The 115,323-nt window shown below is 48.3% G+C and carries 86 protein-coding genes and 2 pseudogenes; 43 read left to right on the top strand and 45 right to left on the bottom strand.

Annotated features, from left to right (window positions below):
• Positions 1 to 67: 67 nt before the first annotated feature.
• The 3 genes from AYK67_RS15185 to AYK67_RS15175 all read right to left on the bottom strand — a co-directional run bounded on the left by AYK67_RS15185 (position 68) and on the right by AYK67_RS15175 (position 3,636).
• Complete coding sequence (locus AYK67_RS15185) at positions 68 to 883, bottom strand: B12-binding domain-containing radical SAM protein (protein WP_068088732.1); 816 nt, start codon at positions 881 to 883, stop codon at positions 68 to 70.
• Positions 884 to 1,239: 356 nt separating this feature from the next.
• Positions 1,240 to 2,802 carry a glycosyltransferase family 39 protein gene (locus AYK67_RS15180; RefSeq protein ID WP_068088729.1) on the bottom strand — a complete coding sequence of 521 codons (1,563 nt, stop codon included), beginning with the start codon at positions 2,800 to 2,802 and terminating at the stop codon, positions 1,240 to 1,242.
• Positions 2,803 to 3,018: 216 nt separating this feature from the next.
• Complete coding sequence (locus AYK67_RS15175) at positions 3,019 to 3,636, bottom strand: TetR/AcrR family transcriptional regulator (protein ID WP_068088727.1); 618 nt, start codon at positions 3,634 to 3,636, stop codon at positions 3,019 to 3,021.
• Positions 3,637 to 3,757: 121 nt separating this feature from the next.
• On the opposite strand from AYK67_RS15175, the gene AYK67_RS15170 reads away from it, so the two are divergent.
• Positions 3,758 to 4,558 (top strand): helix-turn-helix transcriptional regulator, encoded by an 801-nt coding sequence (locus AYK67_RS15170; RefSeq protein WP_068088724.1) that lies wholly within the window; start codon positions 3,758 to 3,760, stop codon positions 4,556 to 4,558.
• A 14-nt stretch (positions 4,559 to 4,572) separates the two neighbouring features.
• Here the strand turns inward: AYK67_RS15170 and AYK67_RS15165 are convergent, their stop codons facing one another.
• The 6 genes from AYK67_RS15165 to AYK67_RS15140 all read right to left on the bottom strand — a co-directional run bounded on the left by AYK67_RS15165 (position 4,573) and on the right by AYK67_RS15140 (position 10,616).
• Complete coding sequence (locus AYK67_RS15165) at positions 4,573 to 4,977, bottom strand: Fur family transcriptional regulator (RefSeq protein WP_068088721.1); 405 nt, start codon at positions 4,975 to 4,977, stop codon at positions 4,573 to 4,575.
• A 55-nt stretch (positions 4,978 to 5,032) separates the two neighbouring features.
• On the bottom strand, positions 5,033 to 5,842 hold the full coding sequence (locus AYK67_RS15160; protein ID WP_068088761.1) for a metal ABC transporter permease: 810 nt from the start codon (positions 5,840 to 5,842) through the stop codon (positions 5,033 to 5,035).
• A 14-nt stretch (positions 5,843 to 5,856) separates the two neighbouring features.
• Positions 5,857 to 6,627, bottom strand: a complete 771-nt coding sequence (znuC, locus tag AYK67_RS15155; RefSeq protein WP_156453188.1) for a zinc ABC transporter ATP-binding protein ZnuC — start codon at positions 6,625 to 6,627, stop codon at positions 5,857 to 5,859.
• A 183-nt stretch (positions 6,628 to 6,810) separates the two neighbouring features.
• Positions 6,811 to 7,989, bottom strand: a complete 1,179-nt coding sequence (uxuA, locus tag AYK67_RS15150) for a mannonate dehydratase (RefSeq protein WP_068088716.1) — start codon at positions 7,987 to 7,989, stop codon at positions 6,811 to 6,813.
• 1 nt (position 7,990) lies between these two features.
• Positions 7,991 to 8,794 carry an FCD domain-containing protein gene (locus tag AYK67_RS15145; RefSeq protein WP_068088713.1) on the bottom strand — a complete coding sequence of 268 codons (804 nt, stop codon included), beginning with the start codon at positions 8,792 to 8,794 and terminating at the stop codon, positions 7,991 to 7,993.
• A gap of 19 nt (positions 8,795 to 8,813) precedes the next feature.
• Positions 8,814 to 10,616 (bottom strand): glycoside hydrolase family 2 protein, encoded by a 1,803-nt coding sequence (locus tag AYK67_RS15140; RefSeq protein WP_068088707.1) that lies wholly within the window; start codon positions 10,614 to 10,616, stop codon positions 8,814 to 8,816.
• A gap of 479 nt (positions 10,617 to 11,095) precedes the next feature.
• Between AYK67_RS15140 and AYK67_RS15135 the strand changes: the two genes are divergently transcribed.
• Genes AYK67_RS15135 through uxaC form a run of 5 tightly spaced genes read left to right on the top strand, consistent with a single transcriptional unit; the run spans position 11,096 to position 18,292 of the window.
• Positions 11,096 to 11,656, top strand: a complete 561-nt coding sequence (locus tag AYK67_RS15135) for a TRAP transporter small permease (protein WP_068088704.1) — start codon at positions 11,096 to 11,098, stop codon at positions 11,654 to 11,656.
• 10 nt (positions 11,657 to 11,666) lie between these two features.
• A complete protein-coding gene (locus AYK67_RS15130; protein ID WP_068088702.1) occupies positions 11,667 to 12,974 on the top strand; it encodes a TRAP transporter large permease in 1,308 nt (435 codons plus the stop codon).
• Between the two features lie 7 nt (positions 12,975 to 12,981).
• A complete protein-coding gene (locus AYK67_RS15125; RefSeq protein WP_068088699.1) occupies positions 12,982 to 15,381 on the top strand; it encodes a glycoside hydrolase family 31 protein in 2,400 nt (799 codons plus the stop codon).
• Positions 15,382 to 15,393: 12 nt separating this feature from the next.
• Positions 15,394 to 16,869, top strand: coding sequence for a mannitol dehydrogenase family protein (locus tag AYK67_RS15120; protein WP_068088697.1), 1,476 nt, complete (start codon positions 15,394 to 15,396; stop codon positions 16,867 to 16,869).
• 13 nt (positions 16,870 to 16,882) lie between these two features.
• Positions 16,883 to 18,292, top strand: a complete 1,410-nt coding sequence (gene uxaC / locus AYK67_RS15115; RefSeq protein ID WP_068088695.1) for a glucuronate isomerase — start codon at positions 16,883 to 16,885, stop codon at positions 18,290 to 18,292.
• A 59-nt stretch (positions 18,293 to 18,351) separates the two neighbouring features.
• Here uxaC and putA read toward each other — a convergent pair whose 3' ends face one another.
• Entirely contained in the window at positions 18,352 to 22,026 is a 3,675-nt protein-coding gene (gene putA, locus AYK67_RS15110; RefSeq protein ID WP_068088692.1) for a bifunctional proline dehydrogenase/L-glutamate gamma-semialdehyde dehydrogenase PutA, read from the bottom strand.
• A 191-nt stretch (positions 22,027 to 22,217) separates the two neighbouring features.
• On the opposite strand from putA, the gene AYK67_RS15105 reads away from it, so the two are divergent.
• Positions 22,218 to 22,682, top strand: a complete 465-nt coding sequence (locus AYK67_RS15105; protein ID WP_068088690.1) for an Lrp/AsnC family transcriptional regulator — start codon at positions 22,218 to 22,220, stop codon at positions 22,680 to 22,682.
• A gap of 13 nt (positions 22,683 to 22,695) precedes the next feature.
• Here AYK67_RS15105 and AYK67_RS15100 read toward each other — a convergent pair whose 3' ends face one another.
• The 4 genes from AYK67_RS15100 to AYK67_RS15085 all read right to left on the bottom strand — a co-directional run bounded on the left by AYK67_RS15100 (position 22,696) and on the right by AYK67_RS15085 (position 27,029).
• Entirely contained in the window at positions 22,696 to 23,247 is a 552-nt protein-coding gene (locus AYK67_RS15100) for a GNAT family N-acetyltransferase (RefSeq protein ID WP_068088686.1), read from the bottom strand.
• A 19-nt stretch (positions 23,248 to 23,266) separates the two neighbouring features.
• Positions 23,267 to 24,691, bottom strand: a complete 1,425-nt coding sequence (locus tag AYK67_RS15095) for a YfcC family protein (protein WP_068088683.1) — start codon at positions 24,689 to 24,691, stop codon at positions 23,267 to 23,269.
• 188 nt (positions 24,692 to 24,879) lie between these two features.
• Positions 24,880 to 25,782, bottom strand: a complete 903-nt coding sequence (locus AYK67_RS15090) for a glycerophosphodiester phosphodiesterase (protein ID WP_068088680.1) — start codon at positions 25,780 to 25,782, stop codon at positions 24,880 to 24,882.
• 71 nt (positions 25,783 to 25,853) lie between these two features.
• A complete protein-coding gene (locus AYK67_RS15085) occupies positions 25,854 to 27,029 on the bottom strand; it encodes a GAK system CofD-like protein (RefSeq protein WP_068088677.1) in 1,176 nt (391 codons plus the stop codon).
• Positions 27,030 to 27,276: 247 nt separating this feature from the next.
• Here AYK67_RS15085 and AYK67_RS15080 point away from each other — a divergent pair, with 247 nt between their 5' ends.
• Positions 27,277 to 29,103, top strand: a complete 1,827-nt coding sequence (locus AYK67_RS15080) for an AMP-dependent synthetase/ligase (RefSeq protein ID WP_068088674.1) — start codon at positions 27,277 to 27,279, stop codon at positions 29,101 to 29,103.
• 51 nt (positions 29,104 to 29,154) lie between these two features.
• Here the strand turns inward: AYK67_RS15080 and AYK67_RS15075 are convergent, their stop codons facing one another.
• Positions 29,155 to 29,436 (bottom strand): SCP2 sterol-binding domain-containing protein, encoded by a 282-nt coding sequence (locus AYK67_RS15075; RefSeq protein WP_068088669.1) that lies wholly within the window; start codon positions 29,434 to 29,436, stop codon positions 29,155 to 29,157.
• Between the two features lie 270 nt (positions 29,437 to 29,706).
• On the opposite strand from AYK67_RS15075, the gene AYK67_RS15070 reads away from it, so the two are divergent.
• On the top strand, positions 29,707 to 30,387 hold the full coding sequence (locus AYK67_RS15070) for an RluA family pseudouridine synthase (protein WP_068088665.1): 681 nt from the start codon (positions 29,707 to 29,709) through the stop codon (positions 30,385 to 30,387).
• A gap of 615 nt (positions 30,388 to 31,002) precedes the next feature.
• Positions 31,003 to 33,684: a bifunctional acetaldehyde-CoA/alcohol dehydrogenase gene (gene adhE / locus AYK67_RS15065; RefSeq protein ID WP_068088662.1), complete on the top strand. Its 2,682-nt coding sequence runs from the start codon at positions 31,003 to 31,005 to the stop codon at positions 33,682 to 33,684.
• 266 nt (positions 33,685 to 33,950) lie between these two features.
• Here adhE and AYK67_RS15060 read toward each other — a convergent pair whose 3' ends face one another.
• The 5 genes from AYK67_RS15060 to AYK67_RS15040 form a co-directional block, all read right to left on the bottom strand.
• Positions 33,951 to 35,087, bottom strand: coding sequence for an ABC transporter permease (locus tag AYK67_RS15060; protein WP_068088658.1), 1,137 nt, complete (start codon positions 35,085 to 35,087; stop codon positions 33,951 to 33,953).
• On the bottom strand, positions 35,084 to 36,010 hold the full coding sequence (locus tag AYK67_RS15055; protein WP_068088656.1) for an ABC transporter ATP-binding protein: 927 nt from the start codon (positions 36,008 to 36,010) through the stop codon (positions 35,084 to 35,086). Before AYK67_RS15055 ends, AYK67_RS15060 begins: the two co-directional genes overlap by 4 nt.
• Positions 35,997 to 36,956 (bottom strand): HlyD family secretion protein, encoded by a 960-nt coding sequence (locus AYK67_RS15050; protein ID WP_068088651.1) that lies wholly within the window; start codon positions 36,954 to 36,956, stop codon positions 35,997 to 35,999. The genes AYK67_RS15055 and AYK67_RS15050 overlap by 14 nt, the downstream gene beginning before the upstream one ends.
• Before the next feature lie 2 nt (positions 36,957 to 36,958).
• Entirely contained in the window at positions 36,959 to 37,636 is a 678-nt protein-coding gene (locus AYK67_RS15045; RefSeq protein WP_068088648.1) for a CerR family C-terminal domain-containing protein, read from the bottom strand.
• Positions 37,637 to 37,917: 281 nt separating this feature from the next.
• Positions 37,918 to 39,558, bottom strand: a complete 1,641-nt coding sequence (locus AYK67_RS15040) for a BCCT family transporter (protein ID WP_068088645.1) — start codon at positions 39,556 to 39,558, stop codon at positions 37,918 to 37,920.
• Positions 39,559 to 40,262: 704 nt separating this feature from the next.
• On the opposite strand from AYK67_RS15040, the gene AYK67_RS15035 reads away from it, so the two are divergent.
• Together AYK67_RS15035 and AYK67_RS15030 are read left to right on the top strand one after the other, a co-directional pair.
• Complete coding sequence (locus AYK67_RS15035) at positions 40,263 to 41,033, top strand: SDR family NAD(P)-dependent oxidoreductase (protein WP_068088643.1); 771 nt, start codon at positions 40,263 to 40,265, stop codon at positions 41,031 to 41,033.
• Positions 41,034 to 41,122: 89 nt separating this feature from the next.
• Complete coding sequence (locus AYK67_RS15030; RefSeq protein ID WP_068088639.1) at positions 41,123 to 41,665, top strand: DUF2478 domain-containing protein; 543 nt, start codon at positions 41,123 to 41,125, stop codon at positions 41,663 to 41,665.
• Positions 41,666 to 41,734: 69 nt separating this feature from the next.
• Here AYK67_RS15030 and AYK67_RS15025 read toward each other — a convergent pair whose 3' ends face one another.
• Entirely contained in the window at positions 41,735 to 43,348 is a 1,614-nt protein-coding gene (locus AYK67_RS15025; protein WP_068088638.1) for an arylsulfatase, read from the bottom strand.
• Positions 43,349 to 43,898: 550 nt separating this feature from the next.
• Between AYK67_RS15025 and AYK67_RS15020 the strand changes: the two genes are divergently transcribed.
• From AYK67_RS15020 to AYK67_RS14990, 7 genes are all read left to right on the top strand, one after another.
• On the top strand, positions 43,899 to 46,100 hold the full coding sequence (locus tag AYK67_RS15020; protein ID WP_162265124.1) for a cytochrome c3 family protein: 2,202 nt from the start codon (positions 43,899 to 43,901) through the stop codon (positions 46,098 to 46,100).
• Positions 46,101 to 46,225: 125 nt separating this feature from the next.
• Positions 46,226 to 47,191: an AAA family ATPase gene (locus AYK67_RS15015; RefSeq protein WP_068088634.1), complete on the top strand. Its 966-nt coding sequence runs from the start codon at positions 46,226 to 46,228 to the stop codon at positions 47,189 to 47,191.
• 1 nt (position 47,192) lies between these two features.
• On the top strand, positions 47,193 to 48,131 hold the full coding sequence (locus AYK67_RS15010; protein ID WP_068088633.1) for a DUF58 domain-containing protein: 939 nt from the start codon (positions 47,193 to 47,195) through the stop codon (positions 48,129 to 48,131).
• Positions 48,131 to 48,658 (top strand): DUF4381 domain-containing protein, encoded by a 528-nt coding sequence (locus AYK67_RS15005; protein ID WP_068088630.1) that lies wholly within the window; start codon positions 48,131 to 48,133, stop codon positions 48,656 to 48,658. Before AYK67_RS15010 ends, AYK67_RS15005 begins: the two co-directional genes overlap by 1 nt.
• Positions 48,652 to 49,650, top strand: a complete 999-nt coding sequence (locus AYK67_RS15000) for a VWA domain-containing protein (RefSeq protein WP_068088629.1) — start codon at positions 48,652 to 48,654, stop codon at positions 49,648 to 49,650. The genes AYK67_RS15005 and AYK67_RS15000 overlap by 7 nt, the downstream gene beginning before the upstream one ends.
• Positions 49,643 to 51,223 (top strand): vWA domain-containing protein, encoded by a 1,581-nt coding sequence (locus AYK67_RS14995; RefSeq protein WP_068088628.1) that lies wholly within the window; start codon positions 49,643 to 49,645, stop codon positions 51,221 to 51,223. Before AYK67_RS15000 ends, AYK67_RS14995 begins: the two co-directional genes overlap by 8 nt.
• On the top strand, positions 51,220 to 52,413 hold the full coding sequence (locus AYK67_RS14990; protein ID WP_068088626.1) for a BatD family protein: 1,194 nt from the start codon (positions 51,220 to 51,222) through the stop codon (positions 52,411 to 52,413). The genes AYK67_RS14995 and AYK67_RS14990 overlap by 4 nt, the downstream gene beginning before the upstream one ends.
• 41 nt (positions 52,414 to 52,454) lie before the next feature.
• Here AYK67_RS14990 and AYK67_RS14985 read toward each other — a convergent pair whose 3' ends face one another.
• Both AYK67_RS14985 and AYK67_RS14980 read right to left on the bottom strand, forming a co-directional pair.
• Positions 52,455 to 54,209, bottom strand: a complete 1,755-nt coding sequence (locus AYK67_RS14985) for a diflavin oxidoreductase (protein WP_068088623.1) — start codon at positions 54,207 to 54,209, stop codon at positions 52,455 to 52,457.
• Between the two features lie 56 nt (positions 54,210 to 54,265).
• Positions 54,266 to 59,770, bottom strand: a complete 5,505-nt coding sequence (locus tag AYK67_RS14980) for a glutamate synthase-related protein (protein ID WP_068088619.1) — start codon at positions 59,768 to 59,770, stop codon at positions 54,266 to 54,268.
• 713 nt (positions 59,771 to 60,483) lie between these two features.
• Between AYK67_RS14980 and torS the strand changes: the two genes are divergently transcribed.
• Positions 60,484 to 63,399, top strand: coding sequence for a TMAO reductase system sensor histidine kinase/response regulator TorS (gene torS, locus AYK67_RS14975; protein ID WP_068088610.1), 2,916 nt, complete (start codon positions 60,484 to 60,486; stop codon positions 63,397 to 63,399).
• On the opposite strand, the gene AYK67_RS14970 is transcribed toward torS, so the two are convergent.
• Together AYK67_RS14970 and torT are read right to left on the bottom strand one after the other, a co-directional pair.
• Complete coding sequence (locus tag AYK67_RS14970) at positions 63,366 to 64,091, bottom strand: response regulator (RefSeq protein WP_068088607.1); 726 nt, start codon at positions 64,089 to 64,091, stop codon at positions 63,366 to 63,368. The genes torS and AYK67_RS14970 overlap by 34 nt on opposite strands.
• A gap of 30 nt (positions 64,092 to 64,121) precedes the next feature.
• Positions 64,122 to 65,195: a TMAO reductase system periplasmic protein TorT gene (gene torT / locus AYK67_RS14965; protein WP_162265123.1), complete on the bottom strand. Its 1,074-nt coding sequence runs from the start codon at positions 65,193 to 65,195 to the stop codon at positions 64,122 to 64,124.
• A gap of 121 nt (positions 65,196 to 65,316) precedes the next feature.
• On the opposite strand from torT, the gene AYK67_RS14960 reads away from it, so the two are divergent.
• From AYK67_RS14960 to torA, 3 genes are read left to right on the top strand one after another with little or no spacing between them, the layout of a single operon-like run.
• Positions 65,317 to 66,468, top strand: coding sequence for a NapC/NirT family cytochrome c (locus AYK67_RS14960; RefSeq protein ID WP_068088602.1), 1,152 nt, complete (start codon positions 65,317 to 65,319; stop codon positions 66,466 to 66,468).
• Positions 66,469 to 66,523: 55 nt separating this feature from the next.
• On the top strand, positions 66,524 to 67,156 hold the full coding sequence (torD, locus tag AYK67_RS14955) for a molecular chaperone TorD (protein WP_068088599.1): 633 nt from the start codon (positions 66,524 to 66,526) through the stop codon (positions 67,154 to 67,156).
• Between the two features lie 24 nt (positions 67,157 to 67,180).
• Entirely contained in the window at positions 67,181 to 69,640 is a 2,460-nt protein-coding gene (gene torA / locus AYK67_RS14950; protein WP_068088596.1) for a trimethylamine-N-oxide reductase TorA, read from the top strand.
• A gap of 123 nt (positions 69,641 to 69,763) precedes the next feature.
• Here the strand turns inward: torA and AYK67_RS14945 are convergent, their stop codons facing one another.
• The 3 genes from AYK67_RS14945 to mnmA form a co-directional block, all read right to left on the bottom strand.
• Entirely contained in the window at positions 69,764 to 70,111 is a 348-nt protein-coding gene (locus tag AYK67_RS14945; protein WP_068088593.1) for a RidA family protein, read from the bottom strand.
• Between the two features lie 133 nt (positions 70,112 to 70,244).
• A complete protein-coding gene (locus AYK67_RS14940) occupies positions 70,245 to 71,954 on the bottom strand; it encodes a methyl-accepting chemotaxis protein (protein ID WP_068088589.1) in 1,710 nt (569 codons plus the stop codon).
• A gap of 542 nt (positions 71,955 to 72,496) precedes the next feature.
• Positions 72,497 to 73,687, bottom strand: a complete 1,191-nt coding sequence (mnmA, locus tag AYK67_RS14935; protein WP_068088587.1) for a tRNA 2-thiouridine(34) synthase MnmA — start codon at positions 73,685 to 73,687, stop codon at positions 72,497 to 72,499.
• Positions 73,688 to 74,193: 506 nt separating this feature from the next.
• Here mnmA and AYK67_RS14930 point away from each other — a divergent pair.
• The 10 genes from AYK67_RS14930 (at position 74,194) to AYK67_RS14885 (ending at position 86,830) form a co-directional block, all read left to right on the top strand.
• Positions 74,194 to 76,731, top strand: coding sequence for a flagellar hook-length control protein FliK (locus tag AYK67_RS14930; RefSeq protein WP_068088583.1), 2,538 nt, complete (start codon positions 74,194 to 74,196; stop codon positions 76,729 to 76,731).
• Between the two features lie 15 nt (positions 76,732 to 76,746).
• Positions 76,747 to 77,406 carry a flagellar hook assembly protein FlgD gene (locus tag AYK67_RS14925; RefSeq protein WP_068088580.1) on the top strand — a complete coding sequence of 220 codons (660 nt, stop codon included), beginning with the start codon at positions 76,747 to 76,749 and terminating at the stop codon, positions 77,404 to 77,406.
• A 128-nt stretch (positions 77,407 to 77,534) separates the two neighbouring features.
• A complete protein-coding gene (gene sciP, locus AYK67_RS14920) occupies positions 77,535 to 77,810 on the top strand; it encodes a CtrA inhibitor SciP (protein WP_068088576.1) in 276 nt (91 codons plus the stop codon).
• 496 nt (positions 77,811 to 78,306) lie between these two features.
• Positions 78,307 to 79,965, top strand: a complete 1,659-nt coding sequence (gene fliF / locus AYK67_RS14915) for a flagellar basal-body MS-ring/collar protein FliF (RefSeq protein ID WP_338012340.1) — start codon at positions 78,307 to 78,309, stop codon at positions 79,963 to 79,965.
• A 4-nt stretch (positions 79,966 to 79,969) separates the two neighbouring features.
• The gene (fliG, locus tag AYK67_RS14910; protein ID WP_068088570.1) at positions 79,970 to 81,034 is read left to right on the top strand and encodes a flagellar motor switch protein FliG; all 1,065 of its coding nucleotides are present in this window, start codon (positions 79,970 to 79,972) and stop codon (positions 81,032 to 81,034) included.
• Positions 81,035 to 81,094: 60 nt separating this feature from the next.
• Positions 81,095 to 81,811: a FliH/SctL family protein gene (locus tag AYK67_RS14905; RefSeq protein ID WP_068088567.1), complete on the top strand. Its 717-nt coding sequence runs from the start codon at positions 81,095 to 81,097 to the stop codon at positions 81,809 to 81,811.
• Positions 81,812 to 81,876: 65 nt separating this feature from the next.
• Positions 81,877 to 82,152 carry a flagellar motor switch protein FliN gene (fliN, locus tag AYK67_RS14900; RefSeq protein WP_244266935.1) on the top strand — a complete coding sequence of 92 codons (276 nt, stop codon included), beginning with the start codon at positions 81,877 to 81,879 and terminating at the stop codon, positions 82,150 to 82,152.
• Positions 82,153 to 82,190: 38 nt separating this feature from the next.
• Positions 82,191 to 83,576 carry a sigma-54-dependent transcriptional regulator FlbD gene (gene flbD / locus AYK67_RS14895; RefSeq protein WP_068088564.1) on the top strand — a complete coding sequence of 462 codons (1,386 nt, stop codon included), beginning with the start codon at positions 82,191 to 82,193 and terminating at the stop codon, positions 83,574 to 83,576.
• A gap of 71 nt (positions 83,577 to 83,647) precedes the next feature.
• Positions 83,648 to 85,819 (top strand): flagellar biosynthesis protein FlhA, encoded by a 2,172-nt coding sequence (gene flhA, locus AYK67_RS14890; RefSeq protein WP_082735866.1) that lies wholly within the window; start codon positions 83,648 to 83,650, stop codon positions 85,817 to 85,819.
• Positions 85,820 to 86,182: 363 nt separating this feature from the next.
• Positions 86,183 to 86,830, top strand: coding sequence for a hypothetical protein (locus AYK67_RS14885; RefSeq protein WP_068088558.1), 648 nt, complete (start codon positions 86,183 to 86,185; stop codon positions 86,828 to 86,830).
• Between the two features lie 4 nt (positions 86,831 to 86,834).
• Here AYK67_RS14885 and AYK67_RS14880 read toward each other — a convergent pair whose 3' ends face one another.
• A complete protein-coding gene (locus AYK67_RS14880; protein ID WP_068088555.1) occupies positions 86,835 to 87,746 on the bottom strand; it encodes a metallophosphoesterase family protein in 912 nt (303 codons plus the stop codon).
• A gap of 152 nt (positions 87,747 to 87,898) precedes the next feature.
• On the opposite strand from AYK67_RS14880, the gene AYK67_RS14875 reads away from it, so the two are divergent.
• Complete coding sequence (locus AYK67_RS14875; protein ID WP_206597548.1) at positions 87,899 to 88,372, top strand: NUDIX domain-containing protein; 474 nt, start codon at positions 87,899 to 87,901, stop codon at positions 88,370 to 88,372.
• 360 nt (positions 88,373 to 88,732) lie between these two features.
• Complete coding sequence (locus tag AYK67_RS14870; RefSeq protein ID WP_068088552.1) at positions 88,733 to 89,233, top strand: GNAT family N-acetyltransferase; 501 nt, start codon at positions 88,733 to 88,735, stop codon at positions 89,231 to 89,233.
• Between the two features lie 260 nt (positions 89,234 to 89,493).
• Here AYK67_RS14870 and AYK67_RS14865 read toward each other — a convergent pair whose 3' ends face one another.
• Genes AYK67_RS14865 through AYK67_RS14850 form a run of 4 tightly spaced genes read right to left on the bottom strand, consistent with a single transcriptional unit; the run spans position 89,494 to position 96,504 of the window.
• Entirely contained in the window at positions 89,494 to 91,596 is a 2,103-nt protein-coding gene (locus AYK67_RS14865) for a hypothetical protein (protein WP_068088549.1), read from the bottom strand.
• Between the two features lie 13 nt (positions 91,597 to 91,609).
• Complete coding sequence (locus AYK67_RS14860) at positions 91,610 to 94,447, bottom strand: DUF4159 domain-containing protein (protein ID WP_068088546.1); 2,838 nt, start codon at positions 94,445 to 94,447, stop codon at positions 91,610 to 91,612.
• Between the two features lie 38 nt (positions 94,448 to 94,485).
• On the bottom strand, positions 94,486 to 95,418 hold the full coding sequence (locus AYK67_RS14855; RefSeq protein WP_068088543.1) for a DUF58 domain-containing protein: 933 nt from the start codon (positions 95,416 to 95,418) through the stop codon (positions 94,486 to 94,488).
• A 51-nt stretch (positions 95,419 to 95,469) separates the two neighbouring features.
• Positions 95,470 to 96,504, bottom strand: coding sequence for an AAA family ATPase (locus tag AYK67_RS14850; RefSeq protein ID WP_068088540.1), 1,035 nt, complete (start codon positions 96,502 to 96,504; stop codon positions 95,470 to 95,472).
• A 352-nt stretch (positions 96,505 to 96,856) separates the two neighbouring features.
• Here AYK67_RS14850 and AYK67_RS14845 point away from each other — a divergent pair, with 352 nt between their 5' ends.
• The 6 genes from AYK67_RS14845 to AYK67_RS14820 all read left to right on the top strand — a co-directional run bounded on the left by AYK67_RS14845 (position 96,857) and on the right by AYK67_RS14820 (position 101,546).
• Entirely contained in the window at positions 96,857 to 97,474 is a 618-nt protein-coding gene (locus AYK67_RS14845; RefSeq protein ID WP_068088538.1) for a DUF1285 domain-containing protein, read from the top strand.
• A 57-nt stretch (positions 97,475 to 97,531) separates the two neighbouring features.
• On the top strand, positions 97,532 to 98,266 hold the full coding sequence (locus AYK67_RS14840) for a CoA pyrophosphatase (protein WP_068088535.1): 735 nt from the start codon (positions 97,532 to 97,534) through the stop codon (positions 98,264 to 98,266).
• Positions 98,244 to 98,516, top strand: a complete 273-nt coding sequence (locus AYK67_RS14835) for a DUF6111 family protein (protein WP_068088532.1) — start codon at positions 98,244 to 98,246, stop codon at positions 98,514 to 98,516. Before AYK67_RS14840 ends, AYK67_RS14835 begins: the two co-directional genes overlap by 23 nt.
• Before the next feature lie 55 nt (positions 98,517 to 98,571).
• Positions 98,572 to 99,882: a CCA tRNA nucleotidyltransferase gene (locus AYK67_RS14830; protein WP_082735857.1), complete on the top strand. Its 1,311-nt coding sequence runs from the start codon at positions 98,572 to 98,574 to the stop codon at positions 99,880 to 99,882.
• Positions 99,879 to 100,310: a DUF1284 domain-containing protein gene (locus AYK67_RS14825; protein WP_068088529.1), complete on the top strand. Its 432-nt coding sequence runs from the start codon at positions 99,879 to 99,881 to the stop codon at positions 100,308 to 100,310. The genes AYK67_RS14830 and AYK67_RS14825 overlap by 4 nt, the downstream gene beginning before the upstream one ends.
• A gap of 111 nt (positions 100,311 to 100,421) precedes the next feature.
• Positions 100,422 to 101,546, top strand: a complete 1,125-nt coding sequence (locus tag AYK67_RS14820) for a TIM44-like domain-containing protein (protein WP_244266933.1) — start codon at positions 100,422 to 100,424, stop codon at positions 101,544 to 101,546.
• Between the two features lie 92 nt (positions 101,547 to 101,638).
• On the opposite strand, the gene hemF is transcribed toward AYK67_RS14820, so the two are convergent.
• The 12 genes and pseudogenes from hemF to AYK67_RS14760 form a co-directional block, all read right to left on the bottom strand.
• Complete coding sequence (gene hemF / locus AYK67_RS14815) at positions 101,639 to 102,550, bottom strand: oxygen-dependent coproporphyrinogen oxidase (RefSeq protein ID WP_068088526.1); 912 nt, start codon at positions 102,548 to 102,550, stop codon at positions 101,639 to 101,641.
• A gap of 164 nt (positions 102,551 to 102,714) precedes the next feature.
• A pseudogene (locus AYK67_RS16995) lies at positions 102,715 to 103,131 on the bottom strand (DDE-type integrase/transposase/recombinase); the annotation flags it as partial.
• An 81-nt stretch (positions 103,132 to 103,212) separates the two neighbouring features.
• A complete protein-coding gene (locus AYK67_RS14805; protein WP_068088520.1) occupies positions 103,213 to 104,361 on the bottom strand; it encodes an iron-containing alcohol dehydrogenase in 1,149 nt (382 codons plus the stop codon).
• A gap of 133 nt (positions 104,362 to 104,494) precedes the next feature.
• Positions 104,495 to 105,763 (bottom strand): L-rhamnose isomerase, encoded by a 1,269-nt coding sequence (locus tag AYK67_RS14800; RefSeq protein WP_068088517.1) that lies wholly within the window; start codon positions 105,761 to 105,763, stop codon positions 104,495 to 104,497.
• Positions 105,764 to 105,780: 17 nt separating this feature from the next.
• Positions 105,781 to 107,220, bottom strand: a complete 1,440-nt coding sequence (gene rhaB / locus AYK67_RS14795; RefSeq protein WP_068088514.1) for a rhamnulokinase — start codon at positions 107,218 to 107,220, stop codon at positions 105,781 to 105,783.
• A 58-nt stretch (positions 107,221 to 107,278) separates the two neighbouring features.
• The gene (gene rhaD / locus AYK67_RS14790; RefSeq protein WP_206597547.1) at positions 107,279 to 108,106 is read right to left on the bottom strand and encodes a rhamnulose-1-phosphate aldolase; all 828 of its coding nucleotides are present in this window, start codon (positions 108,104 to 108,106) and stop codon (positions 107,279 to 107,281) included.
• Positions 108,107 to 108,159: 53 nt separating this feature from the next.
• The gene (rhaM, locus tag AYK67_RS14785) at positions 108,160 to 108,477 is read right to left on the bottom strand and encodes an L-rhamnose mutarotase (RefSeq protein ID WP_068088746.1); all 318 of its coding nucleotides are present in this window, start codon (positions 108,475 to 108,477) and stop codon (positions 108,160 to 108,162) included.
• A gap of 68 nt (positions 108,478 to 108,545) precedes the next feature.
• Complete coding sequence (locus AYK67_RS14780) at positions 108,546 to 109,568, bottom strand: ABC transporter permease (protein ID WP_068088508.1); 1,023 nt, start codon at positions 109,566 to 109,568, stop codon at positions 108,546 to 108,548.
• A complete protein-coding gene (locus AYK67_RS14775) occupies positions 109,565 to 110,548 on the bottom strand; it encodes an ABC transporter permease (protein WP_068088505.1) in 984 nt (327 codons plus the stop codon). Before AYK67_RS14775 ends, AYK67_RS14780 begins: the two co-directional genes overlap by 4 nt.
• Positions 110,549 to 110,565: 17 nt before the next feature.
• Entirely contained in the window at positions 110,566 to 112,038 is a 1,473-nt protein-coding gene (locus AYK67_RS14770; protein ID WP_244266934.1) for a sugar ABC transporter ATP-binding protein, read from the bottom strand.
• 190 nt (positions 112,039 to 112,228) lie between these two features.
• Positions 112,229 to 113,227: a rhamnose ABC transporter substrate-binding protein gene (gene rhaS / locus AYK67_RS14765; protein ID WP_082735855.1), complete on the bottom strand. Its 999-nt coding sequence runs from the start codon at positions 113,225 to 113,227 to the stop codon at positions 112,229 to 112,231.
• Positions 113,228 to 113,282: 55 nt separating this feature from the next.
• On the bottom strand, positions 113,283 to 114,068 hold the full coding sequence (locus AYK67_RS14760; RefSeq protein WP_068088502.1) for a DeoR/GlpR family DNA-binding transcription regulator: 786 nt from the start codon (positions 114,066 to 114,068) through the stop codon (positions 113,283 to 113,285).
• 642 nt (positions 114,069 to 114,710) lie between these two features.
• Between AYK67_RS14760 and AYK67_RS14755 the strand changes: the two genes are divergently transcribed.
• Together AYK67_RS14755 and AYK67_RS14750 are read left to right on the top strand one after the other, a co-directional pair.
• Positions 114,711 to 115,121: a hypothetical protein gene (locus tag AYK67_RS14755; protein WP_068088498.1), complete on the top strand. Its 411-nt coding sequence runs from the start codon at positions 114,711 to 114,713 to the stop codon at positions 115,119 to 115,121.
• A gap of 16 nt (positions 115,122 to 115,137) precedes the next feature.
• A pseudogene (locus tag AYK67_RS14750) lies at positions 115,138 to 115,323 on the top strand (IS630 family transposase); the annotation flags it as partial.

Raw genomic sequence — 115,323 nt, 5'->3', positions numbered from 1 at the left:
AACGATGTTGGACAAGCTCTGGATCCTTTTGGTGAAGAATCCAGCACTCAAACAGATTTAGTCACTCTCAGCAAATGTGTCGTGTACTGTGGTGCGAGAGAACATAATGGACGCTATTTGATCTGTATTTATATCCCACTTGCGAATGTACACTACAAAAATTGCATTTATAGGGGCATCCCCTTGAGGTATGTATGGGAGCGCAACGGACATTGTCTTGACGTAGACGCCACAGGGCATATTTGGGGTGATCATATATGGCATCGAGGTTTAACAAGTCATAGGCTGGGAGAGGCAACTTGTCCAAGTCTGCAATAAACTTCCGCGGGCTTGTTTCGATGACTTTTCCTTGCGAACTCCTGTAAATTATGCCGTTAACAGTCCGAAGGTCATCATCAGCAAACGAGCTGTGTGCCAAGACTTTGGTTAAGTGTGCTAGCGTGGCTTCGCCTTCACCAACCACACAAATATCAATCTCCTGGTGTTGCTGAAGCAGTAATTGGGCATTTGGTCGGATGCTGGCTTCAATTCCCCCTAGAATTACTGGGGTCTCGGGACGGACTGCTTTTGCAAGTCTTGCAACATGCAAAGCGTCTTCAATGAACATGGAAAACGGGTTAGTTATTCCTATAAGGGTTGGCTTTGATGCTTTGATTGTCTTGATAATTGTTTCATCTGTAGAGCCGAAGCGAACTGTTGTCTGCGTGGTGGTGGTGTTCGTATCTAGCAAGCAATCAAGAATCTCGCAGGTGAAGTTACAGTTTTGCACCGCAGCTGCTAAAGAAGCCAGTCCGATTGGAATGTACGTCTGGAATTCACCCTCCAACTCTGATGGGTAAGTTTGCGGCGGGTTAATGAGCATTACTTTTGGTATGTCAGGCATTATTCTACTCCTTCCATCCAACTAAATAAAAATGATTATCTTGTGTGCGCTTTAAGTGTAAACCTGAAACTATTCAAAATGTTATGCGCATCCAGAATGAACTCTTAATTGTAGTAATTATATATTGCTATTCTTAAACTTAATCATAAATATAGTAAGTAAATTAACGCGTAGTCAATAGCTTTTGATTTGAAATAGGCTCTTGTTTTAAAGGGCCAATGTGTATTTTCGAGCTCTCATCATTTGAAGGGTACAACCTTTTCAAGCACTTAGGGATCGGCTTAAAGCGTTCGCAGGTATTATGGCATTGTCAAGCAGGGCCCTTACTCAGGCCCTGCTTGACAATGCATAGAATCTCATTCTGTGACGGAACATTTATTCGAAGTTGGTAGCGGTACCATAATTGCCAGCCATATCTGCGGATGTTTTTGGTATATTTTCCCATACTTTGCAGGCCAAAGCATTTGTTTAGAGTGTTCGATACAAAGGCCAGCCATGACATCTCCATCTTTTACAGGGATGTAAGAGACATAAAGGCCACCTTTTTGTGCGAGGTCTTTTTCATTGACCCAAGGAGAAAATACTTTACTTGCAGCTTCAAACATTGTCGGTCGGCTTGGTGCATACCAAGCAACGGTGCCGCCGGGCCAATGATCACCAACAATATATTCTAGTGGTTTTTTTGTATAGCGCTGCCAGTATTCGAGCGCTATTTCAGTTAGCGCAGGCCCATCGTGCAGCATACGTTTAGGGTATTTTTTTACTAATGGTGCAATCAGCATAATTGCGATGAAAATCACTAGAAGCAAACTATAGAGTGATAACCAGAGCGCTTCAAAGCGTTTTGCAGTTTGTTCTTTTTCAAGGCTTGCAATGACTGAGCCAATGACAACGGAAAAAACAATTCCCAAAGGCATAGACCAGATTGTCTTAATTTTTGCTCCAGCCACTAAGGAGAGCATAAAAATGACAAATATACTCAAGAGCGCAATAGCACATATAGGACGTTGACAAATCGCCCATATTTTGCTGCGAACTTCTGCACCTTCTTTGAGTGAAAATAGTAGTTTAATGCGCGACCAACCCAGTGCGCAACCGGCTGCAATAAGCATGGGTGCGATGCTGTAGATAAATTCGATCAGGAATTTTACAGGCTGCAAGCCATGCTTGTAAAAAAAGCTACTGTCCGCATTTGAGCGACTAAGAGCATAGGAGATGGGTAAAAAGTCAACGGATATTAACCAGAGGATATGCGGTATTAGCAAAAGAGCAAAAACACCAGCCGCCAGATAAGGCCCCAATTGTTTCAAAATATCTCGCCGTGCCAACAGCACCCAAAGAGTAATTGCCACGAGCAGTAGCCCGGCCATATATTTGGCCATTATGCCGCTTGCGCTTATCACCCCAAATACAATCCACCAAAAAAGCCCTTTGTTTTCTTGTGCTTTCAAGAAAGCAACAAGCATGAGGCTCCAAAACGGCACAAAACCCATATTAACGTTATATTCAACCGCCGACAGTGTGGTGAAATGAGTTAGAAGAGCGGTTAAACTGGTGTATATGGCTACCCTATAGCCGTATCGCCGATTAATGTAGAGGCCAAGCGGTAATATAGCTGCTGAGGAGCAGCCGGTCGCCAGCCAAAAAACCAGTAAATCATGCCGTCCGAAAATCCTAACAGCCAGTTCGGCGATCCATGCGCTTACCGGTGGGTGCTTAAAATAGCCAAGCTGTAATTCCTTGCCCCAATAGAATGATTCCACGGCATCAAGAGGCAAATTGCCACTTAAGAAATAGGCAGCGCTTCCCCACAAAACTGTATGGGCTAGCGCTATAGCAACAAGCATGATGATAGGTGCGTTTTTTGCACGCTGCAACAGCCCTAGTGCTGCGCTGGTCTTTGTAATATAGGTGAGCATTAATTAGTCTTTAGCTTAAGAAGAGATTTACCGATTTTGAGTGTATGTATTTAGCAAATATAAATTAATAATGGAAATTATCATATATTATTTCTATATATATTGTACTGTTATCCTGTATAAATGTGATCATCAATAATGTAATCTTCTCCGCATTGTTTAGCATTCGTATCACCCTTAATAAGGGTGTATTTTTGGAAAATTGAGCCAAGTACTTCAACAAATGGCTTTTTCTAAAAACAATGCCCAGTCACTTACGAATTCCTCCATATCCTCTTCGCTCATAAAAACACCGTCATAACTAATAAAGCCGGAGAGAAGACAGCGAGATACACGAGCAAGCATAGCGACGGTTTCAGGGCTGAGGTTGGAATGCGAAAAGTGGCGAGAAATGCTCACAGTCATCTCCTGCATGTAGTGATCATATGAGGGCTTTAAACGCTCCTTTAGGGGCATTTCTGTTCGCGCTGCAACAAGAATTTCGACCATTGCCAAAAATTCTGGAGAGCGAATCTGCTTGTGCCACATGATTCTTGTAAGCTGCGAGAAGCGGGCGCGATGGCTTCCAAGCCCTTCTATCCACTCAATTGTTAAATTAATTGATTTTTTTAATAAGCGCTCCAACACATGCACCATCAAGTCTTGTTTGGTGGGAAAATGATGTTGCAGTGCACCTTGAGAAAATGAGCTGATTTGTGAAATTTTCTTAATAGATGCCTTATGATAGCCATGTTGATGCAAACAGGTAATAGCTGCTTCAACGATTTGCCGTTTCATACGGCGACTTTTATCCGCTTGCCAGCTTTGGGCCTCATTTTTCACTTCATTTAGCATCTGAGATATATTTCACCTTATTTTTCTCTTGCCAAAAAACCATACGTATGTATTTTTTTCAATACTACGGAGTGATACGTAGGTTCTATTTAGGTGATACGGTTTTTGGGGAGGAGAAGCCATGTATCTGAATACTATTGATATTAGAGGCCAAAGTGATGGCTTAAATCGCGAGTTTTTTTTGATAGCTGATATACACCCAACTTTTGCATCTGCACTAGCTGGAATGATAACCAGTTGTAAGCCGGGCGCATGTGTTTTAACGACAACACAGTTTACCCGCTTGCAAGAGTGGTCGCAGCAATACCCGCGTGCAACGGTGTTAGTAAACCCAAGATTGAGTGATGCGCCAGGCTTGATGACAGTGAAGCGTTTGAATGAGGGTGCGCTACAAAAGAAAATTTTCATCATACTAGACGAGCATAACAAAGGGCTATCTGAGTTTTTTATTGAACATGGTGCGCAAAGTGCATTCAGTAAAACAGAGGAAGTGAACTTGATTAAGCGGTTGGTTGTACAAGGTAACGTACCGCTTGCCTCCAATGAGCAACAGGAGGATGAAACAGAAGCGAGCTTTAGTATCGATTTTTATCGTGGACTGGCTTCACTTACGCGTCGTCAAGCAACTATCCTTAACTTTCTGAAATGTGGAAAGCTGAACAAGCAAATCGCCCATGAGCTTGGCATTTCTGAAGCAACGGTTAAGCATCATGTTTCGGCACTGTTAAGCAGCCTCGGTTTTTATTCACGCAGTCAGCTGGTTGCTATGATTAACGAGCTTTCCATCTGTATTGATAGCCAGTACGTGCGGCGTAGTAAGGTAAAAACTGTTGCGAAAGAGCTTAGCAGCTCGACTAACGATGTGGTTGCAAAGAGTTCACAGTTTGCAACGCATACAGATGTTTATGCTATGGCAGGTTAAGCTTTGGCGCCGGCCTATGCATTGGCACAGTCGGCGCAAAGCCCTTTTATCTCGATAGTTGTCGCCTGTGGTTTAAAACCAAGTCCCCTAGCCAAGTCTGAAAGCTTGGCTTCAACCTCATTCTCGGAAAACTCATTAACTGCACCGCACTGGTTGCATATAATGAATCCTAATAGTTGATGATGACAACAATTGGGTTGAGCGCAAGCGACAAACGTATTCAAACTCTCGAGTTTATGAACCTGACCGGTGTCGGTAAGTTTTTCTAATGCGCGATAGATTTGTTGTGGTGCCCGTAAACCTTGGTCACGAAGCAAGTCAAGAATTGCATAAGCGCTTAAAGGCGCTCTGTGATTTAACAGAACGTCATAGACCAGCTTTTGGTTTTTGGTTAGTGAGTACTTTTGCGGTTCGCCCATCGTGTATTCCGGTCCATGTATAGTTCTTCATGACACTAATAACATAGATTTAATCTTATTGCGCACTTTTGAATTTACTACGCACTTTGTTTAACCCCATAGCGATAATGAACACAATAAGCGTTGCTGCCACTATTGAAGGGCCAGAGGGGCTATCATAGAGCAGCGAGCCTTGTAGGCCTGATATGACGGCTATGATACCTGCAGGGACGGCTAGCAGAGCCATTTGTTCTGGGGTTCTTGCAAAAAAGCGGGCGCTTGCCGCAGGTATGATAAGCATTGCGGTTATGAGTAGAACACCAACAATCTTTAAGGATATTGCGATTGTAGCGGCCATAATCAGGAGGAAAATTATTTCTGCCAGTTTCGCTTTTTGCCCTTCAGCTTCGGCCAACTCCTGATTGAGGGTGGCGCAAAGCAGGGGGCGCCATATGAGTTTTAGAGTTAGCAGCATGATAGGAAAGCTAAGATAAATGATTAGAATATCTGTTTTGCTAACCGAGAGTATATCGCCAAAAAGAAGACCTTGCAGGTCAATGCTTGTGTTCTCCATTGTTGCGATCATCAACAAACCAATGGCCAGAGAACCGTGGGCGAGTATACCAAGAAGACTATCAGTGGATAGGCCACCATTTTTTTTAAGCGCGAGCAGCGCAAAAGATATGATGATGGTGATCGCCAGAACGCATAAAAGAATATTAAGCTGGAAAATCAGCGCCAACGCGACCCCGAGCAGCGCAGAGTGTGACATCGTATCGCCAAAATAAGCCATTTTCCGCCAGACAACGAAGCAGCCTAAAGGTCCTGTGAACAGTGCGATGCCACACCCTGCAATTATGGCACGAAAGAAAAAGTCATTTAGCAAGAAATCCATACTATCTATTTATCCTCATAATGATGTTGGCAACAGTCATTATCCGTGGTGTCGTGAGTATGTTGCTTGATTGTACCGTCGAGTGTATGCGTATGATTATGCTGATGTTGATAGAGCGCCCAAGTGGGTGCTGCTGTTTTACCAAACAGCTCTTGAAATTCTTTCGTGTTGCTAATGGTCGCTGGTGTACCTTGACAGCAAACGTGCCCGTTTAAACAAACAACGCGATCAGTTTGTGCCATGACCACATGTAAATCGTGGGAGATGAGTAAAACACCGCAATCCAGTTCTGATTTAAGCTCATTAATGAGTTGGTAAAGCGCTGCCTCACCAGCTGTATCAACACCTTGCACAGGTTCATCAAGCACAAGGATATTGGGTCTGCGCAATATGGCTCTGGCTAACAGGGCGCGTTGAAATTCGCCGCCCGATAGATTTTGTACTGGAGCATTTTGTAGATGGGGAATACCAGTGCGCGTGAGAGCTTGTTGTATTTCGCCCTTTTTAGGAGCAGATGTGAGGTGCATCAACCGCTCAACAGTTAATGGTAATGTCCAATCAATTGATAGTTTTTGTGGTACATACCCTACGATCAGCTTTTGGGCGCGGGTTACTTTTCCCTCATTGGGGCTGAGAATATTCAATGCGACTTTGGCCGTTGTGCTTTTTCCTGCACCATTAGGGCCAATTATTGTAACAATTTCACCCTTGTTGAGGGTCAGATCAATATTGCGAATGAGCCAGCGCTCGTTGCGATATACACCAACCTTTTGCATATCTATCAGTTGCACGGTGTTCACCTTAATGCTGGCCAATAATCGGCCCAGAACAATGAGAGGTGTACCGTTATAATATCACATGGTGATTTGTCCATGCTTTTATACTGTTTTGGCGGATAAAGGCATTGAGGAAAACAAGCCGGTCGTAAAACCGGCTTGTAAACGTGAAAGATAATTCACTTAGGCGCGCATTTGTTTGAGAGCGAGTTCTACGCCGCGTAACTCGGCCAAGCCACGCAAACGGCCAACAGCCGGATAGCCAGGGGCTGACTTCATGGTCAAATCGCTCAGCATGGCGTGGCCATGGTCCGGACGGAACGGGATCAGGTCTTTCCAACCGGCTTTATGACGGCGCTGTTCTTCGTCGAGTAATGCGCCAATGACACCAACCATGTCCACATCACCATCAAGGTGATCGCCTTCATGGAAAGAGGCTGGATTGTCTTCACGCACTGTGGCACGCAGGTGGACAAAGTGAATGCGGTTGGCGTAACGCTTGGCAATGCCAACGAGATCATTATCGGCGCGTACACCTAAAGAGCCAGTGCAGTAGGTAAAGCCGTTGGCTTCATGATCGACAGCCTTAGAAATGAATTCATAGTCAGCTTCTGTAGAGCAAATACGTGGCAGGCCGAGCAGCGGACGCGGGGGATCGTCCGGGTGGATGGCCATCACCGCGCCTTCTTCAATGCAAACCGGAATGACTTCTTGCAGGAAGAGTGCGAGGTGCTCGCGCAGCCTATCGGCATCAATATTGTCGTAGGTGGCCAGTTGCTCGCGTAACTGCTCGACTGTATAGCTTTCCTCAGAACCGGGCAGACCTGCAATAATGGTGCGAACCAGTTTTTCGCGTGCGGCTTGGTCCATAGCATCAAATGCGGCTTGGGCACGCTTGAGTTCGTCTGCGGTATACTCGGCTTCTGCGCCTTCACGCTTGAGGATATGCAGATCAAAAGCGGCAAATATATCGGCATCAAAGCGCAGGCAAGTTGCACCGGTTGGCAGCTCGAAAGTCAGATCGGTGCGGGTCCAGTCCAGTACCGGCATGAAGTTATAGCAGATTTTCTTGATACCAACCTTGGCAAGGTTGCGAATGCTCTGTTTATAGGCTTCAATGTGTTGTTTGTAGTCGCCTGAGCGGGTTTTGATTTCCTCGTGTACGGGAATACTTTCTACCACAGACCATGTAAGGCCAGCCGCTTCGATTTCAGCTTTGCGCTTTTCAATTTCTTCGACAGTCCACACTTCACCATTTTTAACATGGTGCAATGCGGAGACGATGCCTGTGGCCCCAGCCTGCCGAATATCGCTAAGTTTTACCGGGTCATTAGGCCCGTACCAACGCCAGGTTTGTTCCATTTTATTTACTCTTTTTAGTTTGAGGGCGTTTGCCCTTAGGTTGATTGTTACTCAGTTGAATTTCAGCGAGAGGATCCGTGTTGAAAAGGTATGCATCAAAGGACGGATCGTCGACGTCTGAAAGTTCAAGAAGGGTTAGGCGGACATTTTCCAAATGCTGCCACATGGCTTGCCTTGCCTGTTGTGGGTCACGACATTGCAGGGCCGTTAAGATAGCCTGGTGATCATCAAGCCATTTTTTTTGATAGCCACGATCAAAAATTCGTTGGTGAAGGCGTGCCCACATTTTAGAGCGCTTACGCATCTCCCAAAGATGGTCAACAGCTTCCACAAGGACACTATTTTGGCTGGCCAGCGCAATAGAGCGATGAAATTCTTCGTCAGCCAGATAAATGCCGGTATTGGCAGCTATATCTTTTCGTTCTTGATCTAACGCTGCCCGCATACGCAAGATGTCGGCCTTGGTTACCATCGTTGCTGCAAATGCTGCGATGTGGCTCTCTAGAAGCTGGCGGGCTTGCAAAAGTTCAAATGGGCCAATATCTTGCGTTTCTAAATGGGGTGCTTCAACGGTTTGGGGAAGTTTTAGTACATAAGTTCCCGAGCCTTTGCGTACATCAACAATGCCTTCAACTTCCAACATAATCATCGCATCGCGGACCAGCGAGCGGCTGACGCTGAGCTGTTCTGAAATGCGTCTTTCTGTTGGCAGGCGGTCACCAATGGCATAAGAGCCATTGGTGAGTTCGGATCGGAGCATTTCCGCTACATCCTGATACCGCCTTTTGGTGGTTTCTGTTGACATGCAAATGACCATTCGTGGCTTAATCGAGACCGTTTTTCAATTCATCGTAAAATGCTGAAAGTAGGTGGAACGCCTGTTTTTTTGTTTTTTTATCTGAGGCGATGAGACCTTTTCTGTTCCAACCTCGCTGGAACATGTTTTGGCGACGCTCAACGCGGAAGTCGTAAAGAATCCATGGAGAAATACCTTTCACAAACTCGCGTTCACGCAAGGTGGCAATCTGCTTTTTATAGACCTCGGCCATATAGGCCTCACTGAAGAAGCCTTTTTCCAGCTTGCCTTCCCCGATATATCCATCGGCTCCGGTTTCCGAGATCACAACTGGTTTACCAGGATCCGAGTTGTCGAGGAACTCAATCAGGTCCTCAAATTTCTCGTCATACCAGCCGTAATACTCGTTGATACCGATAACATTTATAAACTTTGCGAGCCGATCTTCAATACGATTTTTAGAATGATTCACAAGACAAGCTGCCGATGTGAGGCGCGTTTTGTCCATTTGGTTGGCCAAATCGACAAGCGAGCGCATGAATGCCAGTCGTTCATCTGTGTCGGGGTTTTCGTTGCCAACGGACCAGATGATTACTGAAGCGCGGTTACGATCACGTTTAATCAGCTCTTTGAGCTGGTTTTGGGCGTCCTTTAGCGTCGCCGGATTATTAAAGTCAATTGCCCAGTAAACCGGAATTTCTTCCCAAAGCAAAAAGCCAAGCTCGTCGGCCATTTTTGCGGCGCGTTCATCGTGTGGGTAATGGGCAAAGCGCATGAAGTTACAGTTTAGTTCTTTCGCGTGTTCAAAGCGCTGGTGCAGATCGCTATCAAGCAGAACCTTACCTTTGAACTCGTCATCTTCGTGCACGGAGATGCCACGTAGGAAAATAGATTGGCCATTGAGGAATAACTCGGTGCCAACTTGTTTGATCTGCCGGAAGCCGATGCGATCAGAGACAGTATCGCGGCCAAGAGTGGCTTGGAAGTCGTAGAGGCGAGGGCTTTCGGGTGACCAAAGTTCAGGCTTGCAGCTTACCTGTGTTTGCCCCTTTCCGTGCTTATCGAGTGCGACTTGGACATTGATAGCAAGCTCCGGGCAGGTGACTGTTACAGGCACGTTTGAGCTGCCGGCAACCTCGACTTCAATATTGACTTTATCGTAGCAATCATCGGCTTCAAGAGCGATAAACAGATCTTTAATATAGGTCTTGGGTGTTTTGAATAGCACCACATCGCGGTAGATACCGCCATAGTTAAACCAGTCGGTGTTGCGCATGGGAACGCGGTCCAAGGTGCGAGTGTTATTAACCACCAGCATAAGCCAATTCCGACCAGTTTTGATATAGGAGCTCAAATCAATATTAAACGGGGTGGAGCCGCCATAATGGTTGCCTAAAAACTCGCCATTCAAGAAGACCTTGCAGTCATATTGTGCCGCGCCAACGCGCAGAAACAGGCGCTCGTCTACGCCCAGACCGTCAAAGTCGATAGGGCGCGTGTACCAAGCGCTGCCTTCAAAGAAATACCATTTTTCTTTGAGCATGGACCAGCAAGACGGTACCGGAACGGTTTCGCCGACATAGGGGTCATAGTCGTAGGGCTCGCCACGCTCTTCGGCTGGCATCGGGGTAAGAGTGTGCCATTTTTGACGTAAGCCTGTATCAAGCAAATCAACGCAGAAGTTCCAGTCACCGTTTAGGGACTGGGTGGGGCGGCCGCCAAGGAATACAAGTGTGTCCGCATTCAGATTTTGTGTGTTGAAAGGGACGTCGTAGTCCTCATCGTGTAAGCAGGCGAGCGCGTTCTCAGTGCCTTCCATTCTTTCCAGCATGTGACCCCCGTTATCGGTTGCTTTTGAGCATTCTTGTCTACGGTTGCTTTAGTGTCTTCACTTGAATTGGTAGGATAATCTGGACCTAAGCTTCAGATTATCCTACCAATTGTTGTCGATAGCATTGTCATTGCTTGCTTACTGGTCAACTAAATGACCTTCTGTAAGCAATATTTCAAGATTTACTAGTTTATATGGCCAACCAAAAGAACCTTTATAGACTAGTAATTGCCAGAATATCGAGACTGTGTCAAACCATATGATAAAATTGGTTGACCAATGAAGAAAAATAGGCGATGAAAGAAAGATAGTGTTACATGCGGTAAACCCTAGTATTTTACACGTATAACAGGTGTGATGACTAAAAATGTAGCTCTAAAAAAAGCAATGGGTTTCGTCGTATGTTGCCGGTGTTATTGGTCGCCCAATTGAAGCGTTTCGGTAGGTGGCTGAGCGCTATGATAGATTAGGGAAAAGAAATGCGCACATTAACCCGATTTGTGAACCTCGTTTTGAGTACTGTAACCGTTTGTGTATTCAGTATTCTTGTCATTTGTGTTGTTTGGCAGGTGTTCTCGCGTTTTATTCTTGGTACGCCGAGTACGGTAACCGATGAACTTGCTCGCTTCATGTTCATGTGGGTTGGCCTTGTCGGGGCTGCCTACACAATGGGGCAGCGTCGTCATTTGGCCATCGATTTGCTTACAGGCTCGTTGACGGGAGGCAAGAAACGAGCCTCTGATTATTTCATATTATTTATGATTGCTGGTTTTGCCGGCCTAGTGATGGTGTATGGCGGCAGCCAATTGGTCATGAAAACACTGGCCTCAGGTCAGGTTTCGCCAGCACTGCGCTTCCCGATGGGATGGGTTTACGCTGCTATTCCGTTCTCGGGCGCTGTTATCCTTTTCTATTGTATAGAATTTGCCATTGGTCTCTTCAACGGTACAGGCAGTGGTCCAAATGACCCGATGCCGGAAGATGACGAAACCCACTCGGCCGTTCCAGGTGGCCCTGTTAGCGATCTATCCGAAAAGTAAGAGGCCATTCATGGAAATTCAAGCCGCTCTCATTCTCTTTGGTATCTTTGCAGTGCTCGTCACGCTAGGCGTGCCAATATCGTTTGCTATTGGCCTTGCAACGACGGCCTGTGTGACGTTTCTCATGTCATTCGATAAAGCGATCTTTGTGGTTGCACAGCGCATGGCAACAGGGCTGGATAGTTTCACCTTGCTGGCTATTCCCTTCTTTATTCTTGCCGGTAATATTATGAACCGTGGTGGTATCGCCAGACGGCTCATTGAACTTGCCAAGGTTATTGGTGGTCGTTTACCCGGTGCTCTGGCCCACTGTAACGTGCTGGCCAACATGCTTTTCGGCGCGATTTCCGGTAGTGCTGTGGCCTCTGCGGCTGCGGTTGGCGGTATTATGTCGCCGCTACAAAAGAAAGAAGGCTATGACCCTGCTTACTCTGCAGCTGTGAATGCAGCCTCGTGCCCAACAGGTTTGCTGATCCCGCCAAGTTCCACATTGATTGTTTACTCGCTGATCTCTGGCGGTACTTCTGTGGCAACCTTGTTTGTGGCAGGTTACTTGCCCGGTATTTTGATGGGGCTTGGCGTTATGCTCGTGGCTGGCATTATTGCCGCCCGCCGAGGATATCCGATTATCCCAATGCCCGGGGTAAAGGAAATCTTTTACAAAACAATGGATGCCTTTTTGCCTCTATTGCTGATTGTTATCATCATGGGCGGGATTATTGGTGGGGTGTTTACTGCAACTGAAGCCTCAGCTGTCGCCGTGATCTACTGCCTGTTCGTGGCATGTGTCCTATACCGCGAGGTGAAGTTTCACGAGTTACCTGGCATTATTCTTGAATCGGCTATTACCAGCTCGATTGTGTTGTTGCTGATCGGCTGTTCTGTGGGCATGTCCTGGGCTATGGCCTTCTCCGATATCCCCTATGTGATTTCCGAGGCACTGAATAACGTTTCAGAAAATCCGCTAATCATCATGCTGGTGATTAACCTGGCGCTGTTGGTGATTGGTACCTTTATGGACATGACACCGGCCCTGCTGATTTTCACACCGATCTTTTTACCGGTGGCAACTGAATTGGGCATGGACCCTGTGCATTTTGGTATCATGATGACCTACAATCTGTGTATCGGCATCATTACACCGCCAGTGGGTAGTGCGCTGTTTATCAGCTGCTCGGTGGGTAAAGTGGCGATTCAAGATATCGTTAAGCCTATGCTGCCTTTCTACGTTGCCGTGATTTCCATTTTGATGGTTGTTACCTTTGTTCCTGAAGTCAGCTTGTTCCTGCCACGTGTAATTCTTGGCTACGGAGGCTAATAAAATAATGAAAACGCTTCGTAACTGGACCTATTTGGGTGCTGAAGACAATCGCGTCGATCTGTTGGTGGACGAAAAGCACATCCTATCGGTGTTTGTTCTGGAGGAAAAAGTTGTCCGCGTGCTGCTGCGCCAGAACAAGGCGCTGCGCCATGACCGCACATGGTCAATTACTCCCGGTGGACGGGATGTAGCTTGGGAGGGGCGCTCGCGCCTCTCTAGCGAAGGGTTTACCAAGCCTGACTTTGAGCTGGTCGCAAATAAAAATGAGGTTGTACTGGTTACCTCCCAGCTGCGCCTAACCATTACCCAGCCGTTGCAAATTGGCTGGGAAGCAAAAAGCACTACGGGTGAGTGGGTACATATTGCGCAAGATCGCCCGACTGGCGCTTACATGCTGGGGCTGCGCGATCATAAACACAGCCACTTCCTCAATCGCTATGAGGGCGATCGCTACTACGGGCTTGGCGAAAAAGCGGGCGATTTGCAGCGCAACGGCCGCCGCTTTGAGATGCGCAATCTCGATGCCATGGGGTATGACGCAGAAAAGACGGACCCGCTCTACAAGCATCTGCCCTTTACCATTACCCGCAGGGACAGCGGTATTTCTTACGGTCTGTTCTATGACAATCTGGCAACATGCTGGTTTGATCTTGGTAATGAGCTGGATAATTATCACAAGCCGTATCGTGCTTATCGCGCGGAAGATGGTGATCTGGACTATTACTTCACCTTGGGTCCCACCTTGCATGAAGTGACAAAGCGTCAGGTATGGCTCACCGGTAAGACGGCGTTTCCACCCAAGTGGAGCCTTGGTTACTCCGGCTCAACCATGCATTACACCGATGCAGAAAATGCGCAGGAGCAACTAGAGGGTTTCGTTAATCTGGTTCAGTCCAACGCAATTCCTTGCGATAGCTTCCAGCTTTCCTCCGGTTACACTTCTATTGGTGATAAGCGTTATGTGTTCAACTGGAACTATGACAAGATTCCAGAGCCGAAACAGCTGACAAGCAAGTTTCTTGATGCGGGCATTAATTTGGCAGCCAACATCAAGCCGTGTTTGTTGCAGGACCATCCGCGCTATCAAGAGTGCGCCGATAAGGAGCTGTTTATTAAGGACAGCGAAAGCGGCCAACCGGAGCGCTCGCTCTATTGGGATGATGAAGGCTCGCACCTTGATTTCACCAATCCAGATACCATTGCATGGTGGAAGGAAAATGTGACCAAAGAGCTGTTGGAACGCGGCATTGGTTCCACATGGAATGATAATAACGAATACGAAATCTGGGATTTCAAGGCGCAATGTCGCGGCTTTGGCCAGCCGATTGATGTGGGGCTTATCCGCCCGCTGCATTCATTGTTGATGATGCGGGCTTCGGAAGAAGCACAGCTAGAGTTTGCGCCTGAAGAGCGCCCATATCTGATTTCCCGTTGTGGTAGCCCGGGCTTCCAGCGCCACGTGCAAACATGGACCGGTGATAACCGGACCAACTGGAACAACCTGAAATACAACATCAAAATGGGTCTTGGCCTTTCCATGTCTGGCATCTACAATGTGGGGCATGATGTGGGCGGGTTCTCTGGCAATCGTCCAGATCCAGAGTTGTTTGTGCGCTGGGTCCAGAATGGGGTGATGCATCCGCGTTTTACCATCCATTCCTGGAATGATGATCATACGGTCAACGAGCCTTGGATGTATCCGGCAGTAACGCCGTTGATCAGAAACGCCATGCGGCTCCGTCAGCAGTTACTACCTTACTTCTATACACTGCTGTGGCGGGCACATGTGGACGATGAACCGATGATCCGACCTACCTTCATGGATCACGAGCATGACCCGAATACGTATGCTGAAAACGATGATTTCATGCTCGGCCCAGATATTCTGGTGGCCTCGGTTGTTGAAGAAGGACAACGCGAAAGAACTGTCTATCTGCCTGACAACAAGCATGGCTGGTACGAATTTGATACCGGCATTTACCATCATGGCGGGCAAACCATCACAGTGGATGCACCATTAGAGCGCTTACCGCTGTTTGTGCGTGCCGGTACTGTGTTGCCTTTGGCTAATCCTTGCGCCCTGAATACCAGCGAGTGCGAAACGGAAAGTCTGGCTGTTTATCCTTTTCTTGGTAATGGTGTGCGTGAGGTCCGTATTTTTGAAGATGATGGCCGAACAAATAAATGGCAGAATGGTAGTCATATCAGTTTGAATGTGACTTTACGTGGTTCGCATGAAGGCACTTTTGTATCTGTAAGCCGCAGCGGCGAAATGGAGGTGGGGGAAAGGGAGCTGAATATCTATTTGGCAGGTCTTGATCCCAATGGTGTGAGCCAACTCATGATCGTCAATGAGGGTGAAACAGCGGAAACTGAAACAACTGTTGCTTTGAAAAACCTATAAGGGGCAAAACCCATGACTTTTGAATTCAAGCCACTCGACTTTGCACAGCTGCCAGAGGCTGTTCAAATGCCCGGCTATGACCGTAAAGCATTGAAACCGCGCATTGTACATATCGGTTTTGGTGCCTTTGCCCGTGCCCATGTGGCAATGCATTTACATGAGGCACTGGAGGCCCATGGGGGCGACTGGGGCATGCGTGTTGTGGAGCTGTTTGGTTCGCCCGAGCTGTTTGACCGTTTGGTAGAAAACGATCACCTCTATACCCTAGTTGAAACCTCCGATGATGCGACCAATACCCGTATTTTGGGCGCTGTTTGCGATAACCAGCACGTGGCACGTGATGGCATTGAAGCGCTTGTTGACGGTTTGGCCGAGCCGCAGGTTTCAATCATTTCGCTTACAGTGACCGAAAAAGGTTACTGCGTGAAAAACGGCGCTTTGGATACGGATAACCCGATGATCCAAGCGGATTTGGCTAATCCGACAGCACCTAAAACAGCGATTGGCCTGATTGTGGCTGGTCTTGCCAAGCGTAAAGCTTTGGGAAACGGTCCGGTTACTGTGCTTTCCTGTGATAACCTGCCGCATAACGGCAAGCTTTGCGGTATTTCTATTCGCCAGTTTGCCCAGAAGGTTGACCCTGAGCTGGCGCAATGGATCGAAGAGAATGTAACCTTCCCATCAACCATGGTGGACCGGATTGTTCCAGCATTGACTGATGAATCCCGCGCTGAAATTCGCAAAGCTCTGGGTGGTCAGGTTGATCTTAACGGTATTATCTGTGAGCCATTCCGCCAATGGGTGATTGAGGACGACTTCAAAGCCGGCCGGCCACAATATGAAGCCGCTGGTGCCCAGCTGGTGGCGGATGTGGAGCCGTTTGAGGAAATGAAACTGCGCACACTGAACGGTACGCATTCTTTCCTTGCCTATCTCGGTTTCTTGGCGGGTATCGAAACCATTTCCGATTGTATGGCCGATCCGGTTTACGCAGAACATGCGCGTAAGTTGATGGTCAACGAGCAGCGGCCAACGCTGGATGTGCCGGGTGATGTGGACTTGGTGGCCTATGCAGACATGTTGCTCAAGCGCTTTGCCAACTCCAAGCTCAAGCACCGTACTTGGCAAATTGCTTCTGACGGCACACAGAAAATGCCGCAGCGCTGGCTCAACTCTGTGCGGTACCACATGGACAAAGGCACCGATCATTCGCACCTGATTTTGGGTGTTGGTGGTTGGATGAATTACATTCGTGCAGACCGCAACGGCGAGACCTATGAAATCCAGGATCCAATGAAAGATCAGTTGGCTGAAATCGTTGCCAAGCATGGTGATGATCGTCAAGCCTATGTGGATGCGCTCTTGGCACTGGACAACGTATTCCCGGCAGATTTGGTAGCGAGTGAGGCATTCACTTCGGCTGTTTATGGTGCATATGCAGCTGTGGCCGATAAGGGCGCGAAGCAGGCTGTAGCAGATTTAGGCTAATAGGAGGCATTAGATGCAACCGTTTTTGGGTAAAGATTTCCTTTTGGAAACGGAAGCAGCGCGCAAACTCTACCACGAGTTTGCAGCGCCTTGCCCGATTGTGGACTATCACAATCACTTGGATACCAAAGCAATTGCCGAGGATCATCGGTTTAGCGATATCGGCGATGTCTGGCTTGCTGGTGACCACTATAAATGGCGGGCCATGCGCTGGGCCGGTGTGAGTGAAGAAAACATCACGGGCAAGACAACGTCTTTCCGCGATAAATTCAATGCGTATGCCAGTGTGATGCCGAAGTTTGTCGGCAATCCGCTGTACCATTGGACCCATTTGGAAATGTACCGCTACTTCGGGCTGGATGGTACCGTATTGAGTGACAAAACAGCCGATAAGGTATGGGATGCATGTAACGCCAAACTGGCGCTACCCGAGTTCAGTGCTCGCGGCTTGTTGCAACAACTAAATGTCAAGATGCTGGGTACAACGGATGATCCGGCAGATAGTCTCGTTTATCACGCGCAAATCATGGACGATGATAGTATCGACATGGTCGTGCGGCCCACCTTCCGCCCTGATGCTGCTGTTAAAATTGAGAAGCCCGGCTTTGCAGCGTATGTTGAGCGGCTTGGCGAAGCTGCGGGCCTGCGCATTACCAGCTATGACAAGCTATTGGAAGCTCTTCTGAATCGTCTCGATCATTTCGAGGCACACGGGTGCCGTGCATCGGACCACGGGCTTGATGTGATGCGTTTTGCCCCTGTTCCAGGTGCTGCCGAGTTGGAGCGGACCTTTAAGGCTGGCCTTGCCGGTACGCCGCTTGATGAGGAAGACGTAACGGCCTATCAATCCGCCCTGCAAGTTTTCTTGGCAAAAGAATACGCCAAGCGTGGCTGGGTGATGCAGTTACATATCGGGGCAACCCGTAACAACCGCAGCCGTCTCTTTAAAGCTCTTGGTCCAGATGTGGGCGTGGATGGTATTAGCGATGAGGAAACCGCAATTCCGCTGAATGCATTCCTAGATACGCTGGATCAGGAAAACCTGTTGCCACGCACCGTGCTTTATAGTCTCGATCCGAACAAGAACGAGATCATCGTCACCACGGCGGGTAACTTCCAGGATGGGACCGTTGCGGGCAAAGTGCAGGCCGGTACCGGCTGGTGGCATAACGACCAGCTGGACGGCATGGAACGGCAAATGACAGCATTGGCACAAATGGGCTTGCTCTCGCAGTTCCTTGGTATGCTGACCGATAGCCGTTCGTTCCTATCGTTCCCGCGCCATGAATACTTCCGCCGCCTGCTTTGTAAAATGGTGGGAGAATGGATGGAAAAAGGACATATCCCCGCCGATTACGAATTGGCCGGTGGTTTGGTGCGCGATGTTTGTTATGGCAACGCTGCACGCTGGTTCTTGGACTAAGCTCTCAATTCCGTGAGAATTTTAAAGCCCCCGCTTGCTTGACAAACGGGGGCTTCTTTTTAGCTATTTGAGGCAGCGAGGAGGGCGGTATTGCCGCCAGCTGCCGTGGTATCAACACACAAGTGGCGCTCATGGTAATACAACGCGTTTTGGCCCCGTTCGCAGATCAAGGGCAGTATCGGGCCTTGGCGTTGGGCCATGGTTTGCCGCAGTGCCTTTTGGGTTGTGTTATCGGCAAAGCTGGCAATAGCTGCAAAGCCTGTGGCCTGTTTCAAGGCTTTTTCGGTTGGGTTTGCGACTTCAAACACCACGGGTGCTTTGAGCTCTTGCAGCTTACCCCCTAATGTTTGCGCATGTTCGCCTAGCAAAACCACGGCATTCCCCGCTGCAAGGGCTAGGGCCGCTTGATGTTGCAGGCTTTCTTCATCCGGTCCCATACAGATGATAGTTCCTTTTGCATGGCGACTGAGTTGGTTTAACTCGCCTGTGGGACCGGGCATGATTTGCAGCGTGTTGGTGCTGATCTCCTCGATAGACTGCTTTTCAGCGGGCAGTAGAGCGCATAGCTCTTGCCGGTTTTCCGGTATCATGATCCATTGATCCTGATTGTTCATGGATGAAGCAAGGGCAGTGAGACGGGCTGAGCCAATGCTTTTGTTTTCAAGCTGCGTGTTTGTTGCAGGCGTATGAGGCGCTGCTTGCGGTTTAAAGAAGCGCTGCAAGTAGTTGGGGCCGCCTGCCTTAGGGCCAGTGCCGGAAAGCCCTTCACCGCCGAATGGCTGGGAGCCGACAACGGCGCCAATCTGGTTGCGATTGATATAGGTATTCCCGACTTTTATGGTACGCACCGCTTGCTCGACGCGGCTGTCAACGCGGGTGTGCATGCCAAATGTCAAACCGTAGCCTTTGGCATTAATATCGCTCAGAACCTTATTTAAGTCTTTGGCTTTAAAGGTGGCGATATGCAGCACAGGGCCGAAAATCTCTTCCTCTAGTTCAGCAATGGAATCGAGACGAATAACAGCGGGGGCCACATAGGTGCCCGTTTGCGCCAGCTGCTCAGGTATTTCAAGCTGTTTTAAGAGCTTGTCTTGCTCTTTATAGCGTTGGCAATGGACCCTGATTTTTTCTTGGGCAGCTTGATCAATCACCGGTCCGACATCGGTGTTCAAGTTAACCGGATCACCCAGTTGTAATTCATCCATAGCCCCGAACAGCATCTTGCTAAACGGTTCGAGCACATCCTCTTGAATATAGAGCATGCGCAGGGCGGAGCAGCGTTGGCCCGCACTTTGGAAACTAGAGGCTATTATATCGCGAATGGCTTGCTCGGGCAGGGCGGTGGAATCAACAATCATGGCGTTGAGGCCGCCCGTTTCGGCAATGAGCGGAGCATCAGCAGCCATGGCTTCGGCCATGCTCTGGTTTATTTTTTGTGCGGTTTGGGTCGAGCCGGTAAACACCACGCCGTCTAGCAATGGGGACTTGGTGAGCTGTGCGCCCACATCTGCCCCGCCGGGCAAGAGCTGCAGAGCTTTTGCAGGTATGCCAGCTTCTAACATCAGCTTGGTGGCAAGCGCGGCGATGAGCGGGGTTTGCGGTGCCGGTTTGGCAAGCACACAATTACCAGCGGCTAGTGCTGCCAGAATTTGACCTGAGAATATGGCAAGCGGGAAGTTCCATGGGGAGATGCACAGGATAGTACCGCGTGCGGCTAAGTCAGGGTGCTCACAGCTCAAGCGTTCCAGCTCTGCCGCGTAGTAGCGGGCGAAATCAACGGCCTCGCGCAGTTCATTGATTGCATCCATATGGGTTTTGCCAGCCTCTTGAGTGAGGAGAGCGAAAATTTGTGCGGCGTTTTCTTCCAGCAGGTCGGCGTAGTTTTCAAGGGCTTCGACCCTTTGTTGTGGTGTGGTTTGCGCCCATTGCGGCGCGAAGTCTTTGGCGCTTTGTAATGCGCTGGTTATGTGCGCTTCTTGTGCCTCAATGCAATGGCCAATGATATGCTCGTTATGCGCCGGATTGCATACGGGTTGTTTTGTGGTGTTGGGGCTTGTCGTTTCATTTGCAACGATTGCCTCGGCAAACCACTGGTGGTTGGCGTAGTTTTGCTGGTGGCGCTGCCAGTCGCGGCGTTGACGGCTATCGGCAATATCAAAACCACGGGCATTCAAGCGGCGTTCACCAAACAACATAGGCGGCAAAGGAATGTTTGGGTTGGCAACATCCGGTTTGAGCTGCTCAACAAGTTCTAGCGGGTCTGTAGCTATTTCTTCGGCACTGACTGCTTCGTCACGGATTTGATGGACAAACGAGCTGTTAGCGCCGTTTTCCAGCAGACGGCGCACTAGGTAGGCGAGCAAATCGCGGTGTGCGCCTACAGGGGCATATATTCGGCAGCGGGTACCGTGTGTTTCTTTGGCAAGCTGATGCAGAGCCTCGCCCATGCCATGCAGCCGCTGGAACTCGTAGTTGGTTATGTTGTTGGCGCTGGCGAATTGTTGTATAGCGGTCACAGTCTGGGCGTTATGTGTGGCGAATTGCGGGTAGATAACATCGCCCATGCCGAGCAGCTTTTGTGCGCATGCCAGATAGGAAAGATCGGTGTTCACCTTGCGGGTGAAAACAGGGTAGCTGCCCAAGCCCAGTGTTTGGGCGCGTTTGATTTCACTATCCCAGTAAGCTCCCTTTACCAAGCGCAGGGTAATTTTACGCTGGTGGGCTTTGGCGCACTCATAGACCCAATCAATCACCGGTGCGGCGCGCGGACCAAAGGCTTGAACCACAACGCCAAATCCTTCCCAGTTTTTCAAGGAGGGGTGGGCGATCAGGGCTTCGATGATATCAAGGGAAAGTTCGAGTCTATCGGCCTCTTCAGCATCTATATTCAGGCCAATACCTGAAGACTTGGCAAGAGCGGCCAAGGAGAGCACGCGGGGGAATAGTTCATCCATCACCCGTTGTTTATTGGTGATCTCATAACGAGGGTGAAGCGCACTGAGTTTCACAGAGATACCGGGATTATCGTGTATGGAAACGTGATTGGCCTGACGGGCGAGGGCGGTGATGGCGCGGGTATATTCCAGATGGTAGCGCTTGGCGTCGTCCTCGGTTTGCGCTGCTTCCCCCAGCATGTCATAGGAATAGGTAAAGCCTTCTTTCTCTAACTGTGTCGCATTCTTGATCGCTTCATGGATGGAACGTCCCAAAACAAACTGGCTGCCCAGCTCTTTCATGGCTTGACCGACAGCGGTGCGCAGCACAGGTTCGCCCATACGCTTGAGCATGGTACGCAAGGTGGAAGCGAGTGTTTGTTGTTGCGGCTGTAGCAATTTACCCGTGAGGAACAAGGCCCATGTGGAGGCATTGACTAATGACGAGCTGGCTTTGCCCAGATGTTCACCCCACGCGCTTGGGGCAATTTTATCGGCAATTAACGCGTCTACTGTGCAGGTATCTGGCACCCGCAACAATGCTTCGGCAAGGCACATGAGTGCAATACCTTCTTGAGTGGAGAGGCCGTATTCACCTAGGAAGCTTTCCATCATGGTGGGTTGGGTGGTGGTGCGTAGCTTGGTGACCAGATCAACGGTTTTACTGCGTATTCCTTCAGCCATTGAGGTCGGCATCTGAAGGGCGGATGCCAGTTCCATGACACAACTGTGTTCGTCTACCAGATAGTAATCGCTTACTTTTTGGCGTAGTTTTTCCAGATGCCGCTGCTGATCAACCATTGTCGCTCCCACAATTTATATTTTTACTGTTGCGCCCAATTCATCCGTTTTTAGTTCTTGCCGATGAGGTTTAGGGTAAATACTTAAAAATCCTAGCGCAAATACTCTAGGAAAACTCTCCATAATTATTCTAGAAAAAGACGATAGAACCAAATAAAGTGATATTTTTAGAGAAGGAGACTTTGTGAGGTTTGGTGTCTAGTGAATTAGATGGATTTGATCATAAAATACTTGCATGTCTCAAACGTGAAGGCCGGATGACAATTACCGACTTGGCGCGACATGTGGGGCTATCCAAAACCCCTTGTCAGGCGCGGGTAAAACGATTGGAGCGTGATGGCTTTATTTTGGGCTATCAAGCTATTCTCAGCCATGAAAAGTTGGGTGCAGGGCATATCGCGTTTATTCAGGTGACGCTCTCAAGCACGCGGCATGAAGCGCTTGAGGCGTTTAACAAAGCCGTTCGGCAAATATCAGAGGTAGAACAATGCCACATGACAGCGGGCGGCTTTGATTACCTTTTGAAAATTCGCACCAAGGATATTTCCAGCTATCGGCGGGTTTTGGGCGAGAAGCTCTCGAGTTTGCCGCATGTGGCACATACATCAACATTTGTTTGTATGGAATCGGTTATTGATAGCGGTATGAACGAATAGGTGTGCACAGAAGCTAAATAACCGGGTGCAACAGGTAACGAGCCTCACTGCCATATGTTGCTAGTTTTTGTTGGAATTGGGGATTATCAACCAGTGTTGGTACAAGGCCCATAGCGGTGGCAGTTTTAAATCCCTGATTAAACCAAAAGGGAACTGCTTGCTCAACAGAAACCAGTGCAATTAGGTCTAACTGTTCATTTTGGGCCAAAGCCATTACATGCGAAATCGCTTGCTTGGCAGCACCTTGACCGCGAATTTTCGGCGCAAGTGCCAAATCATGCAGAAAATAACAGTCTGGTTTTACAGGAATGGCATCAATTCGGCGGTTCAAATTGGGTATACAGCCTATCTTCCAGGGGTGCGAGAGCATATAACCGACGATTTCGTCTTGCTCGGAGGCGCACAGTACTTTGCAGCCCTTGGGATAGAGCTGCAATTTGCGTTCTATGCTGGCTTTATCCTCGGGTAAATCTGGGTAGATCGCTGCCATCATCGCGATAACTTGCGGCAGATGCTGTGCTTGCATCGGCTGCCATTGCCACTGTGTTTTACTGGTACTAGCCATGGAGCTGATTCTCGCTGTGTTAAACTGCAATACTCAGGCTGATGATAATCAAAAGTCCCAGTAAAACAAAGGGCACAACCATGAATTTTAACCAGCGATCATAGGGCACATGGGCAATGGCCAGACCACCAATAACCACGGCTGAAGTTGGGGTGATGAGATTTACTAGGCCACTGGCAGATTGATAGGCCGTGACCACCAGATTGGTCGCAACGTCGGAGAACGAGGCGAGGGGGGCTAATATGGGCATGGTGAGTACAGCAAGCCCAGAAGTAGACGGCACGAGGAAAGATAACATAAACTCGATGGCAAACATCAGGTTGATAAAAGCGATTTTGCCTGTGCCTTCCAGAGCGCCGGCTGACCAGCTCAGCAGTGTATCGGTGATGGAGCCGGCGTCCATGATAACAACTATTCCACGTGCCAAGCCCACAATAAGGGCAACACCAAGTAGTTCTTGTGCCCCTTCAATAAAGGTGGAGACGAATTTATGATCGCCCATGCGGTCAATCAAGCCGATAAGTAAGGCAGAGGCAAAGAACAAAGTCGACATTTCGCCCATCCACCAGCCTAAGCGTGAGGTGCCAAGTACCAGCAGAGCAAAGGTGAGCGCAAAGATAACGAGTATTACCTTACGGCGTAAGGTAAGATCAGCGGCGTGGTGCTGGCCTTCCTTTAGCTCAAGATCGTCGAGATCTTCGCCTAAAAAATGCTGCTCAATTTGCTGCTTTTTATCATAGACCAGCGATAGTTCAGGTATGCGCTTAATTTTGTTTGCATAATGCATCACCCAACCGGCACAAATGGCAAAGCCTATGAAAAGCAACAGGAAGCGTAACCAAATGCCGTCAGTAAAAGGAATACCTGCTGCATTGGAAGCAATGACGGTTGCAAACGGGTTTATGGTGGAGGCCAGTGCGCCAATGCCTGCGCCTAGAATAAGAATAGCAGCGCCGACAAGGCTGTCATAACCCGCCCTTAGCATAACCGGCACAATAAGGGCATAAAAGGCTAATGTCTCTTCTGCCATGCCGAAAATGGTACCTCCGGCGGCAAAGCATGCCATTAAAATAGGTATCATATAGCTCTCGCGCCCTTGCAAGCGGGCAAGAACTTTAGTGAGCCCTGCGTCTAATGCTCCGGTTTTGGTGACAACCCCTAAAAAACCACCAATCATCAGCACAAATATGGAAATATCGATGGCCCGCGCCTCATAAGAAACAGGGTCATATAGTCCGGCAATGGGTGCCATAAGCACGTCCAATAGCCCTTGCGGGGAGGGGGCTATTTCATGGTAGGAGCCTGGTACAGGAACTTGCTTATTAAGTGCTTCATTGGTGACGCGCTCGTAGGTCCCAGCTGGCACCAACCACGTGGCTACGGCTGCCAAAATGATTAAAAAGAAGAGAATTGCGTAGGCGGAGGGGAATTTTATTTTTTTCATCACAGGAGGTATTTGCTTTATTGTTATTTGGACCGCGCCTTTTAGCACTGATCGAATTCTGGTTTGTTATTCTTGTTCGTTTAGGGCAAGAGTCTTAGTGAGGAGTTACTCAACTCTGGTTTGTAGTTATCGCTCTTGCCCTATGATGAGTTAAGGGTATTCTTTAGTCAATCAAATCGAATTGATATTTAAGAAAATTGCAAAGGGCTATTGTCAAGCGCAAGTTGCTCTTGCTGCCATACGTTGGCAAAATGAAAAGGCTCATCCGTCGTTATTTGGTCTACACCAGCGCTAATGAGATTAAAGAAATCCTCCTCAGCATTATCGTTGCCACTATTAAGGGTCCAAGCATCCACCTTGTAACCAAGGTCTTGAAAGCGCTTCACAAGGTTATCTTGCCAAAGCAGGCTTAAAAGGATGAAGGGGTAAAAAAGGTAAATTGTTGAAGCGTTTTGTGCTGATTTCTGAGTACTATCAACAAACTGAGTTATTCCGTCAGAGTTATCTAATAGGTACGAATAGTCTCGGCAAGGATCATATCCAGCTTCCAGGCCGGGTACTGCCATGGCCAATCTGCTGACAGCCAAGTCATCTTCACCGCTAATGATAATGTGGTTTTTAATAGGATCAACGGCATGCGCGAAGCCGGCGATGTCTCGCTCTGTTAGCTCGTAATTCCTCGTTTTCAAGTCAAGTTGTATGAGCGCACCATCTGCCACATTGCTACCGGCAATGATAGCTTGCAAATCATCTAGCAAGAGTAGTGGGTGTTCTGTTATTTCCCCAGAGCTATCTTTAAGCCAGTTTTGCTTTAACTTATGCTTTGAAGCAGTCGAAACCAAGCCCGTCGCGGATGTTTCGCTCTCAAGTGTGGCATCGTGCAATATAGCAAAACCGCCTTCAGCATGCTTACGTAAATCAACTTCAAGAGAGGCACCTAAAGTTAGGCCGATTTCGATCGCCTGCTTTGTAAACGGTGTTTCCTGCGGAAACCGGCGGGCTGAGTGCCACTTTAAGCGCACCATATGGTTGTTAGCAGATAAGTCTGTTTTGATATTCTGGCTTTGTTCAATAAGAGTTTGTATGGTCATTTCACAGATCAATTTAAAATTCGAATATGGAAAGACGATACAATATTTTATTTTACAAAACCAGATTATAATTATGTCATTGATAGTAATATTTCGAGTAGTTTATCATGATTATAAATATTATTGTTATTTTTATCAGCTATATTTTGTATGATTAGTTGTATTCCTTCGTTTTTTAACTCGTTAATATTATAATTAATTTCTTGTGATTGATCTATTATTACAAAATTGAGCAATTTGGAGGTTGGGGTATTGGTCCCGGCATCTTTTCTAAGTTGTTGTAAGAGCTTATGAATGCACTCCATAGGACTTAAGCCTGTTTGTTCTGGGTCATCACCAAGATTGGGTATGTAGACTTTTGCATTTGGTGCTTTGGCTATTGCGCTACCAACCCCACGGGGGAGTAAGTTGGCCATCAAGGAACTATGAAAGCTACCGGGTGGATAACATATGAGATCGGCTCCATTTATGAGTCGTGCCTTTTTCGGGCTAATATCAACACTAACGGGCTCATGACTATCAAGCGAACGGGTAAGATAAGTCTCGGAAATTCTTTGACACAATGGAGAAACTTCTTTCCCCGTCATATTGTGCTGGCCAACAACTATACTGCCATCTTCCAATTTGGCCGCTAAGTGAAGGCGTGCATTGACTGTGGCTGTCACGGTTCCCAGAGTATTTACCAGCTTGGAGAAGAGAAAAAGAATAGGCTCAAGCTTTTGGTTATTGTTGAGATAGCCGCCCGCGAGTATCAGATTGCCAATACTGGCGCCTCTAAGGTCAAAATGGCTAGGCATGGCATCTAAGAAAAAATCTAGCTGGTTAATGATTATGTCCCGCATGGGATTGGGAACTTGATTAATGAGCGGGTGTTGCTCGGAAACCATATCTGTTAGAACCGCTTTCAACTCATCTTGTGATGCGTTTTTGGCTAGGCGGTGCGTAAAAAGGGCAAGGGTTTCGGGGTGACCATTAAGTGTTTCATCCGCCAGTGCCATGAGTCTGGAGCGCAAATCGCCAATTGCAGGCATTCCAAAGGTGCTGCGTAACTTCGCTGAAGAGCCTCCACTGTCAAATGGCGTAATAAGATGTATCGTGTTGTGGCTATACCTTTTTAGCGCTTTGGAAAGCGGGTTAAGCGCTGTACCTCCACTAAAAAACAAAATGCGTGGGCCCATCTCCGGTAAACGCTCATATCGTGCAATGCGTAAGGGATCAGGTAGTGTAAGGCCTCTGGTAATTTGCATTTTGCTTCTTTTCTCAATTGAACAAGACCACGGTGTTATTGGGTATATAAAGCGAAGATAGCCTATCGGTAATTGATAATTCACTTAACTGGCAATCTTTGGGTGAACAAATTGCCGCGTTTTGCAGAATTTTTCTGATTCTACTTCTTTTCTGTTGTGTTTCATGTTCATTAGGTTGCTAATTAACAAATCCAACCCATCCTCAAACTATAAATAGATGGGAAGAAGAACGCTAAAGGTAATGTGAATGCTAGAGTCCTCGGTTGGTACTTGTGAGTGGCAAGGTGTTGATGGTTTTACATCGATCCCTCATGCGCTTTTGAAAAACATCACAAACCAAAGTGAACAGCCCGCCTACTATATTCGTGGTGAACACGAATGGGAAATGACCAACTGGGCAGAGTATGGCGCACAGGTACGCCAGGCGGCACGGGCCTTAATTGCCTTGGGGGTTCATCAGGGCGATAGTATTTGCATTTTAAGTTATAACCGTCCTGAATGGACAATTCTCGATATGGCAGCGATGATGATCGGTGTCATACCTACAGGCATATACTGGACTGCCGCAGTACACGAAATAAGCTATATACTACGCCACTCGCAAGCCAAGTTGTTGATGATCGAGAATGCCGATCAACTACACGAAGTTGAAGCATGTGCGGAATCCACCCGATATTTACGACATGTAGTTCGCTTGGATGGCGAAGTTGAAAGCTCACGCCAAACAAGTTGGGATGCATTCATGGCGCTGGGCGTGAAGACGCCGGAGCTGGAACATGAGCTTGAACGACGGCTTGGCGAAATTGTAGCTGAAGATATTGCGGTCCAGATTTACACATCGGGCACAACGGGTAATCCCAAGGCGGTGCAACTATCGCATCGTGCGCTGCGGGCTGAGTCCGATGGCCTGCGGAAAGTACAGCCGCTCGGGCCGGATGATCGATACATATCGTACTTGCCTATGGCACATGTTGCCGAGCAAGCAGGCACAATTGTACAAGCTAGCGATAATGGCTATCCGGTTTATTATGCCCGTTCTATACAGGAGTTAGGCACTCATTTAGCAGAGGTTCGCCCTACAGTCATTTTCGGCGTGCCGCGTATCTATGAAAAAATCATGGAGAAGCTGCAAGAAAAAATGGCGCAAGCAACTGGTATACAAGGCGTATTGCTGCAATGGGCCATGGGGGTAGGGCTACGGGCAAATACATTTTCTTGTCAGGGGCAGGCGATGCCTGCTTGGTTGCGGCTGCAAAAGAAAATTGCCAATAAGCTGATACTTGGCAAGATCAAAGAGCGGTTAGGGCTGGATCAGGCAAAAATTATCATCAGTGGTGGTGCGCCGTTGTCACGGCGCGTTTTGGATTTCTTCCTCAGTATCGACCTCCTGATTTGCGAGGTCTACGGGCAATCGGAGAATTGTGGCGGTGCGACGATTAATCGGCCTGGGCAAGCGCGGTTGGGGTCCGTTGGCCAACCTCTAGAGGGGGTAGAAATCAAAATTGCTGAAGATGGCGAGGTGCTGTGCCGAGCGGCCACCAATTTCACCGGTTATGCGCATGATCCAGATGCAACCGATGAAATGCTGCGTGATGGCTGGTTATATAGTGGCGATTTAGGATATTTGGACGATGATGGCTATCTGTTTATTACCGGTCGTAAGAAAGAATTGATTATTACCTCGGGTGGTAAAAACATTAGCCCTCTTTCCATCGAGAGAGGTTTGATGGAGATTCCACTCGTTGAATATGCTGTTGTGGCTGGTAACAATCGCAATTATCTCACCGCATTGTTGTCGCTAGATAAGGCCTTGTTGGATAAATTTTGCCATAAGCACGGCATAGAACCCCAAAACATTCATAATAGTGCGGCCTTAAAAGAGCACCTACAAACCGGGATAGACAGGGTAAATGCGGCCCATTCTAAAGTAGAGCATATTCGCAAATATAAAGTAATGCAGACCGGCTTTTCGGTGGACTGTGGCGAACTAACACCAACCCTGAAAGTACGACGACGAAAAGTGTTGCAAAATCATGAAGCGCTAGTCGATGCTCTTTACGATGGCTCCTCGTGATAAAGAGCCGTGTTTCGTCACGGCTCTTATTTATAACTTTGTAGCGATTTCTTAAAGAAGCTGGCTTAGTTTCATGGCTAAGCTCATGTCTCCGGTGACTTTGAGTTTACCTTGCATAAAGGCAGCGGTTGGATTGAGATCGCCGGACACCAAGGCTTCCAAGTCTTCTTTTGAAAGTTCGATAGTACATTCGGCTTCTTGGTCATTCGTGGTAACTGCGTTGCCATCAATAACCAGAACGCCGTCATCGCCACAGTCGAATTTAATTGTGCTGTCAAAGCCCGCTGCTTCCACACGCGATTGAATGCCAGATTGAATAGCTTCTAAAGACATAAATGGCCCCTCCTTTTCGAAGAATCACTCGGGCGGCGAGTGGTCCTTTGCGGGATATCGTTTACGTTAAGGTTAAACCTATTGTTTGCGCGCAACGCTGTAAAGCCTAGTCGCGAGAGTTGAACTGCTACCTTTGGTGTATGTGGCAATGCAAATAACGAATAAAAGGTCTTTACTGATTGCAATGATATTCTGGCTACTACGATAAAACAAAGAGTGGTTTAAAACTATGCCATTGACCGTTACCTTCTCTCTATATAATGGGGGGCTATGAGTACTGTATCGCAGCCGCAAACGAATAACTTTGTTTATAATCCACCGCTCTCCCCGTATCTTACGGTGATTTTTCAAGACGAAGATTTACTCGTTTTGGACAAACAGGCTGGGCTCTTGAGTGTACCTGGCAAAGCGGCAGAGCATAAAGACTGCTTGGAAACCCGTGCACAGCAACAGTTTACTGATGCGACCACGGTGCATCGGCTGGATATGGACACATCGGGTGTGATGGTGATGGCGCGTAATAAAGCAGCGCATCGTCACTTAGGGCTACAGTTTGAAAAACGCTATACTCACAAAACGTATTATGCGCGTGTCTGGGGGCAGATGCAGGCCGAGGAAGGCATTGTGGACCTACCCTTGCGCTGCGATTGGCCTAACCGCCCCAAACAAATGGTAGATCACGCGCTGGGCCGTCAAGCTATAACACATTACAAAGTATTGGCACGAGAAACGCAGACTACATTTGTGGAGTTGAAACCGGTAACGGGCCGATCTCATCAATTAAGGGTACATATGCTAGCACTCGGGCACCCTATCGTGGGTGATCGGTTCTACGCGACAGGTTCGGCACTTTCTTTTAGCTCCAGGTTGCAGCTGCATGCAGGCGAGTTAAGTTTTCGCCATCCGGTGGGCGGTTCTGAGTTGCGATTCTCGTCTAAATGCCCGTTTTAGTCGTAGACTTATCTTTGTTATCCCCTGCCCAATGAATTTCCTATAGCAAAATACGTAGGAATTGAGGGTAAATTCATCAAAATTTCATGGTGATATACAAGTGTTGGGTGCGGCATTGCGCTGCATCTATTTTGAAATTTTGTTAGATGTCCTCTAATTCTTCAGAAAATTACAACTTTTTATGACAGATTGCCGCATAAAGTTATCGATATCATAACAAGATTAAGAGAAATATCTTGAGTTTCTTAAACAGTTGTATGCGCTTGCATAGTATATCAAGTTATATACCATGAGATATTTATGTATTAATCGATTGAATTTAAAGGAAAAAAATCAAAATTTTGGATGCGGTTAAATATTCACTCTGCGTTACTTTGTTGTGTGTTGGAATAAATTGGTGTGGTTATTATCTAATTCAGTGATATGGCAGAGAATAAGATGACACATCTCTCATATATCTACAGTTTTTGATTTGAATCAACTAGGAAAAAGGAAAATAGCACCTATATTAAGCCAGCCAGAACAACAAAGCACCATGTAATAGGTGCTAATATGACAAGTTTGTAACATAATTTGTCGGTTCTCCAAGTGGAAGTCGACCTTATGGAGGTGGGAATGCCTGTCACGAATAAAGCAGAACTTGATGCCCTAGTGGCGCGAGTTACTAAAGCTCAGAAAATCTATGCAGAATATACTCAAGAGCAAGTGGATAAAATTTTCCGCGCTGCTGCTCTTGCCGCTGCTGACAACCGTATTCCTTTAGCACAAAAAGCCGTTGAAGAATCCGGCATGGGCGTAATGGAAGACAAGGTTATTAAGAACCAGTTTGCTTCCGAATATATTTACAACAAATATAAAGACGAAAAGACCTGCGGTATCCTTTGCGAAGATGACAACTTCGGTACAATCACTATTGCCGAGCCAACAGGTGTTATCTGCGGTATTGTTCCAACAACAAACCCGACTTCTACCGCTATCTTTAAAGCCCTGATCGCTTTGAAAACCCGTAACGGTATTATCTTCAGCCCGCACCCACGTGCGAAAATGGCCACCAATGAAGCAGCTCGCATCGTGCTTGAAGCAGCTATTGAAGCCGGCGCTCCAAAAGACATCATCGGTTGGATCGATACACCATCTGTTGAGCTGTCCGAAGGCTTGATGAAGCATGACGGTATTAACCTGATCCTTGCAACCGGTGGTCCGGGCATGGTGAAGGCAGCGTACTCTTCCGGTAAGCCTGCTATCGGTGTTGGCGCTGGTAATACACCTGTTGTTGTTGACGAATATGCCGACGTGAAGCGCGTTGTTGCTTCAGTGTTGATGTCTAAAACATTCGATAACGGCGTTATCTGTGCTTCTGAACAGTCTGTGATTGTTGTTGACGAAGTATACGAGCAAGTTAAAGAGCGTTTTGCTAGCCACAAAGGTTACATCCTGCAAGGTAAAGAGCTGAGTGCTGTTCAGAAAATCCTTCTGAACGACAAAGGTGCTCTGAACGCTGCCATCGTTGGCCAGTCTGCCTACAAGATTGCCGAACTGGCTGGTGTAAAAGTACCTTTCGACACCAAGATCCTGATCGGCGAAGTTTCCGACGTGACCGAAGCAGAGCCATTTGCGCACGAAAAGCTGTCGCCAACTCTGGCAATGTACCGCGCGAAAAACTTTGATGACGCTTGTACCAAAGCTGAAGCACTGGTTGCACTTGGCGGTATTGGCCACACATCTGTGTTCTACACCGATCAAGACCGCTGTGTTGAGCGTGTGAAAGAATTCGGTGCACGGATGAAAACTGCCCGTATCTTGATCAACTCACCAGCTGCACATGGCGGCATCGGCGATCTCTACAACTTCTCGCTGGCTCCATCCCTGACACTGGGTTGTGGTTCTTGGGGTGGTAACTCCATCTCTGAAAACGTTGGTCCTAAGCACTTGATCAACCGTAAAACAGTTGCGAAGAGGGCTGAAAACATGCTGTGGCACAAACTGCCTGAATCCATCTACTTCCGTCGTGGTTGTTTGCCAATTGCTCTTGAAGACCTTAAAGGGGCCGAACGTGCATTGGTTGTTACAGATAGCTTCCTGTTCAAAAACGGTTATGCCGATGAAACAATTGCTATCCTGAAAAGCCTCGGCATGGAAACAGACGTTTTCTACGATGTGGAAGCCGATCCGACTTTGACACAGGTTCGCAAAGCTGCCGACCTTTGCCATACCTTCAAGCCAGACTTGATTGTGGCCATCGGTGGTGGTTCGCCAATGGATGCGGCGAAAATCATGTGGGTGATGTATGAACACCCAGATGTTGACTTTGCCGACTTGGCGTTGCGCTTCATGGATATCCGCAAGCGTATCTACAAGTTCCCGAAAATGGGTCAAAAAGCGAAACTGGTTGCTATTCCAACCACTTCCGGTACCGGTTCTGAAGTTACACCGTTCGCGGTTGTTACCGACGACGCCACCGGCATGAAGTACCCAATCGCTGACTACGAGCTGACACCAAACATGGCGATTGTTGATGCCAATCTGGTTATGAACATGCCGAAGTCCTTGACAGCGTTTGGTGGTATCGATGCGATCACTCACGCGACAGAAGCCTATGTTTCTGTTCTGGCCAACGAATACTCTGACGGTCAAGCGTTGCAAGCGCTGAAACTGCTCAAAGAAAACCTCGTAGACAGCTACAAGCTGGGTGCAGATGCGCCGGTTGCTCGTGAGAAAGTGCACAATGGTGCGACCCTTGCCGGTGTGGCTTTTGCCAACGCTTTCCTGGGTGTTTGTCACTCTATCGCTCACAAAGTCGGTGCTGCGTTCCACGTACCACACGGTTTGGCCAATGCGATGCTGATTTCCAACGTGGTTCGCTACAACGCAAACGACAACCCAACCAAGCAGACAGCGTTCTCCCAGTACGACCGTCCGCATGCCAAGTGTCGTTATGCTGAAATTGCCGATCACCTTGGTCTGACTGCTGCTGGTGACAACAATGATGCTAAAGTAACCAAGTTGATTGCATGGATGGACAGCGTCAAGAAAGAGCTCGACATTCCAGCAGGCTTCAAGGATCTGGGTATCCCAGAAGAAAAATTCCTTGCTGAAGTTGACAAGGTTGCTGTGGAAGCATTCGATGACCAGTGTACCGGTGCCAACCCACGCTACCCACTTATTCGCGAAATCAAGCAGCTGTTGATGGATGCTTACTATGGCCGCGATTATGTTGAAGTTGTCAATCCAGAGGCTGAAGCTGCACCAAAAGCTGCTGCGCCAAAGGAAGAGAAAAAAGCTAAAACCTCTGCATAAGCCAAGTTAGAAGCTTAAAAAGCCCCGGATCAGAAATGGTCCGGGGCTTTTTGCTTGTTTTATTGAGTAGTTCAATTGAAACTGGAAGTGATACACTCTTTTAGTGTTAAGAACTGTCGTTTCTACCGCCAAGTATTTATAGGTTGTGAGTGTATACGTACTCTTCGCCAATACCCCAACAAAGCGGGGCAAAAGCCAGTGCGGCTTTTGCCCTTTGCCGGTCCGCCACGGGGAAATGGCGGGCGGTTCATGTCATTCAGCTATTGTTAGTCCAGTGTGCGTTTTGAGCGCGATAATGCAAGCAACGCAAATAAGATTACAAAGACAAATAGAACTTGCAGCTCACCGGCCACTTGTGGCAGCTGGGCTCCTTTCAGCATGACAGCGCGGATTATGCGGATAAAATGGGTGAGGGGCAGGGCTTCGCCGATATATTGCGCCCATACAGGCATGCCACGGAAGGGGAACATAAAGCCTGAGAGCAGGATACTTGGTAGAAACGAGAGTATCATTAGTTGCATAGCCTGCATCTGCGATTTGGCAATGGTGGAGAAGAAGTATCCAAGCAAGACCAGAGCCAGCACAAAGACCATTGTTGATAGTAACAGCAAGGTTAGACTGCCAACAAAAGGGACACCAAACAATAGCTTTCCCGCACTCAGAATAATGGTTACCTGTATGGCACCCAACAGCAGATAGGGAGTTATTTTACCGAGCATGATCTCGGCGGCATTTGCTGGCATGGCCAGTAAATTCTCCATTGTACCACGCTCTTGTTCGCGCGTGAGCGAGAGGGACGTCATCAATACCATGGTCATTTGCATGATTACGCCTAACAGGCCGGGAACGGTGTTGTACTGGCTAATGCCCTCAGGATTATATCGGCGATGCACAATAATATTAAGGCGTTGCTCTTGTGCCAGTTTTAACGATGCTTCTTCGCCATTAACACGCGAAAGTGCTTCGTTCGCAAGGTTCATCAGGGCTGTAACAGCGCCAGAAGTCGCTGCAGGATCGGTGGCGTCGGCACTAACCAGTATTGAAGGCTTATCTTTGCGTTGGATACGGGCTGATAAATCGGAGGGAATAGTCACCACAAAGGTGACATCGCCTTTTATCATCAGGCTATCGGCTTGCTTGGCTGAAACGCCAATGTATTCAAACTCATAGTAATCCGAGACCTCAAGAGCGGTCACAATTGCCCGCGTATAAGGGTCATTACTGGTGTAAACCAATGCTGTAGGCAGGCCGTGTGGGTCACTATTTATCGCGTAACCAAAAAGGATAAGCTGAATAATAGGAACCCCAAGTATCATGGCAAAGGTGATACGGTCTCTTTTGGCCTGGATGAATTCCTTGGTAAACATGGCCCAGAAACGGGAGAGAGAGAAGAACTTGTTCATTGCATATTGTCCTTGCTGTCGGACATGAACTTGATAAAGACGTCTTCTAGTGTGGTTTCGCCTTTTTCAATGCTAAGAGTATGGCCATGGCAGATGTCGCTCACAGCGCGCCGAAGTTTTTGCGTGTCTTTACCGACAATATGTAGTGTTGCACCGAACGGTGCGACCTGCTCGATATCGGAATGCTCGGCGAGCTGTTTGGCAAGCTTTGCGCTTGTATCCCCTTTAACGACCAGAGTTTGCAAGCCGGAGCCTTCAATAACCTGCTCAACGGTGCCTTGTGCCAGCATGTTGCCATAGGCGATGTAACTGATACGATGGCAGCGCTCGGCCTCGTCCATATAGTGGGTTGAAACCAGTACGGTCATACCTTCGGCGGCAAATTCGTGTATTTCATCCCAAAATTCTCGTCGAGCTTTGGGGTCAACACCTGCTGTGGGTTCATCAAGTAGCAGTAATTTTGGTTTGTGCATGGTGCAGGCCGCTAATGCAAGGCGTTGTTTCCAGCCGCCAGATAAAGCGCCTGCCAATTGTTTACGTCTGCTGTAAAGCCCAAGCGATTTTAATGTTGCTTCAACATATTCCTTTAACGGACGCAAATGATAAAGTCGGGCCACGAATGCGAGGTTTTCTTCGATACTTAAATCATCGTAGAACGAAAACTTCTGGGTCATATAGCCCACTTCGCGCTTGATTTTCAGCCGCTCTTTAATCAAGTCATAGCCAAGTACAGTGCCTGAGCCTTCATTTGGAGTAAGTAGGCCACACATCATGCGAATGCTGGTGGTTTTACCCGAGCCGTTTGGCCCTAAAAAGCCGACAATCTCGCCTTTTTTAACCTGCATGGAGATGTGGTTGACTACGGTGTTGGCACCAAATTTCTTGGTAAGATTTTGTACGTCAATGGCGTTAGTGTGGCTCATGGTTTTTCTCCAGTGCCACGTCTACTATCTGCCCGGGTTTTAATGTGTTGGCTGCATCGATTGGTTTTGCTTCCACCAAAAATACAAGTTCCTGTCGGTTTTCTAATGAGTAAATGACAGGGGGCGTAAATTCGGGTCCATCTGCAACGTAAGAAACGCTGGCGTATAAACCGTTTTGGCAAGACGAGCAGTTAACACGCAATTTACTGCCAATAGAAATGGTGCTGAATTTTTCTTCGGGTACATATAGATTTAGCTTCACCGCTCCTTTCGGTAGCATAGAAACTACCGGGGCTGTCGGGCTGGCAATTTCGCCTTGACGATGTATGACATCGAAGATTTTACCATCAGCTGGTGCAGTGATTGTACGCTCTTGCAAGCGCCACTTTGTGCGCGCTAAACGGGCGCTTGCGCGTTCCAGCGAGCTTTGGGCCGCTTTGATCTGGTTTTTTCGTGCTGGAAGAGTGGCTACAACCAGTTGAGCTTTCAGCTCTTCCAACCTTGCCGCTGCCATGTCGTAATCAGTCTGGGCTTTTTCTAGAGTTGCCTTAGACATTACATCTCGTTGAAATAACCCCTCTTGGCGGTGTAATACCCGCTGGCGTTCGGCAAGCAGCGCTTTGGCTGAGTTTATCGAAGCCTCCAAAACAGCTATTTCTTCATCTCTTTTGCCAAGCTTCAAATTGTCAAGTTGGGCCTGCGCTTCATTGACGGCTGCTTGTGCTTCGTTGAGATCATTTTCAACATCATCTGTTTCTAAGCGGGCAATAATGTCACCCTTGCGCACTGTTTGGCCGCGATGGACAAGCACCTGTTTGATTTCAGCAGGTTCTACCGGGGCTAAGCGGGCATATTCACCTTCTACATAACCGGTCGCCAAAGGGGCAGGGGGGGTACAGGCGGAAAACAGGCTTGCGACCAGGGGTAAACTACATAGGATGGACATGGCTACTCTCCCCGCGCTGCTTTAATAGAAGCGCGAATATTGCTACATACAGTTTGGCGAATTTGTTCGCGCTCTTCTTCGCCGATTTGTTCCCACTCTAGGGTGGTTAAAACGACATAGCTGGCGACTTTAAAATAGAGAACCTGACCAATAAGCCCCATCACTGTGAGGTAAGACTGCTGCGAACCAATGGGGAGCTCTGCTGCCCGGGCATAGTAAGCAGCAGCCAGGTTGAGGTTAGGACTGATAAATTCTTGATATATTTTTGCAATCGCTGGTGATTGCTCACGAACTTCACGTAGAACGAAATTGACGAATATTTGTGAATGTTTGCTGCCTAACATGAAGAGTATCATCCGCCCAACCATATCCATTAGGGATTGCTCGGCTTCTTCGGCGGTCATTTTACCGATTTCTTCTGGTGGGCATGGGGGGCGATTGTTGACATTGGAACGTGCCAGAACAATGAGATAATCGGCACATGAATTGTAAAGCCCCTGTTTACCCCCAAAGTGATAGGCAATAGACGATATATTTGCTTGTGCCATATCGGCAATATCGCGTGTGGTGGTTTCGGCATAACCTTTGCTGCTAAACAGCGAAAGAGCAGACATAATCAGGGATTTCTTTGTTCGACCCGCGGAAGTTTTTGGGTGAATAAGTTCCTGTGTGTTTTGCATCGCTCGTCCAAACTCCCACTGCCCTTTAGGGGGCACTACCCTTTTGATTCATATGTTGTAATATATTCTAGTTCAATCACACGATTAAATCAATCGATTGATTTAATCGTGTGATTGAACTTATTAAGATAATTTCTACAACTAAGTTCTTGTTTGATATTATTAATTGAGGTTTAGAGTGATTGGCGACGTCGTGTAGTTGCTAATACTTACTGCTAGAAACAAAAAAGGGCGATGCAAATGCATCGCCCTAATAAAGACAATCAGGTTCAACTATTATCTTAGTTCTTACTGTTGTACTCTGTTTTATGCAGTTTACGCTCAGTATAAAGGCCGGAAATAAGCGAGTATGTGGCCAGTATCAAGATAATCGCAAACGGGAAACCGGTAGAAACCGATAGTGCTTGGAGTGCTGATAACCCCCCTCCCATTAGTAGGGCAATTGCCACGAGCCCAACCAGTGAGGCCCAGAAAATACGCTGTGGTGTTGGTGTGTTGACCTTACCGCCTGCTGTCATTGTATCAATAACAATAGAGCCTGAGTCGGAAGAGGTAACAAAGAAAACAACCACCAGTGAAATGCCCACAAATGATGTGATGCCGGTTAATGGCAAGTCTTTCAGCATTTCAAAGAGCTGTAGTTCAAGTGGTGCTTTTGCAATAGCATCCACACCTTCATGGACAATCAGATTGATTGCTGTTTCGCCGAATGTAGTCATCCAAAGTACAGAAACCAAAGATGGGATCAACAAAACGCAGGTAATAAATTCACGTACCGAACGACCACGGCTAATACGAGCAATAAACATACCTACAAATGGTGACCAGGATATCCACCAAGCCCAATAGAAGGAGGTCCAGCCTTCCATGAAGTTGGTGTCGGTCCGGCCAATAGGGTTGGCGAGAGCTGGCAAATACTCAACATATGCTTGGATGTTATCGACGAAACCGCCCAGTATTGTTAGGGTTGGGCCTGCTATAATAACAAACAACAAAAGCGCTGCGGCGATTACCATATTTATTTCTGAAAGCCGTTTCACACCGGCGTCCATACCTGCAATCACTGATGTTAGCGCAATACCGGAAATGGCAACAATAAGCAGAACACGGGTTACGTTGTTAACCGGAACGCCAAAGAGGAAGTTAAGTCCGGCATTGGCTTGTTCTGCGCCAATACCAAGCGAAGTTGCGAGACCCGACATAGTGGCGAAAACAGCTAGAATATCAATGACATGACCTGGCCAACCCCAGATTTTCTCTCCAAATATCGGATAGAAAACCGACCGCATGGTAAGGGGTAGGCCTTTATTGTAGGCAAAAAGGGCAAGAGATAAGCCAACAATAGCGTATACGGCCCAAGGGTGTAACGACCAATGGAAAATTGTCGCTGCCATTCCAAGGCGAATGGCTTCGACTTCATTTCCAGCTGCGGCTCCAAGAGGCGCCCAGTCGGAGCCGCTCATGGACGTCGAGTAATGCGAGATAGGCTCTGATACACCGTAGAATACAAGGCCGATGCCCATACCGGCAGCAAACAACATGGAAAACCATGCGGTGTACGAATAGTCTGGTGTTGCTTTACTGCCACCAATACGCACCTTGCCAAGCGGGCTGATGATTAAGCCGAGGCAGGCGACGACAAAGATATTGCCCGCAGTCAAGAAAAACCAGGCGAACGAGGATGTCAGCCAGGAGCGTAAGCTGCTGAAGACAGGCCCGATCTCGCTGTTGAAGAGGAGGGTTATCGCAACAAAAATAGTGATAACCAGAGCGGAAATAGCAAAAACCGGATTATGAATGTCTAAGCCATAGCCGGCGATTTCTGGCGTAATATTATCTTGTCCGACTTCATAGTCGGTGTCGATTATGGCAGTCTTCCCTTCCGGGGCGGGAATGGCTTCTGCGTCAGTTATATCAGTCATCCTGTACCTGTTCGCAATGCACCACAGCTTGCAACTAGTGTTACAAACTACGAGAGCATAGAATCTATGCATTTTGTCCAAGGCTGGGGTAGTAGCCACAGGGTGTGGCTGCAAAAAAGGCATATTTGCTGGCGATGCGCGATACGCAAGCATCGTTATACGAGCAATCTTGGGTCTTCTCGGACAGGTAGTCCAAACCGCTATGCCAACCGCCGGTAAAGTGATGGGATATCGCTTTAACCTCGGGCCATATGTAAGGCGCTAGGCCTATTATTGAAGCTGTAGTTGTTATCTAGGGCTTTAGCCCGAAAAATACAGCTGGTGAGAGTAGCTAGTATATTGCTACGGGCATGTTGTAATTCATATTACGCGGCTCGGTCAACCTTAAGAAAAAATAAATTATCAGTTATACTTAGTATATATTCGTATGTCTTAGGGTTAGGAATTTTGATTTTGTTTACGCTATAAATTATTGAAAATAATGGAATTCTGGGATTAATGTATCCTCCGTCTTTTCAAGCATTGCTCCAGTTAATTGTACAATAAAATTAATGTATAACAGTTTAAATGGTGGCGAAACTACTAATTGGTTTTAGCTCTGTTTGGCTCGAATGATGAGTATATTAACATCTCTGTGTTTTAAATGATTCACCGTTTTGCATTGCTTATCTATTATTATGTTCTTGCTTGCAGGAGAAAATGCGATGGAAAAGCGTGCCGTTGTCGTTGGCGGACTTGGTGGGATTGGTTCTGCTATTGTTAAGCAGTTAAAATCTTACCCATCATGTTTAAATACAGTGCATGAGCAGTCAAACATTTGTCGTTTTTCATGGCATGTTGCAGCAACTTCCCGGCAATTGAAACAGCAAGAAAGTGAGAGTTTGGCTGATGAAATCATACCGTTGGAGCTGACAAGCGAAGAGAGTATTGCCCAAGCAAGCCTGCATCTTCAAAGAAGCGGTAAGATTGACCTATGTGTTGTGGCAACGGGGGTATTGCAAACAGAACAAATTAGAGCCGAAAAGTGCCTAAATGATCTTACTGAAGAAAATCTCAAGCATGTACTGGCGGTTAATGCAGTTGGCCCGGCATTGGTATTAAAACACTTTGCGCCGCTGCTGAATTACAATCAAACGCCTATAATGGCTTTTATATCAGCGCGAGTGGGCAGTATCTCCGATAATCAACTCGGGGGATGGTATAGTTATCGTATGTCCAAAGCCGCATTAAATATGCTGGTACGTTGCGCAAATATTGAACTGCAACGCCGGCATAAACACTCAGTCATGGTGGTGGGGCTGCACCCTGGTACAGTCGAAACTCCGCTGTCAGCACCGTTTGCCCGATCGATACCAAAGGATAAGCTTTTTACAGCCGATTACGCTGCTGCACACCTGTTGAATTGCCTTGAGCATCTGACAGCAGAGGATGGCGGCAATTGTTTTGCCTATGATGGTTCGTTGATTGAAGCCTAGCTTAGTTTAGGTGCAGTTGGTCACATGGCGCTTTGGGGCGCAAAAAGCTATTATATTGAAACTATAACAGTTTAAGAAGTTGAAGTTTGATGTCTGAAACTCCCCATTTACCAATTGCGGCGATTGGTTTTAATGAAACCCAATGGGTTGATCCTGTGCTAGAAGCTGTGGCGATACACGTGCAAGCCATGGGCGGGCGTGTTGTCGGAGTATTACAAAGTGAAGTGGAAACAGAGGGTTGCTGCGGGGATATGTATTTGCGCTCCCTATCGAGCAAATACACCTCAATGATATCGCAAAGCCTTGGTTCTGGCTCGCGCGGGTGTCGGCTGGATCCCCATGCTTTGGCGGAGGTTAATATGGAGCTGATGCGCGAGCTGGCAAAGGGAGCTGATTTGGTTATCGTCAATCGCTTTGGTAAAGGCGAGTCCGAGGGGCGCGGGCTTCGTAATGTTATTGAAGCAGCATTGGAGGCCGAAATACCGGTTCTATGTGGGTTAAAGGACACCTACAAAGAGGACTTTAAGGATTATGTCGGCGATATGGCGACAATTCTGGACATGAATAATGATGGAGCTTGTGCATGGGCTGAAGGTGTTATCCCCGCCCGCCGTTTATTGCAAGCGATGTGATTAAATCCATTCTCAACGTCAGAAGGGCTCATGATGAGCCCTTCAAGTACACGTAATGAATTAGTCCTGTTACTTTGAACCACCTGGGCCAACGCCGAATTTATCGTAGACAAATTCTGAGGCACCATCCATGGTGAAGGAACCAGGGCGCTGTGAAGGCGGGTAATCCTTATAGGTTTGCAGGTGAGAGCGAACCAAAGCATTTGCCTTATAGATCAGGAATGCCCGGTCAATGAGCCAGTTCCAATAACCATTTGCATTGTGATCGGCACGCTCGAATGGATCGCGGCGCAGATTGAAGACCTTTGGAAGGCGTAGCCATGTAAATGGTTCGGCCCACAGAGCCATTGTATGGGCGCGTTGCTCACCATACACCAGTTTCCACGCTGTTGATTTGCCTTCGCCACCTTTATTGTAATCTGTCAGCTCATAACGAACGGCTACGATTTGAGCATCGGCATTGAAGTAGAAGAAGTGATCACGCGGCGATTTTTCGGTTTTACCGGCGAAATACTCGTTCATGTTGTAGCCATCCAAGTGAACTTTAAATGACTTGTTATTGGCCTCATACCCACCCTTCAGGAGCTTTTCCTTGATGTCCGGATCTCCGGCGGCTGCGAGTAATGTCGGGAAGAAATCGAGTGCGGATACCATGCCGTTTAGGGTTTTACCGCCTGTCCAGCTGCCAGCGGGCCACCTTACGAAGGCTGGGATGCGGTATGCACCTTCCCAGTTGGTTTCTTTCTCCATTCTAAATGGAGTAATCGCGCCATCAGGCCATGTGTTGTAGTGGGGGCCGTTGTCAGTGCCGTACATAACAATGGTGTTATCGGCAATGCCCTTGTCATCAAGATGTTTGAGTAATTGTCCTACATGTTCATCATGGGAGACCATAACGTCATTGTAGAAGCCTTGCCCGGATTTACCTATGTCCTCGGCTTTGGGGTGGGTGATAAAATGCATGTGGGAAGCATTCCACCAAACAAAGAACGGCTTGTCTTTTTCGATAGCTTCATCGATGAATTTGATGGTTCTGGCCGTAACATCATCATCAATGGTTTGCATGCGCTTGATGGTGAGGGGGCCGGTATCGGTTGGGGCTTTACCATCGGCAAAGGAGTGCAAGACACCGCGAGGGCCAAATTGTTTTAAAAACTCTGGATCGTGTGGGAAGTCCGGGTTTTCTGGCTCTTGCATGGCATTGAGGTGATACAGAAAGCCGTAGAATTCATCAAAACCATGTTTTGTTGGCAGTTGATCGTCACGGTCGCCAAAGTGGTTTTTGCCGAACTGTCCGGTAACGTAGCCTTGGTTTTTAAGAGCTTCGGCAATTGTGATATCATCAGGCATCGCACCTTGCGGAGCTCCTGGCAAGCCAACTTTTGTCAGGCCAGTACGTAAACCGGTTTGTCCGAATAGGAAAGAGGCACGACCGGCTGTACAAGATTGTTCGCCGTAGTAGTCGGTAAATGAAAGGCCTTCGTGGGCTATGCGGTCAATATTGGGTGTTTTGTAACCCATCAAACCGCGGTTCCAAAAACTTGTGTTCCAAATACCAATATCATCGCCCCACATAATAAGTATGTTGGGCTTATCGGCCGCTGCTGCGGGCATTGAGAGAGCTGTGGGTACTATTAAGCCTGCGGCTACAGCAAGCATACCCAATTTTTGTTGTAATTGCATTCGGTAAGCCTCCAATCAACTTGCTTGTGCTTAAGCCACGCCAATTTTTATTGGCCCGGAGGTATCAAATTTATGAATAGGTAGGTTGATATGTTTTCTGTAGCTAATAGAATGTAAATATATATCCAAAACATATTGTATTATTTAAATATTTTATTTCATTGGTCTATTTTATACTGATTTCGAATTTCATATTCGTTTTCTCACTCTGTAAACACCTGGCACAAATTTACGCTTGAGAGTTAATAGCTATTAAAACTCAAGAGTTGCTTGGCGGTATTGTTGCGCAATGATCTGCTTGATACTTTGGGAGAGAGGCTAGAGTTTTTTGAATAGCACCAACTTTGCTGGACTTATAAATCGAGTTTGCCTGTTTTTTGTCTTTGCTCTGGTGTTGGGCTTAAGGCCTGCTTTATGTGCATCTGCTGGGGGGGAAAAGGCTTTAGACGATTCATCCAAGTTATTAATGCCTAAGGTTATGGAGCAGCTTCCGCCGTTAGAGCGGGAGACGAAAACTTTTGCTGGTTCACAATCTTGCCAGAGCTGCCATATGGATATTTACAGTGAGTGGAAGGGCTCGCAGCATCACGATGCCATGCTTCCGGCAACCCCGGAGAATGTTCTTGGCGACTTTAGCGATATTGAAGTACGATTTGGACCATTTTTGAGCCGTTTTTGGACCGAAAATGATCGTCTGTTCATCACATTACCTGATGCTGATGGACAAAGCGTTATTCACCAAATCACCCATAGTTTTGGGGTTCATCCATTGCAACAATATATGGTGCGTTTAACCGATGGCAGATACCAGTTCATTCCATTTGCCTGGGATAGCCGTAGCCAAGGCGAAGGGGGGCAGCGCTGGTTTATCCTCTATCCAGATGTTGGGCCAAGCGATACTTTTTACTGGCGTAATGCTGGGCAAAACTGGAACTTTATGTGTGCCGATTGTCATTCGACAGGGGTTGAAAAGGGCTATGAGGCGGCAAGCAATCATTACAAAAGCTCATTTAGCGAAGTGAATGTGGGCTGTGAGGGCTGTCATGGGCCAGCTTTGCGCCATGTTAAGCTGATGAACGAGCGCACACATAGTGAAGATGGTTTGAACGCGGGTTTGGCACAAGTGGATGGAGCGGACCAAAGAGCGCGGTTGCAGGCTTTAGGTTTGGAGCGTGATCTGGAGGCGCGAGCAGCGGCTTGGCACCATGTTATTTTTGATGAACAAAAGCGGTTTAGTCGGCCTATTGCTGAGGGGCTTCGGGTTACTGACCAGCTGGAAAGTTGCGCGCCTTGCCATAGTCGGCGGCGGCAATTGAATGAACGCAATGATAGTGTGCAAAACGGTTTTTTGAGCCGATATTTACCTTCGCTAATAACCGCCGAGCTATACCATGCTGATGGGCAGATATTTGATGAAAACTATGTTTTCGGGTCTTTTTTGCAATCAAAAATGTACCGCTCGGGTGTGAGTTGTAGCGATTGCCATAATCCGCATAGTGCCAAATTGAAGTTAAGTGAGCCAGAGCTGTGTACGCAGTGCCACGATAGTGAACAGTATGCCCAAGAGAAGCATGGGCATCATGAAGTGGCTGAGCAAGAGGTTGTTTGCAGCAGTTGCCATATGCGCGAAGAGGTGTATATGCAACATGATGCGCGTAAAGATCATAGTTTTCAGGTGCCGCGTCCTGATTTGTCTTTAAAGATCGGCACTCCGAATGCTTGTAATGCTTGCCACACCGAGCGGGATGCGCGATGGGCTGACCAATGGGTTGCCAAGTGGTTTCCTGAAAGTCGCTACCGTCATACAGATCATTTTGCACTGGCGTTTCATTTGGCCGATCAAGGAGACCCAAAGGCGGAGCGGGCACTTTCGCGGGTGGCGCAGGATCGCAATCAGGCCGATATTATCCGGGCTTCAGCTTTGCAGCGCCTCGCAGCTTTCCCCGGGCAAAATGCCATGATTGCAATTGCCCGTGGCGTGAAAGATGAGAATGAACTGGTACGCCTGGGGGCAGCGTATGGGGCGGCACAGTTTCCTATTGCCCAAAAATGGAAGCTACTTATGCCCCTTATCAACGATAGGGTGCTGGCTGTGCGGGCTGAGGCAGCTGGCATACTTTCGCGCAACTGGGCGCAGCTTAGCGATGAAAAAAGGCAGCTTTTAGAGCCAGCATTACAAGAATATCAGAATATTCAATCATTTAGCATGGATCGAGGCTTTGGAAATGCCAATTTGGGCAATCTGCATCGTGTTAAAGAGAATATGGATGAAGCAATTAAATCCTATGAAAATGGCATAAGAGTTGAGCCGCAGTTTGAGGGCAACTATTTAAACCTTGCCGACTTATTGCGCCAACAATCGCTTGAGGGAAAGGGGCTGGAAGTACTTGAGCGTGGCATCGCGGCGCAACCGCATTCGTCGCGTTTGTTGTATGCGCGTGCCCTCACGTTTTTTAGGGAGAAAGAGAATACAAAAGCAATTGATAGTTTACGGCAGGCGATTTCAATAGATAAAGAAAATCCTCAATATTGGTATGTGCTTGCGCTGGCTCTTCAAAGTGAATCCTTATTTGACGCGCTTATTGCAGCTCAAAATGCCTATGCCTACAGTCGAGATCCCCGTCATTTGTATCTGGTGTGCGAGTTGCACCTTAAAAACCGAAGCGACAATGCAAATGCATGTTTGGCGGCATTAGCACGGGTTGCACCTGACGATATTGTTACCGGTCTTAAACGACAATACGCGCCATAAACTACGGATATGGTGAGTGCTTTGTTTTGGAAATTGATGAAATTTTTATGATTTTAAGAACGTAACCTCCAGCTTTTTCTGATTTTCTATAGCCGCAAGAATGCTATTTGAAGACAGGTATAAAGATGAACGCTGAGCCATTGCATGAAAGTTTACATAGATTATCCACGTCGCTTTCATCGCAGGTTGTTGGGCAGGAGCACGTTGTCGAGCGGCTCATAATTGCGCTTATTGCCAATGGTCATGTGCTGTTAGAGGGGCTTCCTGGAACGGCTAAAACGCGAAGTGTCCGTTGTCTGGCGCAAGCGCTGGGTACCGAGCTGGGGCGGGTGCAATTTACGCCCGATTTAATGCCCTCTGATGTGGTTGGCTATGAAATAACCAATGATTCTGGTGGCTTGGTGTTTCAACCGGGGCCTGTATTTACCAATATCATGCTTGCAGATGAGATCAACCGCGCGCCACCAAAAGTGCAATCTTCGCTCCTTGAGGCAATGGAAGAACGGCAAGTAACGCTGGGGGGCAAAAGCCATGCGTTGCCGGAGTTGTTTTTGGTGCTTGCCACACAAAACCCGATTGAGCAGGAGGGAACTTATCCCCTTCCAGAGGCTCAAATGGACCGTTTCCTACTTAAAGTGACTGTTGACTATCCTAGGGAAGATGGAGAGCTGGAAGTACTTCGATTGGTGAAGCGTGAGGAGGCTGCTGTTGCCCCAATGGTTCAGGTGGATAAGGCTGCAATTTTTCAAGCACGTAAGGAGTTGATTTCATTACATACTTCGGAGGCTATTGAAAAGTATATTGTCAATCTCATTATGGCGACCCGTGCGCCAGAGCGGTTTGCCGATAGTGACTTACAGCATTGGATTTCTGTGGGGACAAGTCCGCGCGGAACAATTGCTTTGGAGAAGTGTGCGCGTGCCCATGCCCTGCTAAAGGGTAAGGGGTATATTGATCCGGACGATGTGAGAGCCGTTATTGAAAGTGTGCTAAGCCACAGAATTATATTGAGTTTTGATGCATTGGCTGATGGGGTCACACCCAAGGATGTTATCTTAGAAATCATTCGCCAAGTACCCGTTGAGGCCTAATATGGTGAGCCGTTCTCCTGTTGATGACCCGCGCATATCTGTTAGCTTTCGAGGGCTTATTGCATTGGAGAATGCCGCGAAACGGTTGCGTAAAAGTTTTTCATTCCGACCCAGTGGCATGTTTGCTGGCCGTCACCGTTCGAAAATTCGTGGTCAAGGGCTTGATTTTGAAGAGCTTAGGCCTTTTCGGCAGGGCGATACTCTCAAGCAAGTGGACTGGAAGGCGTCTTCCCGGGTAGGCAAGCGGGTTGTTAAAGTATTTAGCGAGGAAACCGATAGGCCAGCGCTGGTTGTTGTGAACATGAAAGCATCGATGTTGTTTGGCTCGCAAACGCAGACAAAAGCGGTGGTTGCTGCTCAAGCGGCTGCGTTTATTGCATTCTTGCTGGCAGACCATGGGGACAGGGTTGGTGGCCTCGTGCTGCGTGATGATGGTGTTGATAGTTATAAACCCAATCGGACGCGTAGCGGGTTACTTCGTTTCTTGCGCGGTGTGAGCCAAGCTAACCGGCAGCTGGTGACAGATGTTGTTAAAGATCAGCAAGGGCCCTTAATTCGCGATGTGATAAACCAAGCGCTGGCTCTTAGCGGATCGAATGGTACTATAGCAATTATTACAGATAGTTATGGGTTTACTTCGGTTGAAGTTGATTTGCTTAGAACCCATAGCATGTCGCATAATATAATGGTTTTTGTTGTAAGCGACCCTCTGGAAGTGTCTTACGCGCAAGCGAAGGGACTTGTGGTCTCGGATGGAACCTTTCAATTTCGCTTGCAAGACAATGATGAGGAAGAAGCCCTTTACCGGCAAGCAATGGCCGAAGATGTCACCCGGTTACGTGATGCTGTTAAACTGAGCGGTTTGCCGTTTGGTATTTTGTATTCAAATGAAACATGCGATAAGCAAATGCGGCACTTGCTCATGGGAGGGGTCGGCTAATGTCGCTATCTCTCTTAGAAATCGGACCTCCTGATGTTTTTGGTAACTATCTGCTCAAAGAGATAGAACCTATTGTTTTGCCTAGTGAAATTTCCTGGTGGCCTGCAACAGCGCTTGCATGGTTTGTATTGCTACTCCTTTCATTATCTGTTTTGTGGTTTGGTTGGCGGCTGTATCGTAACTGGCGCCGTAACCGGTATCGTAGGCTTGCTCTTAGACAGCTCAATAGGCTTGGGAAAGGCGGTCAAGAGCCGCCAATTGCGGTTTCTAGCATCCTCAAAGTTGTCGCCATACATGCATATGGCCGTGCGACAGTGGCCGCTCTTACGGGTATGTCGTGGGTTGATTTTTTGAATAAAACCGGGCGCAAGCAGGCCAATTTTGATAATGACCTTGCCAATTATTTACAGAACTATGCGTATGCTCCGTTGCCAACTCTTGAAAGTTTTGATGGTACAGCCATTCGCTATCACTTGATAAAAGAAGCAAAGAAATGGGTGAAACATCATAGGGAGGGGCTATGCTAACTTTCTTAAGCCCTTGGTGGTTATTATGTTTTCCATTACCACTTGCTATTTATTACTTTGTGCCTGCTTTTCGGCAAAGTGATCGCGCTATTCGTGTTCCGTTTTTCGATCGCCTTTTAGAAGCAACAGGGCAAATGGCGCGTCAAGCCTCCGTCGTTAAAAGGGGGACAAGATTGCAAGAGGCTTTTCTTATTGTTTCGTGGAGCGTTTTGGTTGTTTGTCTTGCCCAGCCCGCCATGCTTGGAAATGTGGTTAGCGAGCGTAAAAGTGCACGTGATTTAATGATTGCCGTTGACCTTTCTAAGTCTATGAATGCCGTTGATTTTCCCGACAAAATTCAGGGTCAGAAACAAGAAAGATGGTTGGCTGTCCAAAGGCTTTTACTTAAGTTTTCGTCGCTAAGGGCTAAAGACAGGCTTGGCCTTATTGCGTTTGGCAGCGGTGCTTACATGCAAGTGCCGTTTACAAATGACATTCAAACATGGCAGTTGATGTTAAAGGGGCTGGATACAGAGATTGCAGGCCCCGCAACGGCAATTGGCGATGCGATTGGTCTTGGAATTCGTGCTTTCGAGAAATCAAACGCTCAAGATAAGCTATTGATATTAGCCACAGATGGCAAAGACACAGCCAGCAGCCTACCTCCTATTGAGGCGGCCAAGGTGGCACAAAAATTCAAGGTAAAAGTATTCACAGTTGCCATTGGCAATCCTGAAACAAAGATTGAAAACCAAGAATTAGATTTGCCGACACTCGAAAAAGTCGCTGAAATAACAGGGGGGGATAGTTTTGTTGCCCTGGACAGTGAGGCGCTCCAAAAAGCACTTGCAGAAATCAATAGGATTTCACCGAGTGAATATGAAGAAAGCTCCTTCCAGCCTGTTACGCTCTTGTATCCATATATTTTGACTGCTGCTTTGGCGGCCTATTTCTTTCTCTGGCTGGTGATGAGTTTACAGGAACGGCGATTGGAAAGGCGGATTTATGATTGAAGCCTTTCTTAGTGATTTTCACTTTTTGCACCCGTGGCGTTTGTTATTGGGTCTTCCGCTATTACTGCTTGTTTTATGGCGTGTCTTGCGCGTGCGAAAGGCCAATAGCCAAGTGGGTAAAGGCATTATTGCTGAGCACCTTCGGCCGTTGTTGGTTACTGCTAATAAAGTAAAACGCAATTACTGGCCCATGTTGGTGGTGAGTGCGTTGATTGTTATTTTGAGTGTTTGTCTTGCGCAACCTGTTTGGCAGCGTTCTGATCAAGACCCTTCAAAAGCGGCCCCCCTATTAGTTCTAATGGATATGTCGGGGTCGATGACGCAGCAGGATGTCAAGCCATCGCGTTATGAGCGCGGCCGATTTTTAATCGACCACCTTTTGTTGCAAGGTGTGCCGCGGCCGGTTGCACTTATTGCAGTTGCTGGCAGCTCTCACACTTTATTACCGCCCACAGTGGATATGGATTTGGCGCGACTTTACCTTTCGTATCTTTCGCCTGATGTTATGCCCGCTGATGGTGGTGATCTTGATGACTTACAAGCGCTTATTCAACAAACTCCAGCGTACTCGCAAGCGGGTAGCGACTTTGTTCTGGTAACCGATGGTTTAGAAAAAGGACTGAGTGACTTCAAAGCATTGGTGGAGAGGCGCGAGATGGAGGGTGTTGTTGTTGCTCTCTCGGCTGCTGGCCAGTCTACGGGCAATCAACTTGGTGTTCGCACTTTTTCCGGCGAGAGCATGAGCGGCACAGATAATGCCTTGAGCCGAGCTGTTTTTGCGATGGATTCTCAACCCAGAGGGGGAGATAGCAATTGGCAAGACGAGAGTTTTTGGTTGATCCTGGCAAGTGCAGTACTCATTTTACTTTGGTTTCGTAAGGGGTGGACACTTAGCTGGGCACTATGCCTTGTGGGCGGTCTTGTTGTGTTTCCAGTGCAAAGTTCGAAAGCCGATACGCTTGATTGGCTGTTCTCTAACGATCAACAGGGCATGATTTATCTTTATCTGGGTGATTATAAGCGTGCGGCACAAAAATTTGAAAATAGTGGTTGGCGCGGAGTTGCCTGTTATTATGGTGAGGACTTTAAGTGTGCCCAAGATGCTTTTTCGAAGCAGGGAGACCTTGAGGCCATTTTCAATATGGGGAATGCTGCGGCACAAGACGGCCGTTATAAAACGGCCGCTGAATTCTATCGTGGTGTACTCGGCTTGAATCCAAATTATACGCGAGCTGCACATAATTTGAAGATTGTTGAGAAAATTATAAAAGATATCAACGAGTTCAGTGCATCGCAAAAGGACGATAAGCCTGTAAAGCCACCAACTAATAAAGAAACACAAAAGGCCAATGAAATTGCTGATGGTGGCGGGCAGCGACAAATTATTGCCCAGCTGCCACGGGCAACACTGAAGGCATCACAAGTTCTTGAAAGTCAGGCCGCTACTGAGAAATGGTTGCGTGATATCAGCAAAGACCCGAAAAAGTTTGTTCGTGCCAAGTTCTTACACGAGTATAATTTAAAGAAAACGCGCCAGAACTCCACGATAGTACCTTCAGGAGAAGCGCAATGAGATGGTGTTATATCTGGTGTCTTTTCGTTGCTCAGTGCCTTTTAGCCGGCACCGCCAATAGCCAAGACCGTTTGCCCGAGCTAAAGGCGGAGTTAAGTATTCCTAATGAACAGTTTGCGCCCGGACAGCAAATCAATATTCGTATTCAAGTGGCGACGCCTTCTTTTTTTATGGGCGGGCTCGATTATCGCTTGCCATATATTGAAGGGGCATTGGTACTGCAAGAAGAAAGTGGTGCCGCGAACGGCTTTAGTCAAGAGAATGGAAAACAGTATGCAACCCAATGGCTTAGCTATCAAATTTATGCGAGGCAACAAGGTATTTTGCAGCTACCAGAAGTGGTTGTAACCGCACATATTGCTAATGAAAGCGGTGTGCCAGTTGCTGTGAAGGCGCAGTTGCCAGAACGGTTCTTGATCATTCAACAGCCCAGTGAAATGGGTTCTCGTCAAGGTTATTTGGTTTCGCCAGAAGTTTCTATCAATGATGACTGGTCTGGTTGGAAAGCTGATAAAAGATATCAACGGGGTGATTTAATCGAGCGTGTTATTACCATAAAGGCCGATGATACCAGCGCTGTTATGATACCGGATTTTATTGCTAATGTACCCGATGGAGTAAGTTTATTGCGCTCGGAGCCGCAATTAAGCTCTAACTATTATAGAGGGGAAAGTTATGCGCAGCTGCAACAGTCGCTCGTTTATTCGGTTGAAAAGCCCGGACGGTACGACCTGGGTGGTGAACGCTTGGTTTGGTGGAACCCAGCACAAAAAGAACGGCAGGAAGAACAACTGGTTCGCCACCGCGTGAATGCGGGCGGTATCGATTGGTTTAAAGTTGGGTTTTATGTCGCGGGGGTTTTTGCCGTTTTAATAGTCATGTGGGCGCTATCAAAACTTGCAGGGTATTTTGCAAGACAGCTCCGCCCCTACACAAATCTCATAGGCTTCACAGCGGAAAAACAAATGGGCTTGTTCTATCGCCAGCTTGATTATGGCGCATGCAAACGGCAAGCCTTCCAGGTGCCTTTGTTGCGTGATGTCGCTGCTCGAAAGAGTTGCGTTGTGGAGACGATGTTGCAGGCTCTTTATGCTGGCAAACGATCTTCCGGCGCTTGGCCTTCATTATTAGCGCGGTTGCAGTTGATGCATTTAGTCAAAAAAAAGCCCTCTCAAACAGTTCGTAAATAGCTCGAGAGGGCATATAGATTTAGTTGCAGTTTGCTTGATGCTTAGTAGACATCGCGCAAATAGCGCTTTTCTTTTTTCAGCTTGTTGACATAGTCGGTAGCGCCGTCTTCGCTGAGACCGGCTTCTTTTGCTATGACGCTGTGCAGGGCTTTGTCGACATCTTTGGCCATGCGACTGGCATCACCGCATACATAGAAGTGACCGCCTTCTTCCAACGCTGCGAACAGGTCCTTGGAGTTTTCCATCATGCGGGTCTGAACATAGATTTTTTCAGCCTGATCGCGCGAGAACGCCAGATCAAGGCGGGACAGCACGCCGTTTTGCTGCATGGTTTCGATTTCATCTTGGTAGATAAAGTCGCTGGCGGCATGTTGATCGCCGAAGAACAGCCAGTTCATGCCTTTGGCACCAATTGCCTGACGCTCCTGTAAGAAGGCGCGGAACGGGGCAATACCGGTTCCTGGACCCACCATGATCATTGGCACATCGTTGTTTTGCGGTACGCGGAACGATTTGTTTGGTGCCACAAAGATTTTTGCTGTGCCGTTCTCGATCACACGATCTGCCAAGAACGAGGAGGCAACACCGCCATGCTTACGGCCATGGCTTTCATAGCGTACGGTTGCAATGGTAAGGTGTACGCTGTCAGTCGCGAACTTCGAGCTGGAAGAGATCGAGTAAGCGCGGTGTTGCAATGGCTTGAGAAGGCCGGTGATTTCATCCAGAGAGAACTCTACTTGCGGGTAAAGTAGTAGCAGATCCAGGGCGTCCTTGGACCAGAGGAAGCTCTCCATGGCTTCTTTGTCGCCGTGCTCAACGATATGGGAAAGGTGATCGTCGCCTGCTTTCGCAGCAACTGCTTTTACAAAATCGTTCGAGGGAGTGGAGATTTCGAAGTGGCTGAACAACAGCTCACCCAATGGGCGGTCATGGCCACTTACACCAGCCTCTAAAGAAACATCAAGGCGCTTGGCCCAATCTTCTACCAATTGCGGATCATTGGTTGGAATAACCCCAAGGGCATCACCGGCTTCATAGGTTGGGGCACCTTCACCGAGGCCGATTTCGTAATGGCGAATTTCCTTGGCTGAGCCCTCGCCAGAGAGCAGGCGGTTAACATCAACCGGTGCGTCATACGGGTTCTTGCGGGACCACTTGGATTTCTCGGTTTTTTTGGCTGTTCCAGCTGTCGTAGTAGGGGCAGCGCCATTGCCAGTGCCTTTGAGTTCGCCCAGTTTTTCAAGAACACCGTTTGTCCACTCTTCAGCTGGTGCTTCAAAATCGACATCACAGTCTTTGCGCGGGTAGAGGCGTTTTGCACCCAACTGCTCCAAGCGCAGGTCCATCTGTTTACCCGCTTCACAGAAGCCATCGTAACCGGTGTCACCAAGTGCCAGCACGGCAAAGCGCATGGCTTCAACGCGTGGGGCGTCAGTGGCTTTAAGGGCATCCCAGAACAGTTGGGCGTTGTCTGGCATTTCGCCTTCACCATAGGTGGAGATGACAATGAGCACCTGTTCCATAGCGGCGAAGTCTTCTAGCGCGATGTCATCCAGACATGCCACTGTTGGGCTCATGCCAGCGCCGGTGAGGGCTTCGCCAATTTCTTCGGCCACCATTTCAGAGTTGCCGGTTTGGGTGCCGTATAAAACATTGACATTTAGTGCTGCAGTGCCTTCTTGTACTGCATCGTCATTTACTGCCATCTGGGTGTGAAGGCCGGCGAAAAAGCCTGCGAGCCAGTTTTTTTGCTCAGGTGAAAACGGGGCGTTTTCTGGAATATAGGGAAGTTTCATAGGTCGTTACCGTGTCTCGATCTGTCTTGAAGGATGGGTGGGAGCTCTTTGCGAGCTCACACCATCTGCTTCACCAATTCCGTGGAGCTTGCCTTGGCAAACAGCATTTCGAAGTCTGGGATTTCGCCCATGGCCTTACGATTCTGGCGGTCTTGTAACAAGATCCAGCCGTAAGTGCCGATGCTATCCATGAGGCGGACATTGCGGTTTGAAAGTGCGGTTTTATAGTCTTTCATTCGCTTGTCGGAGATCATGACAGCCAGCTCTTCGTCACCAAAACTTTCCAGTGCTTTTCTTGCATATGCTGCCAGTTTTTGGTTCAGTGCGAAGTCCTCGGTGAGGATCAGTTTACGCACACCAGACGTGATCGTCGTTTGATCGAGATCCTCTGCCTTTTTATAGCGCGACTTTACTACATCCTCAGCACAGTGCCAGACTGTGTAATTGTTGATGAGTGTGTGCATTAGGCCCGTATCAGTTTCTCCATAACCTGGAATTGCCCCGCCCGCTATTGGCTTGCCATCGCGGTAAGCTTCCTTGAACTTACGTGTCTGATGGGCAACGAGTGCTTGCGACAGCTCTTCCACCAGCTCCTTACGGCTCTTGGCTTTTAAGATTGCCTCGTAGTTCTGGTAGGTTTCCAGTGCCAGCGGGGTGGCAAAGCGGAAGTTTGCAACTTCGGTTGCGAAGTTGTCGAGCAGGAACTGGGCCTTCTTGGAGCCTGTGAATTTTACATGGCGTTCAAGCAGTGATTTCACAGCAAGGCGGTGAATTGCCGCGCGCTCGTTGTCATCGGACAAGCGGTGCAGTTTCACACTGTCGGCGCTGTAGAGTTTCTCCAGCTGATCGTAGGGATCGTACTGGTAGGCTACGCCGCCGGACATACCATTACAAAAGCCCTTGCCGAAATCGCCAAGGTTCAAAATCGCACCATTGGTCATGTATTCGCCGCAGAAGTCGCCTACACCTTCAACAACAGCGGAAGCGCCGGAGTTGCGGACGCCGAAGCGATCGCCTGCACCGCCCTCGACATAAAGGGCGGAACCGGAGGCACCAAACAGGGCGAAGTTCCCGATAAGGACGTTTTCTTCGTCACCGCCGCCGGGAGAAACGATGGCAATATTACCGCCCGAGGCGCCTTTGCCGACGCCGTCGTTACAGGTGCCAACGTGGCGGAAGATCATGCCGGAGTTACAGAAAGCCGCGTAGCTTTGGCCTGCTGCGCCGGTGGTGTTGACGGTAAGCGTCTCCGGTTTGATCAGGCGGCGGCCACGATCGTCTGTATAGACCATTGGCAGGCAGTTTGCCTGCTTGTCGGAAAGCTCGTATTGCAGCGTGCGTTCGATATCGATTGCCAGCTGGCCGCCAACGGTTTTGTTGCGGTTGTTGAGCTTGATGCCTTTGGAGAGCACAGCTTCGGTTTGCTGGCGCTGGATGACCTGCTTACGGAATTCTTTCAGTAATTCATCGTCAACATCAAAGTTGGCTTCCAAGTAGACAGGCTTGTCGACTTTGACCTCTTCCACGCAGGTGAGCATTTGGCGTAGGTCCAACTGACCGATAGAACGCTCGTGGGCAACCAGATGCAAGTAATCGGAGCGGCCCCGCGCTTCACGCAAGGACTTGAAGCCAAGGCGGGCGAGAATTTCGCGCACTTCGTGGGCGATGTTGATGAGGTACTGCGCTAGTGCGCGCGGGTCACCTTCAAATACCTCGGCGTTGGTTGTGATACCGGCCGGGCATTTGATGTTACAGTTTTTCGCCATCACACATTTGATCATCATCAGTGCGGTGGTGCCGAATTCGAAGCTGTCGCCACCGAGAAGAGCCGATTTCACAACATCCGAACCGGCTTGGTGTGCACCTGAGCAGCGCAAGATTACCTTGTCACGCAAACCGTTGGCACATAGGGCCTGGTGTACTTCGGCCAGACCGATTTCAGCAGCGCGACCAGTGTTTTTCAAGCTGGTGACGGCAGCAGCACCTGTACCACCTGTATTACCGGCAATGTTGATGACGTCTGCGCCTGCTTTGGCAACGCCAACGGCGATGGTACCAATGCCTTCTGAAGATACCAGCTTGACAATAACGCGCACACGGGCGGCCTTGGCATCGTGGATGAGCTGCGCCAAATCTTCAATGGAGTAGGTGTCGTGGTGCGGTGGGGGGCTGATGAGCTCCACACCCGGTGTACCACCACGGGCAGCAGCGATTTCAACAGTCACTTTCGGCCCTGGTAGCTGACCACCTTCACCCGGTTTCGCACCTTGAGCAATTTTAATTTCCAGCTCTTCCAGTGTCGGATCGGCAAGATAACCGGTCCATACGCCGAAGCGGCCAGAGGCCAGCTGTTTGATGCGGCTGGAACGGATGGTGCCATAGCGTGAATAGTGCTCGCCACCTTCACCCGAGTTCGAGAACGCACCCGCCATGTTGGTGCCGTGAGCAACGGCTTCGTGCGCTGGGGCAACCAATGCACCGTGACTCATAGCGCCGGAGGCCAGTGTTGCGGTTACTTCGTGTGCTGGCTGCACATCGGTAACGGATAGGCTCGGGTTGGCGTTTTGTAAATTGGTGAAGTAGTAGAGTGCCTGATCACTGGCCTTAAAGGTAATCGTGTTTTCTACCTTCTTGAGCTCGACCAACTGATCGGCAAACTTTTCGGTTATGGCGTCTTTGAGCGCATCAAGGCGGGCACCATTGATCTGCGCCGGACGACCTTTGGCGCGGCCACACAAGCGTAGGGTAAAGCTGCCATCTTCGTTTTGATCGCAATCGATACCACGCACGAGGAACGAGCTGTTGCCCACCAAATCGTGACTGAATAACTCCTCGGTAAATTCCTTGGCCGTCATTGCCCAGTTTACATCTGCCGGGAAAGAAAGCACATCGCGCAAAGCGGCCGGACGCTTGGCACGTTCTTGTGCCAGTGACTGGGAGAATTCGCGGTAAGACTTGGTAATTTTGAAGGCGTCAATTTCTTCGGGCGTGCGGCGTTCGAAGCTGGTTTTGCGATAGGCTTCTGCACCGCTATCATAGGCATCTTTCAAACGGCCTAATGTCAGAAGGGAAAGGTCTTCCTCGTCCAGTTTACTGTCTTTATCTGCAGAGCCTTTAAGCTTGATTTCTTCCTCTGTCATCTCGACAAAGCCGCGTACAGCGGTGGTACCGTAAGAGTGGCCCGCACCTTCTGAACGTTCTTTAAACAGACCGAGAAGCGGGATTTCCTTGGCATCCTTGATTTCACAGGCACGCTGGTGCCATTGGGCATTGGACAGGGCAATGGCTGCAAAGTCGACGCCACCTACGGTTGCCTTCATATTCGGGAAGTAACGCGCGAGGACACTTTCATTCGTATCCAAGAAGTTTGGCTCGAAGAATTCGCCGCCGATATAGCTTTCAGCAGTACATAGGCCAACCTTACCCATCGTTTTCATCAGGGATTTATTGGCGGCTTTAACAAAGCGCGCCACATTGGCTTTGGCTTCTTCTGCATTGCCTGCGGCCATTTCATTGGCACGGGCGATAACAGAAAGCGGCATCATTGCAGAAATGCCGAAACCGAGTGCAGTGGCAACCTGGTGCGAAGATGCAATTTGGCCGCTTTCAGCAATAAGGGAGGCTTTAAAGCGTAAGCCTTTTTCAATAAGGCGCTGGTTGGCTGCTGCTGCGATTAGAATTAGGGGTAGTGGTGCGTTTTGAGCGTCTACTTTGGCGTCAGAGAGAATGATGATACCGCCCTTTTCACGGGCAGCGGTTTCAATCTGATCACAAACGCTTTCTACAGCACTCACTAATATTTGTTGCTGCTCTTTAGCACATTCACTCGTAGCAGTTTGATAAAGGATGGCAACTTCCGAAACCGGCACCTGATCTTGCGCACGGATGGTGTTGAGCTCGCTGGCGTTTAATACCGGGCTGTTCACAACGATCTGGCGCTGTTTTTCTTTGTTGAAGTGTGGTTTGGCACCCAATGCTACGCGCAGGGTCATACCATCGGCTTCACGCAGAGAATCTAGTGGTGGGTTTGTTACCTGAGCAAAACGCTGTGAGAAGAATTTAGCCATGCCGCCTTCTTGGTCGGATAGGGCGTTGATCGCAACGCCATAACCCATGGCGGAGATCTTCTCTGAGCCTGTTTGCATCATTGGGTCCATCAGGAACTTATAGCTTTCCTGATTGAGCGAGTAGGCAACAGCGCGTTGAACGTCACTGAAACCATCTGCCAGCTCAACTGATGCAGCTTGTGCAGGTAAATCTTTGAGGTTAACGCGTGCCTCTTCCAAGAGAGCTTTATAGTCATGTTGGCTGGCCAACATTTCGAGAGCTTCGTGGCTGGTGTAGCTTTTGCCTGTGCGATGATCGAAGTAGAGCATACCACCGGCCTCGATACGGCCGCGGCGGGAAATCTCTTCTGCCGGGAAGTCGATTTGACCAGCCTCGGACATGACACAGAGGTAATCTCCAGTCTCGACAGAACGTAGTGGGCGTAGGCCAAGGCGGTCGAGGCGGGCACCAACAACACTACCATCACCGAAGATTAGAGCTGCTGGGCCATCGTTCTTCTCTTCGTAAAGAGAGAAGTATTCCAGCATAACCCGCACATCTTCAGAAAGGCGAGAATCGTTTTCCCACGCGGGCGGCATCATGGCAACAACAGCTGTTATGAGGTCGAGGTCGTCTTCAATCAGGCGGCGCTGTAGCGTTTGATCAAGGCGTGCACTATCGGACTGACCATGCGGGGTATAGATGCGGTTATGACGCATCTGGGCAATGGCAGCCTCGGACAGGCGGTTCTTTTTATCGGTATTGAGTTCGCCGTTGTGGGCCATATAGCGGAACGGCTGCGCCATTGAAGACTGCGGCTCTGTATTGGTTGAAAAACGGGTATGAAAGAACATGGTGTGGATCTTGTGATCCTCATCCATGAGGTCTTTAAAATACGGGATGATCTCGTCTGAGTTCAGACGGCCTTTATAGACTTGCGTGCGAGCAGAAAGCGAGAGCGGATACAAGCCTTTCAGCGTTTCACCTTCGTAGGCTTGAGATTCGATCTTCAACATGATTTCGTTGATAGTCCGATCAAACGCTTTGGCGTCCTGTCCTTCAGGTTTGGTGAAAACCACCTGGCGGATTGGCAACATGTGTTTGATAGCAGCTGGACGAATAACCGAATTGTCAACCTCGACCATGCGCGAGAGGATCACTTTACAGCCGTTCTCCTCAATGGCTGCGGTGATCAACGCGTCGGCACTTTGCCAGTTGTCGTTATTTTCTGGCAGGAAGAAGTTGCCTACACCGAACTCACCGTATTTTAACGTTGTTACACCCGTGAGTTTTCGGAAGAAGCTTTCAGAAATATCGATGTTCACGCCAGCGCCGTCGCCGACACCTTCCGCGCTCATCCCCCCCCTGTGGGGAATAGTGCAAAGGGCCTCGTGCCCTTTTACGAGAACATCATGGGTCTGCTCACCAGACTTGCGGGTGATAAAACCAACACCACAGCTACTTTTATCTTCGCTGTGATCGTAAAGTCCGAACTGCTTCCGATCCTGTGCCAATACACGCCTCCGGTTCTAATTGAATGCTAAGGCAGAGCTCACACTGTTATATGTGTCGCATGAAAATGTTTTCTGCGTTAAATGTGTGCCAGCCTAAAATTTAGGCAATTGCACGCATGGTGAGTTATCCATAGCAATTTGTTTTGATTTCTGGGTAAAAGGAATATTCTTCCAAGTCAAGAATAATGATAATAATTAATAGAGATTGTTGCTTGTTTATGCGCTTGGCGAAATTAATTTCAATGAAAACGCTAGAGTTTGTGTGGTATATTTTTTGAACTATGTAAAAATAGGAAGGAGAATGTTGAAAAATAGACAACATTTGGAAAAAGCAATGCATGGCTGTGAAGTTGATTGTTTATTTATTCTTTGTTTTGAGTTTAAATACATTGGATTTATAAGATTTACTTGGTCGTAAAAATAAATAGTATGTACAATTCGATTATTCATAAAAGGTCAATAGTACTGACCAAATAAATAGCTCTATCTTATTGTTTGAGCAGTTCTGTGAAGACGATGCGTAAATGACAGAATCAATGGCTTATTTAATCAGATTCCTTAGGCGGGGAGCTCTTGAAAACCGAATTAAGGGGCGTTGTGGCAATATGTCACTGTGACTTGGATGGTGGGTTAGGAGAGTTCTCTTCTGTTATAAGAAGACATTTAAAAGCGTTTCACTGTAATGTCATAGAGGAAATGAAAAGAAGAAGCATATGGATTCTCAGGGTACGCGATCACTTGGCATTAGAGGCCGATTATTATTTGCTTTTTTAGCTGTCACCAGTTTTGCTTTAATGGGTGCTGTTACCGGTTGGCTTGGTTTTTCGCAGGTCCAAAAAACACAGGATAAAGTGACAGGTGAAGCACTACCTGCCTTGGTTAGTGCACATGAGATTAGCCGATTAAGCTCCCAAGTTATTTCGCAACTACCTATGCTAGCACAAGCGACGACGCTTGATACTTTGGAAAACCAGTCTGCCAGCCTTGCGATTGGCAAACAGGAAATTGAGCAATTACTTACTGACCTGAGGCTATTGGGAACAGACCCGTTTGTGTTGCAAGATGCTGAGAGCGCAATGGTGGCCCTGTTTCAATCGGTTAATGAACAGGTTGAGTTACTTCGCCAACGCATCGCGAAACAACGCTTGTTTAAACGAGAACTTGCTAAAGCCTTAAAAGCCGCTAAAGAAACACTGATTTTGACAAAAACGCTCGTTTCCAACGCGGACACCCGCCTTGTTGCAGGGCTTTCGCACGTTTATGATTTGATCGATAAGCCTTCACGAAAAGAAGAGGCGTTTGAGTCGCTTGATACAATAACAGAAGAAAATCTTTACCAACTTGAATTGATGAGCGATCTTCGCTTGCGCGCAAGCCTTGGTGGGCAGCTGTTAAATTCGCTTTCACAAGAGGATAACGCGGCAGCAATCATCGAGATGCAAAGAAACTTTGCACGCTCTTGGGTCATCATGGAGCGTCGCTTGCGCTATGCGGATGATCCGTACCGGCGTGATAGAGCACAAAGATATTTAGAAGAGTTGCGCAAACACAGTGAGGCGGACTCCCCTGAAAACCTATTTGTCTTACGTGGACAAATAATTGCATTGAATCAATCTGTTACCGAAAAAACGAATGCTAGCCGTTTGCTGGGAGAGGCGCTAACCAGCAGCGTTGCCAAAGTTTCGCAGTTTGCTGATAGTACCATTCAGCATTCGATCTTTAAATCGGATCAGACCGTGCGGCAGGGACAAAGTGCCTTGGTTTTTTACGCATTGTTTTCTTTGATTATTTCCGCGTTGATCATGGTGTTTTATGTGCAAGGGAACTTGCTGCGCCGGTTAAGCAAACTGCATGCGAGTATGCTTACGCTCGCGAAAGGTCATCTGCACGCTTCTGTGCGTGACAATACAAATGACGAGCTGGGCACAATGGCGCGAACGATTGAGGTTTTCCGCCAAACTGCGCTAGAGCGTAGGCGGCTTGAACAACAGCAAATTCAAGCAAACTATAAGCTCAAGGGCTATCAAAACAAGCTGGAACGTTTGGTTGAGGAGAGGACAGAGAAGCTACTGCTTGCGAATGCACAGCTAGAAAACGAGACGGTTCGTCTAGAGCAGGCGCGTATTGAGGCTGAGGCGGCAAATCGTGCCAAGTCAGTTTTTCTAGCGACCATGTCGCATGAAATACGAACACCTATGAATGGGGTTCTTGGAACAGCCCACCTTTTGGAGACAACTGCTCTTAATGAAGAGCAGGAAAAGTATGTTTCAACCATTGCCAGTTCAGGTCATGTGTTACTGCGAATTTTGAATGATATACTTGATTATTCCAAGATTGAAGCAGGTCGCCTTGCCTATGAGAGTATTGGCTTCTCATTACCTCAAGTGATTCAGCGACAGCTAGATTTGTTTCGCTCTCAAGCCGAAGAGAAAGAGTTGGAGCTTATCGGGCAGATAGATGAAAATGTACCAGACTGCAGCCTCGGAGACCCTGCACGTTTACAACAGGTCCTTTCGAATTTGCTGGGTAATGCCATTAAGTTTACTGAAAGTGGTTTTGTCAGCTTGAAGGTCACATCGCAGACAAATGACAAGGAAAATCAGGCCGAGGTACGATTTGAAATTCATGATAGTGGTATAGGCATTCCCGATGAAAAGCAGGCATTGCTGTTTAACCCCTTTGCACAAGCAGAAAACTCAACCTCAAGGCGCTATGGTGGGACCGGTTTAGGTTTGGCCATTTGTAACCGTCTGGTTAAAGGTATGGGAGGTAACATCGGCTTTACTTCCCATGAAGGTCAGGGAAGTGTTTTTTGGTTCACTTTGCCCTTTATAACCTGCCAGAGTGGCAAGAAAGAATATACGCCAGCAATAGAGCAAAGCATTGGTTCACTCAAAATCTTGCTTGCAGAAGATATTGAAACGAACCGACTTGTTGCGAAAGCGCTTTTGCAAAAGCAAGGACATGCCGTAATCATTGCGGAAAATGGTGTTGAGGCCGTTGAAAGCGCTGTGCGCGAGAAGCCAGACCTGATCTTGATGGATATTAGTATGCCCGAGATGGATGGTTTGGATGCCACTAGTTTGATCCGCTCTCATGAGGATAAGGCTATTGCCAGTATTCCTATTGTGGCTTTAACGGCGCATGCAATGGGTGAAGAGGTGCGGCGCTGCCTTGAAAGGGGAATGAACGGTTATTTAGCGAAACCTTTTGAACCACAAGACCTTGTGGATGTGATCCATAGGGTTTTACAGGGAAAAACAGTTGCTGCCCCTAACCCAAAGGTTTTGGGATGCAAAGAAAATCGCTTTGAAGAGCTTGATAGGAATATTCTAGCTATTGACCGTGAAGAACTTGGAGATGCTTGCGTTGAGAGTATCCTTAGAGATTTTCTAACAGAAATTGGCCGTTTATTATCACGCTTTGAAGCTGCCGAGACACAAGATGACAGGGTTAAACTTGCCCATGCAATGAAGAGTGCCGCTGGCACGGTAGGCTTAAAAAGACTTCAATCGAAGGCATTTGAAATTGAGAAAGGCGGAAACTATGGGCATTTCCGCCAAGAAGTTGAACGAGCCTCACAGATACTCACGCTTTACATGGAAGAGACTTTTTCAGCAAACACATAGCCTTCTCCGTGAGCTGTAACAATGAGTGCTGGTTGTTTAGGGTCTGCTTCAAGGATTTTTCTCAAGCGACCTACCAGAACATCAATTGAGCGATCACTCGGGGCCCAATGGCGGTGATAGATTTGATCCATCAATGTGTCTCTGCTTAGTACAATTCCGGGGCGCGTTACAAAAGTTTGTAGGAGCTCGAACTCTGCTCTGGTGAGTTTTATTGTTGTGCCATTCGTGCCGTGTAGTTGCCGACGTAGCTTATCTAATTGCCAGTCGCCAAACTTAAGTATTCCGCCACCCGTTTGTTGTGTTTTCTTTTCTTGCTCGGTTGGGAACCGCCGGATTAGGGCTTTAATCCGAGCGAGCAATTCACGGGGATTGTACGGCTTTGTTATGTAATCATCAGCGCCAACTTCAATGCCGATTATGCGGTCAACTTCGTCCGTACGCCCTGTCACAAGTATAATGCCAATATTTGAATTGGCACGTAGTTGCCGCGCCAGATCAATTCCATCTCCATCGGGTAAATTGATATCCAGGAGTACTAAATCTACCGGATATTCGTCCATAATTTTGCGCATGCTAGCGCCGTCTTCGGCTTCAAAAACCTCAAAGTTTTCTTTTTGCAGGTAAGCAACCAGCTTTTTTCGAGAAACGAGCTCATCTTCTACTGCTAGTATGCGGGTTTTACGATTTGCCATAGGTTTGCGACCTGTTTTTGCTTGGTATGTTTATGGGGCGGCAACATGAAATGTTGGCTTGAATGATGTTGGCGATAAGGAGTCTCGCTTGTTAAATGTTGATATATTCTGGCTCGTTATCATAATGATTTCAGGTGCCATGTGTTTGACATATCTCTTGTTTTCTAAGAAGCGAACAACTTGATCAATGGACATTCTACCTTGCAAGGCTGGTTGGTCTGAGGGTGAGGCGAGAATTTTTCCCCGCAGTATGCCCCTATAAACGCTATGGGTAAAATAGCCGGAAATAACTTTGATTTTATTTGTAAGATGTCTTGCTCGTAGTGCACTTACTGCTGCCTCCGCTGTGACGCCAGTACCTACTATGTAATCATAATTAGTTGAATTATCTAATACATCTTCAATTAAGGTAAGTTGCTCCAGCTTGCCGGTATCGCCATATCGCGACACTGAAAGCCGGGCAGATGAGGGCATAATTTCTTGCTTAAAAGCAGATAGTTTTGTTGAGGAGATTCCGACTTTTCCCGCGCCAGGGAACCATGCTATTTTCACTTGCGGGGAGCCTTTGGGATGAAGGCTTTGAAGAAATTTTCCTGTCATTTTCCCCATCATATTCCAATCAACACCTGTCATAGCGCTTATTCCTTGAGGAGATATGCGATTTACAATACCAAAGACAGGAATTTGCTTGGAGATCTTATCAATAAGTTCTTGATGCCTATTAAATGTCACGGTTCCAATAACAATGGCATCTGGTTTGCTTTTTGCACATTGTTCTAATTGTTCTGCTTGTTTTTTTACTTGGTAGTAGCCACCAGCTTCATGAACCATCAGCTCTACCCCTAAAATTTTTGCTTGGTCCACCATTCCGTAGTTTACGGATAACCAATAGCTGTCTTTCAGGTGCGGATACAATGCGCATATCTTCCACGCTTTTTGAGCGTGGGCGAGGGGTGTGTATTGGGTAATTGTTGAATTTGAGGTGTAATCAAGCATTTGGTCCCATTGCCGTATAGACCAGGTTTTGGCAGCGCAGGGGTAAGTACTTATAAGTAAAAAGCACAATGATTTTAGTGTATTACATCTTATTACATTAGTTATCATTGTGTTCATGTTTGGCCTAAATATCTCGTACATTCCAGTGATAGATTATCAGAAATAACAGAATTTGGAATGCGACTAAACTGTATTGCTTAACTCGCATTAGTCGCCAGGGGATATGAATATGATTAGAAGATTATGGGGTTACCTTTGGGGTATTCGGCCTTATCCCTTTATTATTATCTTATGTGTTGGTGGTTTGGGCGGAATCATCTTTAGTGGTGCCTTTCATACGGCGTTAGAAGCTACCAACCAACTTGAATTCTGTACCAGTTGTCATGAAATGAGTCACAATCTGGAAGAGTACAAGAAGACCATTCACTACAGAAATACATCAGGTGTTCGGGCTGAATGTTCCGACTGCCATGTGCCAAAAGAATTTTTCCCTAAAATGCTCCGGAAAATCGGCGCAGCGAATGATGTCTATCACACAATACTCGGCACAATTGATACGAAAGAAAAATTTGAAGATCATCGCCTAGAACTTGCCAAGCGCGTATGGGCACGGATGGAAGCGAGCGATTCATCTACTTGTCGCAGCTGTCATGCTTTCACTACAATGGACATTGATCAGCAACGTCCAAAAGCGCAAAAAATGCATAAGAAAGCACTGGGCGATGGCAGTACCTGTATTGATTGTCACAAAGGTATTGCGCACGAAATGCCTGATATGTCCGCTGCCACACGTCAAGCCTATCAAAAGCTCGTAGATGATGCTGCTGCTGCGGATTACACCAAGCCTGCGCTGACATTGTTAGAAAATGGCGGATTGTATTTAGGAGCAGATGACAAGCGGCCTGCGGCACGTGTTCTTGCCGGCACTACGATTGAAAGCATTGGTGAAGAAGGCGACAAAATCAAAGTGAAAGTCGCTGGCTGGAGCCAAGAGGGTGCGGAAAAAGTGATTTACGCACAAATGGGACAGCGTATTTTCAGTGCAGCACTTGGGAAAAATGCCATCTCTCAGACTGAGACCGTGAAGAGCGTTGTGAATGAAGACACTGGCCAAACTTGGAAAGAAGTCAGCATTACCGGCTTTATGGACAAGAAAAACATGCTTGAAGACCCTGAAGAGCTCTGGGGATATACAAGCGAACTATACCAAAGCTCTTGCTCTGTATGTCACAGCCCTCCTGACCCAGGTCACTTCAAGGCGAACCAGTGGGCCGGCGTTCTGAAATCAATGACCCGTTACACGGCACTGACAAAAGATGAGATCCGGTTGGTTCAAAAGTATCTCCAGTTACATGCAGCAGATACAGGTGGTGCGCACTAGCGCACCCCTCTCCCCTAAACAAAATAGCGTTTTCCAATGAATGGAGCTAAGAGCAATGCAAGACAGTAACCGCCACCAGGATGAGGACTTGTTCCGGGCAGTCGCTTACCGGTTCCTTTCAAGACTATTTGCTAGCGAGCTGGATCAGGCAACGATTGATTCAATACGTTCAGGTGATATTCGTCAGTTTTTAGACGATCTGGCCTGTCAGGAGCAATTTAAAGAGCCCGTGCGCTGGGTGATTTTCAATCTGGATCAGAGAGAGGATCATGCCGATGATGTTATGGATCTGCGCGTTGCTTTTGCTCAGCTATTTTTAGTGGGAAGTCGCATGAGTGCGGCTCAACCTTACGCTTCCTACTACATGAGTGGGCGGCAAACTCTGAGCCATCCATGCGTTAGCGAAATTGCAGATTATTACCGGCAATACAACCTGGTTGCCAATGAAAACTTTTCCGAGCCAGAGGACCATCTGGCCCTCATGCTCGGCTTTTTATCGACGCTCGCGTCGCAACAAGAAACAAGACCTCAACAGGTCGATTTCATAGAAAAATACCTGACCCCATGGCTCGGTGACTTTGTTGCCGATTGCAACGCCAATGATCCAGACGGCTTTTATACCGCCTGTGCCAGCCTAATGCGAGCTTTCGTTGAGCACGATCTGAGCTCATTGAAAAAAAACAACTAACTGTATTGTGAAAGGGAGGGACACATGTCCGCTCACAACACGACTACTCAACGCGCAACTATGTCACGCCGGCAGTTTTTGTCTGCTCTTTTGAGTACATCTGCGATTGCCCTTATGGGTTCTCCTCTTTTGGTGCGTTCTGCAGCAGCTGCTGCGGCTTCTGGCACAGAAGAAATGTATAATGGCGCGCACTGGGGGCTATTCCGTGCGATTGTTAAAGATGGCCGCTTTGTGGAGGCAAAGCCGTTTGAAAAAGACGTTAAGCCAACTTCTAACATTAAAAATACGCCAGAAATGGTATATTCAGCCAGCCGTATCAAATACCCAATGGTACGCCGCGGTTTCCTAGAAAATGGCCCTCAAGCTGGCACTAAAGACCGTGGTAAGGGCGACTTTGTTCGCGTAACCTGGGAAGAAGCTTTTGACCTTGTTGCAAAAGAGCTGACACGTGTCAAAGACACTTATGGTGTTGAATCTATCCTTGGTGGTCCATTGGGCTGGAAGTCCGTTGGTCGTTATAACAACTGTCGTTCTGGCTTGTATCGCTTGTTGAACATGAACGGTGGTTACACCAAGACTGTTGGTGACTACTCTACTGGTGCTGCACAAGTTCTGATGACCCACATTATGGGTAACCCAGAAGTTTATGCGCAAATGAGTAGTTTTGAGACCATTCTGGCCGAAACCGATACCATTGTGCTTTGGGGTTGTGATCCATTCTCAACCTTGAATATGGGTTGGTTGATCCCTGACCACAAAGCTTTTGATTACTTTGCAAAACTACGTGATGCAGGTAAAACAATCATTTCGATTGACCCATGCAACACCGAGACTTGTAAGTATCTGAAAGCCGATTGGCATGCACCACGTCCTGGCTCCGATACTTCTATCATGATGGCAATTGCTCATGAGTTGATTAAAGAAGATAAGGTCGACCACGACTTCCTCGAAAACTTTGCAACTGGCTATGAAGAGTTCAAAGCCTATGTAATGGGCGAGAAAGACGGTGTTGTTAAAACACCTGAATGGGCTGCCGAACTTTCTGAAATTCCTGCTGATGCAATCCGGGCTATTGCTAAGGAAATGGCTAAGGGCCGCACCATGATTATGGGTGGTTGGTCTATGCAGCGTGCTGACCATGGTGAGCAACCTCACTGGATGATGGTAACACTTGCAGCTATGCTTGGTCAGATCGGTCTTCCAGGTGGTGGCTTCGGGTTCTCCTTCCACTACGAATGTGCTGGTGTTCCTTCTGCAAATAACGCAGTTGTGCCTGGTCTTTCTGGTGGCAAGCCACCTAAGAAAATGCCACCTTCTATTCCTGTTGCACGCCTTCCAGATGCGTTGCTTAACCCAGGTGAGAAGATTCAGTTCAACGGCCGTGAAGTTACCTTCCCAGATGTTAAATTGATTTACTGGTCTGGTGGTAACCCACTTAGCTACATGCATGACCGTAACAAGACACTGGAAGCATGGTCACGTCCTGAAACAATTATTATTCAGGATCCATTCTGGACAGCATCTGCCAAACATGCGGATATCGTTCTGCCTGCAACAACACCTTACGAACGTAATGATATGGAAATGGGTGGTGGTGCCTCAGGTAAATACCTGTTCCCAATGCATAAAGTTGTAGATCCTCAGTTCGAATCCAAAAACGATCTTGATATCTACCAAGGATTGGCAGACCGCCTTGGCTTTGGTGATACTTACCTTGAAGGTAAGAGCGAGATGGAGTGGCTTGAAGAGCTTTATGGTAAGGCGCTGGCACAAGGTAAGGCAAAAGGCCTTGATATGCCAACCTTCGAAGAGTTCTGGTCTAACAAAACCAATTACATCGAATTCCCAACTACCGAAGAAGCCAAGCAATGGGTTCGTCATGGTGATTTCCGTGAAGATCCGCTTCTTGAGCCTCTTGGTACGCCATCTGGTCTGGTTGAAATCTTCTCCAAGACAATTGATGACATGGGCTATGACGATTGTAAGGGTCATGCAACATGGTTTGAACCAATTGAATGGCTGGGTTCTAAAAAGGCAGAGAAGTACCCACTTCACATGCTAAGCCCGCACCCTGTTGAGCGTATTCACAGCCAAACAAACAACATCTCAACCCGTGAAAACTATGTGGTTGCTGATCGTGAGCCAGTTTGGATGTCTGAAGAAGATGCGCAAGCACGCGGTATTAATGACGGCGATGTTGTACGTGTGTTCAATGATCGCGGTGAAACACTTGCCGGTGCTTATGTAACCAAAGACTTGCGTGCCGGTGTTATTCGCCTGCGTGAAGGTGGATGGTTTGACCCTGAAGAGCCAGGTAAAGTTGGTAGCCGTTGTAAATACGGTCACGCCAACATGGTTACTCATGACAAGACAACTTCAAAACTGACACAAGCATCTACAGCAAATAGCTGTTTGGTGGAAATTGCGAAGTTTGAAGGTGAAGCTCCTGCTGTTACAGCCTTTGATGCCCCTAAAGGCGCATAAGTGAATTTAACAGTGCCAGCGTAAGCTGGCACTGTTAATGAGCTCATATCACTTGATATAGCAATGGGTCGCAGTTTACTGCGGCCCATTGCTTTTACTGGAGTTCAATAATAGCTTTTAAGACTAAGCGTTGTATGCTGCTGTGATGATAATTTCTACCTTAAGTTCTGGAGAGGCGAGCTTTGCCTCACCACATGCTCTTGCTGGTGCATGTCCTTCCGGTACCCAAGCATCCCATACTTCATTCATTTGCTGGAATTCGTTCATGTCTGCAACCCAAACGATTGCTTGGAGAATTTGCTCTTTGTTGCTGCCAGCTTGGGCGAGTAATTCATCGATGCGGCGCAGGCATTCTGTTGTTTGCTCTGTCATGTTGTCGCCGCGGTTACCAACTTGTCCGCATAGATAAACAGTTCCATTATGCTTGACAATTTTGCTCATGCGTTTGTTGGTTTCTTGTCGTTCAATCATTTTACCAAGCTCTTTATTATTTGTTGGGATGTTTATAAACCAGTCAATTAGATTTGGGAATTAAGTGGTAGTTATTATTCGTGCGCCTTATGCGTGTGTTCTTTATTATTTAAGCGTAAGGCGCACTAACCTGTTAAATTGCAAGGGCATTTTCAAGAAAGCTGCTGACTTTTTTTCGCAAATTAAGTGCTTGGTTCGAGCTTGCTTCAGAGGCTTCCAGTACCATATTAGATGAACTTTTTGTGTCTATGGTTGAAGACGATAAATCGCCCATCACCGATGTTATTTGGCGCGCGGAAATGACAACTTGCTGAATACTTGAACTTATTTCTGAAGTTGCAAGCCCTTGTTGTTGTACAGCTGCGGCAATAGACTGCGTAAATTCATTGATATTTTCCATAGTTGACGTGATCTGGCCGATTGATCCGGCCGCTTCTTCCGAAGAGCTCTGCATGCTAATTATTTGCTGAGTAATTTCCTCTGTAGCTTTGGATGTTTGAGTTGCTAATTGTTTAACTTCACTTGCCACAACAGCAAAGCCACGCCCCATTTCACCGGCTCGAGCTGCCTCGATTGTTGCGTTTAAGGCCAATAGGTTGGTTTGCTCTGCGATATCTTGGATCATCGTAATGACCTGGCTGATTTTATTCGAAGATTGCACAAGGCCTTCAACCTTTTGGTTGGTCTCGTAAGCATTTGCAGCGGTTTTAGAAATGAGTTTGGTTGAGCTTTCTATTTGCCGGTTAATTTCTTCTATTGATGCAACAAGTTCTTCTGACGAAGTTGCGACGGATTGGACGCTTTTCGCTGCTTCTTGTGTCGTTTCTTCGGTTTTGCTGGCATGGGTGGCGTTATCATTAGCAATTGTTGCAAGATTATTTGCAGTGGAAACGAGAGAAGTGGAGTTGTCGTCTATTATCTGTAAAGAATTTTTCATCTCCCCTTCAAATTCTAATAGTAATTGTTCAAGATCATGATTGCGTTGTACTTGTTTTTCATGCTCATTTTGGTTGACCTTCTCAAGGCGCATACGCTCTTCGTTGTTTTGAGCCAGTATTGTTACGGCCCGTGCCATGTCACCAACTTCATCATTTCTTTCTGTCCAGGAAAGGCCTTGGAGTTTTTCATTTTCAGCCAAGCGATGAAGGTTTTGAGTCATTACCTTGAAGGGTAAAAGCATTTTTGAAAAAATAAAATAGGACAATACAGCAATAATAATTGTTATTATTGATGTTGATAGGAGTAGGTTACTTCTTATTTCTTGGAATAGTCTGTCTGCTTTTGTAGATGATATTCCAGTATATAAGATGCCTATGACATTATTATTATTGTTCATTATGGGTTGGTAAGCTGTGTAGTATGCTTTTCCCAAAATATTGGCCGTTCCCCTGTAACTTTTACCGTTTATTATTACAGGGTATACTTTACCTGTTTTGCCAAGAAAAGTTCCAAGGATTCGATCGCCTTGGGCGTTGCGAATATTCGTTGTGGCTCGGATAAAGTCTTGCTCTGCTTCATCCCATGTAAAGATAGTGGCTGTTGAGCCAATAGTATTGCTGATGTCATCAATAAGTTTATGAGAGCTAAGGTCTGGTATTTTGTCTATGTAAATACTCTCGATCGTATTTTGACTGTAATTGATTTTCATATTCGGCGTAATATTTATAAGTGCTTTTGCAGCTACCTTTATATTTAAATCTTGCCTATCTATAATATTATCTGAGATTTTATCCTTTATGGTTAGTAGTGTAGTTATGCAAACAATTGCTATGGATATGAGTACTATAACTACAATGAGAGAAATGGTTTTTGTAATCACAGTAACTTTAGATGGAGATATCATTGTAACCTCTAATATTTACTATAATTTTAATGATAGAATATAGCTTAAATAATTAAATCGGTATAAATACTTTATATTACATGCGTAATATTGCCATTTAAATATTTATTATATAATATTAAAAATATATATATTTGAAATAGTTGCGTTGATATTATATTATTATTGTAGGGATAATATATTTTATCTACGAATACATATTACATGATGTTGATTTCACCCTAGAAGTTCTTTTGATTTGAAGATATATACTATACTGCAAGGATTGGTTTGCACATTTGGAGATTATGAGGACATTTTACTTAAAATTGTCTTTATATTGCGTCCTGATAATTTCATTGTGTGACAATGTTTAAGATTATGCAAATGTAACTCTAGGTCCCTTTAGGGGGGAAGAACATTTATTTTGCTCAATAAATATTTTATGAAAAGCCATGAAATGAATTAAATCTGCTCAATGATATTTTTCTCATGTGTCATTGAGCAGATATCAGGGCTCTATTGGACGCTATATATACAGTTGTAGCGTGAATAGTTGTTTGTCAGTGCGCTGCTTCCCAGCTTTTGCCAAGCAACTGGAAAAGCGCTTGTTCTGATGCTTCGTCTTTTTCGGCACGTTGGATCCATCCACCTCCAAGTACGCGAGATTCTTCGGTTTGGTTTTCAAAAAATACGCAGGCTTGACCTGGAGCCACACCTTGTTCACCTTCAATTAATTCAACAGTTGTGATGCCGTCTTTGTGGCGGATAACTGCTTTTGTTGGCGGACGCGTGGAGCGCACTTTTGCATAGACGTGCATGCCGTCTTCGGCGATGTCTTCCAGATTTCCCGGGCCAATCCAGTTAACTCCGCGTAATAACAGCTTATGTGCGGCTAGAGCCTCTTTGGGGCCAACGATTACGCGGCGATTATCGGCATCAAGGTGCACAACATAGAGCGGATCATTGGCAGAGATGCCGATGCCACGACGCTGACCAATTGTATAGTGAATGATACCTTTGTGAGTGCCAAGAACGCGGCCGTCGACGTGTACAATATCCCCTTCTTCGGCTGCATGGGGGCGTAACTTTGCAATAACGTCGGTGTACTTGCCCTCTGGTACAAAACAGATATCTTGGCTGTCGTGTTTGTTGGCAATTTCTAGGCCAAATTCTCTTGCCAGTTCACGCACTTGTGGCTTGGTCATGCCGCCAAGCGGGAAGCGGAGGAAGTCTAGCTGCTCTTGAGTGGTTGCGAAAAGAAAATAACTTTGATCGCGGTCCAAATCCACGGGCCGGTAGAGCGCTTGTTGATTACCAATAACCTTCGTTCGCACATAATGGCCGGTGACCAAAACGTCGGCACCAAGGTCTTTTGCGGTTTCAAGAAGATCCTGGAATTTTACGGTTTGGTTGCAGGTGACACAGGGGATAGGTGTCTCCCCATTTATATAGCTATCGGCAAAGCGTTCGATGACTTGTTCACGAAAACGGGATTCATAATCCAGCACATAATGCGGGATGCCGAGGCGTTCGGCCACACGGCGTGCGTCGTGGATATCTTGTCCCGCACAGCATGTTCCCTTTTTTTGTACAGCTGCGCCATGATCGTATAATTGTAGTGTAACACCAACAACATCATAGCCTTGGCGTTTCATCAGTCCGGCCACTACTGAAGAATCTACGCCACCTGACATGGCAACGACTACGCGAGTATCTTCGGGGCGGCCGGGGAGGCCAAGGCTGTTTAGCATATTTCAAGGTCCTGATGAGTTGCCGAATACCTTAGCTGTTTTAGGGCAACCTTACGTCCACAATATGTCGTGGGTGATTAACTTACTGTTTTTTCATCTCGATTTCAGATGATTGCTGAACGAGATTATGCATGACTGGCTGATTAATGGCGCATGCATGGCGGAATATAGCGAAAAACATTGCTGCTCTCAATCCCCTGTGTTGTTTGCATGCCGAATTATTGCGTCTGCGACTTATTATCGTTACGCACCAGCGAACTGCTGACCTGTCGGTTGAGAGAGAGCACTTTTTGCGCACCGTAATTTCCCTTAGGGTTTTAATTGTGGGGCAATAGTTGCCTAGATGACTTATCGCATTTTAAAATGCCTTTTAAAAAGATCAATAAAAACAATATTTTATTATATTTTTGTAGTTGGCAAGGAAATTGCTTGATACGCATGAGAAGTTTGTCCTGGCCCATCATTATTGCGCGGCTGGGTTGGATTGTCATGGTTCAGGGGTTTTTATGGTGCAGACGAGCGCTCATTTTTTGGCATTGATTTCTGGTGGTGCGCTGCGGACAGCTGGAAGCGGCGATGTATCCCCGCTTGGCGAGGCGGGGGCGCTATTTGAAAACACTGCTATTGATAGTAGGGGTGTAAGCGGTCTCGGTTCTGGTGAAAACCGCGCTAGTTTTGCGCAGATTTTGAGTTTAGATTCAACAGTTTCTAGTGTTATCGAAGACAAGGTCGATGGTGCTCAAAAGGTTGATAGCCCTGTTGAGAATGGCATTGAGAACAGTGCTTTTATTGGTGCGCTGCTGAGTACGCAGGTTAATACCACTGAGCCAGCGATAAATCGTGGTCAGACTTTGGGGATTAAACAAGCGGCAAATTTGCCGGTTCACATGGCAGGTCAATGGGCCAATGTTGATGTTAACCTGCTGCAAAATAACCAAAATACTTCTTCAGTCGTTAATGATATTTCCTTGCTTTCGCCGGTCAATACTGGCGCGAACGGTCTTATGCCCGCTAATGCACTTGCAGATGATGGTGCACAGCTTGTGTTGCACCATAGTGTAACTGGTGCTGCACCTATCGGTTTTAAAAGTGTTCAAAACGGCTTCAAAACTGATGCAAATGTGATGCAAAAACGACGAGATGTGGTGGGCCGGAGTTTGAGCCTCACATCACTGGCGAATAATGGATTGAAATCACCGTTGGCGGAAGGGACGCCGAAAATGGCACCCTCGACAAATGTACAGAACATCACTCAAAGCGCTGTTGATGATGGAGGTCGTTTGCCGGCAAATGCTGTTGCGGTTCCGAAAAGTACTGCGACACTGCAAAATGTGCTGGTATCAAAAACGGGGTATGGTGCTTCTGTTATCTCTTCGGGTCAGGATGAGCTGGTTGCGTTTGCGCAAGAAGCGGGTTCTACGATTTTACCAAGAGCTTTGCCAAAAATGCCCGCAAGACCTGAAATGCCAGTACTACCGCATCATGGACTGAAAGAAATTCATGCACATGGTGCGTTGCAATCGATGTTTGATGTTGATGGGCTCTTACAGAGCGGGCGCGCTGAAAAGCCCGGTTCTTTAGAAGTTTCAAAAGCAAATGATGCGGTTGAAACTGTGCCTCGTGGTAACAGTTCTTTGATCATGAACGAAAGCCATCGCATGCAAGGCATTGCTTTAGAAATGAGCGGTGTACACGCGCAGACCGGGAAGGTTGATCATAGTTTTTCACGGGAGCTCGATTGGCGTGTAAGTTTGCCCGTACAAGGGAACAGTCTGCCCTCCTTGTTGGAGCAAGGGAAAATGACACAAAGCCCGCAGGCTAATCAAAGTCGTATGGGGCAGGTGTCTGACGTGGCGAACGCCTTAGAAGTGAATGGTGGCAACGGGGCGGTTCATGGCCAGCGAGTTAACGGCCAACGTAGTTTGAGTGAACTATTGGCCATACCTGAAGTGGCTAAGGTACGAGCAAAAACAGAGCCGCTAGTTGAAGTTGATCGTCAGCAGCTGGGCGAAGGAATAAAAACGGGTGCGGATAAGCCTTTATTGTCATCAAGAAGCCCGAGGTTTGCTGGTGAGAGCGCGTTTTTAGCCACTCACATTAAAGCGCATGCCAGTCAACAGCGCCCTGATGCACAAGGAGTGATAGAGGCCAGCCAAGATAGTGTTGTGCTGCAAGGGGCAAAAAGTCATTTAGCGCAAGAGAGCCAGCAGCTTGTTAAGCAAACCGCACAGCCCAATACGCCCGTGCCTGCAGCGTTGATGCATGGAAATGCGCCAGATTCGCTTGATGCCGGGGAGGATAGCGCTGTTATGCAGCGTCAGCTATCGGGGCAGGGCGAGAGCGGTGGAAATTCTGATGCTAAAACGGGGCAAGGTAACGCTGCTTCGTCTCGCCAACAGGCGGGCGGTCTTGCAACAAGTATGATTGCCGGGCAGGCAAGCGGACTGTTGCAGGCGCATAGCCCCCTATTGGATGTGAGGGATGGTGATGCCTTTTTCGAGGGAGAGTTTAGCGGTGATTTTGCTGGCCGTGGCGTGACTGGTTTACATGGTCATGGGCAAAGTGGCCATGGTACTGTTGGCGCACAAATGGCGCAGGTTGCAGCCGAAAGGCAAATTTCGCAGGTGGTCTGGCCAGAATTTACCCGGCAATTACAGCGTAAGGCGAGCAGTTTTGAAATAAAACTGCATCCGGCAGAACTGGGCAGTGTGAATGTTTCGCTCGAATTTACCAAGGATGGCCGTGTGAAAGCGCATATGTTTGTGGAACGCAGCGAAACGCTGGACTTTTTGATGCGTGACCAGCGGGCATTGGCAAAAGCTTTGCAAGATGCGGGATATGGGCAAGGGCAGACAGAACTACAATTTTCATTGGGGCAAGGGCAGGGCGAGCGGCAAAACGCATTTGCGCAAAGCCAAAGTGAGCATGGACAGACCGACTTTTCCTCGCAAGGTGGACGTCGCGCTGTGATTGAAAAAGACGAGGTGGCACGGTCGTTGCCTCGCGAAAGCAACTTGCAATCGGGTTTGAACCGACTGGTGTAATTATAAGAGTGAAAAATGGCTAGTATTTCTGATTTGGCTGCAAGTGGCGGCACACAAACAACGACCGCTGCAAGTGAAAAGAAAATAGCAGCAAGTTACGACTTGTTCATGAATATGTTGACGACACAGGTGCAAAATCAAGATCCGCTGAAGCCTATGGATGCGACTCAGTTCACGAATCAACTGGTGCAATACACCATGGTAGAGCAACAAATTAGCTCTAATAAAAACCTTGATAAGCTTTTGGTGCAAATGAAAACGCAAAGTGCGAGTCAGTTCGTTAACTATGTTGGTAAAGAAGTGACCGCATTAGGGGACACGATGCCTAAAGGTAGTGATGGCATTACATGGGGCTATGAAACGGCCTTAAGTGGTGATGCGCTGGCTGAGGTATACGACAGTAAAGGTGCTTTAATATCGCGCCAAACCATTGCGCTCAAAACCGGTAAGGGCAGCTATAAATGGCCGGGAACCAACGATGGCGGCGCAGCTGTGGCCGATGGCAATTACACAATCAAGATTACGCAGACAACGGGTGACGGTAAGAAAGTTGTGATACCAACACAGATTAAAGGTGTGGTGGATATGGTGGACTTTACGAGTGGTAATGTTAACCTAAAAATTGGTGGTGTTAATGTACCAGTTGGTAATTTAACGAGTGTTAGTAGTGTCTAATAAGGTTAATTTCACCAAGAAATTTCGGTAACGAATCTTACTGAATTGTTTAGAGAGGCTTAGGCAAATTTTAAGTGCCTTGCGCTATTCTCACACACAAGCTTGGTCATGAATTGTGTGAGAGTAGAATGGCCGAACAGATACGTTCACGAGCAAAATATGTCATCGGACCGGATGGCAGTCCGCTTACCATTGCCGACTTGCCGCCGGTTTCGACAAAACGCTGGGTTATTCGCCGCAAGGCGGAGGTTGTAGCTGCTGTGCGCGGCGGGTTGCTTTCTTTGGAGGAAGCTTGTTCGCGCTATACCCTAACGGTTGAGGAGTATTTGTCATGGCAAAGCTCTATAGACCGGCATGGGTTGGCAGGGCTCAGGGCAACAAAAGTGCAGGACTACCGTAACTAGTGGTAATGCATTATTGCAATTGATTTGATTTGGGAGCGGTACTTATCGCTCCCTTTTCTTTTGTGAACTTGCCAAAAGATTATAAATTCTCATTTTTTAGAGTTTTAGTTAGTGCACAATGTGCGCTTTTTGGCTTAGGCAAGCAAGGTGGGATACTTTACGTTAGGCGTTTGAAATGTTGAGCTGAGTCTCTTTGTTACCCCTATGATATTATTAGATAAATATAGTTTTTCCGATGATTTTTCTACTGCATTTGATTCTAAACGGAAAAGTTGAGTCAAGAGTTTAACGAAACTTTTCTGTTCGTTAGGTCATTTTAATTAGTGCGTTAAGCATAAATTAACTTTATAACAGGCAAAAATTACCTAGTAACAAAGCAGTTGGTGCGGCAGAAGCTGCCTAGGTAATGCGCGGGTAGGGGTACTCGCGGGTATTTCGAACATTTTAGAAGGTTTGACGACGGCAACACACGGGGGCGGCGAGCGTGGTTGGATTCTTGGATTTTTTTAAAAAGCTTGGTCCTGCGCGTCTTGGTGCCATGGGTGCGATGGCCACCATACTTATTGGTGTTTTTGCTTTTATTATTATGCGGGCGACCGCGCCGCAGCTGGTGCCTTTGTATACCGACTTAACCGTTGATGACACGAGCGCGATTGTGGCGCAGCTGGATGGTGCGGGAACAACTTACGAGCTGCGTAACAATGGCTCTGCTGTGTATGTGCCGCAAGCGGTGGTTTATCAAACCCGTATGAGTTTGGCTGAATCCGGTTTGCCCTCTGGCGGGGGGATCGGCTACGAGATATTTGACCGTGGCGATACTCTGGGAGCCACGAGCTTTGTGCAAAATATAAACCTGTTACGCGCGCTTGAGGGTGAGTTGGCGCGTACCATTCGCTCCATTAACCAGGTATCGAATGCGCGGGTGCATCTGGTGATACCGGAAAAGCAACTGTTCCAGCGTGACCGGGAGCCGCCCACAGCTTCGATTGTGCTGAAGGTGCGGGGTAATCTGGATGCCGAGCAGATCCGCTCTATTCAACACCTTGTGGCATCGGCCGTTGAAGGGCTTGACCCCGCGCATGTTTCTATCGTGGATGAACGCGGTGCGCTGCTGGCAAGCGGAAGCGGTGAGGAAGACGGTGTGCTTGGCTCGGCCAAAATGGATGAGCGGCGCATGGCGCTTGAAAACCGCATGCGGACCCAAATTGAAGATATTTTGAACAATGTGGTGGGTGCCGGTAGGGCGCGGGTGCGTGTTGCTGCCGAGTTGAACCTGAACTCTAAAACCGAAACCCAAGAAACATATGATCCTGACGGGCAGGTGGTGCGTTCTTCCCAGAGCCGCGAAGAAGCGCAGCGCAATGGTATGCGTGATAGCACTGTGAGTGTTTCCAATCTGTTGCCAAATGCTGAAGGTAGCAATGGCAACAGCGGGCGTGAGGATAGCTCGAGTGTGAGCGATGAAACCATTAACTACGAGATTTCCAAGAGTACATCGACCGAAGTTATCGAAGCCGGTGGTTTGGAACGGCTCTCTGTGGCCGTGCTGGTGGATGGTACTTATGTCACCAATAGTGAAGGGGATCAGGTTTACCAGGCGCGCTCGCAAGAGGAGCTGGATAGTATTGCTAAGCTGGTGCGTACCGCTGTGGGCTATGATGAGCGGCGCGGCGACAAGGTAGAAGTTATTAACCTGCGGTTTATCGAAACACCTTCGAGCGATGTGTTTGATGATGAGCCGGGTATGTTTGACTTTACCCATGAAGAAATCATGCGGCTTGCGGAGCTGGGCGTGTTGCTGGTGATTTCGGTGTTAATGCTGCTGTTTGCCGTGAACCCGCTTATGAAACGTATTCTAAGTACCGACGAGAGTGCGGAGCCGCAAGCATTGCTCACCGGGCCGCAAATGGAGACGGCCAGCGGGCAGGTGGCAGGTGAAGCGGGACTGACCAGCGTTGACGGGGGCGGTGTCGCTGATGGGGCCACCCAGCGTACTCTTGATACTGCTAGCATGCATAAAGAAGGGTGGGTGGATGATGCGCGTATTCAGGCAGCATTGCACTCAAAATCAATCCAAGAACTTGGCGATATGATCGATGAAATGCCAACGGAAGCCGTGAACATCGTTCGTGGCTGGATTAACGAAGCGGCTTGAATTTATGGATGCGCAAAGCGAACATGTGAGCAATAGCAGCAGTGGATTAACGCTCAGTGCCAGTGGTGAAGACCGGCGCTTGAGCGGGGCCGAACGGGCTGCGGTTTTATTGCTGGCGCTTGGTGAAGAACACGGCAAACGTATTTGGGAAGGGCTGGACGAGATCGAGGTGCGCGAGGTCTCGGCGGCTATGGCGAGCCTTGGGCCTGTAACTCCGGCAATGCTGGAGGAGCTGTTTGTTGATTTTTTAAAGAAGCTTTCGACCAATGGTGCACTGACCGGTAACGTTGATGTGACCGAGCGACTGTTGAACTCGTTTTTACCTGGTGATCGGGTGAACCAGATCATGGAGGAAATCCGCGGTCCGGCCGGGCGTAATATGTGGGAGAAGCTCTCCAATGTGCCCGAGCAAATTCTCGCCAATTATTTGAAGAATGAATATCCGCAGACCATTGCGGTGGTGATGACAAAAATCCACCCCGAGCATGCTGCGCGGGTGCTTTCGCTGTTGCAAGAGGATTTATCGCTCGAAGTTGTTACTCGTATGCTGAAGATGGAATCTATCCAAAAGGATATTTTGAACAAGGTGGAGCAGACATTACGCGTTGAGTTCATGTCCAACCTTTCGCAGACCAGCCGGCGTGACAGCCACGAGATTATGGCGGAGATTTTCAATAATTTTGATCGGCAAACGGAAGTCCGGTTTTTGACTGCTCTGGAAGAAGATGACCGCGAGTCGGCCCAGAAAATCCGTAATATGATGTTTACCTTCGAAGATTTGTTAAAGCTGGATGCGGCGAGTTGTCAAACTTTATTGCGCACTATCGAGAAGGATAAGCTTGCTTTAGCGCTAAAGGGTGCCAATGAGATCGCCATTGAATTTTTCACCAGCAATATGTCGGCACGTGCCGCCAAAATGCTGATTGAAGATATGGAAACACTTGGGCCTGTGCGCTTACGCGAGGTGGACGAGGCGCAATCTGCCATGGTGGGCAAAGCCAAGGAACTGGCGGCTTCGGGTGAAATTTCTATCAGCAAAAAGAAAGGGGAGGATGAGTTTGTCTACTAAAGCTTGCCTATCCCTATTGGATGTTGTTGCTGGGCCACCTGCTGTTTCGAGGTGGCTGTTATGGTGAGTGTTTTGCGTAAGGGCGTAACTCCTGCGCGATTTTTGTTTGATACAGATTTTTCTGCGCCTGAGATAAACGAAGAACCGGTGATGGTGGTTGCCGAGCCGATGATAAGCGTAAAGGAACACGAAGCCTTGTTGGCGCAGGCGCGTAGCGAGGGGTTTGCTGAGGGGCAACGTGAAGCGGAGCAGAGGCTTAGCGGGGCACATAAGGCGCATGTGGATGCGCTTGCTGACAAGCTTGAGGGTATTGTGCGCAAAAGCCTGGTGCAGCTGGATGCGGAGCTGCTGGCACAAGAAAAACGAGCCGCAGAACTGAGCATTGTTGTGGCGCGAAAGTTATGCGAGCACCTGGTCGCACGTGAACCTATTGGGGAAGTGGTTGCCCTTTTAACTGCATGTTTGGCACCTTTACGCAAAACACCTTCGCTGGTGGTGATGTTACCTCAAGAAGATGCCGAGGAGTTGGCGCAGGTTACCGATCAACTGGTGGCACGACACAGCTTTGAGGGGCGCTTACAGGTGCTTGGCGTTGAGGGTATGCAACAAGGCAACTGCCGTATTGAGTGGCCCGAGGGCGGCATTAACCGTGATATGGCGATGAACCTTGCCAAGATAGAAAAAGCTATAGCCAATTATTTTGAAGCACGAAGTAACGGGGATACGGACGGGGCGATGAGCCAAAGCATACCCGGCCATGATGAGGAGCAGTTATGAGCGGGGATGATCTGGAACATGGTGTGGTTTTCCATGAGCTTGAAGGCGGTAGCCGCCCTGGCAAAATGTTTGAAGACGAAATTCCTACGACGAAAAATGCTGCGGACCTTGAAGCCGTATTTGACGTACCGGTACAAATTTCAGCCATTTTAGGGCACTCGAAAATGAAGGTATCCGACTTGCTTCGGCTTGACGAAGGGGTCGTGATGGAGCTGGATCGTAAAGTGGGTGAGGCCATAGACATTTTTATTAATGACCGGCTGGTGGCCCGGGGTGAAGTTGTTTTGGTGGAAGAAAAACTCGGTGTGACCATGACCGAGATTATTAAATCCGACAAGTAGCGAGCAAGGACCGGTTTTGGCATGGGGAAGGGTGAGAGATGCGGCTGTTAATTGTTGGTAGACTTGACGGGCAGCTGACAAGTGCGAGCAAAATTGCCATGGAGCGCGGGGCAAGTGTGACCCATGCGAGTGACGGTTTGCGTGCTATGAAGGCCCTGCGTGCCCACGGGGCCGACTTGTTAATGGTGGATGTGCGCGAGGATATTGGCAAGCTGGTTTTGGGCATGGAAGCAGAGCGCATGGCTGTGCCGATTGTGGCCTGTGGTATTGGCAATACAGATGCAAGTGCTGCTGTGAATGCCATACGGGCGGGTGCGAAAGAATATATTCCTCTGCCGCCTGATCCAGAATTGATTGCAGCCGTGCTGGCAGCCGTTAGTCAAGACCAAAGCGATATGGTTTATCGTGACGAGGCGATGAGCGCCGTTGTGGCTTTGGCAAAGCAAATTGCTCCTTCGGATGCCTCGGTTTTGATTAGTGGTGAGTCTGGTTCCGGTAAAGAAGTAATTGCGCGCTTTGTTCATAACCAGTCGCGGCGGGCAGGGAACAGTTTTGTTTCGATTAATTGCGCCGCCATACCCGAACATTTGCTGGAAAGCGAATTGTTTGGCCATGAAAAAGGGGCGTTTACCGGTGCGGTGGCGCGGCGCATTGGCAAGTTTGAAGAGGCCAATGGCGGTACTTTGCTGCTGGACGAGATTTCCGAGATGGATGTACGCTTGCAGGCCAAGTTGTTGCGTGTGCTGCAAGAGCGGGTTGTGGACCGCGTTGGTGGCAGCAAGCCGGTTCCTGTGAATATTCGTATTTTGGCGACAACGAACCGTAATTTGAGTGAAGCGGTGAAAGAAGGGACCTTTCGTGAAGACCTTTTATACCGCTTGAATGTGGTGAATTTGCATTTACCGCCCTTAAGGCAAAGACCAAAAGACATTGCCGCCTTAGCGCAGCACTTTGTTGGGATTTATGCCAAGGCTAACGGTATGCAGCCTTTAGCCATTAGCAAAGAGGCGGAAGCGGTTTTGCAAAGCAACCCGTGGAAGGGCAACGTGCGGGAGTTGGAAAACACCATGCACCGGGCATTACTGCTGGCGCAAAACGGCGAGATTGGTGTTGACGCCATTTTAATGCCGGATGGTGCGCCGGTAAAACCGTGCGCGGCTTCGAATGCAGTTGCTGTTGCTGCCAGTACAGCTGAAGCCATGGCCCGCTCGATGGTTGGGCGGCGCGTTGCGGATGTGGAACGGGATTTGATTTTAGACACACTTGACCATTGTCTTGGCAATCGTACGCATGCTGCCAAAATACTTGGCATTTCAATACGAACCTTACGCAATAAGCTGAACCTTTATGTGCAGGAAGGGGTTGAGGTGGCGCAGCCAGGGGAAAGCCGCCGAGAAGCACCAGCTGCCATTCGTGCGCCGTAGGCATTGGCGTTGGCTTGGCTGAATGCATGTGTTTTGTGAAAAAGGGCATTTGAACTTGGGGTTAGATGGTCATGAGTGAGGTCGAGGGGCAAGAGCTACAAGCAGGGGCTAATGGTGCTGCTGATGGCTTGCCGGATGGCACGGCCCGTTCCGGGCGTGCCGGCGGTGCGCTCAACGAATTTATTGACCATATCAAAAATGGCGATCTGGGTTTGGCCTTTGGGGTGATGGTTATCCTTGTGATGCTCATCATGCCGATGCCGGCCATAATGCTGGATTTGTTTTTAGCGGTTTCAATCATTTTTTCTGTCATGATTTTGATGACAGGCCTGTTTACCCATAAGCCTTTGGAGTTCTCATCTTTTCCGACTGTTTTGCTGATTGCCACTATGTTGCGGCTGGCGCTCAATATGGCTTCGACCCGTTTGATTTTAAGTCATGGGCATGAAGGGCCAGAGGCCGCCGGGAGTGTGATTGCCGCTTTTGGCAGCTTTGTCATGGGGGGCAACTTTGTTATCGGGATTATTGTTTTTGCCATTCTGGTGATTGTTAATTTTATTGTTATCACCAAGGGTTCGGGGCGGATTGCGGAAGTTTCTGCCCGCTTTACGCTGGATGCTATGCCCGGTAAACAGATGGCGATTGATGCCGACCTTTCTGCCGGATTGATTAATGAAAAACAGGCGCGGGCACGGCGGCAAGAGCTTGAGGCGGAGTCTACTTTTTTTGGTGCTATGGATGGTGCCAACAAGTTTGTGCGCGGTGATGCCATTGCCGGTTTGATGATTACCTTCATCAATATTATTGCCGGCATGATTATTGGGGTGGCGCAAAAGGGGTTGAGCTTTAGCGATGCGGCGCAAAACTACACGCTTTTGACCATCGGTGATGGACTGGTTTCGCAAATTCCAGCGCTTATTGTTTCAACCGCTGCCGGTATTCTGGTTTCCAAGGCTGGCTTGCAAGGCTCTGCCGACCGTGAGTTGATGAAGCAGTTTACCGGTTATCCCAAGGCGCTGGGCATGTCGGCGTTTGTGATGGTTGTACTGTCGCTATTACCCGGTATTCCCATGGTGCCGTTTTTGGCGCTTGCTGGCGGGGCCGCTTATTTTGCGCGTAAGGTAACCAAGGAGCAAATGGCGGAAAAAGCAAAAGAAGTGGCGGAAAAAGCAATTGCCGACAAGCCCAAGCCGCCACCGGAAGCGCCTATTGCAGATAGCTTGAAAATGGATGTTTTGCGTATTGAACTTGGGTATGCGTTGCTGCCGATTATAAACGGGCGCAATGCGGAGGAAACGGACCAGGTTACCGCACAGATTAAAGCGCTGCGCCGTCAGGTGGCGGCAGATATGGGCATTATTATGCCATCGGTTCGGCTGCTGGATAACATTCAGTTGCAGCCCAATGAATATATAATCAAGATTAAAGAGGTGGAAAGCGGGCGCGGCACCTTATACCCCGGGCAATTTATGGCGATGGACCCAACAGGAGGAGAGGTTCAGCTGCCAGGGGTACAAACAAAAGAACCGACCTTTGGCCTACCTGCTACATGGCTGGAACCACAACACCGCGAGGATGCCAGTTTGTTGGGCTATACGGTGGTGGATCCGGCGACGGTGCTTTCGACCCATTTAACCGAAATTATTAAGGCGAATATTTCCGAGTTGTTGACCTATGCGGATGTACAGCTGCTGCTCAAGGAGCTGCGCGAAGAACAAGCGAAACTGGTAGAAGACTTGGTTCCGGCTCAAATTTCTATCTCCGGTATCCAGCGGGTCTTGCAGGCACTTCTTGAGGAGCGGGTTTCTATTCGTGATTTGGGAACGGTATTGGAAGGTATTGCCGATGCCATTGGCTCATATCGCAGCCCCAACCAGATTGCCGAGCATGTGCGCACACGGCTGGCACGGCAAATATGTGCTGCCAACCAATCGCCCAACGGGTATTTGCCACTGATTAGTTTAAGTGCAGAGTGGGAAAGCGCGTTTATTGAATCGACCGTGGGCGAGGGTGAGGAAAAAGTGTTGGCTATGCCTCCCTCTCAACTGCAAGAGTTTGTGATGCTGGTGCGCGATGCTTTTGAACAAGCCAGCGCACAAGGCGAGGTGCCGGTACTGTTGTGCTCGGCGCAATCACGCCCGTTTGTGCGATCCATTGTAGAGCGATTCCGGCCCCAAACATTTGTTATGAGCCAGAACGAAGTTCACCCAAAAGCCAAACTGAAAACCATAACGAGTATTTAATTGGTTTTCGTGGGAATTAGTGGTGTTGCTATAAATTAATTTAAACGCACCCTAGAATAGGGTAGACTTTTTTAACCATGCAACAATAGTTGTTAGTGGATGACGTGGCGCAAAGGAATACTTTTTGCGTAAAAAGTTTATAGTTGCCTTAAGTAATTGTTTTGCAATTTACGGTGCTCTCGTAAATGCGATCGTTTTATAGTGAGTTTGCATCCGTTGTAGATGTAGCCGGCCTGTATAATTGATGGGTGTGTTGCCTTTTTGCTTTCAAGCCAGATTTACTTGAAAGTCGGCATTTTTTGAAGATACGCCTTTTGTAATGGGTGACGGGCTATCGGGGCGTTTGACCTTTTGGAGTTTTTAATGTCTGACCATCGGGATAATGTTGTTCCGCATGCTAAAGTACGCTCTTTACGCGAGGCTATTCGCAGCGTGCGCGTTAAGGAAATGGAGCAAAGTGATGCGGTGCTGGATTTGCAGGAAAATGAACGCACCCGACTGGAACTTTTAAGCGAAGAGCTACAGGATGTTTTTCGGGAAATCCCCGAGAATGACCAGCAGTTTGCCCTAAAAATAATGGGGGGAAGCCAGCCGCGTTTGTGGATTGATATGACCGCCCACGTGGTGATGGCACGCAACCATAGTACTTACCGGTTTGTGAAGGATACCCGACTAGGACGCGTTGTTTTGCTAGAAAGTGGTAATCTGGATGATATGGCCGATTGCATAACCCACTATATTGCGCAGCGCATAATTGAGCGCGAGCGTATGTTGGATAGTGATGTGTTGCTTGCAAAAATGCGCGGTGTTTTGGTGCAAGAGCAGGAAGAGGAGAAGCCAAGCCCGCAGGCACAAGCTGTATTGCCCGAGAAGGTTGCCCAAAAACAGAAGAAGCCAAGAGAAGAGAAACTTGAAAGAATGGGTTTTGGATTATCTTCTTTTTTGATTGGTTTTGTTACTGGAGCATTGGGATTAGCTGTGGCTGTACTGTTTTACTTCGGCGCTCAATAATTTTTTAACCCATTGGTATATTAAGTGCAATTTCCTCTTGGGTTGTTATGGCCTGGCTTTGTGTATGATATCTGCGCTTGATGAGTTGGCACTGCCACGATGAAGAAGCGCTACCACTTACTTGATAGAGATTATAACCGCAAGCCGGTTTATGCGCCCCCGGCCCGTTGGAGGCAGATGGAACGCACATAACCGGAATGGGGCCGTTCGGCCCTTGCAGTGACATTTGCGTGTCATAGTGGGTGTGGCCGTGCAGGATCAGTTCTGCGCCATCGCGGGCAAGGATTTCCTGGAGTTTTTCTGCATGACGTAAGCGTTTGTGTATGCTGGTGGCGTTTTTCAGTGGGGGATGGTGCAGCATAACCACCCGAAACAAACCGCGTGCTTTGGCGTCTTGCAGGTAATGTGGCAGAGCCGTGAGCTGTGCTTTGGAAATATGCCCGCTGGCCATAAACGGTGCGGTCGCTTTGGCCGAACATAAGCCGATGATGGCAAGCGGCCCTCGCTGGCGCATGAGTGGAAACACCGGGGCCGTTTGCTGGTTTTGACCATCAGAACGCATATAGGGTGCCCAGTGCTCTGTTGCTTTTGCCAGCGCACCAGGGACATAAGCATCGTGATTGCCCGGGACAACGGTGAGCATATCGCCCGTTGCAATAGATTGTAACCAATGCTTGGCGGTGATGTACTCTTCAGGCAGGGCAATATTTACCAAATCACCCGTTAATGCGAGATGTTCGGGCTTTTGGGCCAGCATGTCGGCGATTAGCGCCTCTAAATACGAAGTGGTGAGTTTGCGCCCACGGTTGCGCTTCCAATTGAGATAGCCCAACACGCGCTTGGAGAACAGCTGACGTGCTTTTACTGGAGGCAGTGGAGCTAGATGCGGATCGGAAAAATGGGCGAGCGTAAACATAAAGGCATCATTGCCAGTTCAATGATCGGGTCAAGCCTTTTAAAGACGAGTATTTTTTAATGCACAAAAATAATAGGATGCATATATGGGTGCTGGCCTGCTTTGTTTCAGGGGTGGCTATCGTTTTTTACAATGAGAATTGGGGGTAGAAATTGGCAGGAATATGGGGGCGCTTGATAACCAAAGTGGTACAAAGCCTTGCGCTTTTGAGGCGGGCGATGACACTTGGTGTACGCATTGCCGCGTTTAATCAAAATGGCGAAGTGTTACTGGTGCGCCATACTTATTTGACAGGTTGGTATCTGCCCGGTGGCGGGGTGGACCTTGGAGAGTGCCTTCAAGATGCCGCACGGCGAGAGCTATTTGAGGAATGCGGAGCCATTACGGACGAACCACTACAATTGAAAGCGGTTTACCTCAATAATCGTAGAGGGACAGGGCGGGATCATGTGGCTTTATATCAAGCTAATAACGTCGCCATTGATTCGACATGGCAGCGCCCTTCTAAAGAAATAGCCGAGACAGGCTTTTTTGCATTGAATGCTTTGCCAAAGGGAATTACGCGAGCGACACAACAGCGTTTGTTGGAACTGGCAGGGGATGGCCCCTATGATAGCATATGGTAAGTGATTATAGTTACAGTGAAATATCGTTTCAAGCGTGTACTAAAGAAATTGAGGGATACTTAAGTGTTGGTGAGTGAAACTAAAGCGCCTGTTTGTAATGCCGCTTTACCTCTACTTGGAGCTGTGATATGCAGCATTGCGTAGAAATGCCGAGTTGGCATGGTTCCAACTGGCATATTTAAAGGATCGAGAGTTGAGCAAACACTTTGAACAACGACGACGAATGAGCGCGCGAGATAAGCTCTCGCGTGGTGCTTTGTGCCGTCGTTTTGATCTTGTGTCCTCGCCTCGCACTTCCTAGCTGCGAACGACCTGGTCAGAGTGATGGTGTCCTCTGATTATTATTTCCAGGTCAGCTTTATGAAAAATCCATGTTGGTTTATACGCGCGGAAGAAGCGCAGGACGCAGTTGCTATTGAGCATATTCAAGAGGAAGCATTTGGTCCTGGCCGGTTTGTGCGCACAGCAGCGCGGTTGCGCGAGGGCGTTGCTTGCGACATGCAGCTTAGCTTTACAGGTCTTATTCATGGCGAGATTGCCGGATCAGTGCGGTTAACACCCATTACGATTGGCGAGCAAGCAGCCATGTTACTGGGGCCGTTAGCGGTGCGTCCGCCCTATAAAAGCAAGGGGCTTGGGCGGGCTTTGTTGCATACGGCCCATATGGCTGCAAAGGAACGTGGTGTGAGTGCGGTTTTGCTGGTGGGCGATTATGCCTATTATGGCCCGCATGGCTACGCACAGGTTCCTATTGGCCAAATTGGCCTAGGCGGACCTGTGGACCCGAACCGGATACTGGTGCACTTGCCAAATGGCGGCCCTATTCCGCAGGGCAAGGTGCGTAAGGTAAAAGTTGGGTGAATACGGTTAATGAGTCACTGGCTTGGGTCTTATAAAACTAAAAAACTATCTTTAAGGTCTCAAAAAATGACAAAGGCCCTCCTGAGAGGGCCATTAGCTGCGTAACATCAGGATTTGTCATCGTCTATTGATGCTACGGCCCTTGCTAGGGTCTTAAATACGGATACGATGTAGAGCCGTTTTCATGTTGCGTATGCCCCATTTTTAGGCTTTTGGCAATGCAAATCGTATTCCCTTAAACATGGCCATTTTAAAGCCATTTACCGCCCCTCGCGATACCACATGAATGTGACCAGCCCTAGAAGTAAGGTTAGGATGAAAAATCCGGTAGTGAGGGGCAGGCGTTTGATGCCGAGCAGTTCGCTGGCATCGGTTTTTTTTAGGCCCAGCCAACGGCCATTGGCGGTGAATTGATTGCCCTGTACCATTGTGAGGGTGGGCAGGCTCTCGCCCACTTCAGAAATATTGATTTGCGCACCACCACTGGCGCTTATAATCGGGGCGAGTTTGTTTTGGGTGGCGATAACCTCTTTATATTCCAGCGGGTTGGGCGGGCCCACATGCACCATGGCAGTGAGTTGGCCATTAACCGCTTTATAAAGACCGGGTTGGCTTATTGCTAACTGCGCCTGCCATGTACCGTTACTGTTTTGTTGTAGCTCTGCCTTTCGCTCGTCCCCTTTTGGCGTTGTTATTGTAAGCGGTGGCAGTTCGGTTTTTAGGGTTTGTCTTTGGGCGATTATCTGTTCGCCATCTACCGTTAAACGGAGTGTTTCTTCATCTAGATCCGGTTCTTGCATCAGCCAGTGGGCAAGGCGGCGAAGTAAGGGTAGGTGGGGGCCGCCGCCCTCAAACCCACGTGCCCAAAGCCAGACATGGTCTGACAACAGCGTGGCCACGCGGCCTTTTTCCACGCGCGAGAGGATGAGGAGTGGCTGGCCTTCAGCTCCGCTCATAATAGCATCCCCTTGTTTGACCGTGGCACCGATTTGCCGGAACCAGCGCGACCACTCTGGCTGCTCATGACTTTTTTGTCCTTCAATGACAAAGGGTGCGCCGGGCAGGTTGCGGGTGACGGGATGGCGCTCGCCTACTTTGGTGAGTTGCGGTTTAAAGGGCTGCTCGAAAATCTCTCCAGTGGGGGCGGCAGGTAAAATGGCTTTTAGCGGTGTTTTATAAAGTGATTTACGGCTGGCGTAATCTGGCCCTGTTGCTAGCAGTACTGCGCCGCCCTGTTTGACGTATTCGGCTATATTCTCGAAATATAGTGAGGGTAAAACGCCACGGCGCTCGTAGCGATCAAAAATAATCAGATCGAACTCGTTGATTTTGAGCGAGAACAGCTCACGGGTAGGAAAGGCAATAAGCGAAAGCTGGTTGATGGGGGTGCTGTCTTGCTTTTCTGGCGGGCGCAGGATGGTGAAGTGGACCAGATCTACAGCGGCATCGGACTTTAAAAGGTTGCGCCATGTGCGCTCGCCCGCGTGCGGTGAGCCGGAAACAAGCAGCACACGCAGGTTTTCGCGAATGCCCTCGATTGTTACCAAGGCGCGGTTGTTGAGCGGGGTCAGCTCGTTTTTGCTGCTTTCCACCTCCAGCTCGAAGATGTTCTCACCTGCATGAAGGATTTCGACCGGAAGGGTGAGAGTAGTGCCGGTGTTAATGGTGGCATTGCTGATTTCTTCGCCATTTTGGCGCAGTATCAGGCGGGCTTGGGCGGGTTCGCCTAGGGGTGGGGTGCCTTCGCCATGCATGGTGACCTTGATTTGCTGGCTCGAGCCAACCAAAGCAAAGCGCGGCGCGGCAGTTACTTCAATACGGCGGTCGAAATCGTTTTTCTGGCCGGTAATGAAACTGTGCACCGGTGCGTTAAAGCCCAGCTCTTTTATTGAAGTCGGGACATCGTGCACTTGGCCGTCGGTGATAAGGATAGCTCCGGCAATACGATTTTCCGGTACATCCTCAAGCTGTTGCTTGAGCGTTGAAAACAGGCGGGTGCCATTGTTCGCACTGCTGGTGCCTGGCTCTAGAGTTGCTTGACGGATTTCCAGATCGGGGAGCGCCTGCAACCGGGAGAGTAAAGCTTTACGGGTGGTTTCGGTTTGCTGTTCGCGGCTGGAAAGCTGTTGGCTGGCGCTGGCATCGGTTATGAGTGCAACAACGCTTTTGAGCGGTTTCGTCTCGCGGTTTTCCAATGCTGGATTGAACAGAGTAAGGGTGAGTGCCAGTAGCGCCAGTACACGCCATAGGCCTGCTGCGCGGCGGGTGATGAGCACAAGTAGTGCTATCAGGGCGGCGCTGGCTACGAGGGGCCAAAGAAGTTGCGGGCTAAGGAGAGGGGCGAAAGTGAGCGTCCATTCCATATCATTTCCCCCTTTAATGCCCGAGACGCTGTAACAGCGCGGGAATATGAACTTGATCGGCTTTGTAGTTCCCTGTCATGGTGTAGATGACAATATTCACGCCAACGCGATAGGCAAGCTCGCGCTGAATGGGATCGTTTGGCACTGTTGGGAACATATAGCTGCCATCATTGTTCATTGCCCAAGCCCCTGCCATGTCGTTGGCGGTGATGAGCAGGGCCGAGACACCATCTGCATTGCCGCTGTTTGTGGTGTTTGCTGTAGCCTGTGCGGTGGCTTCGCCCCATAGGGGGCTGCCGGTAAAGCGACCGGGGAAATTATCGAGCAAATAAAAGGTTTTGGTGAGGACATGACCTTGTGCCACGGGGGCGAGGGGGGGAATATCCAGAGTGCTAAGGATTTGTTGTAGTTTGAGCTGCGCCGGTGTACGGGCCGCGCCTTGGAACGAGCTGCCTTGATCGCGGGTGTCGAATAAAATGGTACCACCGGCATTCATAAAGGTGGATATACGCGACATGGCTTGCGCACTGGGTATGGGTGCGTTCTCAGTTACCGGCCAATAGAGGAACGAGAAAAAGGCCAGTTCATCTCGCTCTAAATCTACTCCAACGGGCGCCTCCGGCTCTAGTGCGGTGCGGCGGGTGAGAATGCGGGTCAGGCCATACAGTCCGGCACGACTGGTTGCATCCAACGTATCATCGCCGCTTTTTACAAAAGCCAAGCGGGAATCCAGCGTGGCATCGAGTGCGAAAGTATCGTTTTGTTCGTTGGCGTTTGCAGGTGTTTGCCAGGGGGCGGGTAAAAGCAAAAGCATGAAAACGAGTATTGGTAGCGCTGCTTTGGAAAAACGTTGCCAGTTTGGCCACAGCGTTATTAAGCTATCAATACACAAAAGCAACAGGGCAAGCGCCAACAGCCAACCTTGTAATGGAAGGGCATTTTGTGAAGGAAAGGGTTTTGAGTTTGGTGTGGTTGCCAATGCGCTGGGTAACAGCGCGGTTGCACCTTCATACAAATTGACGGCCTTTTGATAGGTATTGTTGCCATAGAGGCCGGGGGGCATGGTGTGTGAAGCGCTTTGGGTTTGCAGTTGGCGCACAGTCACAGGTGTTGGCTCGCTGGCTGGAAGGCGAAGTTTACCTTGGTACGTAACAAGCTTTTGAGCGCGGATAAACTGGTTTTGGTTGCTCGTTGGTGCTGCTTTGTTGCCAGATAAGCTTTGTTGCTGTGCACCACTGTTTGCGGTTGATGGTATGGTGCCACTGGTTTTAACGATTTGCCCAAGCATGGCAACAAAACTACCGGAAAGGGGCAGGTTGGACCAGCTGGTATCTGCTGTGGTGTGAAACAGGATCAAACGTCCGTTGCCCATGGGACTGCTGGTGACCAGAGGGGTGCCATCGGCCAAGGAGGCCAGAGTTTTTTGCGTCAATGACGGGCCCGGTTCTGCCAGTACTTGCTCAGTGACTGTGATGTCCTGCGGCAGTGTGAGGGGAGCGAAGATACCGTTTCTATTGAAAGATGCGAGTGATTGCGGTTTGCTCCATGTGAGGCTACCGCCAAGCATGCGTCCGCCATGGCGTAATTGTACTGGGATTAGATCATCGGCATCGCTTGCCAGCCGTGGACCTGCAAAGCGTAGTAGGGTGCCGCCACGTTGCACCCATCCTTTTAGGCTATTATGAGCGTTGGGAGGTAAATTGCCAACATCAGCCAAAATTAAAACCGAAATGCCTTTTGAGAGCACATCGTCGATTGCACCGGGGAGGTTGTTGACACGGCTGGTTACGATTTCGCTATTTGGCGCTAATGCTTTGGTTAGATAATGCTCTGGTGACAATAATGGTTGCGGGCTATTACCAAAAGTTCCGGAGAAAATTGCGAGGCGTTTGCGCTGTTGTGAATAGTCTTGAACATACGTTGTTGCCGCGGTGTTTTGATGTGCAATTGTTATATGTTCAATATCGTTACGGAGCTCAACCGGCACTTTAATCTGTGCTGTTGCCGTTGTTTCACCGCTTTCGAACACAAGGGGAGCGCTGGTTAACCTGTGCCCTTTTTTATCATAGGCATAAAGGGTTGTGCGTTGTTGTGTGAGTGATTGGGTGGGCATTTGCATGCGCAAGGCTGTGATGCTGAGGGCATTGGCTGTATTGATGGCTTTGGTGAGCGCCATTGGCGCGTTTTGCGGCGTGTAAATGGTTAGGCTGCTTGGGGTAAGTGCTTTAAGTTGCGCGTAAAGCTGTTCATCCCCCCGCTTTTGTGTGGGCGTTGCTAGCCAGTAGATGGCGGCGGGCGGTGTTGTTTTCGCCTCGCTTGCCAATGGTCCCTGCCAATTCTCAAGGGCGGCATTCCAGCTGTATGGGGTAAGGGCTTTGAGCTTTTCACGGGTGCTTTGGGCGTCTTGCAAGGCAAGGCCTGTGGTTTGGGTATTGGCAAGGGGAACGAGAAGAATACGGCGATTTTCAGCGGCTGCCTGAGAAATGAGAGCGTTCGCGGTGCTTTGAAACTGTGGCCAGTTTGGCTCGGCATCCCAGCTGTTATCGAGCAGTAGCCAAAGCGGACCTTTACTCGCGGTGTTCATTGGAGGTAATGGCTGCCAAATAGGACCGGCACAGGCAAGGATGATGAGCGCGGCGATGGTTAATCGCAACAATAGCAACCACCAAGGAGTTTTGGCGGGAGTTTCCTCGGTTTTTCTCAGGCTTGCCAGAAGGCGTAGGGGGGGGAAACTCTCTTGCTTTGGGAGTGGCGGTACTGCTTTCAACACCCACCACAGGGCAGGTAACACAATGAAAGCACTTAGTACCCAGTAACTGGTGAAACTGATGGGTAATAATGAGGCTAACACTTTGTTATAGCTCCTGTTCTTCTGTGTTTGGGTTTTGGTTACGTGTTTTGTTGCAGTTGGGCGAACAAAGATAGCATGGGCGTGCTGGCGCTGGTGTTGGTGTGGTGTAGTGTATAGGCCCAACCAGAGCGCGTGCAAAGTTGCCTTAACTGCTGTTTATGCCGGGTGATTTGTTCTTGATAGGCTTGTTGCCAGTTTTGGGCCTTGCCTGATAACAGGCGGGTGCCGGTTTCGGGATCGGTGAACTCTGTTCTACCTGCGAACGGGAATTGTTCTTCGGCTGGGTCTAACAATTGTAGCAGATGGCCCTTAACACCTTTGGCAACAGTCGCATGTAGCCATGTTTGTGTTTGCGCAACGGGGTCAAGAAAGTCTGAAATGATGACGCATTGGCTTTGTGGTTTCATCATACCGGTTTCGGGAAGGGCCTGACGTTGATTATCTGTGCTGTTTTGCAGGGTGCGCATTAAAGCCTGTGCCAGATTTTGAGCGGCGCTGTGTCCGGTTTTTGCACTCGTGAGCCTTGGAATACCGACCCGCTCGCCGCTGCGGGCGGCGCATTGGGCTAGCGCAAGCGCAAGTACAATGGCGCGTGAGGCTTTGTCCATGTGCTGTTTTGAGGAGGTGTAGGCCATCGAGGGGGTGAGGTCTGGCCAGACCCACAGGGTTTGTGCGGCTTCCCACTCTTTTTCGCGCACGTAATAATGGTTATCGCGGGCCGAGCGACGCCAATCAATGCTGTTGGCAGCTTCTCCTGCCATAAAGGGGCGGAATTGCCAGAAGGTTTCGCCCGGTCCCGAGCGGCGGCGACCATGCCAGCCAGCGGTCAGCGTTGCTGCTATTTTTTGCGCCTTAATGAGCAGGTCTGGCAGACGTGCTGCCAGCTGTTGAGCATTGATGGTGTGGGCAGCGAAATTGTCGTAGCGATCGCCTTGCTGTGCTTTTGCTGAACTGGCAGAAAGGAATGGCATGGGTTTATTGCGCTTTCAACTTATCGAAGGAGTGGTGCCAGTACAATTGGGTTAAACAGGGGCTAAGAGCGGTTTTTTAAGTTCGTCCAGCAGGGTTGATAGCTCAACGCCTTCAGCTTTTGCTGTAAATGACAGGGCCATGCGGTGCTTGAGAACCGGCTCGGCCAAGGCTAAGACGTCTTCGATACTTGGGGCCAGACGCTTTTGCAGTAAGGCCCTTGCGCGCACAGTGAGCATGAGGGCCTGACTTGCACGTGGCCCCGGCCCCCAAGCTATGGACTTATGTAAGCTTGCCCCTTCTGCTGCCTGGTCTGGCCTTGCGCTGCGCACCAGATGCAAAATGGCATCCATAACACTGTTGCTGACGGGAATGTGACGCAGCAATCGTTGCATGTGTTGTAGTTCTTCGATGTTAAGGACTGCCCTTGCGGCTTTTGGGGCGGCACTTGTTGTATCTAGCAAAATTTGTTTTTCGGCTTCAAAATCCGGGTAGTGGACATCTATTTGCATTAAAAAACGATCGAGCTGGGCTTCGGGGAGAGGGTAGGTTCCTTCTTGTTCCAGCGGGTTCTGGGTGGCAAGTACATGAAAGGGGCTTGGTAAGGTGTGATGCTGCCCCGCAATGGTGACATGATACTCTTGCATGGCTTGCAAGAGGGCCGATTGGGTGCGCGGGCTGGCGCGGTTGATCTCGTCGGCCATGAGTAGCTGGGTGAATACCGGCCCTTGTAAAAAACGGAAATGGCGCTTGCCGCTTTCGCTTTCTTCCAACACCTCAGAGCCTAGGATATCGGCGGGCATTAAATCCGGTGTGAATTGAATACGTCCCGTGTTGAGCCCCAAAACAATGCCTAGTGTTTCGACCAGCTTGGTTTTGGCAAGGCCAGGTACCCCAACCAGCAAACCGTGACCGCCTGCAAGGATGGTAATGAGCGCTTGTTCGACCACCTGTTCTTGACCAAAGATAGTTGCAGCGATTTCGCCTGTTACTTCTTGCAGCCTGTCGCTGGCCATTTCCGCCTGTTTGACGATATCGTCGGGGTGGATTGGCTCGGAAGATGTTGTACCTTGGCCAGGTATGTTCATGGGTTTCGCTCGCTTTAGCTTACTGGGCACTCAAGGGGCGCTCAACATGGTGCAATATCAATAAATACTATTGATCGTGGTATGTTCATTATGAGGCAGCTTAGAGGAAAGCTTATTGCCAAAGAGTTAGGATCCTTTGATAAATAGTAGATTATGGTAATATCCTTGTCATATTGTTATATGTGCCAATATATGATGGTGGGTCTATCTCGTAATAATTTCCAGTATATAATCATGGGTTCGTGTGTTTATTTGTCTTTATTATACGTGTGTTCAGAAGGTGACCTACATGCGGATTAAATGTTTTTAAACTCTGACATTTGCTAATGCTTGGTCATAATGGGGAGGTTTTGTGCCAGAACAACCGCTGGAAAATACAATGCCAGAGGGCTTGAAAGCTTTGATGCGGCAGCAACAGGAAGCGGGCTTTAAGCCGGCACCGGTGCACTTATGGGATCCGCCCTTTTGTGGTGCGCTGCCCATGGTTATCAAGCGTGATGGCAGTTGGCATTATATGGGCAGTGCCATACAGCGTAGGGAGCTGGTGCGGTTGTTTGCACAAGTGTTAATGGCCGAGGGCGAAGGTACGCAAAAACAACACTACCTGGTTACACCGGTTGAAAAAGTGGCGATAGAGGTAGAGCTGGCGGCTTTTTTAGCGGTTGAAATGGTGGTGGATAGCATTACGGGTCAACAACGCATTACCTTGCGCACCAATCAAGGTGAGATGGTAGAGGTTGGGGCAGAGCATAAATTGCGGTTTGCCCATGATACTGTTTCCGGTGGTTTTTTGGTTTTTGTTCAGCTACGCCATAATCTGGAAGCGGTGTTGACACGGACCCTGACAATGGACCTTTGCCAGTTCTTGGAGGAGGTTTGTGATGAAAATGGCGTTGCGGAAACTGTGGTGCGTAGCATGGGATTGCGTTTTGTCGTTCCTCCCTCCCTGTTGGCGGATGATGCAACTTAGCGCTTTTTAAATTAGTGAGAACTGCGTAATTTTGATAGAAGTAACAAGAAGGCCCAAATGAGCCAGCATTTTATGATCGGCAATGGAAACCTAGACAAGACCGCTCGTGCCATGCGGGAGCTCAGCTGTGTGGAGGCGGCAATTGCGGCGCGGCTTTTGCGGACCCCATTACCTGTTGGGGGAGATCATGTGCTGAATCCTGATTTTTCTCCGGCAATTGATGCGGCCATATCGGCGCATGCTGGGCTCACGCCGCGCTCGTTAAAACCCAAACTACGCTTTAAACCAGCTGCTGTTTTAATCGGGCTTGTGCCGCGCCCTGCCGGACTAATGGTATTGTTAACAAAGCGACGGGACCATTTGCGCACCCATGCCGGACAGGTTGCTTTGCCGGGTGGTAAAATTGATGCAGAGGATGCGAGTGCTGTGGCCGCTGCCTTGCGCGAAACCCATGAGGAGGTGGGGATAGCTCCCGACTGCTTGCGGGTGCTAGGGCAATTGGGGACGTATTATAGTGGCTCGGGTTTTGCAGTATCGCCTGTTATTGCGCATATTGATAGGGATGCGAAGATTACAGCAAATCCGGACGAAGTGGATTATGTATTTGAAGTGCCGCTTTCTTTTTTAATGAATGAGGCGCACCATATAAAAGGATCGCGGGTTTTTGAGGGGAAAGAGCGGTATTTCTATACTATGCCCTATGAAGACCACTATATTTGGGGTGTAACTGCTGGAATTCTTCGGCTGTTTCAACAAACGGTATTTGTCGATGCTGCGTGTGATACTAACTAACCTGTTGTTATTTCTTATTCCGTTTATTGCCTACGGGTTCTGGTTCTGGCTGACAAAAAAAGGTCAAGAGGATAAGAAATTTCGTGAAGGGCCGTTTGGTCGGCTGGCTATTTTGGGCTTAAGCCTTGCTGTTTTAAGCTTTGTGGCGATGGCAATACTTGGAGATGCACCTGAAGGTTCGCAATATGTGCCAGCTCACATGGAAGATGGTCGTTTTATCCCTGGTGGATTTGAGCGCACACCAGATTGACAGAAAGCGCCAGGCTCGCCATGACGGGCGCAGTTAACGCTTTGATGGAAACTACATGGACAAACTCGATAATTGCGCATGGCTAATGGGCGATAATGTACAGGCGGCTTTTGACATTCTAGAGCAAGAGGGCGATACGGCCCGCGCTGTGGGTGGGACTGTGCGCAACGCCTTACTGGGTGTGCCGGTTGCCGATATTGATATTGCCTGTACAGCTTTGCCGCAGCAGACCCTTGCACGAGCGCAAGCGGCAGGGGTTAAAGCCATTGCGACCGGGATTGACCATGGCACTGTTACGCTGGTGATTGGGGGCACGCCGATTGAAGTGACCAGCCTGCGCGAGGATGTTGAAACCAACGGACGCCATGCGGTCGTTCGCTTTGGCCGTGATTGGGTGCGCGATGCCCAGCGGCGTGATTTTACCATGAATGCGTTATATGTGGACCGACACGGGGTATTGTTTGATCCGCTGGGCGGGTTGGACGACTGTTTAGCGCGCCGCCTGCGCTTTATCGGAGATGCAGGTGCGCGTATTCGCGAGGATTACTTACGCATTCTGCGCTATTTCCGGTTTTTTGCCCGATTTGCTGTTGGTGCTCCGGATGAAGCTGCTATGGCGGCGATTGGTGCGCACTATGGCGGTTTGGCACAAATTTCTGAAGAACGAATTACCCGTGAACTGCTGCTCATGCTTGAGGCTAATGGTGCCGTGGAAGCACTGGCATTAATGCAGGAAACAAACGTGCTTGAGCTCATAATGGGGCAACACGTGGCTGTTGAGCGTTGCGGTGACTTTTTGCAAATGGCTGCGAAAACCAATTGCGGACAATCACGGGGTTTGGGTGCTGTTGCGGCTCTTCTTATGAATGGTGTGCTGCAAGACCGGCGGCAAGCCTTAGCAAAGTCGAAACTGCGGCTTTCCAATGCGCAAACGCTGCAAGTGCAACAGAGCATGGAACTGGCGGGCTATTTCGAGGATGGTTTACCCGTTGCCCAGAATGTCCGGGCTGCGCTTTTGGATTACAAGCGGGCGGCGGTGGCAGACGGGTTGCTGCTTGGTGTGGTGTTCGCAGGCAAGACGGGGTTACAAGGTGAGGGTGAATTCGCGCACTTGGAAGAGTTGCTGGCGCTTTGTTGGCAATGGGATGTGCCTGTTATGCCGCTTTGTGGCAAGGATCTGATTGATTGTGGTGTGCAAGGTGGCGCTGTGATGGGGCAGGCGCTTGCTGCTGCCAAAGCGCAATGGATTGCCAGCGATTTCCAACTTGAACGACCGGTACTGTTGAAAATAGCGATGGATTATATTGCGGAGCAAGTGGCAGAGGCTCAATCACCAACGATAGAAGATAGCGAGCGGCGCGCATGATTGAGCTGCGCGGGCACCATTTATTGTGCATCTTAACCTTTGAGGGCAAGGGGTATTCACCACGTTTTACCCGCAATTACCACCGGATTGTGTCGGCACTAAATGCGGGGAAGGCGGTGAAACTGGTTGCGGGGCCGGATTGTATCTGTACTCCTTTGCTGCAAGAAGAAGACATGCCGCACTGTCATAATACATCGGTTCTTGAGCGCGATAAAAAGGCACTGGCTCTTGCGGGGCAAGTGTTGGGGCAAGAGTTGCTGGTGGGCGCTATAATCGAGTTTGATGCACAAAAGGTGGTGCAGCTGCGCCGTGCATTTTGTGAAGGTGTTTTTCAGGAAGCTTGCTCTGGCTGCGAGTGGCACTCACTATGCCGCAATATTGCCAATGGCGGGTATCAACGCGCCTGTTTACAGGGGCGCTGCGCGTAAAAACACCTTAATTGGGAAGTGACATTGTTGTTTATTGAGAATTTTAATTGCTTCGTAGGGTTTAAACAGCTTTGAACCACCCCATATGCATGGGTTGAAGAGTTCTAAGCCGTGCAAAAGCCCAAGAGTGTGTTCGCGTCACGCCGTAGATCGGTTATGCAGGCTGCCAAACAACATATTGGACTGGATATGACAGGATTATCAAAGTTTCCCAAACTGCTAACCTTAATGGTTCTGGTTTTCGGGCTGGCGTTTATTACGACTGACTTTGCCGAGGCGAAGCGTGGCTTTGGCGGCGGCTCACGCGGGGCGCGTACGTTCTCGGCTCCGAAGGCAACACGCACAGCACCGAAAACTGCGCCTTTGAACCGGACAATGACACCCAATACCCAGCAAGGCCAAAAGCAAGGTTTTGCGAATAGCGCGACCAATCAGAAACGTGGTTTTTTTGGTGGCGGGTTTATGGGCTCGATGCTGGGCGGTTTGGCGCTGGGCGGTTTGATCGGTATGCTGATGGGTAACGGTATCGGAGGCTTTGGCGGCTTCCTCGGGTTGCTGGTACAAGGCGCGATACTGTTCTTTGTCGTAAAGATGGTAATGGGCTTTTTGCGACGGCGTCAGCAGCCGCAAGCGGCGGCGGGTCATGCTGGACAGAGCTATGGTGGCCAAAATTATGGCGGGCAGGGCTCTGACAACGTGAGCCAGTTTGATATGTTCAAGGGTGGCAATCAGGGGGCTGATGCTCAGCGGGGGCACGGTTCGGTTCCCAATAGTGGTAGTTATGGTAGCGCCGCGCAACAAACTGCCGGATTTGCGAGTAAAGCAGATGACGAACTTGGGCTACAGGCTTCGGACTTTGACAGTTTCGAAGAGCTGCTGACCAAAATTTGGACGGCCTATGGCAAAGAAGATTACGCTGCTATTCGTGCTATCACCACACCGGAGATGATGGGCTTTTTCGCCGAGGACCTTGGGCAATCGGCCTCAAAAGGTTTGATTAACGAAGTGCGCGAGATCAAGCTATTGCAAGGTGATCTGTCGGAGAGCTGGCGTGAAGGCAGTGATGAGTATGCTACGGTTGCGATGCGCTATTCCTCTATTGATGTGATGCGCGAGCGGGCGACCAATAAGGTCGTTGAGGGCAACCCGGATATGGCCGAGGAAGTGACCGAAGTGTGGACGTTTATTCGTCAAGCCGGCCAACCTTGGAAGCTTTCCGCTATTCAACAGGTCTAAGCTTAGGTCACTCACTATAAAAGATAGCCCTCTCGATTTTCGTGTATCGGGAGGGCTTTTTTTATTGGGTTATGGGCTAGTTAATGCTGGAATTACGGCCATTTGACCACGGGGGGCATGGAAGAGAGGATCGAGGCGACATTCCCTCCGGTTTTCAGACCAAAAATGGTGCCACGATCGTAAAGCAGATTATATTCCACATAGCGACCACGACGGACCAGCTGCTCTTCACGCTCTTTCTCTGTCCATTGCTTGAGGTAGTTGGCACGTACCAGTTGCGGGTAGATATTTAAAAATGCTCGGCCGACGGACTTGGTGAAGGCGAGGTCGGCGTCGAAGTCACCGCTGTTGTGATAATCGTAAAAAATACCGCCAATACCGCGGGGTTCTTCGCGGTGAGGCAGGTAGAAATAGTCATCGCACCATTTTTTATAGTGGGGGTAGTCTGCCCCTTTATGTCCTTGGCAGGCTTGTTCCATGGCGGCATGAAAGGCGATGCTGTCGGGGTCTTGTTGTGTGCGGCGGTTGTCTAGCACCGGTGTTAAGTCAGCCCCCCCGCCAAACCACTGGCGCGAGGTGACGACCATGCGGGTGTTCATATGAACGGCAGGGACATGGGGGTTGTGCAAGTGGGCAATGAGCGAAATGCCGGAAGCCCAAAAGCGCGGGTCTTCTTCTGCGCCGGGGATTTGGCCACGAAACTCGGGGGAGAACTCGCCGTGAACGGTGGAGACATGGACGCCGACTTTTTCAAAGACCCGGCCATGCATCATGGACATGACGCCGCCGCCGCCTTTTGCCCCGCTGTGGTCTGTGCGCTGCCACGGTGTGCGTACAAAGCGTCCCGCCGGATGTTCGGCGTTGGGACCGTTTTCACTGGCAAGGCTATCTTCCAGTTGCTCGAAGGCCAGGCAGATTTGATCGCGTAAGGATTCAAACCAATTTGTTACTTCTTGCTTCTTTTGCGCAATATTTGCCGGAATTGGCCCACCGCGTACGCCCATAGTAAACTCCCTCTTGCATCATTTAGAATACTTTTAAAGTAGTTTATGCTGGGTGCAAGACCAGGGCAAACGCATGAAGCTATAATGTGATGATTTTTTGGTGTTGTCACGTTAACCTGATCTTGATCGCAAAAGCCTTCCTCCAGGCACAATTCAGACATCGATCATTGCGGCCTGATTCCACTTGCAAAACTGTTGAGGCGGTGCTTTCGGATGTTGTTTGCACACCGTTGCTCGCGGGGCACGACGTAGAGGTTACGCATGCCAGAAAAGCCGGTGAGAAATCTTTGCAGTTGGCCCGTCGACTTAAACCTTTGCATAGCTCGCTCTCGTTTTCGCAAGGGCAAATGCGAGTTCTCTGCACGGTTGTTAAGGCCTTTGTGTGACCAGTGCTCCACATCAGGCATGACCTTGCGTTTCGCTGCGCCGTAAGACCCAAGTTTGTCGATAACTATTCGTTTGGGAGCGACAGCTTGTTTCTGTAAACGGCGGGCAAATAAATATTTGTCAGCTTCGCTATTACACCGATAGTGTAGGACTTTATCGAGAATATAACCATCCTGATCGATGGTGCACCAAAGATAGTCGCGCTTTGTGTCGTCAACTTAACGGGAACAAGGGTGCCACAGGCACCATATTGGTGCTTGTGGCAAAAAGTCAGTTTAAAGCGCTTTAGCAAATAGCTCTTTTACTTCTTCAAGACTTGGCTCTCTTGGGTTTCCAGGTAGGCATGGATCTTCCATAGCTTTCGAAGACCAACTATTAATTACATCTTCGTTAATACCAAGTTCTTTAAACCCACTCGGAATACCTACTGTTTCAGATAGTTGACGGATGAGTTGCAAGCATAGCTCGGCACCTTTTTGTGCAGAAAGGCCAGAAACATCGCCACCAAGAGCCGCGGCAACATCTTTAAAGCGCTCTGGCCTGCTGACAGCATTAAACTCACAAACAATCGGTAAAAGGATCGCATTACAAACCCCGTGCGGCAGGTTATGAGTTGCACCGGGCTGATGTGCCATGGCATGTACTAAACCAAGGCCAGCACTGTTAAACGCCATACCAGCTAGATACTGGCCATAAGCCATGTTCGCGCGCGCCTCAATGTTTTTGCCATCTTTCACAGCCACAGGAAGCCACTTTCCAATCAGGCGGATCGATTCAAGTGCACTATGGTCCGTTAACGGGTGCGCACCTGGAGTAACATAGGCTTCGACTGCATGTGTTAGAGCATCCATACCAGTTGCAGCGGTAACATCTGCCGGTAGGCCTGTCATCAACTCAGGGTCGTTTACAGCAACATCCGGCATTTGAGTATTATCAATGATCACCATTTTGACTTGGTTTTCTTCATCGATAATGACTGAATTAGAGGTCATTTCAGCAGCAGTACCAGCGGTAGTCCCAATAGCTACAAATGGAACACCAGGATTTAGAACCTTTTCAACACCGCAGTAATCGGTGATATCGCCAGGATTGCTTACCATAATGCGAATAGCTTTGGCCGCATCGATAGAGCTACCACCACCAATGCCGACGAAACAATCACAGCCTTCCGCTTGGTAGAAAGCAGTCCCCTCGCGGACTTGAGAGGCCGTTGGATTGGGGGTAAGTTTGTCAAACAGTGCCCATTCAATGCCATTGTCTTTTAGGGCAGCTTCGAGGCTGTTTAATAAGCCGAGCTTTACCAAAGCACTATCGGATACAACAAGCGCCTTTTTAACACCAAATGATTTGAGTTGCGCAACCGAATCTGCAACTGCGCCTTCTCCCATCAAGGTAATACGAGGAATTTTAAGAGCGAATGCCATGTGTTTCTCCTGTGATCACTATCTAAATATATGGGGATCTGAGCTTCCGGTCTTTGCGCCGGTTTTGTTTTGGGTGGGCTGGCGTCATGAGCTGCCAGCCACATAAGTTGCTTGTCTCTAAGCGCTTGTGTAACTATGCGCGTTTTGACAATACATCCGTTTCGTAGGTTTCAACCGTCTGCAACCACTCGATGCCACCTGGCATGCCATTTTGCATGCAGTAATAATCCCAAACCGAGCTCCAAGGCATAACTTTAAGCTCTTCCATCAATGTCAGGCGTTTGGTATTGTTGCCTTCAAGTTCGGCTTTTTTCAGTTGCTCAGTTGGCTCTAAGAATGCCTTCAACAGTGCTTTACGCATATTACGTGTGCCGAGAACCCAGGCCCCAATGCGGTTGACAGAAGCATCAAAGAAATCAAGACCGATATTGACACGGTTAACCAGACCGCAACGAACAATTTCATTCGCAATTGCTTGCGTTTCATCATCGAGTAGTACGATATGATCACTATCCCAACGCATCGGGCGACTAACGTGCAATAGCATTTCATCCACGAACAAAGAAACAGCAGATATCTTGTCGGAAATTACTTCGGTTGGGTGGAAGTGTCCTGCATCAAGACAGAGCAAAATCTTACGAGTTGCTGCATACCCCAAATAAAACTCGTTGGAACCAGCTGTATAAGCTTCAGCTCCAATACCAAACAGCTTACTTTCTACAGCGTCCTTATGAAACTCGCGGGAAATATCTTCCTTCAAGATTTCATCGAGAGATTCAACAAGACGCGAGCGGGAACCCAAACGGTCAGCCGGATAATCCTTAGAACCATCAGGTATCCAGATATTCATAACAGAAGGAGTGCCGAGCTCTTTACCGAAGTACTCAGAAACCTTGCGTGAGCGCTTGCAGTGCTCAACCCAAAAAGCCCGTACATCTGCATCAGGGTGCGTTAATGTCATGCCATCTGCACTTTTAGGGTGAGAAAACAAAGACGGGTTGAAGTCCAATCCAATGCCCTTGCCTTTAGCCCAGTTGACCCAGTTAGCAAAGTGCTCGGGTTCAATTTGGTCACGGTCAACAAACCCCTCGCTTTCCAAATAAAGCGCGTGTAAATTTAGGCGCTGCTTACCAGGGATAAGGCTCATGGCCATATCAATATCTGCGCGAAGCTCTTCTGGACTGCGGGCTTTACCAGGATAGCTACCAGTTACCTGAATGCCACCGGAGAGATCCCCCTCTGGGTTCTCAAAGCCGCCAACATCATCCCCTTGCCAGCAATGTAAGGAAATCGGCGTTTCATCTGCTGCCTTAATGGCTGCTTCCACATCTACACCTAACTCTGCATAGCGTGCTTTTGCCAGCTCATAGGCTTGTTCAATATTTTTTAGGTTATTAGCCATGATCTACTCCCGATCGATCAGTTTTGACGAATTGAATTTGCGTGCTGTTGGAATGCATAAAAATTATTGTCAGCACGTGGGTTGAATTGAGTTACGGGGAAGCTGTTTGCAATCAAAGAACGCGCCGCTTTAAGATCTTCAACAGCCCCCAGTGCTATTAATTGGCAAACTAAATTGCCAATTGCTGAGGCTTCTATTGGCCCTGCAAACACTTCCCGCTTGCAAGCATCAGCGCATAGCTGATTTAAAAGTTGGTTTTGACAGCCCCCACCAACGATGTTGATACAGGGAATGGCACCGCCCCTTAAGCTTTCCATATCTTCAACAACCTCGCTGTACAGCAATGCAAGGCTTTCAAATATGGCGCGCACAAGTGTACCCGCATCTTCTGGCACTTGCTGACCAGTCTCGCGAAGATAGGTCTTTATTTCCTCTTGCATGGACGTCGGGTTTAGGAAGCGTGGTTCATTTGTATCAATAAAGCAGGTAAATGCCGGAGCAGCTTCTGCAAGCTGAACAAGTTCGGAAAAGCTTGAAATCTTCAGCTCTTCTCGTACTTTTTGAGCAAACCAGAGACCAGAGACATTTTTCAATACCCTGAACTTCTCGACACCACCTTCATTCGCCACATTCAGCTGTCGGGCGCTTTCAGTACTGAGGGCCTCTTCTTCCTCGATACCAATCAGCGACCAGGTCCCTGAGCTGATAAATGCTGCACTTGGGTCACGAAATGGAACAGCCGCTACAGCGGAGGCCGTATCATGACTAGCAATAGAAATTACCGGTATTGATAAACCATGAACATCATAAGTACCAATTGCACGGTTTGTTGGCGAAACCGGTAAAAACCAAGATTTTGGGATATTTAGCTCTTCCAGAAGACTAGTGTCCCAATCGCGACTTCGGCAATTCAAGAGCTGCGAGGTCGTGGCATTGGTGTACTCGCAGTTTTTTTCACCAGTTAATAAATAGCCTAAGTAGTCTGGTATGAACTGTAGGCAACTCACTTTGTCCAGCCAGTCAGGCTGCTCATCAATAAGTGCTTTAAGCTGGAAAATGGTATTGAAAGGCATGAACTGGATACCGGTTGCGCTGTAAATGCGCTCTGCACCGAGTTCGCTTAATACCTGCTCCATGACACCTTGGGTGCGGCTGTCGCGGTAAGAGACCGCTTTGCCAATTTGCTGGCCCTGGGCATCGGTCAACACAAAATCGACACCCCATGTATCAATTCCTATTGCATCCGGGATAATGCCTGCATCTAACAGAAGGTCAATACCATGGCGAATTTCCCGATTGATCAGTTCAATATCCCACTCACAGTGAGAGCCATTGACCAAGTGGTAACTATCAAAACGATGCCATTCCTTCAGCTCAATATGACTACCGTTGAAGGTGCCAAGCATCACGCGCCCACTCGAGGCGCCCAGATCTACAGTGATGAGTTGTTTCATCATGTAATCATTCCTCAATGAGATGTGAGGGAGCACTAAAAGCACGCTCCCATTTGGTAAGTCAGAGATTGAAGGTCTCTTTCAAGTCCTGCATATCTTTTTCTGATACGCCTTGTGGCTCGTATCCGCTTGCAAGACATTGCAAGTATAGTTTGGCCCCTTTATTAGCGACATCTATGTAATCAAAGGCCTCATGGGCATCTATACCTGTTGCAACGGCACCGTGCTTTTCCCATATAGCCACATCATGTTTGCGTAGTTTTTGCACTGTACCTTCTGCAATAGTCTGGCTACCTGGCATGCAGTACGGCACAATCCCAATTCCTTTTGGAATGAAAGCGCGTACCTCCGGCAGCATTTGCCAGCAAACATGCGTGTAAAGCTCCTCATCAGCGGCACATTTAGGATGATGGGACAAAGCAATCAGGTCCAGCGGATGCGTGTGAACTACACAGCGGTGACTAGAGCCAGCGCGTTGCTTATCCATATGAATTTCAACATGTGAAATAAATTCGCTGGTGGGTTTGTAGTCGCTCTTTCCGCGCCCTCCCCAAAGCAGATAGTAACCTTTTGCTTCTTCATCGATCATCAAGACGCAGCCAGCTATTTGGGGGTCAGCCAGTTCGCGAATGCGCTCACCACCACCCTTTACAAAAAAGATATGCCCGGCGCTATCTTTTGGAAAACCAGCTCCTTCACCAACAATAGAAAGTAGATTATGCGGCAACTTGGAGGAGTCAATAGTAGTTTTTTCGAAGTATTCCGTAAGATCAACGGAAATATTACCGCCGTTACGCTCTGCCCATTCGCGTTGCCACAAGTATCCGGCAACTTCAACTACTTTCTTAATCTCATTAACTGCTTGATCTGGTAAAGCATCCATTTTCATTTCTAACCTTTTCCGTCACGATAAATTACATTAATTTCCGTGACAATTACCTGTTACTTTAAGTAGAAAACTTCTTGGAGGGGGATTGTTACTGGAGAGTTGTCGTTATTGGTTTCCATTATATCGGCCATAAAGGCCCACCACTTTTGAACAACGGGATTAGTGCCAAGGTCTTGTGCCCCTTGGCGGCCGTCACTACTGTGAATTCCAAAAAGTAAGTTTGTTTCTGGGTCAAAATGGATGGTGTAATCAGTAATTCCATTTTGTGCGAAGAGTTCTTTTAATTCCGGCCACAGGGCATCATGCCTGCGTTTATATTCATCAACATGGCCGGGTTTTAGCTTCATTTTGAAGGCTACTTTATTCGACATGATCTTGAACATTTCTGGTTAGAGCATGGCAGGCCATAGAAGAGCCTCATTGGCCTTGCCGTTTTGTTTTATTTCGTTTTTTTGGAGTGGCTCATAATAAGCTTAGTGATACGGGGCAAAACAATTACCGCGATCAAAAGGCAGCCAGTGAAGATGGTCATGACAATACCTGGAACATTGAGCAGTCCGAGGCCAAAAGTCACCAAACCCATCAAAACGGAAGCCAGTATGACACCAAGAATAGTACCTGAACCACCGAGAATGCTCACACCACCAAGAACAACCATGGTTACCACTTCTAGCTCCCAGCCCAGTGCGATTGAAGGACGGGTAGAGCCAAGCCGTGAGGTGAGAAGTACTGCTGCAACCCCTGAAGCAAGGCCACTTAGCAAGAAGAGGCTAAATTTTACACGCTGTACCTTTATTCCGGAAAATGCTGCGCATGTCTTGTTATTGCCAATGACATAGACTTGACGACCAAAGACAGTTTTATGCAACAGCATCCAAAAGAATACAGCAATGACGATAAAGAAAGCCATTTCTACGGTGAAGGCATCAAACAAGTAACCCTGACCAAACCAAGCAAAACTATCTGGGTAATTTTTGTAGACAGTATCACCAAGGATGATGTAACTAATCCCGCGGAAAAGGCTCATCGTTGCAATGGTTACAATGATAGAGTGCAAACCAACTTTGGCTACAAGAAAACCGTTAAATGCACCGCAGGCTAAGCTGGTAAGTAAGCCTGCACCGACAATTATCGGTGTATCGTAGCCTGCCGTGGCAACAGCCCCCATTATCGTGGAGGATAATGCAATGTTGGCTGCAACTGAGAGATCAATTTCGCCGGAAATGATAACCAGTGCCACGGCAAACGCAATAATAGCTTTTTCAATGAAGTTGTAGGTGGCGTCTGAAAGATTCCAAACATCTAGGAAATAAGGTGATGCTATGGTGTTTAGAAAGAATACCAATGCCACAACACAAACCAGAAGAGTTTCCCAACGCGCCAGACGACCCATCATTGTCATCTCTAGTTTATTGGGTATTTCGGCACCGCGGCGGCGCACATTAGAGAAAGCTATGCTCATGCCTCAGTTCCTTTCAATTTCAAGATTGTACGGCCCGTTTTGCGTTCAGACTGGGCGTTAAACACGACTGCGAGAATAATTACTGTGCCGGAAATGCTCATTTGCCAGAAAGGTGAGATGTCAATTACTGGAAGAGCGTTGTTAACGACACCAAGGAATAGAGCCCCAAGAATAGCACCACCAATGTTACCAATAGCGCCAGCGATGGACACGCCACCAATCACACAGGCAGCAACGGTCTGCAGTTCAAACCCGGCGGCAATGTCAACATAAGCCACAGCATATCGGCTCACCCAGAAGTACCCGCAAAGCCCTGCAATCATTCCGGAAAGGCAGAAAGCCTTGAATTTAACTTTCCCAACCGAAATGCCCATATACACAGCAGCGTTTGGATTATCACCAATAGCGTAGAACTGGCGACCAAGGCGGGAGTATCTGGACAGTGCATACATGCCAGCTACCACCAGCAGTCCACACCAGGTTAACAGTTGTACGCCAAAGATATTTGCTCTTGGGAAACCAAGAAAGCTTTCAGACATTTGGTGGGCGTTTATCCAGCTACCATCAGCAAGTACAAAGACAAGTCCGCGATAAATAGCCATCGTACCAAGTGTTACAACAATTGGCGGAATATCAAACTTCCATACAAAGAAGCCATTAATTGCACCGAGAATAAGGCCCAGACCAAGAGCTATCACAACCAAAACAACAACTGGCAGCTCTGGCGAAGCCGAGTTCAGCATTGCAACAACCATTCCTGTCAGCGCGATATTTGCACCCACTGAAAGGTCGATACAGCGCGTCAAAATGACAAACATTTGCGCACATGCCAGCATCATCAATATTGATGTGTCATTTAGTGTTGCCAACATGTTTGGCAATTGCAAAAAGCTTGGCGAGCGGAAGGAAATAGCGATTATCATCGTAAGGATGATAGCTGCTAATAAGTATTCGCGTTTTTTTAGTATTGAGTTCAACATGAGTTTCTACCGCCTGATCATTGCGTGTTGCCGGTTGCCAGGTTGACAAGTTTTTCAGGTGTCGCATCTGCACGGTCAAATTCTCCAACAATGAGACCATCCCGCATGACAAGAATGCGATCAGACATGCCAAGAATTTCGGGGAGCTCTGAAGAAATCATCATTACCGATAGGCCCTCTTCAGCAAGTTCACTCATGAACCCGTGCACCGCCGCTTTCGACCCAATATCAATCCCTTTTGTTGGTTCATCCAAAATGATGACCTTGGGCAAGGTAGCCAACCACTTTCCGATGACCACTTTTTGCTGGTTACCACCTGAAAGAGAGCCAACAGGCTGGTCGAGTGCTGCAGCCCTTAAGTCGAGGCGGTCTGCATACTTACGTGCCATTTCAAACTCACGCGCAAGATCGAGAAAGCCTTTTTTACTGGTCGGCTTTAAGGAGGCCATTCCAATATTTTCGGCAATACTCATTTCCAGCGTAACGCCTTGCTTGCCTCGATCTTCTGGAACGTAGACCAAGCCTTTACTAATTGCCTGATCAAATGAGCGGATCTCCACCGCCTCCCCTTCAAGTTCTAGGGTCCCGTTAGAAGGAGTTGTTGCGCCAAATAGAGCTTGTGCTACTTCTGTTCGTCCCGCACCAACCAAGCCGTAGACACCAAGAATTTCACCGCGCTTTAACTCGAAGCTAATGCTATCGAACTCTGTTGGGTGGCAGTAATTATCCACCTTCATGACCACGTCAGTACCCGGCGTATTGTTTTTCGGGAATGCACGATCAACCGCACGACCTACCATCATTTTAACAAGATCTGGGCGTTCTACATCAGCTAGTAATCCAGCTCCAACAAGTTGGCCGTCTCGGAAAACTGTGTAGCGGTCAGCAATACGGAACACATCCTCGAACTTATGCGAAATGAAAAGTATTGATTTCCCTTCGCTCTTGAGCCAATCAACCAACTCATAAAGTTCTTCTGCCTCCTTACTAGAAAGGGCAGCAGTAGGTTCATCCATGATGACAATTCTAGCATCAGTCGATAACGCCCTAGCAATGGCAACCATATGCTTATGGCCAATTGTAAGATCTTTAAGGATCGTCTTAGGGCTCATATCTGCATCGATTTTCTTCAATACTGCAGCCGCATTCGCTTCCATTGTTGGCCAATCAATAAAACCCAAACGTGTACGTGGCTCTTGACCAAGAAAAATATTTTCAGCAACGCTCAACTCGTCAAACAAGACAGTTTCTTGATGGATTGCCGTCACACCGGCATTCGTTGCATCAAGTGCACTTACAAAGCGTTGCGACTTACCTTCAAGAAAGATCTCACCTTGATCAAATTGGTAAACACCAGTGAGAATTTTAACGAGTGTAGATTTACCTGCACCATTTTCACCAATCAGTGCCGTCACTGAACCTGGATAAAGCTTGAGCGATATGTCATCGAGGGCCTTGACACCGGGGAAGGTTTTCGAAATACCGCGCATTTCCAATACACAATTATTGACTTCTTGCGCTCTACCATCAGCGTGCACGTCACCGCTGGTTGCCCGCGCCACGCCGCTAGTAGCAGGCGCGCTAACATCCATTGTAATTGACATTTGAAATCCGAACTTTGGTTATACTTTTATAAGGTGGGGGGCGGGCGAGGATTAGCCTCGCCCGAAAGCATCGCAATTAGAAAATTTCTGCAAACTCTTCTACATTGGATGCGTCATAAACAAACGGTTCGGCCATACCAGCAGAACGCTGATCGTCTAGAGTAACAGAGCCAACACGACCAATTGAAATTGTTTCGCCAGGTTCCCCTTTTGCTTTACCCTTAACCAACTCATAGGCAATATAAGTAGCTGAATAACCTAAATCGATAGGATTCCATATTGCAAAGCTCTTAGAAGCACCAGACTTGACGTGACCTGCCATTTCCGAAGGTAATCCAAGGCCTGTAACAAATACTTCGCCAACTTTCCCTTCATCCGATACGGCCTGCGAGGCAGCAACGATACCTACAGAGCTTGGAGATACAATGACATCGAGATCCTTATAGCTACGAATGAGGCCTTGGGCTTCGCGGTAACTTTTTTCTGCAAGATCATCACCATACACAACAGTTAAAAGCTCCAGCCCAGGATAATCTGGCAGTGCTTTATTCATCTCCTCAATCCAGATATTTTGGTTGGTAGATGTTGTGGTTGCAGACAGGATAGCAATTTTGCCTTTGCCATCTTTCACATGGTCAGCTGCCAGCTTTACGTTCATCCGACCAATCAGTTCATTAGAAGAAGGGTTTAGGTGCACATGACGACCTTCAGCAGCAACACCTGAATCCCAGCTTACAACTTTAATGCCTCTTTTCATGGCCCGTTTTAATGCAGGCACCAATGCGTCAGTATCATTTGCTGAGATTGCAATTGCATCTACCCGTTGTGCGATGAGTGAATTAATTACGTTTATTTGGCCAACAGCAGTTGTATCAGTTGGCCCTGTATAAATAACTTCCAGATCACCAAGCTCATGTGCAGCTTCCAGTGCGCCCCGGTTTGCAGCTTCAAAGAAGCCATTGCCTAATACTTTTGCAACCAAACCAACCCGAACCGTCTCAGCCGAGGCAGCAGTTGCACCCAACATGGCAAGAGCAGCAACACCAGATACCAATAACTTACTTAGTTTAGACATGTTCAACTCCCATTAGAATGCCTAAATTCGAAAGACAATTCACCTGTTTGAGGTGTTAGTTGTCCTCCTCAATTTTCGCAGCAATCAATCTGACCCCAGCTTCCTCCACAAGCCGGGCAGCTTCATCGCTAACCTTTTCATCCGTAATAACGGTATGAATTTGCTCCAAAGCACATTGAACCATGCTGGAGCGTTTCAAGAATTTGGAACTGTCTATGCAAAGGATAGTTTCCTCAGCTCGTTCCATTAACCGGCGCTCTTCTTGAATAATAAGAGGGTCAGACTCCATGACGCCAAGTGGCCCCACACCTTTCGCACCCATAAACATACGGCGTGCAGAAAAGTTACGAATGACTTCACTTTCATATGGAGAAAGAATCAAACCCTGATCTCGATAAATGACACCACCGGCAATAATCACCGTATTGGTTGTCTCTTTCATAAGAAATTCTGCTATAGGGAAAGAATTGGATAATACGCGAAGCGTAGAATTTCGAAGATAATGAACCATAAATGAGGTTGTTGACCCCCCGTTTATTATTATGGAATCCCCATCTTTGCAGAGCGACGCAGCGACCCTTGCGATGGCCTTTTTCTCATCTACTCTTTCTACAATGCTTTCATTGAGACGGCTTGTCTCCAGCTCAAGCACGTTGCTTGCGTCAAAAGCTTCTACACCACCCCGAACACGGTTAATTTTTTCATCAGCGCAAAGCTTCGAGATATCTCGGCGAATTGTCGCCTCTGAGACACCTAGGTTCGTAACCAGACTTTGAACGGTTACGACTGGTTCTGCGTTAACCGCGTCAATAATAAATCGATGTCGCTCAATTTCGTGCATTTTCCCTCACCTAATAGGATCAGAATAGCCAATATTCTTTCATTGTCAATCATTGTCAATCATTTTCAGTCATTTTTATGTTGTGTAATCGATTTTACTCGGATCTTAGTTCCAAGTTTCCTCCACATTTTTGTGGTGTTGTCACGTTAGTGCACTTCCACCAGCCGCACTGCTTCCCGCTTAAACTCTTCCGTGTAATGTTTGCGCCCCATGAAGTCCTCCTGATCTTAGAGTATCAGAAGGCTCTCCACTTTTCCCGGAGCAGTCCACCCTATGATTTCCTCTAGATGTGGGAGGAACTCGGGATTGCTAATTTAAGGAAGTTAACCTGATTAATTTGTGCAAGCTACAAAGTAATCAGGCATGCAAAAGCATGACCAATGATATTTCGGCATAATGTTTATGATAAGTTCTACATTATGGCCACTATCGGAGCTATGTATTCATAGGACCCAATTGCTCAAAATAGGTTCAGAAGTTACGTTGCCTCCTTTGTGAGTGATAGAAAACGCTTTTATAACTCAATATAGCTTGGTAATATGAGTTATAGAATGGAGCCCTAAAGCGGTTTGCAATTAGCCTGAATCGTAAGGGATTGCATTTTGAGCGATTTGTGATTCACTGACATGAGGAGGAGTTCTCATGTCATCACCGCTTTCGCTTGATCTTCGCAACCGTTTTCGCAAGTGTATTGAGTCCTGCATGAGTGGGCGCGAGGCAGGGCGCCAGCTCATGATATCTCCAGCAACGGCCTCGCGTCTTGCCCGCAAAGTGCGTTCGGGAGAAAGTCTTGCACCCGCACAAACAGGGCGGCCCGTTGGCACTGGCAAGCTCGCCCCTTATCACAACTTTCTCAAGGAGCTTGTGGAGCAGGATGGAGACATTACGCTAATTGAATTAAGTGATGCGCTTTTTATGGCACAGGGCATGCGTGTGCACCATACCAGCATATCCAAAGCGCTCCGCCGTCTTGGCTTCACATATAAAAAAAACGCTGCTGGCAGCAGAGCAAGACAAGCCCCATGTTCGCAACGCGCGAGCCGAGTGTCTTGAAAGTCGCCAACCTCTGATGCAGCGTCTACCGGAAAAGCTTGTATTTATTGACGAAACCTGCGTCAAAACTAATGTGGTTCGCCAGCGTGCGCGGGCTGTGAAAGGAGAGCGGGCCTGTGATAAAGCCCCGTTTGGGCGTTGGCACAGCCAGACATTTATCGCTGGCCTCACTTGTGACGCGCTGATTGCTCCCTGGGTGATT

This window comes from Polycladidibacter stylochi, assembly GCF_001562055.1.
Lineage (GTDB): Bacteria > Pseudomonadota > Alphaproteobacteria > Rhizobiales > Stappiaceae > Pseudovibrio > Pseudovibrio stylochi.
This window is presented reverse-complemented; position numbering and strand designations above follow the sequence as displayed.

Coding starts and splice junctions, on each gene's coding strand:
- AYK67_RS15185 (WP_068088732.1), bottom strand. CDS start 883: ATGCCTGACATACCAAAAGTAATGCTCATTAACCCGCCGCAAACTTAC.
- AYK67_RS15180 (WP_068088729.1), bottom strand. CDS start 2,802: ATGCTCACCTATATTACAAAGACCAGCGCAGCACTAGGGCTGTTGCAG.
- AYK67_RS15175 (WP_068088727.1), bottom strand. CDS start 3,636: ATGCTAAATGAAGTGAAAAATGAGGCCCAAAGCTGGCAAGCGGATAAA.
- AYK67_RS15170 (WP_068088724.1), top strand. CDS start 3,758: ATGTATCTGAATACTATTGATATTAGAGGCCAAAGTGATGGCTTAAAT.
- AYK67_RS15165 (WP_068088721.1), bottom strand. CDS start 4,977: ATGGGCGAACCGCAAAAGTACTCACTAACCAAAAACCAAAAGCTGGTC.
- znuC (WP_156453188.1), bottom strand. CDS start 6,627: ATGCAAAAGGTTGGTGTATATCGCAACGAGCGCTGGCTCATTCGCAAT.
- uxuA (WP_068088716.1), bottom strand. CDS start 7,989: ATGGAACAAACCTGGCGTTGGTACGGGCCTAATGACCCGGTAAAACTT.
- AYK67_RS15145 (WP_068088713.1), bottom strand. CDS start 8,794: ATGTCAACAGAAACCACCAAAAGGCGGTATCAGGATGTAGCGGAAATG.
- AYK67_RS15140 (WP_068088707.1), bottom strand. CDS start 10,616: ATGCTGGAAAGAATGGAAGGCACTGAGAACGCGCTCGCCTGCTTACAC.
- AYK67_RS15135 (WP_068088704.1), top strand. CDS start 11,096: ATGCGCACATTAACCCGATTTGTGAACCTCGTTTTGAGTACTGTAACC.
- AYK67_RS15130 (WP_068088702.1), top strand. CDS start 11,667: ATGGAAATTCAAGCCGCTCTCATTCTCTTTGGTATCTTTGCAGTGCTC.
- AYK67_RS15125 (WP_068088699.1), top strand. CDS start 12,982: ATGAAAACGCTTCGTAACTGGACCTATTTGGGTGCTGAAGACAATCGC.
- AYK67_RS15120 (WP_068088697.1), top strand. CDS start 15,394: ATGACTTTTGAATTCAAGCCACTCGACTTTGCACAGCTGCCAGAGGCT.
- uxaC (WP_068088695.1), top strand. CDS start 16,883: ATGCAACCGTTTTTGGGTAAAGATTTCCTTTTGGAAACGGAAGCAGCG.
- putA (WP_068088692.1), bottom strand. CDS start 22,026: ATGGTTGATCAGCAGCGGCATCTGGAAAAACTACGCCAAAAAGTAAGC.
- AYK67_RS15100 (WP_068088686.1), bottom strand. CDS start 23,247: ATGGCTAGTACCAGTAAAACACAGTGGCAATGGCAGCCGATGCAAGCA.
- AYK67_RS15095 (WP_068088683.1), bottom strand. CDS start 24,691: ATGAAAAAAATAAAATTCCCCTCCGCCTACGCAATTCTCTTCTTTTTA.
- AYK67_RS15090 (WP_068088680.1), bottom strand. CDS start 25,782: ATGACCATACAAACTCTTATTGAACAAAGCCAGAATATCAAAACAGAC.
- AYK67_RS15085 (WP_068088677.1), bottom strand. CDS start 27,029: ATGCAAATTACCAGAGGCCTTACACTACCTGATCCCTTACGCATTGCA.
- AYK67_RS15080 (WP_068088674.1), top strand. CDS start 27,277: ATGCTAGAGTCCTCGGTTGGTACTTGTGAGTGGCAAGGTGTTGATGGT.
- AYK67_RS15075 (WP_068088669.1), bottom strand. CDS start 29,436: ATGTCTTTAGAAGCTATTCAATCTGGCATTCAATCGCGTGTGGAAGCA.
- AYK67_RS15070 (WP_068088665.1), top strand. CDS start 29,707: ATGAGTACTGTATCGCAGCCGCAAACGAATAACTTTGTTTATAATCCA.
- adhE (WP_068088662.1), top strand. CDS start 31,003: ATGCCTGTCACGAATAAAGCAGAACTTGATGCCCTAGTGGCGCGAGTT.
- AYK67_RS15060 (WP_068088658.1), bottom strand. CDS start 35,087: ATGAACAAGTTCTTCTCTCTCTCCCGTTTCTGGGCCATGTTTACCAAG.
- AYK67_RS15055 (WP_068088656.1), bottom strand. CDS start 36,010: ATGAGCCACACTAACGCCATTGACGTACAAAATCTTACCAAGAAATTT.
- AYK67_RS15050 (WP_068088651.1), bottom strand. CDS start 36,956: ATGTCCATCCTATGTAGTTTACCCCTGGTCGCAAGCCTGTTTTCCGCC.
- AYK67_RS15045 (WP_068088648.1), bottom strand. CDS start 37,636: ATGCAAAACACACAGGAACTTATTCACCCAAAAACTTCCGCGGGTCGA.
- AYK67_RS15040 (WP_068088645.1), bottom strand. CDS start 39,558: ATGACTGATATAACTGACGCAGAAGCCATTCCCGCCCCGGAAGGGAAG.
- AYK67_RS15035 (WP_068088643.1), top strand. CDS start 40,263: ATGGAAAAGCGTGCCGTTGTCGTTGGCGGACTTGGTGGGATTGGTTCT.
- AYK67_RS15030 (WP_068088639.1), top strand. CDS start 41,123: ATGTCTGAAACTCCCCATTTACCAATTGCGGCGATTGGTTTTAATGAA.
- AYK67_RS15025 (WP_068088638.1), bottom strand. CDS start 43,348: ATGCAATTACAACAAAAATTGGGTATGCTTGCTGTAGCCGCAGGCTTA.
- AYK67_RS15020 (WP_162265124.1), top strand. CDS start 43,899: ATGGATATTTACAGTGAGTGGAAGGGCTCGCAGCATCACGATGCCATG.
- AYK67_RS15015 (WP_068088634.1), top strand. CDS start 46,226: ATGAACGCTGAGCCATTGCATGAAAGTTTACATAGATTATCCACGTCG.
- AYK67_RS15010 (WP_068088633.1), top strand. CDS start 47,193: ATGGTGAGCCGTTCTCCTGTTGATGACCCGCGCATATCTGTTAGCTTT.
- AYK67_RS15005 (WP_068088630.1), top strand. CDS start 48,131: ATGTCGCTATCTCTCTTAGAAATCGGACCTCCTGATGTTTTTGGTAAC.
- AYK67_RS15000 (WP_068088629.1), top strand. CDS start 48,652: ATGCTAACTTTCTTAAGCCCTTGGTGGTTATTATGTTTTCCATTACCA.
- AYK67_RS14995 (WP_068088628.1), top strand. CDS start 49,643: ATGATTGAAGCCTTTCTTAGTGATTTTCACTTTTTGCACCCGTGGCGT.
- AYK67_RS14990 (WP_068088626.1), top strand. CDS start 51,220: ATGAGATGGTGTTATATCTGGTGTCTTTTCGTTGCTCAGTGCCTTTTA.
- AYK67_RS14985 (WP_068088623.1), bottom strand. CDS start 54,209: ATGAAACTTCCCTATATTCCAGAAAACGCCCCGTTTTCACCTGAGCAA.
- torS (WP_068088610.1), top strand. CDS start 60,484: ATGGATTCTCAGGGTACGCGATCACTTGGCATTAGAGGCCGATTATTA.
- AYK67_RS14970 (WP_068088607.1), bottom strand. CDS start 64,091: ATGGCAAATCGTAAAACCCGCATACTAGCAGTAGAAGATGAGCTCGTT.
- torT (WP_162265123.1), bottom strand. CDS start 65,195: ATGATAACTAATGTAATAAGATGTAATACACTAAAATCATTGTGCTTT.
- AYK67_RS14960 (WP_068088602.1), top strand. CDS start 65,317: ATGATTAGAAGATTATGGGGTTACCTTTGGGGTATTCGGCCTTATCCC.
- torD (WP_068088599.1), top strand. CDS start 66,524: ATGCAAGACAGTAACCGCCACCAGGATGAGGACTTGTTCCGGGCAGTC.
- torA (WP_068088596.1), top strand. CDS start 67,181: ATGTCCGCTCACAACACGACTACTCAACGCGCAACTATGTCACGCCGG.
- AYK67_RS14945 (WP_068088593.1), bottom strand. CDS start 70,111: ATGATTGAACGACAAGAAACCAACAAACGCATGAGCAAAATTGTCAAG.
- AYK67_RS14940 (WP_068088589.1), bottom strand. CDS start 71,954: ATGATATCTCCATCTAAAGTTACTGTGATTACAAAAACCATTTCTCTC.
- mnmA (WP_068088587.1), bottom strand. CDS start 73,687: ATGCTAAACAGCCTTGGCCTCCCCGGCCGCCCCGAAGATACTCGCGTA.
- AYK67_RS14930 (WP_068088583.1), top strand. CDS start 74,194: ATGGTGCAGACGAGCGCTCATTTTTTGGCATTGATTTCTGGTGGTGCG.
- AYK67_RS14925 (WP_068088580.1), top strand. CDS start 76,747: ATGGCTAGTATTTCTGATTTGGCTGCAAGTGGCGGCACACAAACAACG.
- sciP (WP_068088576.1), top strand. CDS start 77,535: ATGGCCGAACAGATACGTTCACGAGCAAAATATGTCATCGGACCGGAT.
- fliG (WP_068088570.1), top strand. CDS start 79,970: ATGGATGCGCAAAGCGAACATGTGAGCAATAGCAGCAGTGGATTAACG.
- AYK67_RS14905 (WP_068088567.1), top strand. CDS start 81,095: ATGGTGAGTGTTTTGCGTAAGGGCGTAACTCCTGCGCGATTTTTGTTT.
- fliN (WP_244266935.1), top strand. CDS start 81,877: ATGTTTGAAGACGAAATTCCTACGACGAAAAATGCTGCGGACCTTGAA.
- flbD (WP_068088564.1), top strand. CDS start 82,191: ATGCGGCTGTTAATTGTTGGTAGACTTGACGGGCAGCTGACAAGTGCG.
- flhA (WP_082735866.1), top strand. CDS start 83,648: ATGAGTGAGGTCGAGGGGCAAGAGCTACAAGCAGGGGCTAATGGTGCT.
- AYK67_RS14885 (WP_068088558.1), top strand. CDS start 86,183: ATGTCTGACCATCGGGATAATGTTGTTCCGCATGCTAAAGTACGCTCT.
- AYK67_RS14880 (WP_068088555.1), bottom strand. CDS start 87,746: ATGTTTACGCTCGCCCATTTTTCCGATCCGCATCTAGCTCCACTGCCT.
- AYK67_RS14870 (WP_068088552.1), top strand. CDS start 88,733: ATGAAAAATCCATGTTGGTTTATACGCGCGGAAGAAGCGCAGGACGCA.
- AYK67_RS14865 (WP_068088549.1), bottom strand. CDS start 91,596: ATGGAATGGACGCTCACTTTCGCCCCTCTCCTTAGCCCGCAACTTCTT.
- AYK67_RS14855 (WP_068088543.1), bottom strand. CDS start 95,418: ATGCCATTCCTTTCTGCCAGTTCAGCAAAAGCACAGCAAGGCGATCGC.
- AYK67_RS14850 (WP_068088540.1), bottom strand. CDS start 96,504: ATGAACATACCTGGCCAAGGTACAACATCTTCCGAGCCAATCCACCCC.
- AYK67_RS14840 (WP_068088535.1), top strand. CDS start 97,532: ATGAGCCAGCATTTTATGATCGGCAATGGAAACCTAGACAAGACCGCT.
- AYK67_RS14835 (WP_068088532.1), top strand. CDS start 98,244: ATGCTGCGTGTGATACTAACTAACCTGTTGTTATTTCTTATTCCGTTT.
- AYK67_RS14830 (WP_082735857.1), top strand. CDS start 98,572: ATGGACAAACTCGATAATTGCGCATGGCTAATGGGCGATAATGTACAG.
- AYK67_RS14825 (WP_068088529.1), top strand. CDS start 99,879: ATGATTGAGCTGCGCGGGCACCATTTATTGTGCATCTTAACCTTTGAG.
- hemF (WP_068088526.1), bottom strand. CDS start 102,550: ATGGGCGTACGCGGTGGGCCAATTCCGGCAAATATTGCGCAAAAGAAG.
- AYK67_RS14805 (WP_068088520.1), bottom strand. CDS start 104,361: ATGGCATTCGCTCTTAAAATTCCTCGTATTACCTTGATGGGAGAAGGC.
- AYK67_RS14800 (WP_068088517.1), bottom strand. CDS start 105,763: ATGGCTAATAACCTAAAAAATATTGAACAAGCCTATGAGCTGGCAAAA.
- rhaB (WP_068088514.1), bottom strand. CDS start 107,220: ATGATGAAACAACTCATCACTGTAGATCTGGGCGCCTCGAGTGGGCGC.
- rhaD (WP_206597547.1), bottom strand. CDS start 108,106: ATGAAAATGGATGCTTTACCAGATCAAGCAGTTAATGAGATTAAGAAA.
- rhaM (WP_068088746.1), bottom strand. CDS start 108,477: ATGTCGAATAAAGTAGCCTTCAAAATGAAGCTAAAACCCGGCCATGTT.
- AYK67_RS14780 (WP_068088508.1), bottom strand. CDS start 109,568: ATGAGCATAGCTTTCTCTAATGTGCGCCGCCGCGGTGCCGAAATACCC.
- AYK67_RS14775 (WP_068088505.1), bottom strand. CDS start 110,548: ATGTTGAACTCAATACTAAAAAAACGCGAATACTTATTAGCAGCTATC.
- AYK67_RS14770 (WP_244266934.1), bottom strand. CDS start 112,038: ATGCGCGGTATTTCGAAAACCTTCCCCGGTGTCAAGGCCCTCGATGAC.
- rhaS (WP_082735855.1), bottom strand. CDS start 113,227: ATGTCTAAACTAAGTAAGTTATTGGTATCTGGTGTTGCTGCTCTTGCC.
- AYK67_RS14760 (WP_068088502.1), bottom strand. CDS start 114,068: ATGCACGAAATTGAGCGACATCGATTTATTATTGACGCGGTTAACGCA.
- AYK67_RS14755 (WP_068088498.1), top strand. CDS start 114,711: ATGTCATCACCGCTTTCGCTTGATCTTCGCAACCGTTTTCGCAAGTGT.